Annotated in this window: 95 protein-coding genes (1 of these 95 running past the window's edge); 44 read left to right on the top strand and 51 right to left on the bottom strand. The window is 40.4% G+C overall.

The window, feature by feature from the left end; translation table 11 throughout:
• On the top strand, positions 1–575 hold the 3' portion of the coding sequence (locus NXS00_RS11760; protein ID WP_258099400.1) for a patatin-like phospholipase family protein. 316 nt of this gene lie to the left of the window's left edge; only the last 575 of its 891 coding nucleotides appear in the window; the start codon falls outside the window, past its left edge; it ends in the stop codon at positions 573–575.
• On the opposite strand, the gene NXS00_RS11755 is transcribed toward NXS00_RS11760, so the two are convergent.
• The gene (locus NXS00_RS11755; RefSeq protein WP_258099399.1) at positions 564–863 is read right to left on the bottom strand and encodes a hypothetical protein; all 300 of its coding nucleotides are present in this window, start codon (positions 861–863) and stop codon (positions 564–566) included. The genes NXS00_RS11760 and NXS00_RS11755 overlap by 12 nt on opposite strands.
• 48 nt (positions 864–911) lie before the next feature.
• Here NXS00_RS11755 and NXS00_RS11750 point away from each other — a divergent pair, with 48 nt between their 5' ends.
• Positions 912–1685 carry an AMP nucleosidase gene (locus NXS00_RS11750; protein WP_258099398.1) on the top strand — a complete coding sequence of 258 codons (774 nt, stop codon included), beginning with the start codon at positions 912–914 and terminating at the stop codon, positions 1683–1685.
• Positions 1686–2200: 515 nt separating this feature from the next.
• On the opposite strand, the gene NXS00_RS11745 is transcribed toward NXS00_RS11750, so the two are convergent.
• Positions 2201–3541 carry a PhoH family protein gene (locus NXS00_RS11745; protein ID WP_258099397.1) on the bottom strand — a complete coding sequence of 447 codons (1341 nt, stop codon included), beginning with the start codon at positions 3539–3541 and terminating at the stop codon, positions 2201–2203.
• A 156-nt stretch (positions 3542–3697) separates the two neighbouring features.
• Here NXS00_RS11745 and NXS00_RS11740 point away from each other — a divergent pair, with 156 nt between their 5' ends.
• The gene (locus tag NXS00_RS11740; protein WP_258099396.1) at positions 3698–4378 is read left to right on the top strand and encodes a hypothetical protein; all 681 of its coding nucleotides are present in this window, start codon (positions 3698–3700) and stop codon (positions 4376–4378) included.
• A 3-nt stretch (positions 4379–4381) separates the two neighbouring features.
• Here the strand turns inward: NXS00_RS11740 and NXS00_RS11735 are convergent, their stop codons facing one another.
• From NXS00_RS11735 to NXS00_RS11710, 6 genes are all read right to left on the bottom strand, one after another.
• Complete coding sequence (locus NXS00_RS11735) at positions 4382–5020, bottom strand: AlbA family DNA-binding domain-containing protein (RefSeq protein ID WP_258099395.1); 639 nt, start codon at positions 5018–5020, stop codon at positions 4382–4384.
• Between the two features lie 17 nt (positions 5021–5037).
• Positions 5038–6558, bottom strand: coding sequence for a magnesium chelatase ATPase subunit I (locus tag NXS00_RS11730; protein WP_258099394.1), 1521 nt, complete (start codon positions 6556–6558; stop codon positions 5038–5040).
• 8 nt (positions 6559–6566) lie between these two features.
• Positions 6567–7664 carry a vWA domain-containing protein gene (locus NXS00_RS11725; RefSeq protein WP_258099393.1) on the bottom strand — a complete coding sequence of 366 codons (1098 nt, stop codon included), beginning with the start codon at positions 7662–7664 and terminating at the stop codon, positions 6567–6569.
• Positions 7665–7962: 298 nt separating this feature from the next.
• Complete coding sequence (locus NXS00_RS11720; RefSeq protein ID WP_258099392.1) at positions 7963–8577, bottom strand: sterol desaturase family protein; 615 nt, start codon at positions 8575–8577, stop codon at positions 7963–7965.
• 90 nt (positions 8578–8667) lie between these two features.
• The gene (gene bshA, locus NXS00_RS11715; RefSeq protein ID WP_258099391.1) at positions 8668–9816 is read right to left on the bottom strand and encodes an N-acetyl-alpha-D-glucosaminyl L-malate synthase BshA; all 1149 of its coding nucleotides are present in this window, start codon (positions 9814–9816) and stop codon (positions 8668–8670) included.
• A 41-nt stretch (positions 9817–9857) separates the two neighbouring features.
• Positions 9858–12230, bottom strand: a complete 2373-nt coding sequence (locus tag NXS00_RS11710; RefSeq protein ID WP_258099390.1) for a serine hydrolase domain-containing protein — start codon at positions 12228–12230, stop codon at positions 9858–9860.
• A gap of 141 nt (positions 12231–12371) precedes the next feature.
• Here NXS00_RS11710 and NXS00_RS11705 point away from each other — a divergent pair, with 141 nt between their 5' ends.
• From NXS00_RS11705 to NXS00_RS11685, 5 genes are read left to right on the top strand one after another with little or no spacing between them, the layout of a single operon-like run.
• A complete protein-coding gene (locus NXS00_RS11705) occupies positions 12372–12710 on the top strand; it encodes a hypothetical protein (protein ID WP_258099389.1) in 339 nt (112 codons plus the stop codon).
• Positions 12710–14575, top strand: a complete 1866-nt coding sequence (gene mutL / locus NXS00_RS11700; protein WP_258099388.1) for a DNA mismatch repair endonuclease MutL — start codon at positions 12710–12712, stop codon at positions 14573–14575. Before NXS00_RS11705 ends, mutL begins: the two co-directional genes overlap by 1 nt.
• Positions 14572–15366 (top strand): rhomboid family intramembrane serine protease, encoded by a 795-nt coding sequence (locus NXS00_RS11695; protein ID WP_258099387.1) that lies wholly within the window; start codon positions 14572–14574, stop codon positions 15364–15366. The genes mutL and NXS00_RS11695 overlap by 4 nt, the downstream gene beginning before the upstream one ends.
• A complete protein-coding gene (locus NXS00_RS11690; RefSeq protein ID WP_258099386.1) occupies positions 15366–16286 on the top strand; it encodes a rhomboid family intramembrane serine protease in 921 nt (306 codons plus the stop codon). Before NXS00_RS11695 ends, NXS00_RS11690 begins: the two co-directional genes overlap by 1 nt.
• A 41-nt stretch (positions 16287–16327) precedes the next feature.
• The gene (locus NXS00_RS11685) at positions 16328–17692 is read left to right on the top strand and encodes an NAD(P)H-binding protein (protein WP_258099385.1); all 1365 of its coding nucleotides are present in this window, start codon (positions 16328–16330) and stop codon (positions 17690–17692) included.
• On the opposite strand, the gene NXS00_RS11680 is transcribed toward NXS00_RS11685, so the two are convergent.
• Complete coding sequence (locus NXS00_RS11680) at positions 17678–18118, bottom strand: hypothetical protein (RefSeq protein ID WP_258099384.1); 441 nt, start codon at positions 18116–18118, stop codon at positions 17678–17680. The two genes, NXS00_RS11685 and NXS00_RS11680, sit on opposite strands and share 15 nt — an antisense overlap.
• Positions 18119–18150: 32 nt before the next feature.
• A complete protein-coding gene (gene rlmN, locus NXS00_RS11675; RefSeq protein ID WP_258099383.1) occupies positions 18151–19194 on the bottom strand; it encodes a dual-specificity RNA methyltransferase RlmN in 1044 nt (347 codons plus the stop codon).
• A gap of 78 nt (positions 19195–19272) precedes the next feature.
• Between rlmN and NXS00_RS11670 the strand changes: the two genes are divergently transcribed.
• Both NXS00_RS11670 and NXS00_RS11665 read left to right on the top strand, forming a co-directional pair.
• A complete protein-coding gene (locus tag NXS00_RS11670; protein WP_258099382.1) occupies positions 19273–19836 on the top strand; it encodes a hypothetical protein in 564 nt (187 codons plus the stop codon).
• Positions 19836–20216, top strand: a complete 381-nt coding sequence (locus NXS00_RS11665) for a hypothetical protein (protein ID WP_258099381.1) — start codon at positions 19836–19838, stop codon at positions 20214–20216. Before NXS00_RS11670 ends, NXS00_RS11665 begins: the two co-directional genes overlap by 1 nt.
• Here the strand turns inward: NXS00_RS11665 and NXS00_RS11660 are convergent.
• From NXS00_RS11660 to NXS00_RS11645, 4 genes are read right to left on the bottom strand one after another with little or no spacing between them, the layout of a single operon-like run.
• Entirely contained in the window at positions 20191–22308 is a 2118-nt protein-coding gene (locus NXS00_RS11660) for a hypothetical protein (protein WP_258099380.1), read from the bottom strand. The two genes, NXS00_RS11665 and NXS00_RS11660, sit on opposite strands and share 26 nt — an antisense overlap.
• Positions 22305–23462 (bottom strand): DUF4249 domain-containing protein, encoded by a 1158-nt coding sequence (locus NXS00_RS11655; RefSeq protein WP_258099379.1) that lies wholly within the window; start codon positions 23460–23462, stop codon positions 22305–22307. Before NXS00_RS11655 ends, NXS00_RS11660 begins: the two co-directional genes overlap by 4 nt.
• A complete protein-coding gene (locus NXS00_RS11650; protein WP_258099378.1) occupies positions 23462–26239 on the bottom strand; it encodes a TonB-dependent receptor in 2778 nt (925 codons plus the stop codon). The genes NXS00_RS11655 and NXS00_RS11650 overlap by 1 nt, the downstream gene beginning before the upstream one ends.
• Positions 26236–26952 (bottom strand): hypothetical protein, encoded by a 717-nt coding sequence (locus NXS00_RS11645; protein ID WP_258099377.1) that lies wholly within the window; start codon positions 26950–26952, stop codon positions 26236–26238. The genes NXS00_RS11650 and NXS00_RS11645 overlap by 4 nt, the downstream gene beginning before the upstream one ends.
• 143 nt (positions 26953–27095) lie before the next feature.
• Here NXS00_RS11645 and NXS00_RS11640 point away from each other — a divergent pair, with 143 nt between their 5' ends.
• From NXS00_RS11640 to NXS00_RS11615, 6 genes are all read left to right on the top strand, one after another.
• Entirely contained in the window at positions 27096–27599 is a 504-nt protein-coding gene (locus NXS00_RS11640) for a TRAP transporter small permease subunit (RefSeq protein WP_258099376.1), read from the top strand.
• A complete protein-coding gene (locus NXS00_RS11635) occupies positions 27596–28897 on the top strand; it encodes a TRAP transporter large permease (RefSeq protein WP_258099375.1) in 1302 nt (433 codons plus the stop codon). The genes NXS00_RS11640 and NXS00_RS11635 overlap by 4 nt, the downstream gene beginning before the upstream one ends.
• A 118-nt stretch (positions 28898–29015) precedes the next feature.
• The gene (clpB, locus tag NXS00_RS11630) at positions 29016–31631 is read left to right on the top strand and encodes an ATP-dependent chaperone ClpB (protein ID WP_258099374.1); all 2616 of its coding nucleotides are present in this window, start codon (positions 29016–29018) and stop codon (positions 31629–31631) included.
• Between the two features lie 143 nt (positions 31632–31774).
• The gene (locus tag NXS00_RS11625) at positions 31775–32308 is read left to right on the top strand and encodes a DinB family protein (RefSeq protein WP_258099373.1); all 534 of its coding nucleotides are present in this window, start codon (positions 31775–31777) and stop codon (positions 32306–32308) included.
• A gap of 178 nt (positions 32309–32486) precedes the next feature.
• Positions 32487–33005: a mechanosensitive ion channel domain-containing protein gene (locus NXS00_RS11620; protein WP_258099372.1), complete on the top strand. Its 519-nt coding sequence runs from the start codon at positions 32487–32489 to the stop codon at positions 33003–33005.
• Positions 33006–33169: 164 nt separating this feature from the next.
• Positions 33170–33337 (top strand): hypothetical protein, encoded by a 168-nt coding sequence (locus NXS00_RS11615; RefSeq protein WP_258099371.1) that lies wholly within the window; start codon positions 33170–33172, stop codon positions 33335–33337.
• Between the two features lie 134 nt (positions 33338–33471).
• On the opposite strand, the gene NXS00_RS11610 is transcribed toward NXS00_RS11615, so the two are convergent.
• The 12 genes from NXS00_RS11610 to NXS00_RS11555 form a co-directional block, all read right to left on the bottom strand.
• A complete protein-coding gene (locus NXS00_RS11610) occupies positions 33472–35649 on the bottom strand; it encodes a TonB-dependent receptor family protein (RefSeq protein ID WP_258099370.1) in 2178 nt (725 codons plus the stop codon).
• A gap of 107 nt (positions 35650–35756) precedes the next feature.
• Positions 35757–36905 carry a transporter gene (locus NXS00_RS11605; protein WP_258099369.1) on the bottom strand — a complete coding sequence of 383 codons (1149 nt, stop codon included), beginning with the start codon at positions 36903–36905 and terminating at the stop codon, positions 35757–35759.
• A gap of 111 nt (positions 36906–37016) precedes the next feature.
• On the bottom strand, positions 37017–37556 hold the full coding sequence (locus NXS00_RS11600) for a hypothetical protein (protein ID WP_258099368.1): 540 nt from the start codon (positions 37554–37556) through the stop codon (positions 37017–37019).
• A gap of 77 nt (positions 37557–37633) precedes the next feature.
• Positions 37634–38389, bottom strand: coding sequence for a carboxypeptidase-like regulatory domain-containing protein (locus tag NXS00_RS11595; protein WP_258099367.1), 756 nt, complete (start codon positions 38387–38389; stop codon positions 37634–37636).
• A 55-nt stretch (positions 38390–38444) separates the two neighbouring features.
• Positions 38445–39170 carry a hypothetical protein gene (locus NXS00_RS11590; protein WP_258099366.1) on the bottom strand — a complete coding sequence of 242 codons (726 nt, stop codon included), beginning with the start codon at positions 39168–39170 and terminating at the stop codon, positions 38445–38447.
• 109 nt (positions 39171–39279) lie between these two features.
• Positions 39280–42267: a protein translocase subunit SecDF gene (secDF, locus tag NXS00_RS11585; protein ID WP_258099365.1), complete on the bottom strand. Its 2988-nt coding sequence runs from the start codon at positions 42265–42267 to the stop codon at positions 39280–39282.
• Positions 42268–42373: 106 nt separating this feature from the next.
• On the bottom strand, positions 42374–42691 hold the full coding sequence (locus tag NXS00_RS11580; protein ID WP_258099364.1) for a hypothetical protein: 318 nt from the start codon (positions 42689–42691) through the stop codon (positions 42374–42376).
• Between the two features lie 92 nt (positions 42692–42783).
• Entirely contained in the window at positions 42784–43404 is a 621-nt protein-coding gene (gene udk / locus NXS00_RS11575; protein ID WP_258099363.1) for a uridine kinase, read from the bottom strand.
• Complete coding sequence (locus tag NXS00_RS11570) at positions 43401–43979, bottom strand: non-canonical purine NTP diphosphatase (RefSeq protein WP_258099362.1); 579 nt, start codon at positions 43977–43979, stop codon at positions 43401–43403. Before NXS00_RS11570 ends, udk begins: the two co-directional genes overlap by 4 nt.
• Positions 43976–44572 carry an FKBP-type peptidyl-prolyl cis-trans isomerase gene (locus tag NXS00_RS11565; protein WP_258099361.1) on the bottom strand — a complete coding sequence of 199 codons (597 nt, stop codon included), beginning with the start codon at positions 44570–44572 and terminating at the stop codon, positions 43976–43978. The genes NXS00_RS11570 and NXS00_RS11565 overlap by 4 nt, the downstream gene beginning before the upstream one ends.
• An 18-nt stretch (positions 44573–44590) precedes the next feature.
• On the bottom strand, positions 44591–45496 hold the full coding sequence (locus tag NXS00_RS11560) for an FKBP-type peptidyl-prolyl cis-trans isomerase (RefSeq protein WP_258099360.1): 906 nt from the start codon (positions 45494–45496) through the stop codon (positions 44591–44593).
• A gap of 21 nt (positions 45497–45517) precedes the next feature.
• Positions 45518–46513 (bottom strand): DHH family phosphoesterase, encoded by a 996-nt coding sequence (locus NXS00_RS11555; RefSeq protein ID WP_258099359.1) that lies wholly within the window; start codon positions 46511–46513, stop codon positions 45518–45520.
• Between the two features lie 149 nt (positions 46514–46662).
• Here NXS00_RS11555 and NXS00_RS11550 point away from each other — a divergent pair, with 149 nt between their 5' ends.
• On the top strand, positions 46663–47082 hold the full coding sequence (locus NXS00_RS11550; protein ID WP_258099358.1) for a nucleoside-diphosphate kinase: 420 nt from the start codon (positions 46663–46665) through the stop codon (positions 47080–47082).
• A 41-nt stretch (positions 47083–47123) separates the two neighbouring features.
• Here NXS00_RS11550 and NXS00_RS11545 read toward each other — a convergent pair whose 3' ends face one another.
• Positions 47124–47903 carry a segregation and condensation protein A gene (locus NXS00_RS11545; protein WP_258099357.1) on the bottom strand — a complete coding sequence of 260 codons (780 nt, stop codon included), beginning with the start codon at positions 47901–47903 and terminating at the stop codon, positions 47124–47126.
• Positions 47904–48047: 144 nt separating this feature from the next.
• Here NXS00_RS11545 and dxs point away from each other — a divergent pair, with 144 nt between their 5' ends.
• Together dxs and NXS00_RS11535 are read left to right on the top strand one after the other, a co-directional pair.
• On the top strand, positions 48048–49964 hold the full coding sequence (gene dxs, locus NXS00_RS11540) for a 1-deoxy-D-xylulose-5-phosphate synthase (RefSeq protein WP_258099356.1): 1917 nt from the start codon (positions 48048–48050) through the stop codon (positions 49962–49964).
• 53 nt (positions 49965–50017) lie between these two features.
• The gene (locus NXS00_RS11535) at positions 50018–51496 is read left to right on the top strand and encodes an MltF family protein (protein ID WP_258099355.1); all 1479 of its coding nucleotides are present in this window, start codon (positions 50018–50020) and stop codon (positions 51494–51496) included.
• On the opposite strand, the gene crtD is transcribed toward NXS00_RS11535, so the two are convergent.
• Entirely contained in the window at positions 51489–52952 is a 1464-nt protein-coding gene (gene crtD, locus NXS00_RS11530) for a 1-hydroxycarotenoid 3,4-desaturase CrtD (RefSeq protein WP_258099354.1), read from the bottom strand. The two genes, NXS00_RS11535 and crtD, sit on opposite strands and share 8 nt — an antisense overlap.
• Before the next feature lie 176 nt (positions 52953–53128).
• Here crtD and NXS00_RS11525 point away from each other — a divergent pair, with 176 nt between their 5' ends.
• The gene (locus tag NXS00_RS11525; RefSeq protein WP_258099353.1) at positions 53129–53575 is read left to right on the top strand and encodes a hypothetical protein; all 447 of its coding nucleotides are present in this window, start codon (positions 53129–53131) and stop codon (positions 53573–53575) included.
• On the opposite strand, the gene NXS00_RS11520 is transcribed toward NXS00_RS11525, so the two are convergent.
• The 3 genes from NXS00_RS11520 to NXS00_RS11510 are packed head-to-tail and all read right to left on the bottom strand — an operon-like array spanning position 53547 to position 56667.
• Positions 53547–54872 carry an FAD-dependent oxidoreductase gene (locus tag NXS00_RS11520; protein WP_258099352.1) on the bottom strand — a complete coding sequence of 442 codons (1326 nt, stop codon included), beginning with the start codon at positions 54870–54872 and terminating at the stop codon, positions 53547–53549. The two genes, NXS00_RS11525 and NXS00_RS11520, sit on opposite strands and share 29 nt — an antisense overlap.
• Positions 54859–56139 carry a kynureninase gene (gene kynU, locus NXS00_RS11515; RefSeq protein WP_258099351.1) on the bottom strand — a complete coding sequence of 427 codons (1281 nt, stop codon included), beginning with the start codon at positions 56137–56139 and terminating at the stop codon, positions 54859–54861. The genes NXS00_RS11520 and kynU overlap by 14 nt, the downstream gene beginning before the upstream one ends.
• Positions 56140–56667 (bottom strand): 3-hydroxyanthranilate 3,4-dioxygenase, encoded by a 528-nt coding sequence (locus NXS00_RS11510; RefSeq protein ID WP_258099350.1) that lies wholly within the window; start codon positions 56665–56667, stop codon positions 56140–56142.
• 99 nt (positions 56668–56766) lie between these two features.
• Between NXS00_RS11510 and NXS00_RS11505 the strand changes: the two genes are divergently transcribed.
• Together NXS00_RS11505 and NXS00_RS11500 are read left to right on the top strand one after the other, a co-directional pair.
• Entirely contained in the window at positions 56767–57540 is a 774-nt protein-coding gene (locus tag NXS00_RS11505; RefSeq protein ID WP_258099349.1) for an SDR family oxidoreductase, read from the top strand.
• Complete coding sequence (locus tag NXS00_RS11500) at positions 57537–58961, top strand: aldehyde dehydrogenase (RefSeq protein ID WP_258099348.1); 1425 nt, start codon at positions 57537–57539, stop codon at positions 58959–58961. Before NXS00_RS11505 ends, NXS00_RS11500 begins: the two co-directional genes overlap by 4 nt.
• A 57-nt stretch (positions 58962–59018) precedes the next feature.
• Here the strand turns inward: NXS00_RS11500 and NXS00_RS11495 are convergent, their stop codons facing one another.
• Positions 59019–59753, bottom strand: a complete 735-nt coding sequence (locus NXS00_RS11495; RefSeq protein ID WP_258099347.1) for a hypothetical protein — start codon at positions 59751–59753, stop codon at positions 59019–59021.
• A 389-nt stretch (positions 59754–60142) separates the two neighbouring features.
• On the opposite strand from NXS00_RS11495, the gene NXS00_RS11490 reads away from it, so the two are divergent.
• From NXS00_RS11490 to NXS00_RS11480, 3 genes are all read left to right on the top strand, one after another.
• The gene (locus NXS00_RS11490; protein WP_258099346.1) at positions 60143–61111 is read left to right on the top strand and encodes a hypothetical protein; all 969 of its coding nucleotides are present in this window, start codon (positions 60143–60145) and stop codon (positions 61109–61111) included.
• A gap of 101 nt (positions 61112–61212) precedes the next feature.
• Positions 61213–62139 (top strand): hypothetical protein, encoded by a 927-nt coding sequence (locus tag NXS00_RS11485; RefSeq protein WP_258099345.1) that lies wholly within the window; start codon positions 61213–61215, stop codon positions 62137–62139.
• A gap of 22 nt (positions 62140–62161) precedes the next feature.
• Entirely contained in the window at positions 62162–63421 is a 1260-nt protein-coding gene (locus tag NXS00_RS11480; protein WP_258099344.1) for a dipeptidase, read from the top strand.
• A 42-nt stretch (positions 63422–63463) separates the two neighbouring features.
• On the opposite strand, the gene NXS00_RS11475 is transcribed toward NXS00_RS11480, so the two are convergent.
• Positions 63464–64156: a carboxypeptidase-like regulatory domain-containing protein gene (locus NXS00_RS11475; protein ID WP_258099343.1), complete on the bottom strand. Its 693-nt coding sequence runs from the start codon at positions 64154–64156 to the stop codon at positions 63464–63466.
• 78 nt (positions 64157–64234) lie between these two features.
• On the opposite strand from NXS00_RS11475, the gene NXS00_RS11470 reads away from it, so the two are divergent.
• The 6 genes from NXS00_RS11470 to mobA all read left to right on the top strand — a co-directional run bounded on the left by NXS00_RS11470 (position 64235) and on the right by mobA (position 70878).
• On the top strand, positions 64235–64618 hold the full coding sequence (locus NXS00_RS11470; protein ID WP_258099342.1) for an ArsR/SmtB family transcription factor: 384 nt from the start codon (positions 64235–64237) through the stop codon (positions 64616–64618).
• Complete coding sequence (locus NXS00_RS11465; protein WP_258099340.1) at positions 64615–65307, top strand: YjjG family noncanonical pyrimidine nucleotidase; 693 nt, start codon at positions 64615–64617, stop codon at positions 65305–65307. Before NXS00_RS11470 ends, NXS00_RS11465 begins: the two co-directional genes overlap by 4 nt.
• A gap of 51 nt (positions 65308–65358) precedes the next feature.
• Positions 65359–66990, top strand: a complete 1632-nt coding sequence (gene pruA / locus NXS00_RS11460; RefSeq protein WP_258099339.1) for an L-glutamate gamma-semialdehyde dehydrogenase — start codon at positions 65359–65361, stop codon at positions 66988–66990.
• A 376-nt stretch (positions 66991–67366) separates the two neighbouring features.
• Positions 67367–68710, top strand: coding sequence for a vanadium-dependent haloperoxidase (locus NXS00_RS11455; RefSeq protein WP_258099338.1), 1344 nt, complete (start codon positions 67367–67369; stop codon positions 68708–68710).
• Between the two features lie 7 nt (positions 68711–68717).
• Entirely contained in the window at positions 68718–70316 is a 1599-nt protein-coding gene (gene treA, locus NXS00_RS11450) for an alpha,alpha-trehalase TreA (RefSeq protein WP_258099337.1), read from the top strand.
• A gap of 4 nt (positions 70317–70320) precedes the next feature.
• Positions 70321–70878 (top strand): molybdenum cofactor guanylyltransferase, encoded by a 558-nt coding sequence (mobA, locus tag NXS00_RS11445; RefSeq protein WP_258099336.1) that lies wholly within the window; start codon positions 70321–70323, stop codon positions 70876–70878.
• On the opposite strand, the gene NXS00_RS11440 is transcribed toward mobA, so the two are convergent.
• From NXS00_RS11440 to NXS00_RS11425, 4 genes are all read right to left on the bottom strand, one after another.
• The gene (locus NXS00_RS11440) at positions 70875–72293 is read right to left on the bottom strand and encodes a rubredoxin (RefSeq protein ID WP_258099335.1); all 1419 of its coding nucleotides are present in this window, start codon (positions 72291–72293) and stop codon (positions 70875–70877) included. The two genes, mobA and NXS00_RS11440, sit on opposite strands and share 4 nt — an antisense overlap.
• A 19-nt stretch (positions 72294–72312) precedes the next feature.
• Positions 72313–75822, bottom strand: coding sequence for a nitrate reductase (locus tag NXS00_RS11435; RefSeq protein WP_258099334.1), 3510 nt, complete (start codon positions 75820–75822; stop codon positions 72313–72315).
• 21 nt (positions 75823–75843) lie between these two features.
• Entirely contained in the window at positions 75844–77175 is a 1332-nt protein-coding gene (locus NXS00_RS11430; RefSeq protein ID WP_258099333.1) for a NarK family nitrate/nitrite MFS transporter, read from the bottom strand.
• A 102-nt stretch (positions 77176–77277) separates the two neighbouring features.
• A complete protein-coding gene (locus tag NXS00_RS11425; protein ID WP_258099332.1) occupies positions 77278–78186 on the bottom strand; it encodes an NAD(P)/FAD-dependent oxidoreductase in 909 nt (302 codons plus the stop codon).
• Positions 78187–78443: 257 nt separating this feature from the next.
• On the opposite strand from NXS00_RS11425, the gene NXS00_RS11420 reads away from it, so the two are divergent.
• The 3 genes from NXS00_RS11420 (at position 78444) to NXS00_RS11410 (ending at position 79621) form a co-directional block, all read left to right on the top strand.
• Positions 78444–78860, top strand: coding sequence for a hypothetical protein (locus tag NXS00_RS11420; RefSeq protein ID WP_258099331.1), 417 nt, complete (start codon positions 78444–78446; stop codon positions 78858–78860).
• Positions 78861–79080: 220 nt separating this feature from the next.
• Positions 79081–79317: a hypothetical protein gene (locus NXS00_RS11415; RefSeq protein WP_258099330.1), complete on the top strand. Its 237-nt coding sequence runs from the start codon at positions 79081–79083 to the stop codon at positions 79315–79317.
• A gap of 4 nt (positions 79318–79321) precedes the next feature.
• A complete protein-coding gene (locus NXS00_RS11410) occupies positions 79322–79621 on the top strand; it encodes a type II toxin-antitoxin system RelE/ParE family toxin (protein WP_258099329.1) in 300 nt (99 codons plus the stop codon).
• 43 nt (positions 79622–79664) lie between these two features.
• Here the strand turns inward: NXS00_RS11410 and NXS00_RS11405 are convergent, their stop codons facing one another.
• The 11 genes from NXS00_RS11405 to nirB all read right to left on the bottom strand — a co-directional run bounded on the left by NXS00_RS11405 (position 79665) and on the right by nirB (position 93225).
• Positions 79665–80480, bottom strand: coding sequence for an ABC transporter ATP-binding protein (locus NXS00_RS11405; protein WP_258099328.1), 816 nt, complete (start codon positions 80478–80480; stop codon positions 79665–79667).
• A 33-nt stretch (positions 80481–80513) separates the two neighbouring features.
• On the bottom strand, positions 80514–81398 hold the full coding sequence (locus tag NXS00_RS11400; RefSeq protein WP_258099327.1) for an ABC transporter ATP-binding protein: 885 nt from the start codon (positions 81396–81398) through the stop codon (positions 80514–80516).
• On the bottom strand, positions 81398–82495 hold the full coding sequence (locus tag NXS00_RS11395) for an ABC transporter permease (protein WP_258099326.1): 1098 nt from the start codon (positions 82493–82495) through the stop codon (positions 81398–81400). Before NXS00_RS11395 ends, NXS00_RS11400 begins: the two co-directional genes overlap by 1 nt.
• Before the next feature lie 279 nt (positions 82496–82774).
• Positions 82775–84163: a CmpA/NrtA family ABC transporter substrate-binding protein gene (locus NXS00_RS11390; RefSeq protein ID WP_258099325.1), complete on the bottom strand. Its 1389-nt coding sequence runs from the start codon at positions 84161–84163 to the stop codon at positions 82775–82777.
• A 27-nt stretch (positions 84164–84190) separates the two neighbouring features.
• Positions 84191–85456: an alginate export family protein gene (locus tag NXS00_RS11385; protein ID WP_258099324.1), complete on the bottom strand. Its 1266-nt coding sequence runs from the start codon at positions 85454–85456 to the stop codon at positions 84191–84193.
• 184 nt (positions 85457–85640) lie between these two features.
• A complete protein-coding gene (locus NXS00_RS11380; RefSeq protein ID WP_258099323.1) occupies positions 85641–86339 on the bottom strand; it encodes a Crp/Fnr family transcriptional regulator in 699 nt (232 codons plus the stop codon).
• 91 nt (positions 86340–86430) lie between these two features.
• Positions 86431–87708: a glycoside hydrolase 5 family protein gene (locus NXS00_RS11375; RefSeq protein ID WP_258099322.1), complete on the bottom strand. Its 1278-nt coding sequence runs from the start codon at positions 87706–87708 to the stop codon at positions 86431–86433.
• A gap of 120 nt (positions 87709–87828) precedes the next feature.
• The gene (locus NXS00_RS11370) at positions 87829–88491 is read right to left on the bottom strand and encodes a response regulator transcription factor (RefSeq protein ID WP_258099321.1); all 663 of its coding nucleotides are present in this window, start codon (positions 88489–88491) and stop codon (positions 87829–87831) included.
• Positions 88484–90256, bottom strand: coding sequence for a type IV pili methyl-accepting chemotaxis transducer N-terminal domain-containing protein (locus NXS00_RS11365; RefSeq protein ID WP_258099320.1), 1773 nt, complete (start codon positions 90254–90256; stop codon positions 88484–88486). Before NXS00_RS11365 ends, NXS00_RS11370 begins: the two co-directional genes overlap by 8 nt.
• A gap of 80 nt (positions 90257–90336) precedes the next feature.
• A complete protein-coding gene (gene nirD, locus NXS00_RS11360) occupies positions 90337–90711 on the bottom strand; it encodes a nitrite reductase small subunit NirD (protein WP_258099319.1) in 375 nt (124 codons plus the stop codon).
• Between the two features lie 24 nt (positions 90712–90735).
• Positions 90736–93225: a nitrite reductase large subunit NirB gene (nirB, locus tag NXS00_RS11355; protein ID WP_308708979.1), complete on the bottom strand. Its 2490-nt coding sequence runs from the start codon at positions 93223–93225 to the stop codon at positions 90736–90738.
• Positions 93226–93315: 90 nt separating this feature from the next.
• Between nirB and cobA the strand changes: the two genes are divergently transcribed.
• From cobA to NXS00_RS11305, 10 genes are all read left to right on the top strand, one after another.
• A complete protein-coding gene (cobA, locus tag NXS00_RS11350) occupies positions 93316–94077 on the top strand; it encodes a uroporphyrinogen-III C-methyltransferase (protein WP_258099318.1) in 762 nt (253 codons plus the stop codon).
• A 236-nt stretch (positions 94078–94313) separates the two neighbouring features.
• Positions 94314–96014, top strand: a complete 1701-nt coding sequence (locus NXS00_RS11345) for a sodium:solute symporter (protein WP_258099317.1) — start codon at positions 94314–94316, stop codon at positions 96012–96014.
• A 10-nt stretch (positions 96015–96024) separates the two neighbouring features.
• Positions 96025–97506 carry a glycerol kinase GlpK gene (gene glpK / locus NXS00_RS11340; protein WP_258099316.1) on the top strand — a complete coding sequence of 494 codons (1482 nt, stop codon included), beginning with the start codon at positions 96025–96027 and terminating at the stop codon, positions 97504–97506.
• A complete protein-coding gene (locus tag NXS00_RS11335; RefSeq protein WP_258099315.1) occupies positions 97503–99152 on the top strand; it encodes a glycerol-3-phosphate dehydrogenase/oxidase in 1650 nt (549 codons plus the stop codon). Before glpK ends, NXS00_RS11335 begins: the two co-directional genes overlap by 4 nt.
• Positions 99153–99219: 67 nt before the next feature.
• Positions 99220–101121 (top strand): amylosucrase, encoded by a 1902-nt coding sequence (locus tag NXS00_RS11330; RefSeq protein WP_258099314.1) that lies wholly within the window; start codon positions 99220–99222, stop codon positions 101119–101121.
• Position 101122: 1 nt separating this feature from the next.
• Positions 101123–102781 carry an alpha-glucosidase gene (locus tag NXS00_RS11325; protein ID WP_258099313.1) on the top strand — a complete coding sequence of 553 codons (1659 nt, stop codon included), beginning with the start codon at positions 101123–101125 and terminating at the stop codon, positions 102779–102781.
• Positions 102782–102861: 80 nt separating this feature from the next.
• A complete protein-coding gene (locus NXS00_RS11320; RefSeq protein ID WP_258099312.1) occupies positions 102862–103929 on the top strand; it encodes a metallophosphoesterase in 1068 nt (355 codons plus the stop codon).
• Positions 103929–104804: a glycerophosphodiester phosphodiesterase family protein gene (locus NXS00_RS11315; protein WP_258099311.1), complete on the top strand. Its 876-nt coding sequence runs from the start codon at positions 103929–103931 to the stop codon at positions 104802–104804. Before NXS00_RS11320 ends, NXS00_RS11315 begins: the two co-directional genes overlap by 1 nt.
• A gap of 125 nt (positions 104805–104929) precedes the next feature.
• Positions 104930–107917 (top strand): CHAT domain-containing protein, encoded by a 2988-nt coding sequence (locus NXS00_RS11310; protein ID WP_258099310.1) that lies wholly within the window; start codon positions 104930–104932, stop codon positions 107915–107917.
• Between the two features lie 68 nt (positions 107918–107985).
• Positions 107986–112185 carry a LysM peptidoglycan-binding domain-containing protein gene (locus tag NXS00_RS11305; RefSeq protein ID WP_258099309.1) on the top strand — a complete coding sequence of 1400 codons (4200 nt, stop codon included), beginning with the start codon at positions 107986–107988 and terminating at the stop codon, positions 112183–112185.
• Here the strand turns inward: NXS00_RS11305 and NXS00_RS11300 are convergent.
• The 3 genes from NXS00_RS11300 to NXS00_RS11290 all read right to left on the bottom strand — a co-directional run.
• Positions 112182–113225, bottom strand: a complete 1044-nt coding sequence (locus tag NXS00_RS11300; protein WP_258099308.1) for a PorP/SprF family type IX secretion system membrane protein — start codon at positions 113223–113225, stop codon at positions 112182–112184. The two genes, NXS00_RS11305 and NXS00_RS11300, sit on opposite strands and share 4 nt — an antisense overlap.
• Complete coding sequence (locus NXS00_RS11295; RefSeq protein ID WP_258099307.1) at positions 113222–114514, bottom strand: T9SS type B sorting domain-containing protein; 1293 nt, start codon at positions 114512–114514, stop codon at positions 113222–113224. The genes NXS00_RS11300 and NXS00_RS11295 overlap by 4 nt, the downstream gene beginning before the upstream one ends.
• The coding region (locus tag NXS00_RS11290) for a hypothetical protein (protein ID WP_258099306.1) at positions 114514–115343 on the bottom strand (830 nt) is incomplete at its 5' end. The genes NXS00_RS11295 and NXS00_RS11290, both read right to left, overlap by 1 nt.

Genomic DNA, 115343 nt, shown 5'->3' with positions numbered 1-115343 from the left:
TACCATTTTCTGCGCTGGTCACGGATATCAAAGAGAAAAAGGAGGTCGTTTTGGATCAAGGTAGCATGTATGAAGCAATCCAGGCTTCAGTGGCTATACCAACCGTAATCAAACCAGTAGTTAGAAATGGACGTGAGTTTATAGATGGGGGTGTTACCAATCCAATTCCTATAGATCATGTGAAGCGGCATGCAGGAGATATGTTAGTTGTCTCCAATGTCAATGCCATTATCCCGTATCACCGAAGAGTAGTTGACGTCAAGCGTGAAAAAGCGGCAGAAGCTCGTTATAATTTGAAAATTCAATCTTTTCTGAATGGATGGAACAAGTTTTTACCTGGATCATCTACAGTGCCTACTGAAAAGAAATTAGGATTTTTTGACTTGCTCAACGAGTCCATCGACTTGATGCAGGATCGTTTGACTTCCCTGTTGTTGGACAAACATCGCCCAGACATCCTTGTTAATGTATCCCGTGAGGCCTGTAGCACGTTTGAGTTCTATAAATGTGAAGAATTGATCAATGCTGGTAAAGAAGCATATCGTCAAGCTGTGAAAGAACACTCAGTTTTGTGATATCTGAAGTTTGCTGGACTCATAGATCAAAATATCCAGCAAGGCATCTGTGAGCAACATGGATTTTTGGAAATTGACCATGCCGGAGTGCCTTCCTTGCAGGATTTGTCCGGTTTCCATTCGAAAAGAAAGGCAACTGATTTCTGCTTTATTACTGAGTCGGATAAACTTTACTTGCATGATGGAATTGTTCTGACCATCGTCGTATTGGCAATTGAGTTTCCATGTTAGATCGTCATTTGCTTCACATATTTTATTGAGCAAATTGACCAGTGTTATCTCATCCATTACTCTTAAGATAATGCATTTGTAGAATATTCACCAACTTTGCACTTTATGAAGACAAAACAAGAAATAGTAGAAAACTGGCTGCCAAGATACACCGGCCAACCATTAGAGGCTTTTGGACAATACATTTTACTGACAAACTTCCGCAACTATGTGAATATGTTCGCACAGTGGAACAACGTGGAAGTGGTAGGTCAGGGACATCCGATGCAATGTGCTACAGCAGATGGCATTACGATTATCAACTTTGGAATGGGTTCACCAAATGCTGCTACTATCAGTGACTTGCTTAGTGCGATTAAGCCAAAAGCAGTGTTGTTTCTTGGGAAATGTGGTGGACTTAAGAAGAAGAATGAAGTTGGGGATTTGATTTTGCCAATTGCTGGTATTAGAGGCGAGGGTACATCCAATGATTACATGCTTCCTGAGGTTCCTGCTTTGCCGTCGTTTGCGCTTCAAAAAGCCATTTCCACAACTATTCGTGAATACGGTCAGGATTATTGGACTGGGACAGTTTATACAACGAACCGCAGAGTCTGGGAGCATGACAACAAGTTCAAAAAGTATTTGAAAAAAATCCGTGCCATGGCGGTGGATATGGAAACTGCCACATTGTTTACAGCCGCTTTCGCGAATGAGATTCCAATTGGAGCGTTATTGTTGGTATCTGATATTCCGATGATTCCTGAAGGAGTGAAAACGGATGAAAGTGATAAAAAAGTAAGTGCGCAGTTTGTCGATCAACATCTCAAAATTGGTATTGATTCGCTTAGACAGTTGATTAATAATTCATTGACTGTGAAGCACTTGAAGTTTGAGTGATCTTTGCAGTAGGCTCTAAAAAACTAAACCCTGGGATAAAATTACCCCAGGGTTAGTAGTATGCTCACATAACACATGTAAGTCTTTTCAATTGGAGCTGCAATGAGGGCAACCTATATAATTGGTCAAGTAGCTTTCAAAAGCTACCTTCTTTGAATCCTGATAAGAATAGAGCCCCGAACTCATTGCCTTTGCAAGTCTTGCTCGGAGCTACTATTACCACCTTGATGACAACTTTATGACAAGAGGTGTGCCAGATTGTGGAAAGTGCCAATAGAGTGAATTAGAGAGGAATTGAAAGTGTGCCATTCTTGAAATTTTTCTCTATTTGAGAAAATAAAGTTCAGAATGGTATAATTTTGCTTTGTTTAATTCAATATAATCCTTGAATAGTTCATTATTTTGGACAGGGTAAAAAAATAGCCAGCTGTTTGGTGCAGCTGGCTAGTCTTATCAATTCTTTAGTAGTCCACAGGTCTTTAGTAGTCCACAGATTAAATTACTTACATTAAAGGTTACAAAAGCTCATTAGCAAGGTTGGCTAGTTCAGAGCGCTCACCTTTTTCCAGAGTCACATGTGCATACATCGGATGATCCTGTATACGATCGATCAAATAGGACAATCCATTACTTTGTGAATCGAGATATGGTGTGTCAATCTGATGAATATCTCCCGTAAACACAATCTTACAATTTTCACCGGCTCTGGTAATAATCGTTTTGATTTCGTGTGGTGTTAAGTTTTGCGCTTCATCCACTATAAAGAAGATATTGGAGAAACTTCTACCTCTGATATAAGCCAATGGCGTAATCAAAAGCTTCTCTTGATTCACCATATCAGTGATCGCTTTAAACTCTTTGTCACTTTCTTTAAACTGACTTTGGATAAGCTTCAAGTTATCCCAGAGCGGCTCCATGTACGGATTCAATTTACTCTTAATATCTCCAGGCAGATAGCCAATGTCTTTGTTGCTCAAAGGAACAATTGGTCTCGCTAAATAAATCTGCTTAAAGTTTCGTCTTTGCTCAAGAGCAGAAGCAAGCGCAATTAACGTTTTACCTGTTCCTGCAACACCATTGATACTGACTAGTTTGATGTCTGGATTTAGCATGGCATGAATGGCAAAAGTCTGCTCAGCATTTCTTGGCTTGATGCCGTACACTGGCGTTTTCTCTACTTTTTCTATTCGTTTCTCCTCAGCATTGTATCGAGAAAGGACAGAATTCTTGTCACTTTTCAGGATGTAATAAGAATTGGCAATGCCTTTTTTGCGGCCAAACACATTTTTCTTGTCTGTAAAACCTTTTTTAAAAATGTCGTCAATCACCTCGGATGTGATGTCATCTACTTCATATTTTCCAGTATGGAGGGTACTTACATTCTTAATCTTACCAGTTTCATAGTCCTCGGCTTGTAGATCCAGAGATTTGGCTTTCAAACGAAGATTAATGTCTTTACTAACCAGAATGACCTGACGCTTCTTTTCTTTTTGCTTGAGGGTCAATGCTGCATTTAGGATGCTATGATCATTTTTCCGTTCGCCAAAGACCTTGTGAGCGTCTACGGAGTTTTCCATATCCATCAGGACTTTGAAATTTCCCTTGCTCTTTCCATTGAGTGGATTCCACTCCTGCAGAAGCTTGCCAGCAGCAAGTTTGTCAAGGAGCCGTGTAAATTCTCTCGCTTCAAAATTTTTGGTGTCGTTTCCTTTTTTGAACGTGTCCAGCTCCTCCAAAACCGTGATGGGAATCCCCACATCATGTTCTGCAAAATTTAGGATGGAGTCATGCGCATAGAGGATGACAGAGGTGTCTAGAACGAATATTTTTTTGTCTTTGGTGGTGGTTTTTGCCATAGTTAAAAATTGAGTGGGCTGTGAAAAGGGGCTTTACGTAATATCTGTAAAATCTGGTGAAAATGGAATTCAACTCAGGAATAATATCAAGATTTTTTAAGACAAATCGAAGGTGATTGAATCCATTATATTTGGCTTCTCGATTAACTATTGGCTATGAAAAGTATTGTTTTTATCTACCTCCTATTTGGCTTGACTATTTCCTCAATTGCTCAAAATGCGAATGTCGTATGTGATGAGTTTATGGATGCTAAAATATGGCTCCACAATGAAGGGCAAATAGAAGGGATAGTATGTATTGGTACTGATAAAACACTAACCTTTCGAAATGGTCAGGATGTACGATATATAAACGCTAGTCAAGTTCAATACATGGTTGTTGTTCAGGATAATCAGGTCTATGAAATGTATCCATTGCCATATGACTACAATGATGATGGCAAGCTGGAGATTACCTATTTTTTGAAGATTTATCAGGCAAACGATATCATGTTGCTTACTACTGAATGTTACGATTTGGATAGAGATATGAATCCAGGAAGTTATCTGTCAGATACCTACCGAAATTATTACAACGTCGTGATTTTGGCAGACCGGTTTGGAAATGTTGAGTCTGTACTAAAAAAGAAAAATCCCTTATTCAAAAACCTTACTGGATTTGATCGATATAGATGGGTATTGCCAGAACAAAATGACAAAGTCCTTACAATGAATCAGACAGGAAAAGAATACCGAGATTTATTAGGTACTCAGTATCCTCGTTTTCAAAAGAGAGTAAAAGATCTTAATCTTGATCTGAGGACTATAGAAGGTTGGATTGAAGCGATTAATTTCTAAAGTTTATTCTACCGCCATGTACCAGTCTTCTTTTTCCCGAGGAATGATTTTCAAGGCATTGGCTAATACCATTTGGACAAGTGTAAAAGATGCGGATTTGTAGTCCAATCCGCTCATTTCCCGAAATTGATTAACGGTAACCGTTTCATTATTATGAAGGAAGTTGAACAGCAGCTTTTCGTTATCTCCGTATTGAAAATGGACATCTGTAGGTGAGTTGTTGAACTTTAAGATTTTCCGAATTTCAGGGCTCGCTTGAATCGATCGATCTTTTACACGAACAAACGCCTTTCCGTATCTATGTTGCTTTTTCTCAAATGCAAAATACGGTTTGCGCTCCCCAGGATGAATGTAGTAATGAAGTAAACTGCGTTTTTCTGATAATGGAAAAATCTCCAAATCAAACTGGATTTTAGGTCTGCAGAGTTCACGCATAGCTTTCTGCAAGATGAAGTCTTCTTCATCTGCATACTTGCAGCCGGGAATGGATCCATCATCATCCACTCCTACAAATAAATGTCCGCCTTTAGTATTGGCAAAAGCTACCACTTCCCTGATGACCTTTTCGGGGTGGTTGATCTTGCGTTTGAACTCTACAAATTCATTCTCACCGCCGAAGATCAACCGTTTGATCTCGCGCATTTCCATTGTTGAAAGAATTAATAATCTTCCTCTTCATCGTCTTCCTGGCCCGGCATCGAAAACATGCTGCTAAATAGGTCTTTGAACTGCATGCCTCGCTCCAACTTGTGCTTGCTGAGCATACTGTATTCTGCCAGTCCGTGAAGTGCAAACTCCATCAAAAATAAGGTGAATTCTTTTGATTGTTTGCCGTGTTGTTCGAGAACTAGAGCTTCCAAGCCATCTATTTGTGATAGTTCTTTGTCATACTCAGCCGCTGGGAAATCGCTCAGTACATCTACCATATTTCCCTTTTCAAACCAATCAGTAATTGGTTTGTACGGATTTTTACCTTCCTTATTTTTTCTGATTTGTTCAGGATCCGGGAAGTATTGGGTGAATTGATTGCGAATAGCTTTGCCAACCAGATTTTGAGCTACTATGCCAGGGCCTTCTTGCTCTCCTTCATATACAAGCTCCACTTTTCCTGTGATCGCAGGAAGTACGCCTATCATATCCGCTACGCGTACATGAGTCTTTTCTTCTCCATTAACCAAACGTCTCCGTTCTGCAGCGCTAATCAGGTTTTCAAAAGCAGAAATAGTTAATCGTGCAGATACACCACTTTTGGCATCCACATATTCAGACTCACGAGCTTCAAAAGCGATTTGCTCAATCAGGTCTTTCATTAAGTCGAATACAATCACAGACTCCTTCTGAGTAGCTTCAAGGTTGGCTTCTTGTTCTGTAATACGTTTTCCAATATCTATTGACTTAGGATAATGCGTGATGATCTGACTGTCAATTCTATCCTTCAATGGCGTTACAATACTTCCTCTATTGGTGTAATCTTCTGGGTTTGCTGTAAACACAAACTGTACATCTAGTGGAAGACGAAGTTTGAAACCTCTAATTTGAATATCTCCTTCTTGTAGGATGTTGAATAATGCTACCTGGATTCTCGCTTGCAAATCAGGCAGCTCATTGATCACGAATATTGATCTGTGAGATCTCGGAATCAATCCATAATGAATTACCCTTTCGTCAGAGTAAGGCAATTTTAAACTTGCTGCTTTGATAGGATCCACATCACCAATCAAGTCGGCAATAGTCACGTCAGGAGTAGCTAATTTTTCAGTATAACGATCACTTCTGTGCATCCAACCGATAGGAGTGCTATCACCATGCTCAGCAATCTGATCCATGGCATATCTTGATAGCGGCTTTAATGGATCATCATTCAAATCTGATCCTGCTACTACCGGAATGTACTCATCCAGTAACATGGTCATGGTTCTGGCGATTCGCGTTTTCGCCTGTCCTCTCAGCCCTAGAAAGTTGATATTGTGCTTGGCTAAGATCGCTCTTTCAATATCTGGGATAACCGTATCCTCATATCCCCAGATTCCTTCGAAGACATTTGTCTTGTTTTGAAGGTTTTTGATCAGGTTTTTTCGGAGCTCTTCTTTGATAGAGATGGATTCGTAACCAATACTTTTTAGTTCACCTAGCGTCTTTATTTTCAGAAGCTTGTCGGTAGATATATCTGAATAGTTCATTAATTCTATTAAAGGTTCTTTCTGCGATTTCTTTTATAATCTTCGAAAACTAAGTTGCCCAATCCTTTCAGGCTACTATAATAGGCGTTGCCATTGTTGACCTCTGTAAACTCGCGCACAAACTGCTGCAAGTACGGGTCTGAGGCAATCATAAATGTAGTAATTGGAATGTTGATTCGACGGCACTGAGCCGCCAAATTCAAAGTTTTATTTAAGATTTTCGGATCCAGCCCAAAGCTATTCTTATAGTATTTGATGCCTTGTTTCAAACAGGTTGGCTTGCCATCCGTGATCATGAAGATCTGTTTGTTCTTGTTTTTCCTTCGTCTTAGCAAATCCATTGCAAGTTCCAAACCAGCTACTGTATTGGTGTGGTATGGACCTACACTTAAATATGGCAGGTCTTTGATCTCAATTTGCCATGAATCATTACCAAACACGATGACGTCCAAAGTGTCTTTCGGATACTTTTTGGTAATCATCTCAGCAAGGGCCATCGCTACTTTCTTAGCAGGAGTTATGCGATCTTCTCCATAAAGAATCATGGAGTGACTGATGTCGATCATGAGAACAGTGGAGGTCTGTGTCTTCATTTCTCGCTCACGAACTTCTAGATCATTTTCTGTCAGCATGAAATCACCGAACCCATGATTGATTTGTGCATTTCTGATGCTTTCAGTCAATTCGATCTGTTCTGGACTATCTCCAAACTGAAATTCACGGAAGTCTGAACTCATTTCATCACCTCTTCCAGAGTGACTCGTTCGGTGATCCCCTTTTCCAGATTTTCTAAGCTTACCAAAAATTTCCTCTAAAGCACTCTTTCGTATAGACTGTTCACTTTTTGCGGTGAGTTTAAACTCTCCATCTGGAGTTTTGTCACTGATGTATCCTTTGGACCTTAGGTCTTCGATGAAGTCACCGATACCATAGTCTTCGTTTGAGATATTGTATTGCTTATCGAGATTAGTGAGCCAACTAAGAGCTTCACCTACATCTCCTGATGTGATGACCATCAGTTGCATGAAGATGTCCAGAAGATTGTCAAAAGTAGACTGCTCTGGATTCTTCTCCGGGATGAATTCTGTGAATCGATTTCCAATCATAACTCGGCCTTTGGTCTTAGTAAACTAAAAAATACCAAGAATGATTTCCACTTTTACAGGATTGATGGAGTTTTTTATTGTATTGAGCTAATAAGTGCTCCCAGAAGTGAAATTTTAATTTTAAATTGGTCTTATACCAACTGAAATTATGCCTGGACACAAGCCAATATTCGCATCACTTGTAGTAAATATCCTTACTTTTTTACGAGATAGCTTATATAAGGTGTTTTTAGAGCCTAGCGCGCCTTCTAAAAGACGCGCTAAACGCATGAAGGACAATAAGAATAAAGATTGACTCTTATTTCTTTGGCATTGTGCCAAATATCACGTCCCAGAATGGAGATGATACTCCAAATGCATTATGAGGATCTTTGTAATGGTGGATACCGTGGTGCACCCATAATACCTTGAAGAAGTTCTTTGGTGGCTTGAATGCATGAACCATGTAGTGAACCCACAGGTATGAAGCATAGCCTACAAGGAAACCAGGTAGGAAACCAAATACCATGTTACCCATAATCACATAGTAAAGCCCAAAGAACAGCGCACTAAGGATTAAGCTCAATGGCGGTGGCATTGCCAATCTATCTTTGTCTTTTGGGTAGTCATGGTGTACACCATGTACTGTGTAAGCAAATTTCTCTTGTTTCTCCGTCTTAGGCTGTAAGTGGAATACAAAACGGTGCATAATGTATTCTATCAACGTAAACGTTAACAATCCGCCTAAAAATAAAAGTGGAGCATTGATTGCCGTTATATAATCGTGTTGCAAGCCATATATAATTAGACCCGCAGAAATTACTCCGAATAATACTAGTGGAATGGCAATGTGAGTTCTAGTTAATTTCTCTAGAACTGGATTTTGAAATAGTGCCTTAGTCCCTGAAGTATGAGGTTTATTTTTGAGTTCCATCTCCTTCTTTAATTCTTTCTATTTTGTTGCTAGTTGTATTAATCCAATCTGGCCACAAAGTTAACCTTAAAAACCTGAAAATATTATGATTTACGCAATGGTTGACTCACCCTTTTTAACATTTTCCATTATTTGTTCATAAAAATTAACATATATGGGTAAAATGTTGGACACATCGAAATCTTTTGCCCTATTGAGTGCGCCTTCTTTAAATTTACCAAGATTGGCTTCATCAAGAATATGGATTGCTTTTTTAGCCATGTCTTCAACATCGCCAACTTTACAAACAAACCCTGAAGTGCCATCGAGATTCAGCTCTGGTAGTCCACCAGCATTGGATGATACTACAGGCACTTCACAAGCCATAGCTTCCAAAGCTGCCAAACCAAAACTTTCTTTCTCTGAAGTCATTAAGAACAGGTCCGCAACAGACAGCACTTCTTCGACAGCTTCAAGCTTACCCAGGAATCTCACATCATCGTGATTGCATAGTTTTCTACACAATTCTTCCATGGGATATCGCTCAGGTCCATCACCTACTAGCAATAGCTTAGCTGGAAGAACCTTTCGCACTCTGTTGAAGACTTCAATCACATCCTGCACCCGCTTCACTTTCCTAAAGTTAGATGTGTGGACGATGAGACGTTCGTCATTCGGACAAATGGCTTTTTTGAAGTGATCTTTCTTTTGCTTTTTAAAGCGCTCAAGATCTATAAAGTTTGGAATCACTTCGATGTGATTGGTTATGTCAAAGTGATCTTTTGTATCCTTTTTCAAGTCGTCAGATACCGCAGTAACGCCATCTGACTGGTTGATTGAAAACGTCACTACAGGCTCGTAAGTGGCATCTTTTCCTACCAGAGTAATATCTGTGCCGTGCAATGTGGTAATTACAGGAATGGAAATTCCTTTGGTTTTCAGAATTTGCTTCGCCATGAAAGCTGCAGATGCATGAGGTATGGCATAATGTACATGCAGGATATCTATTTTCTCATGCTCCACAACGTCCACCATCTTACTAGCCAGTGCCAACTCATATGGCGGGTAGTCAAACAGTGGATATGACTTCACATTTACCTCATGGTAAAACAAGTTTTCACTAAAGAAATCAAGTCTGGTCGGTTGAGAGTAGGTGATAAAGTGAATTTGGTGGCCAGCTTTTGCTAAAGCTTTCCCCAATTCTGTCGCTACAACGCCACTACCACCGTAGGTAGGATAACAAACAATGCCTATTTTCATAACTTATGCAAAAGTAAACCCCAAGTGATTCCCTTTTGTTCCTAATTCATCCATTTTGCTAATAATGCCTCGTACACGACATCTTGAATTCTTGTACGAATGTTACGCTTAATAAGTTGGTAGTTATTTGAGTTAGGGTAAATTCTGTTTGACAGAAAGACGAAAATCATATCATAAGCGGGATCAATCCATATCATTGTTCCTGTAAATCCTGTGTGACCAAAGCTCATGTCGGAGGACAATAAGGACGTATTACCTAAGATTCTATCGGGCTTGTCCCAACCTAGTGCTCGCCGGTTATTTTCATAAAATTTTTGATTGAAATAGGCGATCGTTTCAGGCTTCAGATATTCTACGCCTCCATATACTCCATCCTGCAAAATCGTTTGGAGAAGAATCATTAATTCATGTGCATTTGAAAACAGTCCTGCATGCCCCGCAACTCCGCCAAATATAGCCGCATTTCGGTCATGCACTTCTCCCCAGACTAACTCATCACGAAAGTAATAATCGTGTTCGGTTGGAGCTATTTCAAATAATTCGAATCCAAATTCTGAAGGTTTGAATCTGGTTCTTTTTAAGCCCATTGGTTCATAATAATGACTATACAGGTATTGATCCATTGGTTGCTGAGTAACTGATTCTACGATTTCGTGAAGAATCATAAAACCAATATCACTGTATCGATAAGTCGGAAGGCTGTCATATTTCAGTAAGGAAGACTGTACAATCCAGTTTTTGAGCGTGTCCATTAGTAAGGCGGTTGGTTTAATACCGTAACTACGCTTGTCATTAAGCTCATCTTCCTGAGTTTCGTAGTAGAATGGTTCTACAAAATCAGCATTCAAAGCGCGTTTCCAAAACGGGACATAAGATTGCAAACCAGCATTGTGTGAAAGTAGCGCTCTGATGGTTATGTGGTTTTTATTGGAGCCTTTGTAACTCGGTAGATAGTTTTCGATTGGAGTATCCAAATCAATTTTTCCTTCCTCGTACAATTTCATAGTCGCCAGCAAGGTTGAGGTTACCTTGGTCACTGATGCTAGGTCATAAATGGTAGAGCGGTCAACAGGGATCAGGCTGTCGTAGGTCAAATATCCATATGCTTCTTCTAAAATAATGGAGCCATCCACCGCAACTGCCAATTGAGCACCTGGTGTGCTGCCAGTTGAAATAGCTTCTTGTATGATTTCCTGGATTCTAAACCGGGCCAACTCATCAAGACCTGTCATTTCAGCGGGAGCATATCCAAGCATTTTGAATCCTTCGAATGGTTCATTTTGAAAGCCAAGAAACTCTCCATTTTGATTCGGTACGATGCCTGTAGCACCATGTGATCCGAAAATTTGTTGTGGAATCAGGTACGAATAGATTTCACTGTTAAGATGATAAATCAGTGCAGCATCTACATTGGCCTTGATTGGGTGCAGATTTTCCTTGGTTCCTGTGAAGACTACATCTCTTGACGTCAGATCAATCGATTCTGGAAGTTTGGCATTGTTATCAATTAATATTATAGCATGACTTTTTGCAATGTCTTGATATTCGGTAATGACAAAACTGTAGTTTCTGAGCATGTTGGCCATTGCACCATAAGGCTCATCAGATAAGAAACAGACAGTATCCGATTTGAGTGGAAGTAAACTCTTTTTGCTGAGCGCAATAACTGATTCTCTGCCTATCTCGACGGATAATTTTTTAGGTAATTGAATTTGTTCTTTTGGGCCGTCATAAAGAGCATTGATTAAATGTTGTTTTATTCTGTTGTCCAGATTGACTTGCTCCATGATATTGGAAGCATGTTTGTTAAGTTTCTTTTCAAGTTGGTCCGCTTCCTCTTCATTCACAACCCAAAAAGAATTGGTGCTTAGGTATTCTGATATTTTCTTTTTGTTCTTAGAAAAATCGAATGATAAGTCATTATGCAGAATGAAGAATTCTGGATCATGAGCATTCATTTGCTTGATCACCAAATTAAGTCTCGAATGTCTCTCTTTCAATGCAGGCAAAACCAGGTAATCAATTCCCCGACCTTTGGAATAGGCTTTTAAGAAATGAAAATAGGTGCTTAGCAACGAGGAATTTTGAAGCGTTGCGAGAGTAAATAAGTCCGGTAACTGATTGTTGTCATCCAAAAGCGGAATCATCCGATCATCTAGCTGTACGGCTATAGATTGCTCTGTATTGGCTGGGATATTGGTAATTGGAGCACTGTAATAAATGCCACCAAATGCATTGTTAAGTGTGTAATTAGCATCTGTAGGTTGAGTCCAGATAAGTTGACTCACCTTCTCCAGGTCAGACATGTTGGTGTACATGCTGTCTACTCTGGATAACAACAAGCCCTCTTTGCCGTAAGTGAATAGTACGACGAAGGAACTTATCAGGTACAAAATGCTTTTCAAGAAATGCATTGTGTCAAATTAATTTAACTTTGTCAGACTCTGTAATCGGCTGGTAAGAATATCGGTTGAATAAAGGAAATTTCCCATCATTTGGTTCGTTTTATGAATGAACCTGTGGAAATTAGTAGTGAAAACCCATAATAGAAGCTTATGAAATTCCCTTCCATTGTCAAAACAGCGAGGTATCGAAGATTTGGTATTGAACCAAGGTATTATGATCCTATCAAAGAAGAGATCGAGGAAAGGACAGAGCGGATTAAGCGTGAGATGAATGGCGAATACGACGGTGAATATACCGGAGCCCGTATTTCATTTGATCGTAAAACCAGGAAAACAGCTAGTACTTCCATGATGCAGTTGGCGATAGCAGCTGTTCTGGCATTAGGTGTTGTAGGTTGGTTGTATTTTGGAAATGAAGTCTTCTATGTACTATGGGCTGCGGTACCATTTTATCTTTATTTCAGGCTTCGAAAACCCAGAAATAATTGATGGAGGATATTGTCCATCTGCTGCCAGATAGTATTGCCAACCAAATCGCAGCAGGAGAAGTAGTCCAGAGACCTGCTTCAGTCGTAAAAGAACTTCTAGAAAACAGTATAGATGCTGGTGCAAATGACATCAAATTAGTTGTCAAAGATGCTGGTAAAGCCCTTATTCATGTCATTGATAATGGTAAAGGAATGAGTGTGACCGATGCTCGAATGAGTTTCGAACGTCACGCCACTTCCAAAATCCGAACCGCTGAAGATTTGTTCAAGATCCGAACCATGGGATTCCGTGGCGAAGCCTTGGCCTCTATTGCGGCGGTTGCTCAAGTGGAAATGAAAACCAAAAGAGCAGCGGATGAACTGGGTACGTTGCTTCAGGTAGAGGCTTCGGAAATCAAAAGACAGGAACCAAGTGCCACTAAAGATGGAGCTTCCATCTGTGTGAAGAACTTGTTTTACAATGTGCCTGCCCGAAGAAATTTCCTAAAATCCAATCCGGTAGAATTAAGACATATTACTGATGAGTTTCAGCGTGTGGCTTTAGCCAATTCTGAAATCTCCATGACATTGATCAATAATGATTTGGAGATGTTTCAGCTGGAATCAGGAAAGCTGAGTAAGCGAATCGTTCAACTATTTGGTAGAAATTACCAGCAGCAGTTGATTCCTTGCCAGGAAGAAACGCCGCATGTAAAAGTGGAAGGGTATGTTGGGAAACCAGAGTTTGCTAAGAAAACCCGTGGAGAGCAGTTCTTCTTTGTGAATGGCCGATTCATTAAAAATAATTACTTGAACCATGCTGTGAACACTGCATTTCAAGGGTTGTTGAAGGAAGATTATTTTCCGTTTTATGTATTGTTCATTGAAATGGATCCACTTCACGTGGATATCAATGTACATCCGACGAAGACAGAGGTGAAGTTTGATGATGACCGTATGCTCTATGGCGTGATCAACTCAGCGGTACGTCAAGCATTGGGATCTTTCAATGTGACGCCTTCATTGGATTTTGGTACTGATGTCAATTTTGAACAATTCACCAGTCCAGATCGACCAAAAACGTTTACTCAGACATCTTCAACACGAGATAATAACTACGCTCAGTTTAAGAATATTGACAATAGCCGCGATAAAGCGAAGAACTGGGAATCGCTTTATGATTTTGCTAAGCGTGAAGACATCATCTCGGATGAGCAACTTCAGAAAGAACTACCGGGAGGTGGAGGTAATACGGAATCACCAGGGTCTACAGTTACTTTTAGCAGCCGAATGGGTGAAGAGCTTGATGAGGACCAGTTCATGCCAAGTAAGACTTATCGTTTGCACAATCGCTATTTGATTCGTCAGGTGAAATCTGGTATGACGATCATCGATGAAAAGGCTGCATTCGAGCGAATTTTGTTCGAGCGTTATGAATCTAGATTAGGTACAGGCAACCGCGCCTCGCAGAGCACACTGTTTCCGCAGCAGATTTCTTTAAACCCATCCGATTATTCGCTCGTTATGGAAATAAAATCGGAGATCCAACAGCTTGGTTTTGAGTTTGAGGAGATGGGGCAGCACATGATTGTGATACAAGGTGTGCCTGCAGAATTATCGAATTGCAACGAAAAAGAAGTTTTTGAAGAACTTTTAGAGCAATATAAGTTTAATAGTAAGGAGCTTGGTCTGAATCAAAAAGACAATCTTTGCCGAAGCCTCGCAAAACGCACGGCAGCAATTAAGTGCAAGAGTCTGGGAGATCAGGAAGCTGAGCAGTTGATTGATCAACTTTTTGCCTGCAAGCAACCCAACTATACGCCTGATGGAAGTCCGACGTACAAATTAATTAGTTTAGACAAAATAAAAAGCTGGTTTAGTTCATGATGCGAATAACCCCGATGGTGAAAAATATACTACTGATCAACGTAGTAATTTTTATCATCCAATCCTTTTTGAAATTACCTCTGGAAGAATTTGGAGGCCTTCGGGTGATTTTCTCAGATGAGTTTGCACCTTATCAGTTCTTGACATACATGTGGCTGCATGGAAGTTTTGGGCACATAATTGGTAACATGTTTGCCGTCTTCATATTTGGTCCGATGCTGGAGCAAGTCTGGGGACCCAAACGATTTTTGACGTTTTACCTGATTTGTGGGATTGGTGCTGGAGTGCTCTTCGGAATAGCTGATTTTGCAGAAAAGAACCAGGTACGAATAGATAGAAACAACTTCATCGAAAACCCTTCTCCCGACGCATTTGAGATGTTTATCGTGGAGCACAAGGTAAGTATGAAGTACACAGAGATGCTGGCGGAGTTTTCAGACCAATACTATGAATCTCCAAATAGTGACTCTTACAATACCCAGGCAATTGAGTTTGTAGATCAAATTTATCACTTGTATGTGGATGGATTGATGGTGGGAGCATCAGGTGCTGTATTTGGAATCTTGATGGCATTTGGAATGCTATTTCCAAACACACAGCTGTTTTTACTGTTTCCTCCCATACCGATCAAGGCCAAATATTTAGTCTTGTTCTATGGTCTATTTGAACTTTATAGCGAATTTAGTAGGACACCCGGTGATAACGTGGCGCACTTAGCCCACCTTGGAGGAATGCTTATAGCCTACATTTTGTTAAAGCTCTGGAAAGAAGATAGAAGACGCTTTTACTGATGATGAACAATAGTATACTGGACGATTTTAAAAATGCCTGGAACAAACCTAACAATGCTCCGGCTCAGCTGATCATAATTAATGTGGTCATTTTTCTGGTACTCGGACTACTGATGGTAGTGAGTAGAGTGGCAGGTATTGATTCAGTATTCCAAATTGTCTATAATCAGTTTTCTATTCCACCGACATTGGCAGAGTTTATTACTCGTCCATGGACCATTCTGACCTATGCTTTTGCACATAGCTTGTCAGGCATATTTCATATCTTATTCAATATGATGGTCTTTTATTGGTTCTCGAAACTCATTCTAGAGTTTTTAGGAAACAATAAAGTGATTAGCATCTACATTCTTGGAGCGCTTGCTGGTGGAGTAGCTTATTTGATGGTTTATAACTTAATTCCTTTCTATCAGGATCAAGCTCCAGGCATTAGTGGAATGGTTGGCGCGTCTGCAGCCGTTTATGCTATTGTGGTTGCTGCGGCCGTTTTTATGCCGAATTATACGTTCTTCATGTTATTTCTTGGGCCTGTAAGAATTAAATACATCGCTGCTTTCTACGTAGTTGTTTCGTTTTTAGGAAGTACTGGAGGTAACGCTGGAGGTAATATCGCACACTTAGGAGGAGCGTTGATTGGGTGGCTTTACATCTCTCAGTTGCGAAGCGGAACAGATCTTGGTGCCTGGATCATTGGATTCATCAATTGGATAAAAAGCTTCTTTGTAGCAACTCCTAAAATCAAGGTAACTCATCGATCTGCACCGAAGCAATCAAGACCAAGGACTAGTGCATCTGCTTCATCAGGTGGTAAAACTGAGCAAGAAGAGATTGATGCGATTCTAGATAAAATATCTCACTCAGGATACGATAGCTTATCCAAAGAAGAGAAACAAAAGCTCTTCAACGCAAGCAAGAAGTAAGAATAATTTAAACTCTACGATTAAAAGTTGGTTCTCTTCTCATGAAGCCAACAGTCGCCATTGCTGGAGCCACCGGGTTTATTGGTCGGTGGTTTATTGAAGAATATTCTGATAATTATGACATCATTGCTCTGAGCAGACGTGAGATGGACTCATCCCTTCGTCAAGGTGTGCAATGGCGTAAAGTGGATATGTATTCCGTTTCTAGTACCATTAAAGCTCTTGAGGGTGCGGACTATGCATTGTACCTGGTTCATTCAATGCAGCCTTCCGCTAGATTGAATCAAGGTAGTTTTGAAGATACAGATTTGCTATTGGCGGACAATTTTGCCAGAGCAGCTGAGACCGTAGGAGTCAAGCAAATCATCTTCGTGGGAGGAATATTGCCTAAAGACGAAAGCGATTATTCTACGCACTTGAGAAGTAGGTATGAAGTAGAAAAGACATTGGGTGCTCGAGCGCCAGAATTGACCGCACTTCGAGCAGGAATCATTGTAGGCCCAGGAGGTTCTTCCTTCCAGATTGTAGAAAAGTTGGTACAAAGACTCCCTGCGATGTTGTGTCCGGAGTGGACCAAATCAGCAACTCAGCCAATCGCTCTAAAAGATGTATTAACCATCATTGATTTTTGCTTAGGAAATAGCCGCACCTATGGTGAGGCAATTGAAATAGGAGGCAGCGAAAAAACTACCTACATGGATATGCTGAAAAAAACAGCAGAAATCCTGGGCAAAAAAAGATACATCAGATCAGTACCTTTCTTTTCATTAGGCTTATCCAAGCTTTGGGTGGCATTGTTTTCAGACAGTAGTACGACTTTTGTTTCTCCCCTGATAGAAAGCCTTCGGCATACCATGACAGTGGATGAGCACCCTTTGATGAAGGAGCTGAATTTAGATTATCTCACTTTCGAGGAGTCTGTGCATGAAGTGTTGAAGTATCGTGAACAACTACCAAAATTGCCCACAGGTACTGCAACACGCAAGATGAAAAATACCGTACGAAGTGTACAGCGTTTGCCAAATGGAGCAGATATGAACGCGATTGAAGTGTCTGAAGAGTACCTGCGATGGCTTCCAAAATCCTTTAAATACTTGATCAAAGTGGAAGACAATGATCAGTTTGTCAGTTTCCAATTGTTCGGTAGGCCATTATTGAGATTGCAATATGTACGTGATCGAAGTGATGATAAACGCCAATTATTCTACATCGTAGGAGGTATGTTGGCCAAGCGAACGGATTATGGTTGGCTCGAGTTTAGATCTGTTTTGGAAGGAAAATATGTGGTAGCAGCAATACACGAGTTTGTACCACGACTACCCTGGTTTGTGTATATCAACTCACAGGCGATCTTACATCTGTGGGTCATGAAGCGATTTGGAAGACATCTATCAAGGCTTGGTTAAATCATAAACCATGTAAGCGAGCAAACAAGTGCGTATAGTCCAACTGATAGTGCGCCACCAATTGATTTGAACGAGTCGCGAGATCAACGCCTGATCTTGTCCACTTTGAACCAAAGTAGTGTGGGACGGGACTGCCCAAAACGCTGTGTTGATCCAAATTATTAAAACAAAACCAGCACCAATCACATATAGACTCTTGTGCAGTAATTGCTGCCAATAGAAAAACCCGAAAGCTGTTAGTGCCAATTCTGAAAACATGCTTGGGCCTACAATCCATGAGATGGATCGCATATGAAATTCCTGGTATCCTTTATAGGCCTCGGCGCCCATTTTGGCAAATCCAGGGTAGTGAACCAATTGCACCAACCAGATCAGTCCGGTATTGAAGGCTGAAATGATCAAAGAGATTAATAAAAGGATTTTCATAAAGGCATCAACCATAGTTGAGCCCGAATGTTCTAGGCAGCCTTGTTCTTATTGGCTAGCTGACCACAAGCGGCATCAATGTCCTTTCCTCTACTTCTTCTTACATTGACAGTCACCCCATTTTTCTTCATGTAATCCGCAAATGCATCCAATCTATCTGCTTCTGTATTTTTGAAGTTCGCTTCTGAAATAGGGTTGTACTCAATGATATTGATCTTAGAAGGAATCTGACGAGCAAATTTCAATAGCTTCTCAGCATCTTCCAGGGTATCATTGAAATTGTAGAACAGGATGTATTCGAAGGTGATTTTGTTTCTGGTTTTGTCATAGAAATACATCAATGCCTCTCTCAAAGCTTCCAAGGTGTTGGTTTCGTTGATTGGCATAATTTGATTTCTCTTCTCATCATCTGCAGCGTGTAGAGACAAGGCCAGATTGAATTTCACTTCGTCATCTGCTAGTTTTTTGATCATCTTGGCTATACCAGCAGTAGAAACCGTAATTCGTTTTGGAGACATGTTTAAGCCATCCTCAGCAGTGATTCGGTCAATGCCTTCCAGTACATTTTTGTAGTTAAGCAACGGCTCTCCCATTCCCATAAACACAATATTGGAAAGTGGAAGGTTAAAATGCTCTTTAGCTTGAGCGTCGATGGCTACCACCTGATCATAAATCTCGCCAGGCTCAAGGTTTCTCTTACGATCCATATAGCCTGTAGCACAAAATTTGCAGCTCAACGAACAGCCCACTTGTGATGAAACACATGCAGTCATTCGGTCATCTGCAGGGATCAATACGCCCTCTACTAACTCATTGTCGAAGAGTTTGAATGCAGACTTTACGGTGCCATCAGAAGATTTCTGCTCCGTTGCGATAGAAATAGGACGAATTTCGAAATCCGCCACTAACTTTTCACGTAATACTTTGGAGAGGTTGGTCATTTCATCAAACGACTTGGCAGATTTTTGCCATAGCCATTCCCATACCTGCTTAGCACGAAACGCTTTTTCGCCTGAGTCCTTAAAGTAGGTAATGAGTTGGTCTAGTGTAAGTTTACGAATGTCCTTCTTCTGCATTTTGCAAAGTTAAGTATAGAAATTCAGCTTTTGGCCTGATTTATGCGACTTGATTTTCAGCCAGTTGCCTAATTATTTATGAAGTTATTTGCTATAAACACTATTCTGCTGTTTTCGTTCCTTCAGGGATTTGCTCAAGGGTATGACTATGAGTATTATGACGAGGAGGAAAAGCGCATTGCATGGTATCTGACATTGCGCAACGACATCAATCCTTCTGATTATATTCTTGGTACTGAGATGGGGCTGGTCAATAAGAAGAGAAATCTTGCCGCGTTTTTTACATTCGATGCTCGCCCTTACCGCAAAGGAGTGTTGGAATACAGAGGAAATAATAAATTCTATCAATTTAGAGAGGAGCGGTACTTTCTGGGAGTTGGTGCAGAATACACCAAGGGTTTCGAGCGACTTCCATTGGCTGGATTCGTGCAACTAAATGGTACCTATACTTTTGGTAAATATGGTGGAACCGAAATGAAGCCCAATCAGGGTTGGCTTGTTGTTCCTCGATTTGGAGTGGCCTTGGATTTGAAAAGCCATGGTTGGTTGAAAGTGGGGTATTCCTACCTGGATACCAAAACCTACCGACTAGAGAAACACCGACTTTACATTGCGATAAGTGGATTTTTAACTGGAAACTGATGAAACAAGCTACAATAATCTTATTCTTATTTTCTATTCTGGTCTTCAGTTGTGATGATGATTGTATTTGCGATGATGGGCCTTTTTACGCTGACATGAAAGTGAAAGTGACCATCGACGATGATAATCCAGATGTGTTTCTTACGGTATTTGATGGGAAAATAGAGTCGCAAGATACGCTCATTGCGGAATGGGTCAATGAGTCTACTGTGTTCTATGAAATGGAAGCAGACCGGTATTACTCAGCAGTTGTCGTTTATCAGGACGGGAATCGCCAAATAACTGCGATTGATGGTCGTAAAATGCGTACTAGTGAAGACGACTGTGGATGCGATTATGCTGAAAGCATGACACTTAATTTGAGGCTGGTGAATCCTTAGTCACCTCAAAGGTTTTCTCAATGGATACTGGCTCACCTTTTTCGTTATATCCCTCAATGGATATTTTGAAGTTGCCTATTACATCAGAAGTATAGAAAGTAAGCTGATCCTCAGTGTCAAGGTTGATGGATGAATTCCAATATAACTGCGAACGATAATCAGCTTCTTTCGTATCTATTTTGGAGTAGTTGTGAGCATTAGGAGTTTGAAGTCCTGTGTAGTTCATTTTGACACTGTTCGGACCTGGTTTGAAAGTAAACAAGTCATTGCTGAACGTGTGAAATGAGACCATCCCATCAAAAACATCAGGACCTAAAAACAGTCGGTTCTGACTCACATCAATGCTTTGAATTTTGTAAGGACTAAAAGACAGAATCTGCTTAGCCGTGGTCGGTAATCCATCAATTAAGATCAGAGGTGGCAAATCCATTGGCAATAGATAATCCATGAAAACCTTTAGCTTACTTTTTGATGCATTATTTCTGGCTGCTACTTCTGGGATAAATTCTATGAAGTGTTCATACATTTTTGGGAAACGGTTATAATCATCCAAAACGTATGTTTTAATGTTGGTCCCGATTTGATAAGGTAACTCTGCTTGTGGTAGATCTAACGGTGCCGGATCATAATAAGCGTTTTCTATTTGGTTGTAAACACTTCGTTGAGCCAGAGCAACAGCTTTTGAAGAGTCCAGCAGTACTGGAGGGGAGGTTAGTCCCTCATAGCTACCATAGAAGTTTGAGTGTATCTCAAAGTCAACTGCTGAATCGGTTTCTAATAGCGTAACATATGCTACTTTGTTCTGATACATTGGGTCGATCTGAAGATTGAAATTTCCATTAGGGTCAACAACAGCAGTTCGAAGTTGGAATATGGAATCGATCGTATTGAATGCTATGTTTTCACCTGAAAATTCTTTGCCTACAGAGCCAGTAATTAGCTCACCTCTCAACTCAGGTAAGTAATTGACACTGTCTGGAAGAGCTAAGGATCCAGACCAGTGAGATTTCATTTGTTGATTGGTAGAGGTCATTCGGTTAATGAATGATTTACTCGAAATGTGAGGCGCATTATGGTCAATCATCGATACCGAAATAGAATAATTTCCCTTGAGGTTTAATGGGATGTTTACTTCTGATCTTGATGGGTAAGTGCCTATGGATTCTTTTGTAATTGTTGTTTCATGCTCCCCAAAAACCCGTGTTGCTTCTGAGCATACTGCCACAAACGGACCGTCCAGGCCTTTTAGTTCGAGTTTAGAGATTTGTGTTCGTTGATTGGTAATCACTTGACGCTCGAGGATTAATTGTTCTCCATTATAAATCCTGAGCGCTTCATTCTGAGCATTACTTCTAATCATGAACTGGTAAAATCCAGGATGCTCTTCTACGGTGATAGCTGTTTCACCAAAAGGAAATGCAACTTTCAGAAATTCAAAACCACCCTGGTCGTTTTCTAAAATGATTTGATAGTTGTCACTTGTGCTCGGTGTAAAGGTGATTATTCCATTTCCATTTGAATTGGTTTGTACATCCGCCAACTTATCTCCTGAACTATTAACCAATCTTCCGCTAGATGATACAGGTTGGTAGTCTTTTCTTAACTCGATTAAGAAGTTATTCGGTTGACCAGCAACTGCAGCTCCGGACTCTGGAGTTATGGTTAGAGTTAATTCCGTAGATTCAGGCTTTTCATATGCTTCAAATGGATTGATAATGGTGATTGGTGTATGAAAATAACTGCTAAAGTTTTTCATCCAGCGTGTGTAGGCAACCAGCTGATAAGTGCCTGTGGAAACTAGCGTCGGGATAAAGAACTCACTTCCTCCTCTGCCATTTTCTAATGAGACTTTGTGCTGGAAGATCCTTTCATTGCCTGGACCAACCAGTTCTACGTACAGTATTTTACTCAGGTCAGAATATTTGCCAGTGCCATATTTGGTTACAAAGGCTGAGTAAAGCAGCGTTTCTCCTGATAGCAAATAATCACTATTGACATGTAAGAAGACCTCTTCTCTTACAGAGCTAGATTCTTGTGCTTTGATGTTAATCCCACTGAGTAGAATGAGCGATATGTAAAGTAGTCTTTTCATTCTTCCCAGTAGCTTGGAGGTGTATTGTTGGCATAAAACGTACAATCAGTACATGCCATAGATTGAATTCCAACTTCTTGTGGGAAAGTGGAGTAATAATAGATGTTTCCACCAAACGTATCAATGTAATAATAGGCACTATCTGGAATAGTGGTGATGGATTCGATGGCTCTACAGTAATAAGGGAAAGAAGACTGATCGAACCGCTCATCTAGATCTCTATTGTTGAAGAAAGATCGCTTTTCTGTTACTCCGGCAGCTTCAAAAAAACCAATAACAGGCTGAGAAGGGTCAGTGGCATGCGCAATGTTCCCAACAACTGCTCCGCTTTGTTGATCAAACAATGACCCTCCAGATTCATTGTTTTCATCTATCTGCTTGTAAAAAAGATAGGCTGCTTCGCTTATCGCAAACTGCTTCACCTTGATGGTATATCTTGTTCGTAGCATTTGAGTCTCTTCAGACACGTATCGCACTGGAATTTCAAGCATTTTGTTGACTGTGCTATTGTTTCGTGTTCCATAGATCAGCTCATTAGAGAAATGCTCCTGATAGCATACACCCAGGCTAGTATCCATTCTCACAATACTAGAATCTTCCAAAACATAATGACTGGCAGGGTATGGCGTCACAATCTTGTACGCTTCAGTCCATTCATATCGGAAGAACGATTGATCCGTTTCCTCAGAATCGATAAAGAACTGAATGCCACCGCTGAATTGATTATTGACCTCACTTGCTTTTTGAACATATTGTCCATAGATCGTATCAATGGTTGGAGCAGCTCTGAGGAGTTCTGGTTCTGAGATGTACTCATCCTCTCCAATAGCTACGTGAAGGGAATACAAATGATTAACGATTCCTCTGAAAGATGCCGGAGTTTGGTAAACTCCGTTTTCTACAAAAGAATAACGGATTTCCGTACCATCTTCATCTTCAATCCAAACCGTGGCGTTATTGATCGTTTCATTCAGTACCGTATCCAATGGATAGGTAAAGCTGATATTGGCTTCATATGGTCCTTCTGCATCGGATATTTGCGCTTCGATGACCAATATTTTGTCAAAATTTTGAGGATCAAATTCATAAGGTTTCACGCAGGATAGAATCCCAGCGAATGTTAAAATGGATGCTATGGAAAGATACCTGACCATCAGAATTTGAAATTATAGCTTAAGGTTGGAATTGGATTGCTGAAGACTATTAACTGAGAGCCTTTTATTTGTCCATTGTCTATGTCAAAGAAAACAGAGTATGGATTGTCTCGCCCAGTAACATTGTAAATAGACAATGACCAGAAGGAATGAGACAGTTTTTGAATCTTGTGATTTCCTTCCAGACTAATACCAAAATCTAATCGGAAATAATCTGGAATTCTGTATGAATTTCGATCTGAAAAATGAATGTTTTGAGCGCCCATATAATTAAAGGCAGCTACTGGTATGGTAACTGGCCTGCCAGTATTGTACGTGGTATTTAATGAGAAGCTGATTCGTCTTGTAAGCTTATAATTTGCTACCAGATTAACTGTGTGTGGTTTGTCATAAGAAGTCGGGAAATACTGCCCTCCGTTAACTGTTTCTTCAGAGCTGTTGCCGTCTAATTTGATGAATGTTCTGGCATACGCATAGTTGATCCACCCGTTCAGTCGTCCTGATTTGGTCACACTAAATTCTGCTCCATAGGATTTTCCAGGGCCTTGCAAGATGGCTCTCTCTACATTGGTGTTGAGTAGGAAGTCAGCTCCGGTTTTGAAATCTACCAGGTCCTGCATCCATTTATAATATCCTTCTAGCGATACTTCATACATGCCACGTTTGAGGTTTTTAAAAATTCCCAGGGAAACCTGATCTGCTGTCTGTGGTCTCAAGTGATACCCCGATAATCTCCACGTATCAGTTGGAGAAAGGGAAGAAGAGTTGCTTAAGGTATGAATGTATTGCCTTGTACGACTGATTCCACCTTTTAGAGATGTTGATTTATTGAGTGTATATCTGCCTGATAATCGCCATTCTGGAGCGTGATAGGTTTTGATGATTTCACCAGATCCAAAAGAAAGTGAGTCGATCACAGAGTGACTATTTTTTGGGCTTCCTGAAGCGTATTCAAATATATTTTGTGGACCAACAGCATTGAACATCGCATACCTCAAGCCTCCATATACCGTGAGGCTTTCATTCACTGTTTGTTCTGCAGATGCATAGAGTGCAGATTCAAACCCGATTTCATCTGGTATTTCTAAAGGGAGGACGACAGATTCACTCGTTAATGGAGTTTTGCTGCCGGGATTGACTTGATATCTTTTGGTTGATATACCTCCGGAGACTTTCAATGTTTCATTTGGGTAATAATCTGCACCAATCAATGCACTTGTTTCGGTTAGATCAAAGTCTTGTCTAAATCCGTTTGGAATAGACTCGTCAAACGTGATGTCGTATTGGTATCTGGTAAATCCTATTTGTGCAAATGCGTCGATTGTGCTGCTAACTCGTCGGTCCCATCTAAGGGATGAGTTGATGTTTTGGTATCCGAAATTGGAGAATGAAAACAAGGTGTCTGAAGAAAGACGAAAGTCATCACTGCTTAGATAGGTTGAAAAGGTCAATTCATTTTTCTCATCAATGGTATGATCAATGCGAGCGATTACATCATAGAATGAAACTTTGTTCTCTTTGAAATTCGCATTCTGAGAACGTTGCAATACCCAGTTAGAATAGGTAGATCTACCAGAAAGCAATAATCCTGTTTTGTCTTTGATGAGCGGGATTTCAAGTGTGAGTTTAGATGTGATTGGGCTGATTCCGCCTTCACCTTTCCATTCTTGCTTATTAGGCGCTTTGGAGTTGATTTCAAAAACGGATGCTAACCGGCCACCATATTTGGCTGGAATTCCAGACTTATATAGCTCCATGTTTTTGATGGCATCAGAGTTGAACACGGAAAAGAACCCAAAGAAATGACTGGTATTGTATACAGGGCTGCCGTTGAAAAGCACCAGGTTTTGGTCTGTTTTTCCCCCTCTTACATTGAAGCCTGAAGCTCCTTCTCCGACATTTTGTACTCCAGCTTTTGTGGTAGCTATTTTTAGAATGTCATTCTCACCAAGTACAATCGGAACCGTTTTTACTTCTTCAGTGCTAATACGACTTACGCCCATTTGTACCTCAGCAATGTTTTGATCTCGATCTGCTTCTACGGTTACTTCTTGTAGAGCAATTACGTCTATCTCTAAATCAATATCCAGCTTACCGCTCGAGAATAAAATAATGTTTCGGAATGTTGTTTTCATCCCCTGGTATTGGGCATAGACTAAGTGCTTTCCAGTTGGGAGCGTCAGTGAATAGAATCCGTTTTCATCGCTGATAGCACCTATGGTTGGACTTTGGACAAATATGAATGCTCCTTCAATAGGTTCGCCTGTCTCTGAGTCTTTGACATATCCGGCAAGTGTCGCTTCACCATTTTGTTTCATATCGGACCGGTTGCCAATCTCGAAAACGTACTTCTCTAGATTGTCTGAATCCGTCGTTTGATCTGCATATTCTCTAGAAAACACCAGTCCTTTAGTAGAGGTTTCTTTGCTCTTTTCCACTTTTTGGAATGCTGCAAGAAAAGGAGGCTGTTCAACAATTAGCGAATTCTGTAATAGAATGATCCGGTTTTTGTCTACATAGTAATTCAACGTAGATTTTGATAAAACTTTATCAAAGGCATCCAAAACTCGCATCCCTTGTAAAGACTCTTGTACAGTGGCTGAGTCAATCCACTCTTTCTTATAGTAAACATCGAAACTACTTAAGGAATCTACATCTCTCAAAAATTGGCTTAATGATGAGCCTTCATATGATTTGGTAATCGTAAAGTCAGATTGCCCAAAAACCAGCTGAGTAATGAAAAGCATCAAAATGGCTGAGTACAGTTTGCTTTTCATTGATTCATTAGGTTTTGATCAATGAATTCAATTAACTCCACACAGTCCATATCATGATCTTTTTTGATGGTCAGTTTATGAGAACTCACAAAATCTTTGATGGCTTTTTTGTGTTCAGGTAAGACCTTTAGAAGAGACGATTTATTTTTTAGTTGATAGTAACTATCCTTGAAAAGGAAGTAGATGCGATCTTCTGACTCGTATTCCACAGATCGTTCAACTACCGTTTTCTTGAATCGTTTAACAACAAGTTCTAGGTGATCTCCTTTGTATAAAGCATCATAAAACCCAGCCAGTTCATCATTATCCAGCCGAATGAAATGGTGCTGAAAAATTTCAAACTCTGAGATGTGCTGTTGAATTGGCTTGATCGCCTGATTATGAAACGCATATTGTGTTGGATGTCTTATAAGGAGTAAATCACGATGAACATCATAGGTCATGTAGACACTGTCATATCGTTGGCCTCTGAAATGGATGGTGCCTTGTGTCCAGTTGTCGGATTCGAAAAACGAATGTGAATTCTTGGAAATTCTTTTGACCTCTTCATACTCGCCATTAACTAATCCTGAATTTTGGAGGTCTATTTTTTGATCATACCATTGGTACGGAGCACTTGTTAGCTGAGCAGCGTCAAGCGCATATTGACCTTGAGCGGAGAGGCATAAAATTACCGTCAATGGAATCCAAAGTACATAGTTAAGTGGTTGCACGGGGCAATATTATTTGGTAAATGACTGAATTACTATTTTTATTCTGTCATTTTGGTGATTAAAACCAAAATATTATCTGAACGGTGCTATGGTTATATGATTCCAATTCTATTTGATAGATTAGCAGGAATAAATTCCCCAAAATGAAAGTTCAACCCATTCTTGATGCAATAAACCGTGGTGTAGGACAGCTGGTAAGTTGGTTTACACTGTTGTTAGTCATCGTGATCATTGGTGATGTATTTATGCGTTACGTTTTCTCTATTACATCCGCAGCATCATTCGAATTAGAATGGCATTTGTTTGCCGTGATTTTCCTTCTTGGAGTTGCTTGGACCTTACAGCAAGACCGACATGTCCGGGTGGATGTTTTTTATAATTCATTCTCTCCCAAGGCAAAAGCGTGGGTTAATTTATTGGGTACATGTATACTATTATTTCCAATTTGTTATGTGGGCATAAGAGAAGGGTCACAGTTTGCCTGGAATGCTTATCAACTTGGTGAAGTGAGTCCTGATCCTGGTGGGCTACCTTATCGATTTATCATCAAGTCGGCGATACCTGTTGGGTTTTTATTGTTGGGTTTACAAGGTGTTAGCGAGCTGCTAAAATCAATTTCCACACTTCAATCTCCGAAGACATCATGATGGAATACTTACCAGTCATTCTCTTTGCATCGATATTCCTATTGATTTTGTTGGGATACCCGGTAGCCTTCACTTTGGGTGGACTATCTATTCTGGTTGGTATTTTCGTTTTTGATGTAGACTTCTTTTATCTGTTGTCTTTAAGAGTCTATGGTACGATGCAAAACTTTGTGTTGCTGGCCGTCCCGCTCTTTGTGTTTATGGGAATTATGCTGGAGAAATCCGGAATAGCCGAGCGATTACTGGAGACGATGGCTTTACTTTTTGGAAGATTCCGAGGAGGATTAGCCATTTCAGTTGTGGTGGTTGGGGCTATGTTAGCCGCATCAACAGGAATAGTTGGAGCCACGGTTGTTACCATGGGTTTGATTTCACTTCCTACTATGCTCAAGCGTGGTTATGGACCTAGGCTAAGCACTGGGGTTATCGCTGCTTCTGGAACTCTTGGTCAAATTATTCCTCCATCCGTGGTTTTGGTTTTACTAGGTAGTGTCTTGAACGTGTCCGTCGGAGATTTATTCATAGCGGCAGTCATTCCGGGTGTAGGGTTGGTGATCTGCTACCTCATTTATATTGTTATCTACTCGTTCATCTTCCCAAGTCGAGTTCCTGCTATGCCAAAAGAAGAAATCAAGCGGTTTCGAGAGCAGGGATTGACCAAAGAAGTATTGACCAGTTTCATCTTTCCTTTTCTTCTTATTTTGGCCGTACTAGGTTCCATCTTTGCAGGGATTGCTTCTCCTACTGAGGCTGCAGGTGTTGGAGCGTTTGGATCTATGATATTGGCGGCTGTAGATGGAAAGTTCAAACTGCCAGTGCTGAAGGAAGTGATGAAAGAAACGACCATGCTCACCTCAATGGTGTTCATGATTCTAGTTGGAGCAACAGCTTTTTCATTGGTCTTTAGAGGAATGGAAGGAGATAAGTTGTTTCTAAATATTATTGAAGATGCTCAGCTAGGGGCTACTGGGTTTTTGTTGCTTGTCATGTTGTTGGTGTTTATTGCAGGGTTCTTCATTGACTTTATTGAGATTGTCTTCATCATCGTTCCGGTTGTGGCTCCTATTATGGTCGCTATGGGGATTGATTTGATCTGGGTTGGAATTTTACTTGCCATTAACCTGCAGACGTCATTCTTGACACCACCATTTGGGTTTGCCCTGTTTTATCTAAAAGGTGTAGCTCCTCCAGAAGTCAAGACTTCACATATCTATCAAGGGATCATTCCATTTGTATTGATTCAGCTGGCTTTCATGATTCTCCTGTTTGTCTTCCCTGAGTTGACTTCTTTATTGTGATTTTCTGACACAATGACTGAATAATTGGTTTGGTAAGCTGTTTTCAAGTCAAAATGTCTTAAAAAATCAGTTGGCTCGTCATTTGATATTCTCTGATCAAGGGGAAAATCAGACGAAAATGAACTTTAATAATTATACAATCAAATCGCAGGAGGCATTGCAAAAGGCAACAGAAATCGCCAGCAGCAATGACCAGCAGGTAATAGATACAGGGCATCTGATGCAGGCAATTATGCAATCAGATGAAAACCTGATTTCTTTCTTGTTAAAGAAGTTGGGTGCTTCTCGTCAAACCATTGCCGGGAAGTTAGAAGAGTTAATTAAATCCTATCCTAAGGTTTCTGGAGGGCAACCTTATTTGTCAAGTCAAGCGCATGCAGCTTTGCAAAAGGCGGAGAAATACCTCAAGGAGTTTGGTGACGAGTATGTTGCTGTTGAGCACATGATTTTAGGATTGTTAGCAGGGTCAGATAAAACTGCACAGATTCTAAAGGATGCCGGCTTTGAGGAGAAAGGCTTGATTTTGTCAATCAACGAACTTAGAGGAGGAGAGAAAGTAACAGATCAGAATGCTGAATCCAAATACAGAAGTTTAGAGCGCTACTCCAAGAACCTGAATGATCTGGCAAAGAAAGGTAAGATTGATCCGGTTATTGGTCGGGATGAGGAGATCAGAAGAGTGCTTCAGATCTTGGCTCGTAGAACCAAAAATAACCCAATCTTATTAGGTGAGCCAGGTGTTGGTAAGACAGCTATTGTAGAGGGATTAGCTCAGCGAATTGTAGATGGAGATGTTCCAGAAAACTTGAAATCAAAAACCATCATCTCATTGGATATGGGATTGTTGGTGGCAGGAGCCAAATACAAAGGTGAGTTTGAAGAGCGACTAAAAACCGTCATCAAAGAGGTTACGGATAGCGATGGAGAAATCATTCTCTTCATTGACGAGATCCATACTTTGATAGGTGCAGGTGGTGGTGGAGAAGGCGCAATGGATGCTGCCAACTTATTGAAACCAGCACTGGCGAGAGGGGAGCTTCATGCAATTGGTGCTACAACCTTAAAAGAATATCAGAAATATATCGAGAAAGATAAAGCGCTGGAGAGACGCTTCCAGGGAGTTATCATCGATGAACCTTCTGTTCCAGATGCTATCTCGATTCTTCGAGGTATCAAGGATAAATACGAAGTACACCATGGGGTGAGAATCAAAGATGATGCAGTTATCGCGTCTGTGGAGCTTTCTAGTAGATACATCGCTGATCGTTTCTTGCCTGACAAGGCGATTGACTTGATGGATGAAGCTGCATCTAAACTCCGAATTGAGATTGATTCATTGCCAGAAGAGCTGGATGAGTTGAATAGAAAAATCATGCAGCTGGAGATTGAGCGTGAAGCGATCCGAAGAGAGAAAGACAAAGTGAAGGAGAGCGAGCTGAGCAAAGAAATTGCTGACCTTACGGGTAAGCGAAATGAGCTTAAGGCGAAATGGGAAAATGAAAAGTCTGTAATTCAAGGCATCCGTCAGGAGAAAGAGAATATCGAAAACTTCAAGCATGAAGCAGAGCAAGCAGAACGTGCCGGAGATTTTGGTTTGGTAGCAGAAATCCGATATGGAAAAATAACTGAAGCTGAAAAAAGGCTTGAAGCTTTCAAGTTACAGCTGGATGAAATGCAAGGCGAATCTTCTCTGTTGAAAGAGGAAGTTGGAAGTGAAGATATAGCTGAGGTAGTTGCGAAATGGACTGGAATTCCTGTCTCTAAAATGCTACAAAGCGAACGTGAGAAATTGCTTCATCTAGAAGTAGAGCTTGGTCGCAGAGTAGCTGGTCAGGAAGAAGCGATCGAAGCAGTTTCGGATGCGGTGCGAAGAAGTAGGGCAGGATTACATGATCCGAATAGACCAATCGGTTCGTTCATCTTCCTTGGTACTACCGGGGTAGGTAAAACAGAGTTGGCGAAAGCATTAGCTGAATATTTATTCAACGATGACAATGCGATGGTTAGAATCGATATGTCTGAGTATCAGGAGAGACACGCGGTTAGTAGATTGATTGGAGCGCCTCCGGGATATGTTGGGTATGATGAAGGTGGTCAGTTAACTGAAGCAGTTCGTCGCAAGCCATACAGTGTGGTGTTGTTGGATGAGATTGAGAAAGCACATCCAGATGTATTCAATACCTTGCTTCAGGTACTAGACGATGGTCGATTGACAGATAACAAAGGTCGAGTAGCGAACTTTAAGAATACTATCATCATCATGACAACCAATATTGGTTCAGGCTTAATTCAGGAACGTTTTGAAGCTTTGAATGAAGATAATGCTGATGACTTGGTAGAAGAAACTCGAAAAGAGGTTTACGAATTGCTGAAAAGATCCGTGAGGCCAGAGTTCTTAAACAGGGTGGATGAGACCATCATGTTCAGACCATTGAGCAAAACTGATCTGCGTAAGATTGTTGGTATTCAGTTCAAACTGATCCAAAAACGATTGGAAGAAAATGGTATCAAAGTTGAAGCGGATGATAAAGTGTTGGATTATCTGGGACAAATCGGATTTGATCCACAGTTCGGTGCTAGACCATTGAAAAGAGTGTTGCAACGTGAGATTTTGAATGAATTGTCCAAAGACATTCTTTCTGGTAAGATTCTCAAAGATGCGGTGATAGGGGTGACACTTTCTGATGATCATCAGATTGAGTTTATCAACCTCGATGAAGTAGAAGTTGAGTAGTTTGTTCATTATAAAAAGCAAAAGCCGAGATGAGAGTCTCGGCTTTTTTGTGTAATAACGTTGTTGGAGATTTTTTTGGATTGTAGGATGATATACTTGTGTCAATGGTTTTAAGTATATTAACTATAGAAAACCAATACTAAATGATGAAACACTTCCTAACCCTTCTTACCCTTCTGTCTTTGACGTGGAATGTGTCCGCTCAAACTGAACCCAAATCTGAGTTTGCCAAGGACTTTTTGCCTGTCTGGAACACGTCTACAAACATTGCTATTCAGGTGGCTGAAGCGATGCCTGAAAATCTCTATGATTTCAAGCCCAACGATTCCAGTATGACTTTTAGACAGCAATTGATTCATTTGGGATACACGAGCTATTTTCTCATGGACTATTTTACTCAGGATAGCGAGTTTGACTATGATGAGCCAGATATGTCCGATAAAAGCAAAGCTGAGATCGTCGCTTATCTTAAAGGCAATTTCAAAAAGGCGTCAGAATTATTTTGTAGTCTGTCAGATGCGCAAATGAAGGAAGAAGTGAAGGCCTTTAATGGAGAAATGCTGAAGCGTTACATGACTATTTATTTTGTGCAAGATCATTTGACAAACCACAGAGCAAAAGCCAATCTTTACATTCGTATCAATAACATCAAACCTCCGGAGTATGGATTCTTTTGAGGTAGAATAAATGGAAAAGCTCGTCGAACAACGAGCTTTAATTTTTTGATTCAGAAAACATTCATGAATCACCTGTTTCGTATTCAACGAATCTTTTACTTGCCTATTGCATAAATATGAATGCTGAAGTTCCAATCTGAAATTTCTCGAACTAGCTTTGTGAAAATTTTTGATAGCTATGAATGTGATTGAGTATTTGAAATCTGTAGACGACCGAACCTTGCAATTGTTGATTTCCGGGATGGTTGTATTGTTCTATTTGATACTCATCAAGATCATTGAGAAGTTCATCAAGAGATATGGTAAGAAAATGGAGATAGCCCTACCAAGAGTAATTTATACAGTCAAATACTTTCGGTTTGTACTCCTAATATTTGTATTAATGATTCTAGGGCTGACCTGGGATATTTCTTTTGAGGGATTGTCAGTTTATTTTCTATCCTTCTTTACAGTGGCTGGAGTAGCACTATTTGCTTCCTGGTCTTTACTTAGTAATATAACTTCGGCTATTCTTCTGTTCTTTTATTTCCCATACCGCATTGGTGATCGAATCAGAATTGTTGATGGAGATAATTCAATTGAGGGAATTGTTTTTGATCTGAATATGTTCTCGATCATCATAAAGAATGACGATGGACAAAAGGTAACTTATCCGAATAACCTGGCTTTACAAAAGGCCATAATTATGATAAAGTAATGGTGTTTATTCTTGAAGTGTGTCATTCATTATGACGCAACACTTCCGTTATCAATTGTGATTTTGATGAACAATTTAAGGAGATGTTGAGTTTTTTACCTTGATCTCCCCGAGATATTGAAAATGATTTAATAAATTAAAGCTACAAATAAACCTTCTTCAACATGACAAAAGAACAACTAGAACAAGAGATCGCAACTCTTGAGGGACAATTAACAGGTGACATGTTTCAGGATATGGATATCAGAGACAAGATCCACAATTTGAAAATGCAGGCAAATGGCACTAAACCAATGAACCAGGAAATTGAGTGCGTTGGTTGTGGTAGCTAAGTAATCTAGTTGAAAGATATAAACCCAGCCCTGGCGAGCATTCGTCAGGGTTTTTTATTGTTCAAAAGAAAAACCCTGCTGCCGATAGCAACAGGGTTTAAGTTTAGAAACGTATAGTATAGTGTTTTGAGGAGTTAAAGTTTTACTCCTAAAGTCAGGTAGAATGTCCTTCCATCTCCTGGGAGGATTCCCGGTCCCGGGTAGAATGGTATTCTACGACTAAAATATTTTGCGTTCATCAGGTTGTTGACACCACCTGAGAAATGGTAATGGTCAAATATTTTCCATTTAAATGACCAATCAGTAATTGAATAGGACGGAATGAGTCCACTTGTGCCCACAGGGTCAAATAACGTGTTGTTGGCATCATTGTATTTTTCACTGATGTGTGTGAATTGAAGCCTTGAGCTAAATGTTATAAATCTGATATCAAGTCCGGCCCTATTGATCCAATCTGGAACGCCTTCCACATGGTTGCCTTTTAGATCTTGATTTTCTCCATTTTGATTTAGGTGACCACTTAGGTAGCGTGCATGTGTATAAGCCAGTGAATTGAAAAGAGAAAGTTCAAAGGATTGATTGGCAGAACCTATCAAAGACAATTCCATATAGGATTCTAAACCAATAGCGACAGAGTTTCCTACATTGGTTGTGAACAAATAGCTGGAATTATCTTCATTGACAATATTGAGGTTGCCAATTCTATCTCCGTAGTATTGGTAGAAACCACTGATATCAAAATTCAGTTTATTTCCAAAATGGCCACGATAACCTAAGTCTATGTTGTACCCTTTACTATCGGTCAGGTTAGGATCAATCTTAGCAATTTGATTTGAAGGAGTAATTTGAGAGTAGAGGTAAGGACGATAGGCTTCCGATGCATTCCCATAGATTTCTGAGTTTTTATGGATTTTATATTCCATGCCTATTCCGAAAAGTGGGAATGTGCGATTTCCACTATAATCCACATCTACTGACCGGTTTTCAATGACTCCTGTCAAATCTGATTGGATCATCTCATATCTGAAACCTGGTGTCACCGAAAGCTTTTGGTTTAGGTGGAATACATTCTCAGCGAAAACAGCGTAGTTAATCGTGTGAAAACGTAGATCAACTCCATAATTCCCAGTTAAGTCAAAGGTAAGGTCGCTACCAGTTGTGCCTTTTCCTTTCTGTCTCCTTTTGGTCGTTTCATTAAAGTATCTAATACCTCCGGCCAAAGTTGAATTCACTTTTCCAAGTGAGTAGTGATGGAGGATTCTTGCCTCAGTAGTAAAACCTGCATAGAAATCTCTGTCTACCTGTCTAGCATTGTAGCTGCCAATATCAGTATTGAAAGTGTCTTCAACATTCGGAGTGTTGATGAATTGTACACTGCTTCTGTCTCCCCAGATTCCATTGGTAGTGACTTCCAGTTTCGTATTTGCAGAGAGTTGATAGTTAAGAATTACTGCAGGAATGTTGATCGTTGGGCTAAAGAAGTTTCTTGTTCTATTGGATAGAAGAGGGTTTTCCTTGAACATTTTGTCAGTTAAACCACCTCCAATTTGTTGTTCGTAGTGCATTCTTGAAAACTGAAAAGCAAGACTTGCTTTAGGATTGAACTGATACTTGAAATTGGTATACCACGACTTATAATGAAAAGCTGAGTTTGGTCGCCAGCCATCACCTTGGCGGTCGTCATAGAAGGCATAGTAACTGACCTTGCCCATTGTTCCACCTATAGAGTTAAAAGAGTTGAAAAAATTATTGGAGCCATAGGTTTGTTCGCTTTCTACCTCAAATACTTTATTGGGATTGCCGGTTTTCATGACGTAATTCATCATTCCTCCGAACTGACTCCCAAACTGCAGAGCGGCAGATCCTCGAACGAGTTGGATCTGTTTAACACCCTGCATAGCTACGGTATAGTGATTTTCAGGATAGCCAAACATGTCTGAATTGGTGTTGTAGCCATTTTGACGCATGTTCATTTCGATGCTTCGATGTGCGTCGGTTCCTCTAGTGCTGATATTGAGTTGAGTGCCGGCACCGTCCATGTCCCAAAGATTGATCCCTGGGATTTTTGCGAAGATCATTCTTCCCAGATTTTGAGATAAGTTTTCACTACCATTCAGTGTGAGTAAATCGGTCTTTTTGCCGGCATATAGGTTGGTTCCTAAAAGTTCTGGCAGCTGATCTTTCGAAGTGGTGTTTTCTATTGAAATCGCTTCAAGCTCTATCATCCAAACACTATCTTGCGCATTGCTTTGTGATAAAGCGGAGAATGTGATGGAAAGTAAGAACATGAAAATGATTTGATTTTTTTGCATTGAACTAGCTGATTTCGGTTGGTTTTAGCAATCACCACCCATCTGAAATGGATGGATGGTGAGTTAGAACAAATTGTAGTATAGTATTTTAATAGAGTCTTACTTGATTAGTTGTTGGTATCGTCAATTGGAAACGATAGGGTTTTAAGGTTTGAACCAGCCTTTCCTATTTTTATGATGTAACTAAAATTGATTAGGTAATCAGCAAATGCTGCATCTCCATGTCCACCTGATTCTTTATCAGAAAAGCTTTTAACTCGATTTCTTTCTATGGCAATTGGTACAGTAAGGTTGAAAGAACTATTTCGAATGTTATAGGAGATTCCAGGTTCTAGTGAATAAGCATAGCCTGGTCTTCGGAATCCTTCATCTCCTCCAATTAAATCGCTAGATGGAACACCTTCTAGTCTGGCTCCACCGTAGAAAAATAGACCGTGAACTGGAAGCATCGCGAGTAATCCTAAACGAGCAGCATATTGATCTGGAACTGAGAAATCTCTTGATCTGCCACGCGTTTCCAGCGTGTAATATTCTCTTGGGTTTGATAGGTAATAGAAGTTTCCGCTTAGGATGATATTATCTGTAAGCGGGTGAAAACCTTGCAATTCAAACGTAACGCCGACTCCACCATCTCCAGGTTGGATGGACTGATCAACACCAGAAAAGATTTCTTGATCTTTATTGTTCCCCTGATTGTAAAAAGTGTCTTGATATCTGTAATTGCCAGTTGGCAACTTCATGCCTAAACCTATTGAAATGTTGCTGCTGGATGTAGGTTGGAATAACCAGTAGCTCAAGCCGAACCTTAGATCAGACAGTCCTTTACTTGATGTAGTGTTGCGATCTCCAGCCCAAAATTCGTTCTCTGGAGTGGTTAAATCGTCAGTCTTAGGGTTGCCCCCGTGCTCATACATAGATGATCTGTTGTGATAAACAAAAGGAAGGGTGACATTGGCCGACCATCGATCACTGATGCCGTAGCTAATCAGGAAATCGAGAAAAAATGAGTCATTGATGACCTCTGACCCTTCCTCTACTCTGTAAGTTTCTTCGTGTTTGCCTCTAAAATGTTTGAATGAGTGGAAATAGCGCAGATTGGTGCCTGCTAACCATTGATTTTTTTGCAGAATTGATCCTCCACCGATATTGGCTCCGCAACCTGAGCGAATAGCCACACAGCCTTGACCTAAAGATAGATTGTACGATAAAGCAATGATGCATAGTGCACCAAATGCCTTAGTGAAAAATAGTTTCATAAGTTTTGTTGGTTTGAAAAAATGACTGAAACAAATTGAGATGGGCCAGCATCGATAAGACGCATTGAGCCTATGCTCAATAATTCAGTGAAAAATGATAAGTGAAGTGGATTACGCCTGTGGAGGAGGCGTATGAGTGTCAGTTATTATGCTAGGGAGCATTTTTTCGTCACTGACTGTAAATGGCTGATCAATTGCATTATTGTGAGCGATGCTATTGAATTCAGATAAACTTGTTCTGGGAATATAATCCTTGATAGACTTTAACAAATCAGCTTTACCATTATCAGATGAAGATTGCTCACTATCCGACATGGCTTTCACCCAATCAGAAATAGACTGATTTAGTTTTTCAGTATCAGAATCCTTTGCCACGATCAAATGAATGGCATTGTTTTCATACTTCTGCATCACTTTTCGATACAGCTCGCCATTGATATTGATTTTTCCGTGTGTAATTCTGTACTCAGATTGGTTGGTCCAATAAGGTAATTCGATCGGAATGGATACATGCTTCATGTCGGGAGTTACTTCTACATGACTCATCCATTTCTCATTGATTTGATGAGCGCTAAACCAATAATACCCCAGGTATCCCACTTGATAAAGGAGGAATAGCGAAAGGAAAAATATGGAAATAGCTTTTCTCATCAACCACCAAGATACGTGGTTAATTTTAAAATCAACAATCGGAGGCTGTTAAAATTTAGAAATAGTAAAAATTGAGCTTATCCTGGGTGCTGATTTTGGAATTTATCAAGTTGAGCTAGTAAGTCTTCCCGAATGAGATATAATGGTGTCCGATCGAGGTAGTCTAGAGAATAATCACAGAAATAGATGAAGCTGGTTAATTCATCTCCTTCTAATCCAGTGACATTTTGCACAAAATCACGAGTGAACTTCTGATTTACCCGATAGGTAATAGATTCTTTTTGGGTGATTTGGTGATACTTTCTTTTTTCCTTGGCTTGTTTGCTGAACTTCTCATAAAGAAAATCTGCAGGTTGAGTGATAGCGAACAGAGGATTATTGACTTGTGACTCAGATAAAGGAGAGTCATCTCGAGGTTTCGGTGGCGCCATGCCATGGTACCAAAATCCTGTGTCTTTAGGTTGATGATTGAGCATTTGTCGTTTGAACTCGGCTTCTGTAGGCATATCTGAAATCAATACCTCATCGAGCAACACCGTGTCTTTTGGAAGCTTAAGCGTTATTTTTTCTTCTAGCCAAGTTGCTTTTACCTCCCAACCAATTTGTTGGTATCCAACAATGGAAAAGGCTATAGTATCACCAATGCTAGCAGGTATTTTGAATTGACCAAATTGGTTGGTCAGAGTTCCCTTTTTGGCAGTGATGTTTTGGACATGAGCAAACTGGACAGGTTCATTAGAAATCGAATCCAATAATTCTCCGGTCACATTTTGGCCTTGTGCCATGGCCAATGCAGACAGAGATATTAAAAGAGATAGTAGCAGTTTATTCACCTTCCAAAGGTGGGCAGAAAACTTCTCTTATTACCTCAATTAATGTTTTTTAACATTATAAGGTCAATGCCTGAATTTGTGAGAAAGTAACGGTAGGCTTGTTTAAAGCTGTGGTGTCCGTACCGATTTCAATAGAATGGGCCTTCCATGAATCATGGAATTTGGAGGGCTTAATAATCTTAATCGGTAGGCCTTCTTCTAGTAGTGTGTAGGACACAATTTGCAAGTCCGTTAATGACACGCTATCACCATAGAATATGGCATTTGACTGGTAGTTCAAATATTCAGGTGAAACCTCTCTTTCGTGAATATAGTATCCCAGGTTTCCTAAAGCATAGGCGCTGTTGCCGTCTGGCTCATGATGATAATACCGGATAACAATATCGGTACGGGCTTTATTTTTCTCAAGCTTACTTAGCGTGTTTTGTTTATAGGATTTGATAAGTGACGCGAAATAATCTTTCGGGGTGGAATTGTTGGAAGTAGCGTCTGGCTTTGTTTCCTTTTCTACTGGGGCATTTGCTGCGTCACTATGTTCACCTTTTTCTGCTAGTTCGATTTTTTCATCATCAACAGCCTCATGTTGGAAAGAGCTAAACTCAGAAGTGGTGTCTTTATCATGTTCAATGGTTGGTGAGTGGTCCTCTTCAGTTTCGGCAAGTTTGTATTCTACAGGTTCATAATGGAAGCCGAAAACTTGATCTAACAGTATCAGTACGATGAATACTGCAACTATGATAGAGAGGTATAAAAAAGGTTTGTTGTACACCTTTGATTTCATTCAGAAATGAGTTTCCATAAATTTAACAATTATCTGATGATATAGGATTTTAAGCAAAAAAAAAGCCTAGCTGATTTTCAACTAGGCTTCTTAGTATTTCTAAAAATTCTTAATCCTTCTTCGAACCATCCAGGTCAATTACAACCGGAGTTGCAATGAAGATAGAGGAGTAAGTACCAATTAAGATACCTACAAGAAGAGCAAACGAGAATCCTTTCAATGCTGCACCACCAAAGATGAACAATACCAATACTACAATCAAAGTAGTAATTGAAGTGATCAACGTACGGCTAATAGTGCTGTTAAGTGATTCGTTGAATACTTTTTTCTTCTCAGTACCCGTTTTGATTCCAAGGTTTTCACGAATTCTATCAAACACAACCACGGTATCGTTAATTGAGTAACCAATGATTGTAAGAATCGCTGCAACGAATACCTGATCAACCTCAAATGACACTCCAACTAGACCTGCAATCGCAAATGCAGATAGTACGAACAATGTATCGTGGAATAGTGCAACAATAGCACCAAGACCAAACTGCCACTTACGGAATCTAATCAAGATGTAGATGAATATACTAATCAAGGCAAATAGCGCTGATTCATAAGATGAGTTTTTGATGTCGTCAGCAATTGTTGCACCTACTTTCGATGAACTACTGATAATAAACTCGCCAGCATCTGGTGCAGTTGTTTGATCAGAGTATGTTAAGCCCATTGAAGAAACTCCTTTGATCAAAGCCTCTTTCACTTTAGCATCTGCTACATCCGTTTCATCTTCAATCAAGTAAGGAGTGGTTACTTTCAGTACATTGTTAGCACCGTACGTTTTTACTTCACTTCCTGAGTTCTCGAAGAATGGAGTAATAGCGGCTTTCAACTCTGATGGAGGAACTGCCTCATTTAATGAAACAACATAAGAACGACCACCTTTGAAATCAACTCCTAATGTCAATCCGTTGATCAACATCGCGATAAGACCTACAGTGATGAATGAACCACTGAAAATGTAAGCCATTTTTCTCTTGCTGATGAAGTCGTAGTTCATGCCAGTAAGCGCATTTCTTGAGAATGCGTTTGCGAAAGAAAGTTTCGCTTTGTCACCCTTCTTAGAGAATGCTTCCGTAATAACTCTTGTGATGAATACTGCACTGAAGAATGAACATGCAATACCGATCATCAATGTAATCGCAAAACCTTTTACTGGTCCTTGTCCTAATGTGTATAGGAAGAACCCTGTGATGAATGTCGTAACGTTAGCATCTATAATAGAGCTGAATGCTTTGTCATAACCACTGCTGATTGCAGCTTTAAGTCCAGAACCATTTCTAAGTTCTTCTTTAATTCTCTCGAAAATTAGAACGTTCGCATCAATCGACATACCGATTGTTAATACAATACCAGCAATACCTGGAAGAGTCAATGCAGCACTTAGCTGAGCAAGAATACCAAGGATGAAAAAGATGTTGAAGAACAATGCAACGTTTGCAATCAAACCACCTTTAGCATAGTAGATAACCATGAAGATGATTACGATAGCTAAACCAGCGATGATTGATATCAAACCTTGGTTTCTAGCAACCTCTCCTAGTGTTGGTCCGATTACCACATCTTCTACAATAGTAGTAGGAGCAGGCAGAGCACCAGCTTTAAGAATGTTTGCTAAATCTTTAGCTTCATCAAGTGTGAAGTTACCAGTGATAGAAGAGTTTCCGTTAGGAATTTCACCTTCTACATTTGGTGCGGAGTAAACATAGTTATCAAGTACTATGGCAATACTTCTTCCAATATTGTTTCCTGTAAGCCTTTTCCATGCTTTAGCACCTGCAGCGTTCATTTGCATGCTGATGGCAGGTTGAGATCTTTGATCTAGGTCTTGTCTTGCATCGGTGATTACTTCACCAGTTAGAGGTGCTTTTCCTGTTCTAGTAGTTTTTATAGCATGAAGCTGTAATAACTCAGGAGCATTTACCGCATCATTCTTGATGGCTTTTACTGACCACAAGAACTTCATGTTAGATGGAATAAGTGCTTGTACATCCTCTCTTTCAAAGATTCTGTTGATTTTAGCCGTATCTTTTACATCATAGATCAATCCCATTTGGCTTTTGATCAGTGTAAATAATGGAGATACTTGGCTGTTTAGAGCAGAGTCCAAAGCAGCATCTTCCTCAGATAGATCTTCTTCAGCAGTTAGGCTGTCAGCAGCATCAGTACCATCGTCTTCTGTTAGTAGATCAGATAGATCGTCGCTTGATTGAGATGTTTCTGAGTCATCCGTTAGTGATTCTGCAGCAAGGTTATTTTTTTGATCCTTCACCAACAAGTCATTGATTGCCTGAAGTGTTGGAGAGATTTCATTCAGGTCGTAAACTTCCCAGAATTCTAGTTTTGCAACACCTTGAAGAAGTTTTCTAACTCTTTCAGGGTTGTCCACACCTGGTAGTTCTATTTGGATTCTACCAGTACCTTCTAATTTCTGGATGTTTGGTTGAGAAGTACCGAACCTATCGATACGTGTTCTTAGGATATTGAATGATCTGTCAATAGCTCCATCAACTTCTGTTTTGATGATGTCTAAAACTTCACTATCTGATGAGTTTAGGCTGATTCTGCCTCTGTTGCTAGCATTAGAAAAGATGAATGCTAAAGATTTGTCTGGAGCTTTACCCTGAAATACACTGTAGAACTCATCTACATAATTAGTTTGAGTTCCTTTGATGTTTTCTTTAGCCTCTACTAAAGCTGCCTGGAAATCAGGATCCTGATTGTTGCCACTAAGTCCTTTCAAAATATCTATTGGAGATACTTCGAGGGTCACGTGCATACCGCCTTGAAGGTCAAGACCAAGGTTAAGTTCTGTTTCTTTTATATCCTGGAAAGTGTATTCCATTCCAAGAAGATTGTAAACAGGCTCATTCCAAATAGAGTCCAAATAACGTTGCTTTTCAGCGAAATCGATGCTGCCATCACTTGAAGTTGTCGCTGCTGTAGCTTCTTTCTGGATAGATTGTGCTACAAATGTGAACGACAAGTAATAAATACACAGCAAGGAAATGACTATGGTTAATAGTACTACAAATCCTTTGTTTTTCATGATTTTAGTAAGTTTTTAAAAATGAAATGTTTTCCTGAGCACGGTTAGGTGGAGGAAAATGGTTAATAAATGAAGTTGTTTGTGTAATTGAGAGTAGGAATACTACTTATGGAGCATTTGGGGAAATGATCCTACGAAATAGTATTTTGAGCGCTTTGTTTGGAGAAGGAAAGTTTTCGACAACTTCAGAATATTCTTCTTTTACCTCTTCCAGATCGGGAAGCACATCAATCAATATGAATGATTGCTCCAGACTTACCTGTACACTTGAAGTAATCGCATCAAAAGCTTTCAAAGAAACATCTGACTCCTTTGATTCATCACTTTTTTCTGTGTCAGCATTTTGCTGAATGGCTATAGGGAGTGGCGAAGAACTCACTGTAATGGAAGTGATTCCTACTAGCAATCCCATCAAGGTAGCCATGATGAAAGTAAGGGTCGATATTTTGTTTCTGCTCTGTTTCAAAGCGCGACAAAACTACTGAAATACAATTAATTACCTAAAGAATGTGAAAATTATTCTTTTAGTTGATTTTTGAGATAGGTGATAACAACGTCTAAAGCGGTTGCAAAGCCGTTATGATTTGGAATAATTACATCCGCATCATGCTTTAGTGGCTCAATGTATTTCTTGAAAGAAGGTGTCACATGATGCTGGAATCGATACAATACATCACTTAAATCGTAGCCTCGTTCTTCAGCGTCTCTTGTGATTCTTCTTGTCAACATTAAATAATCAGGAGCTTCTATGAATATTTTGAAGTCTAACAAGCTATTGATTTCATCATAGTAAAACGTAAATATTCCTTCTACTACAATGATTGGTGTTGATTTAATGACGATTATTTCAGGAGTTCTTTTATCATTATTAAAAGTATATTCCTGAATAGTGATGTCTTGTCCGGATTTTAACCTCTTTAGGTCTTCAGAGAAACGAATTCGATCAAGAGATTCAGGCATATCAAAGTTTTCAATGCCTTGATCATCCTTCGGTTGTTCATTTCGTGGTTTGTAGTAATTGTCAAGAGACAAAAGACTTGCTTCATGCGGTTCAAAAGACTGCATCAGTCGTTTTAAGAAAAGAGTCTTTCCAGAACCACTACCTCCTGTGATCCCAACGGTTATGGGCTTGTTCATTTGTTATTCAAGAAATTTACTAACTGGGTAAAAGCTTTGCCTCTGTGGGAGATTTTGTTTTTCTCTTCTGCAGACATTTCTGCAAAGGTAATGCTATATCCTTCCGGTTGAAAGATTGGGTCATAACCAAATCCTTCATTTCCTGATTTTTTAAGTGTAATAGTGCCCTCAGCTATTCCTGTAAATTGAGTAGAAGTGCCCTCTTCATCAATAAAAGTGATCACCGTTTTGAAACGTGCGGATCTACTTTGAGAGCCTTCTAGTTTAGACAGTAGCAAATGCATGTTGTCCTCACTATTTTTTTGAGGCCCTGCGTATCTGGCAGAAAAAACACCAGGTTCACCATTTAATGCGTCTACTTCTAATCCCGTGTCATCGCCAAAGCAAGCAACTCCGTGTTTGTTAAAAACATATTCCGTTTTCATCAGAGAGTTGCCTTCAATTGTATTAGCTGTTTCTGGAATGTCTTCATGAAGTCCCAGGTCATCTAAACTACGAAGCTCCATGCCTTTCGGCAGGAGCTTCGCTATTTCTTTTACTTTGTTCTGATTATGAGTTGCGAAATATACCGTCATTGTTTACGCACATTAACCGGATAAATGTCAAACACAATTGGTATAGACCCACTAAACCTGAGGCTATTAAGTTCACCCCCAGCAAAAAGGGAAGGAACCAGGATTTTGGCTGATCCACCAACATTGATTTTTAACAAGGCAGCAGTGCCTCCATCAGCTAGTCCAGAGACCGAAGTGGCTGATGCCATACCCCATCCACTGGAAGTGTGAGTGAAGACAAGTGGGACATCTTTTGTCAATAATGTTGTAGAATCTGGTTGTACGTTATTGTGATTCTCGATGACCGAATCAATAGTGGAAATGACCAGTTGGTCATCCAACAAACGTGCTGTATAATGTAATGTGATTATATCGTTTAGTTCTATTAATTCTCCCGATCCTTCATTCAGAATAACATACCGCACTTCCGAATCTGTAGTGTCAACTTCTGTGTAACCTTTTGTTGATAAATAATCTTCGATTTCAGCAATATCACTTGTTAACTGATCTTCTGAGCTTGGGATATCTATGATGCCATCATCTCCACACGCCTGCAGGAGAGTTCCAACTATGAATACCAATGTGGTAATCTTCCAATTCAATACACTACGCATCTTTTATCCCTTTATTTATTATTGTTTTTCTATTTTCAGTACTTCTACGTCAAATACTAATACACTGTTAGGTGGAATTTTAGCTCCAGAACCTCTAGGTCCATATCCTAACGAGCTTGGAATGTATAACGTGCCTTTACCTCCTTCTGGTATAAGCGGAATTCCTTGTTCCCATCCCTGTATTACTCTTCTTTGGCCAATAGTTACATCAAATTCATTATATCCGTAATCTGCGCGTTGTTGAGTCCAGATCCCTTTTTCTTTCGCAACGTCTTCCATGTTCGTGTCAAAGTATTCTCCATTGATTACTCTACCAACGTAGTTGACAAACACTTTGTCTCCTTTATCAGCAAAAGTTCCGTTGCCATCTTGAGTAATTACATATCTCAAACCATCTTCTCCTTGCCGTGCATCAATACCATTTTCAGCTAGATACTCCTCGATGATTTTAGCGTCCTTTTCTATCTGTCCGGACATCATTTTCTGTTGTTGCTCCATTTGGTAAGCTCCGTAAGCCTCTCTGCTCATCTGATCAATAGCACTCAGAGAAATATTTACTTTGCTATCTGCTGCAATTGAATCAGGAAGAGGTGCTTTGTAAGTCTCCTGGAATAAATTTTCTGCAGATGTTTGGAAATAAACACTATCTCCAACAGTCATCTTATTCAATACATCTTGAAGGTGACCAGCAGCCATTTCTGGATTAAAAAGAAGAGGCATTGGCTGACCTTCGTTTTCAATCAAAACTTGACCGGTTTCTGTAGTGATTTTCAAGTTCAAAAGAAGAACTGAGTCCTTGATGAAGGCTCCACCTTCTCCTTTTCTAATACATGCTACTTCTACACCTGATTCAGTTACAAAGTCATGATTTTCTCCACAAGCAAATACTGCTACGGCTAGGATTGCTATCCAGATTTTTCTCATTATTTCTATTTTATAAATGTTCTATTGAAAATTTGGGATTAAGGATTTGAATTTCTCTACGGTTTCATCTAATGGAAGATCCGATATCCCACCAGCGGCATTTTTATGTCCCCCGCCACTAAAATACTGCGATGCAAAATCGTTCACTGCATGGTTGCCTACTGAACGGAATGACATTTTTACTTCGCCATTTCGTTCCATAATGATGGCAGCAATATGAATACCTTGAATAGAAAGGGCATAATTCACCAAGCCTTCTGTATCTCCAGACTTAAGATGAAAACGTTCATGCTCTTCTGCATTGATCACAAAGTAAGCTACCTTATTTTCTGCATCTACAACCAATTTCTCCATCAATGCATACCCAATGAACCTTAAACGATTCAAAGAATTCGTGTCATAGATCAAACGACTTACTCTATTGATATCTACACCTATATCCATCAGTTCTGCAACAGTTCTGTGAATTTTAGCAGAGGTGGAGTTGTGTTTGAATGAGCCGGTATCAGTCATGATTCCTGCGTACAATGCTTCAGCGATACCTACGGTTATCTCTTCTTTTCCATCAAGGAGCAAAATCAAATCATAGATCAGCTCTGCAGTAGCTGCAGCTGTTTTGTCCCATAATTCGAAATCAGCAAACTCTTCTGGATTCAAATGGTGATCTACCAATAGCTTCTTAGCTGGAGATTGAGCCACCAATGGGCCAAGGCTTTTGATTCGTCCCATGCCGTTAAAATCTAAACAACAAATCAAATCGGTTTGATTGATCATTGTTTTGATTCGATCAGCCTTGGTGTCATCATATACAATAACTTCCTCGTTTCCCTGCATCCAGTGCAAAAACTGGGGGTAGTCCGTAGGTGTAATCACATCTACATCATGCCCTCTTCCTTTTAGGAAATGGTAGAGTCCTAAAGAAGAACCTAATGCATCGGCATCCGGATTGGAATGCGTTGTGATGATTACCTTTTTAGGTGTATCTAGAAATGCTTTTAAAGCGTTTATATCCTTCATTGAACTAATTCTGCCTCACCGTGGCTATTAGTGAATCGCAAAACTCACAATAAATCAAGTAAATACAAAATGAGGTAAACGCTGGGCTTGATTAATTTAATGGTTATTTTTGCCCCCGTTTTTAAGATATCAAATAAATAACAAACTAAATGGCAGGTAATAAGACCTTCACGATGATCAAGCCAGATGCTTACGAAGCTGGTAACAGTGGTGCGATTATCAAAATGATTGAGGAAGCTGGTTTTAAAATCAATGCAGCAAAATTGACGAAACTTACTGCTGAGAATGCAGGTGCTTTCTATGCTGTGCATAAGGAAAGACCATTTTACGGTGATCTTGTAAAATACATGTCATCAGGTCCAATCATCGCTATGATTCTTGAAAAAGACAATGCAGTAGAAGATTTCAGAAAATTGATTGGTGCTACTAATCCTGCTGAAGCTGCTGAAGGAACTATCAGAAAAATGTTTGCTAAGTCTATCGAAGCGAATGCTGTTCACGGTTCTGACTCTGACGAGAACGCTGCTATCGAAGGATCATTCTTCTTCGCTCAAACTGAGCGTTTCTAATTACAAGAAGAAATCAAAGAATTTGGAAAGTCTCGTGGGTATTACTCCGAGACTTTTTCATTATCCAGCTCTTCTACCCAGAAGTTATTGAAACCTTCACCTATATGAAGAGTGATTAGGTTAAGTTGGAGTAATTCAAGAATAGCCAGGAAATTATAGATCACAAGAATTTTCTCAGGATTATCTTCCACCATTTTACTAAAGGCTATTCTCCTATTGCTACTCTTTCTTAGCAAATCCATCACGTGATCTTTCTGGCCAGAAATGGTGTAAGGGTACTGAACTACCTGGTGAGTAGGTTTGGTTTTTTCAAACTCATACCGTTTAATCACCTTTTGAAAAACCTTCATTAGTTTGTAGAGATCCAAATCCTGCAATTCAGCTTCTACATCTACTGTTTGAGAAAGTTTCTTGATTTCTTTCATCAAGTTGCCCCTCTTTTCTCGGTCTAGACGTTCTTCTTCAAGCTTGTTGAGTTGTCCAATGACTGACTTGTAGCGTTTATACTCTAAAAGGTGACGCACTAATTCCTCCCTTGGATCTATTTCATTGCCTTCTTCGTCTAACACAGGTCTTGGAAGGAGCATTTTTGCTTTTATTCGCATCAATGTAGCTGCTACGAGGATGAACTCACTAGCTACTTCCACATTCATACTTTCCAGCTGATGAATGTATTCGAGAAAATCAGAAGTTACTTTGGCAATCGGGATGTCATAGATATCCAACTCATCTCGCTCTATGAAGAACAAGAGAAGATCAAAAGGCCCCTCAAATAACGGAAGCTTTATCTCGTAGGTGTTGGATGTATTTTTCTCACTCACAGTAACTTCAAAGCTACAATAAAGTCTTAAAAGTAATCTGCAAAAAGTAGTAGTTTTGCGGAATAATTAAATGACAACTTGAGTCGTATTTAAACATTTAGGTGGTACATTCGTTGATCATTCGTTCCCCAACTACACGGAATTATGAAGATTAGTCAAGGTAAATTACTCTCTCAAATAAACACTCCAGATGACCTTAAAAAGCTAAGTCAAAATCAATTGACTCAGGTTAGCGAGGAACTTCGTGAGTATATTATTGACCATGTATCTATATATGGAGGGCATTTTGGAGCTAGTCTAGGTGTAGTAGAGTTGACTGTGGCCTTGCATTATGTCTTCAATACGCCAGATGATCAATTGATTTGGGATGTTGGGCACCAAGCTTATGGTCACAAAATACTTACAGGGCGTAAGGAGCAATTCCATACAAATAGATTGTATGGAGGGCTATCTGGGTTCCCTAAAAGATCAGAAAGTGAGTATGATGCATTTGGAGTAGGGCATTCTTCTACATCTATATCAGCGGCACTTGGTATGGCCTATGGTTCTGCACAAAAGGGAGAAACTCAGCGCCAGCATATTGCTGTAATTGGTGATGGAGCGATGACTGGTGGTATGGCATTTGAAGCAATGAATCATGCAGGAGATAGCAACAAAAACTTGCTGATTATCCTGAATGATAACTGCATGTCTATCGATCCTAATGTTGGGGCACTTAAAGACTATCTAACAGACATTACCACTTCTCATACTTATAATAAGTTGCGTGATGATGTTTGGAAAGTCTTGGGTAAGATCTCCAAGTTTGGCCCGAACGCTCAGGAAATAGTTGGCAAATTTGAGAATAGCCTAAAATCATTCTTGCTCAAACAAAGCAATATGTTTGAGTCATTGAATTTAAGATACTTTGGTCCGGTAGATGGTCATGATGTGAATCATTTGGTACACGTGCTAAATGACTTGAAAGACATCCCTGGTCCTAAAATCCTGCACTGTATTACAAAAAAAGGTAAAGGATATAAACTAGCTGAAGAGGATCAAACAAAATGGCATGCTCCAGGTAAGTTTGATAAGATAACCGGTGAAATCAGAAAGTCTGTTCCTACTGAACCTCAAGCACCTAAATATCAGGATGTATTTGGTCATACCATTGTAGAATTAGCGAAGAAAAATGAGCGAATTCTTGGGGTAACACCAGCAATGCCTTCTGGGTCTTCATTGAACATTATGATGAAGGAAATGCCAGACAGAGCTTTTGATGTCGGGATAGCAGAGCAGCATGCAGTTACTTTTTCTGCTGGATTGGCAACTCAAGGAATGGTGCCATTCTGCAATATTTATAGTTCATTCATGCAGCGCGCCTATGATCAGGTGATTCATGATGTGGCTATTCAAAAGTTGCCGGTTGTTTTCTGTTTAGACAGAGCTGGAATTGCCGGTGCTGATGGGCCAACGCATCATGGTGCTTATGACATTGCCTACATGAGATGTATACCTCATATGGTGGTGGCAGCTCCAATGAACGAGCAAGAGCTAAGAAACCTTATGTATACTGCGAGTGAATATAATGGCCCGTTTACTATCCGTTATCCTCGTGGAAAAGGTGTGATGCCGGAATGGCAAACACCATTGGAAAAACTTGAAGTAGGTACGGGACGAAAGTTGAGATCTGGTGAAGATCTAGCAATTCTCACCATTGGCCACATTGGTAATTACGCAACTAAAGCATGTGAAATGTTGGAGTCAGAAGGAATGCAAGTTTCTCATTACGACATGCGATTTGTTAAGCCATTGGATGAAGCCTTGTTACATGAAGTATTTACTAAGCATAATCGTGTGTTAACAGTTGAGGATGGTTGCTTGCCTGGAGGTTTTGGCTCTGCTATTCTTGAATTCATGGCAGATCATGGCTATCAATCTAAAATAGTTCGTCTGGGAATTCCTGATAGAGTGGTAGAACATGGTGAGCAAGATGAAATATATCACGAATGCGGGTATGATGCTGAAGCGATTAAGACTGCAGCAATCCGTATGATGGATCCACAAGTTGTTCTTCAATAAACTTGTTCGGTTTATTTTGTGTATATTTTGAGTTAGCAACAACTTGATTGTGCATGAATTTCAAAAGCCATCTTGCCATTACTTTTATTTTATTGATAGGAAGCGGTCTGCTCAACTACGGCTGCACCTCCACAAGTAGTAGTAGAACTTCTTCTGATGTAGAAGAAGAACCACCTGAAGAGGTCGTTCATCTCGATCTTAAAGAGATAAAAGAGCGTGGATATATCACCGCAATAATGGATAATAGTTCCACAGGACTTTTTATCTATAGAGGTAAGACAATGGGTTATGAATATGATCTGTTGAAAGTCTTTGCTAAATCACTGGGTGTAGAACTAAGAATTAATATCACACCGAGCCTGGAAGAAGGCTTCAATAAGCTAAACAATGGAGATGGTGACATCCTAGCTTACAATCTCACGGTTACCAAAGAGCGTAAAAAGCGGATAGCTTTCACACACTATCATAACTTGGTCAAGATGGTTTTGGTGCAGCGAAAGCCTGCGAGTTGGAGAGATATGAAACTCCATGAAATTGAAGCTGCATTGATTAGGAATCCTGTTGACTTAATCGGGAAGGAGGTAGTTGTACGACATCATTCATCTTACCTTGAACGATTAAGAAACCTGTCTGATGAAATAGGAGGAGATATCATTATCATTCAAGATAATCCAGATGTAGAAACAGAGGCAATCATTCGCAAAGTAGCAGATGGAGATATAGACTTTACTGTGGCAGAAGAAGATGTAGCATTAGTTAATGCTACTTATCATCCAAACTTAGATGTGGAGACCGCAGTAAGTTTCCCCACTCAAATAGCCTGGGGTGTTCGGAAGAATGCTCCTGATCTACTGGAAACGCTTAATTCCTGGATATTGGAAATGCGTAAAGATGTAGACTATTATACCATATATAACAAGTATTTCAAGAGTAGAAAAAGTGCTCTATTGCGAACCAGGAGTGAATATTTTTCTACTGGTGGAGGAAAATTGTCTCCGTATGATTCACTTATCCAGCAGAACGCGGATACGCTTGATTGGGATTGGAGATTGCTGGCTGCTCAGATTTATAAGGAGTCAAAATTTGACCCAACGAACGAGTCATGGGCTGGAGCTATCGGCTTGCTACAGTTACTGCCTGCAACAGCCGATGAGTATGGAATTAAAAACCTCATTGATCCAGCGGAAAACTTATTTGCAGGAACTATGCACCTGAAGTGGCTTCAGGATTATTTTGATGATTACGTGGAGGATCCGAAGCAGAAAACAAAGTTTGTGTTGGCGGCCTATAATGTTGGGCATGGTCATGTGGTAGATGCTATTAGGTTGACCAATAAATACGGAGGCGATCCACAAAATTGGAGTGAAGTCAGTGAATTTCTTCTGAAGAAATCAAATAGCAAATACTACAATGATGAAGTAGTGCAGTTTGGCTATTGCAGAGGGATAGAACCGGTAACTTACGTGTCTACCATATTGGCTATCTATGAGAGTTATGTAGCTCTCCTTCCAGAAGAGATTGCTATTAACTAAAGTACTTATCTACGATTTTTGCTGACGAAAGACTCATAGGAATGCCTCCTCCTGGATGAACACTTCCTCCACAGAAATAGAGTCCTTTTATTCTGCGACTTTTGTTGGCATGTCTCAAAAATGCAGCGAATAGATTGTTAGAGCTATTGCCATATAACGCACCTAATGCAGAACTGGTCTTTGATTCTATTAATCGCGGATCCAAGATTTCTTCGCACTCAATTAGCTCAGCTATCGGTTGGTTAAGCTGATAAGTAAGTTTTTGTACAATATTCTTTCTTGCGTCCGCTATCAGCTTTTCCCAGTTTTGCCCTGTGTTGTTTGGGACATTGATCATGGTAAACCAATTCTCTCCATATTCAGGAGCGTCTTGGCTCTCTTTTTTAGAGGATATGTGCACATATACTGTGGGGTCATGATAGATAGATTTGGTGTCAAATAAGTGCTGAAATTCGCTCTGGTAATCTCCTGAAAAGAAAATGTTATGAACATCAAGTTCTTTAAACTTCTTTTTGATTCCCCAATAAAAGATAAGGGCTGAGCTGGATTTAGGTTGCTTTAAAAGGAATTCAGGAGCTTTAATGGAGGGCATCAATTTCTTATAGGAATTCACAATGTCCATGTTAGACACCACTCTGTCGAACTGGATTTTTCTACCTGCGACTTCCAGTCCGGTTGCTTTCTTGTTGTCAATACAGATTTCCTGAACCGGAGAATTAAAATGAAAAACTACCCCTTGACGCTTGGCTAGTTCCACTAAAGATTTGGTAATGGCGTACATTCCTCCTTTTGGGAAATAAGCTCCTAATGACATTTCGAGGTGTGGAATGATATTCATCGTAGCAGGCGTTTTGTAAGGAGAGGATCCATTATATGTAGCATATCGATTAAACAACTGTACCAGCCGCGGATCAGAAAAGAGTTTTTTGTTGGCACCATTCATTGTGTTGAAGAAGCCAAGCCTTGGGATTTTTAAATAAGCGTTAAATGCCGCTTTTGAAATAAATGTCTTAATATCCTGAAGCGAGCTAAACATGAATAAGTCACTCAAACTTTCATAGAGTAAAGTGCTATTTTTTACAGCTTTTTTTAGTGATTGAGGAGACTCACCTAATTTCTGTTGAATTTCATTACCAAACTTATCAAGGTCAGCGAAAGCGGTCAAGTTGGTGCCATCAGGAAAAAAATACTGACAATTAATATCCAGTTGATCGTAATCGAAATGTTTTTTAGGATTTTCTCCTGCCAGGGTAAATAACTCATCAACCAGATCAGGTAGAGTAAACAGCGATGGTCCTGCATCAAATCGGTAATTGCCTACTTGAATTTCTGAAAGTTTGCCTCCAGGATGTGCTGACGCTTCAAAAACTTCTACCTGATGTCCTTTCACTGCAAGCCTGATAGACGTTGCTATTCCGGCAATTCCTGAACCAATTATTCCAACCTTGTATGACATAGGATAAAAACTTTTTTTCACAGGCGAGTGTTTAATTATCTACAATTATTGTTTTGGTCATAAATTATATGTGAAAAATCATACTATTTTTGACTTGACCGTTAATCAATTGCTGTTTTTTAGTAATTGCTTTTGTATATTTATTAAATCACAGCATGATACACGCCGATAAGTTAATGAAATCTCAAGCTGAACAACTTTTAGATGAGTATAAAAGGATTCGCAATGTGGATCTTACTCTAGATCAGTTTTTATATGTTCTAAACCTTTATCCATCACTCATTGTGTGTATGTGCGATGGGGTATTGGATAAGGAAGAATGGGATGGTGTGCTTCGTTTGGCCAAAGGGTTGGCATTGGAATATGGAGATGGAATGGACAAAGAAGGCCTTGAGCAGCTGGAACAGTCTTTTCGTACCGAGTTCAGATATCTTTTGGATAACATCGAAAAATGGCAGAAGAAATTTCTTAACGCTCTTAAAAATCATATCGGCTCTAACCGGGAAGACAAGGAATTCATTCTTGAGTCAATGTATTTATTTGCCAATGCTGCCGATGGAATATCGGAAGTAGAACAAGAGACAATTCACATGCTCAGCGAGCGCCTTGCATTAGATTATTAAATTTTTCAATAAGTGGTTCCAGTTTTACTGTGCCTGGATCAAATCCTTCTTCCAATTGCCCTGTGACTTGTTTCTGAATTTTCCCTATTCGTAAAGCTTCACTGTAGGGGATGTCGCTGAATGTTACCATACTGTATAATGGTAACCATACATCTGGATATTCAGACTGTAGTCTAGCTTCCACTTTTTTGATGTTTAGGAAACGTTCGTCCGCTACATGATCCCGCATTTCAACGAAGTTGTTTAATGCTAAATCAGCAATTCCGTCAGCATCTGGTTTCCTTCTTTGTGAGAAAGTTGGCAGTAATTGTTTCCAGTCAAATTTTAACTCATCTCCCCATTCCATCAATAATCTGCAATCCTCGAAACCGGCATTCATTCCCTGGCCGTAAAATGGAACAATGGCATGTCCAGCATCTCCAATTAAAAGTGAGTTGTTGAAATTCCACGGTGCAGTTCGAATAGTTACCAGAGATGAAGTGCTGTTTGTCTGGAATTGCTGGACGTAATCAGGAATCAATGGAATTACATCTGGGAAATACTGTTCGAAAAATGAAGTGATCTCACCCTCAGTTTGAATGCTTTTGAATGATAACTCCCCATCAAATGGAAAAAACAAAGTACAGGTAAAGCTGCAATCTGGATTAGGTAATGCGATCAGCATGAAATTGCCCCTAGGCCAAATGTGCAAGTAGTTTGGCTCCATGGCAAAAGTGCCTTCAGAGGGTTCCATTTTGAGTTCTTTGTAACCGTGATCTATGTAGTACTGCTCGAAATTGAAGCGATCAGTGTGCTCCATTTTTTGGCGCAACATGGAGTAAGCACCATCTGAGCCAATCAATACTTCAGAGTTGATTTGTTGGCCATTGGAGAAGGAAACCTGAGTTTCATTCAGATCAACGTCGATACATTTATGGTCAAAATGAAAATTAACACCTTGAGATTCAGCGTGGCTAATTAATAATTTATTGAGTCCATTTCTGGAAACAGAATTAATGAACTGACCTTCTTTGCCGTAGGGCTGGGTATACAGTTCACCACTCAAATCATGCATCATACGTCCCTTCATGGGGATGAGATCATCCTGAATCTGATCGTAAATACCCGCAAGCTTAAGAGCTTCAATGCCTCGATGGCTCAACGCTAAGTTGATTGACTTTCCACCATCTTTTGTTTGAGTTCTGGGATCTTGTCTCATTTCATAGACATCCACGTTAAACCCTTTTTGCTTGATCAATGTGCCTAATAGAGAGCCAACAAGGCCAGCACCTAGAATGCTAATTTCATTTTTCAGCATGCTTTACTATGAGTTGTTTAAAAATGCCGCAAAACCTCCATACATCCGTAAAGGAATTGTATAAAGGAGTTGGAGCTACTCGTATAACATTTGGTTCGCGCCAGTCCAAAATGACTCCAGCGTCAATCAATCCGTCAAAAATTGCTTTCCCATTTTGGTCAATAAAAATAGAAAGTTGACATCCCCTTTCTTCGGGATTTGAAGGCGTTAGAATCTCAATATGCTTGGCTGTTATTGGGTCATTTAGCAACAAGTACTCAAGGAAGCCGGTCAATTTGATGCTTTTTTCTCTCAATTCTTCCATGGATGTCTTGTCAAAAATGGACAAAGAGGCGAGGTGTGCAGCTGATGATATGATATTCATATTGCTCAGCATCCACCCATCTACTCCCGGGTTGGGAACAAACTGATTGTCCATTTGGAATCGAGTTTTTGAGTCATGACCCCACCATCCGGTTAGTTTTGGAAAATTTGGGTTGTTGCCATGCTTTTCATGTACAAATATTCCTGACATTCCACCAGGACCGGAATTCACATATTTGTAACTGCACCAGGTAGCAAAATCAATGTCATCATCATGAAGAGTCATAGGTAAGTTGCCCATGGCATGAGCAAGATCAAATCCTGCAAAAGAGCCCACTTCGTGAGCAGCTTGGGCAATGGCTTTCATGTCAAAAAACTGACCAGTATAGTACTGCACTCCAGGAAATAGAACTAGAGCAAGTTCTTCACCTTGATCTTTAATCGCCGAGATAATTTCTTCATTGGTAAATGTTTTTCCCGACTCAGGAGTTAATGTGATCAAGTGTTCCTCTGGTGAAATGCCCACTCGTCTCATGTGGCTTTCTGCCGCATAATGATCTGAAGGGAAAGCACCACCTTCTATCATAAGTTTCACTCTTTTGCCTGATGGTTGGTAGAATGATGCCAGCAATAGGTGAAGGTTTGTTGTGAGATTGTTCATCGAAACCACCTCATGCTCCAATCCTCCTGTTAATCGAGAGAGCGATTTTTTGGACAACTGATGATAGCTAACCCACGGAGTATTTCCTGTAAAGTGACCCTCTACAGCATGTTCTTTCCAGTAGTCTAATTCTCGTTGAATATAGCTTTCGGTTACTTTTGGCTGAAGTCCCAGAGAGTTTCCGCAGAAGTAAATGGCGTCTTTTCCGTTTCTTTTGGGGAAATGAAATTGAGATCTAAATACTCTTAGCGGATCTTGCTCATCAAGTTCGTATGCAAATGCTGGGGTGTTGTCGTAGGTCATTTAATCAATAAATCTTGGGTCGGTTTCCATTACTTCTCCACAATTACTGCACGTTCTCAATTTGTCAGAACCATAATATTCTCTAAACCTTGGAATGAAGTCTTTTTCTATATTAGATAATTGAAAATAGGTCTCATGCAACTTGTGGTTGCAATTATCGCAAAACCACAGCAAGCCATCATTCATTCCAGGCCTTTTTCTTTCTACAACAAGCCCTACAGATCCTTCGGATCGAATAGGTGAATGTGGAACCTTAGCAGGTAATAAAAACATTTCCCCAGCTTTGATTGGAATATCCACAGACTGTCCATCTTCTTGAATTTTGACCACAATGTCACCCTCTAGTTGATAGAAGAGCTCTTCTGTTTCATTATAATGATAATCTTTTCGAGCATTGGGTCCTCCCACAATCATGACAATGTAATCGCCTGCATCCGCATAGAGGTTTTTATTTCCAACGGGTGGCTTGAGCAAGTCCCTGTTGTTATCTATCCATTTCTGTAAGTTGAAAGGTCTTTTAATGCTCATGTCGATAGTGGTTTTTTAGATAAATTACTTTGGAGAGGTAAAAGTTATAAATAAACTGGAAAATCGTTCAGGTAAACCAAAGACATAAGCTAATAGAGTATGGATTTTAATTTAAAAAATAAGCAGGCACTGGTATGTGGCGGCTCCAAAGGCATTGGAGGAGCAATAGCTAAAGCTCTTGCGGAAGAGGGCGTCAAGGTTATTATTGTTTCTCGAAATGAACAGGAGTTAAAGGAGCACTTAGGTACGCTTTCCGGTGAGGGACATTCCTACATACAGGCTGATTTGTTAGATAAATCTGATTTAGAAAAACTGTTGTTTCATTTGAAAGAAAACCCTGTGGAGATTGTAATTAACAATACAGGAGGTCCGGCACCTGGCACAATTACTGAGTCAACAATTGAGAGTTTCCAAGCGGCGTTAGACATGCATTTATTTGCTAGTCATCGGATTATGCAAGCTGTACTTCCTTATATGAAATCCAAAAATTATGGGCGCTTTATCAATGTCATTTCAACCAGTGTCAAAATACCAATATCGGGTCTTGGGGTGAGTAACACCACGAGAGGCGCAATGGCATCCTGGGCAAAGACGCTATCCAATGAGGTTGCTTCATATGGTATTACAGTCAATAACATTTTGCCAGGAGCTGTTAGCACAACCCGCTTGGATGCGATCATTGAAAATTCTGCAAAGAAAAAGGGTGTGACTCCAGAAGAATCTGCAGAAGCAATGAAGCAAACAATCCCAGCTGGTCGATTTGGTTTGCCGGAAGAGTTAGGGAATTTGGCTGTATTTCTGGCATCTGATAAGGCTGCATATATCACAGGAGTAAGTATTCCTGTAGATGGAGGTAGAACTGGTTCGTTATGATAACGATCAAAAATTATATCAACGGCGAATTAGTTGATCCAGCCAATGGTAATTATTTAGATAACTATAATCCAGCTGATGAAACGGTTTATAGCTTAATTCCGAATTCGTCGGAAGAGGATTTAGAACGGACAATTTTATCTGCTAAAAAAGCATTTCCAGCATGGAGTCAATTATCTATTGATAAACGATCCAGGTATTTGATTAAAGTCGCTGATTTAATCGAAGCAAACCTCGATAAATTGGCAGAAGCTGAGAGTTTGGATAATGGTAAGCCTGTGAGTTTGGCACGCAAGGTTGACATACCTCGTGCTGCAGCCAATTTTAGGTTCTTCGCGTCAGCAATTGTCAATGAATCAACTCAGGCTCACATAATGGAAGGAGTTGCTATTAACTACACAAGAAGAGCTCCATTAGGAGTAGTGGCATGCATTTCTCCATGGAACCTCCCGTTATATCTACTTACATGGAAAATAGCACCTGCATTGGCTACTGGAAATTGTGTGATTGCCAAACCATCTGAGGTAACGCCTTATACTGCTTTTTTGCTTTCTGAGTTATTTATCGAAGCTGGAATTCCTGCTGGTGTGCTTAATATAATTCATGGAAAAGGTGCTGAGATTGGCCAAAAACTGGTTGAGCACAAAGAAATCAAAGCCATCTCCTTTACTGGAGGCACTTCCACAGGAAGAATTATAGGAACAGAAGCTGCGAAGCAGTTTAAAAAAGTATCTCTCGAGCTGGGGGGTAAAAACCCCGTTTTGATTTTCGATGATTGTGATTTGGAGAAGGCGGTAGAAACCACAGTAAAAAGTTCGTTTACCAATCAAGGAGAGATATGCCTCTGTGGATCTCGAATTTTTATTCAAGAAGCAATTTATGAGGATTTCAGAAGTCGGTTTGTTGAAAAGGTGAAGAATCTAAGAGTTGGAGATCCGAAAACAGAAGTTGATCTGGGTCCATTGGTTTCTGAGGCACACCTGCGCAAAGTAGAGATGTATGTGAATGAGGCGATAGCTCAAGGAGGGAAAGTTCTCACTGGAGGAGGACGATTGGGGCAAGCCGGATACTTCTTTGAACCTACTGTGATAGAAGGATTAGATGAGTATTGTGTCATCAATCAGGAAGAAGTCTTTGGGCCAGTGGTCACCTTAGTGCCATTTAAAGAGGAGCAAGATGCGGTGAAAAAGGCCAATGCAACTGTATACGGTTTGGCAGCTGTTATCTGGTCACAGGATGTGCAACGAGCTCACCGAGTAGCCCATCAGATTGAAAGTGGTATTGTTTGGGTCAATTGCTGGATGCTTCGAGATTTGCGGACGCCATTTGGAGGGATGAAAGAATCTGGTGTCGGCAGAGAAGGTGGATCAGATGCTTTACACTTCTTTACAGAAACGCAAAATGTTTGTATAAAACTCTAGGGGCATAAAAAAACCTCCCGATTTGGGAGGTTTTGTATATTAAGACCTTGATTTCACTTAAACTGGCTCTTGCGTTCTGATTTTCGCAATGTTGAAAGACTTTCTTTCTTTGTGTCCGCAATAACCACAAGTGAAATACTTAATCAGTTCGCCTTCTTCAGTTTCAGTAGCTTCTTGTACTACTGCTTCTTTATCTACTTTCAATGTCTGATAGTTACACTCAGGGCACTGAAGCGCATGAAGTCGACCGTTATATTTTTCAATTTTAGTATATCCAGAAACTTCGTCGATCCATACGTCATAGTCAACAGAGAATGCATCTTCTTCAGCCTGCATACCCTCATCTAGATAAACATCTTCTTCTTCTTCACTCAATAGTTTCATTTTACGTCCTTCCGGAGAAACTCTAGGAGTATATCTCAATTTCTTAAGACGTTTTTCGATGAAGAATGGATAATAGAATTTTAGTACGTTTTGTACAATTACTCCTACGATCATGGCAACCATGATGCTAACGAATACCCAAACAAAGAACCAAAGCCAGGTTGTTTCTTGTTGGAAAGTGTTCACAAATAGCGAAGCACCGACTAGTATCAACACAAAACCATACCATAACAGGTTAATCTCATGCATGTTGATATAATCATATCTCGTTTTGAAATCGGAGGTAGTCAATAATTTCAGGTAATGACCTAGTAAGATCAGAACCCCAACACCGGCGATTGCAAAAGCTAAGTATTGCCCGTAGGTGTTCCAGGCTAAGAGCAAACTTGGTGAAATTGGATCGGTCATAGCAGTTTTTTCTGTTAGATTAAGCGGTTTAGACTCCGTTTTACAAAAATGTTACAATTCTTCAAAAATACAATAACTCTTATTTCAATCATCGTATTTATTCTAAAACAAACATTAAAATATGAAAAATTATACTTTCTGGCAATTAAGGAATCAATTTATCAATAATCCACGTTATTCCAACTGTTTTTAAAAAATATGTGTCTAGCCTGTGTGATTCTTAAAACTAAAAATAGAGTAGTCAGTTAGTACATCATAGCGACTAAGAGAATTACTTAAATTTTAATTTTCTAAGAAATAATTAGATGGATTTAATGCATTCTGCATTTATTTTGCTGACACAATTAATGAAATCGTCTTATAACTAATAATTAATCAAAAATCGAAACATGAAAAATCTACTTAAGAGCTCATTTATTCTATTGGCGGTAGCGTCAATGACATTTTTAGCAAGTTGTGGTGATGAAGAGGAGCCAGCTCCAGATGGACCAACTGTATCAGTAAGCGTAGAAGTTAATGGAACGGATGCTACTTCTCCATTTGATGTTGAGGTTGGTGATGAGCTGACTTTCAACGCTTCAACTACTACTGCTGGAGGTTTCAACGTAATTAGAATTTATCTTTCTACTGATGGCGGTACATCATCTTCTGCAATTGGAGAAGCATCAAGAACTGACCTTAGTCTAGATGAAGGAACAATTGCTGCTGATGTAACATTGTCTTTCACTATTCCTGATAATTTCGAACCAGGTGATGAATTGACATTTGAGGTAGAAGTTGTTGATGATTTAAATCAGATTGCTACAACCACTGTTGAAGCTAATGTTATTTCTCCAGAAGCGAGATCCTATACAGCTGTTTTGTTATCAGTTCCTTCTGGAAACTTTGAGAATGAGAACTTCTTTAGCGTAGCTTCAGGCGAAATTTATTCTAGATCAGAGGTGAATTCAACAAGCGAAGCAATTTCTCCTACAATTGACTTTGGTTACTACTATGGAGTAAATGAAAAGGCATCAATCGCTTCCCCAGAAGGATTTAAGTCAACAGTTTTTTCTGATCAGGTATCAGGTTGGGGGACAACAAATGCTACAGTGTTGAAAACTACAACTATCGGTTCTAGTGAGTTTCTAGAGGTTTCTACATTTGCTGAAATTGAGGCTGAATTTGATGCAGGAACAGCTGATGATAATGGAATCATTAACGGATTAGAAGTTGGTGATGTTCTAGCATTTGAAACAGTTGGTGGTGTTAAAGGTCTTATTCTTGTTACTTCGATTGATTTAGGTACAGATGGAACAGGATACGGTTCTGATGCATCAATTGAGATTGAAGTAATCGCACAATTGGATGCTGAGTAATAACCACTCACATTAAGGAAAAACCCCATCCAAAATCATTTGGATGGGGTTTTTTTATTTCCCCTTTACTGTATGTACTTTTAGCCATTAATCTTCAGTGAATGAAAGCCATCAAATTTTTATTTTTTCTTTCCATAAGTGTGTTTGTTGCCTTGACTGGTTGTAAGGATCCTAATGCGATTGAAGACCCTATTCCTGCTGCTCCTTCTATGATTGTGACAGTAAATGGAAATCAAAGTGTCAGTCAAATCACCTTGGATCCAGGGGATACATTAATCTATAGTGTCGAAACCAATGTGCCAGCGGGTATTTCTAACTTCAAAGCCACCTATATACTAGACGAAGTGACATATAATGTGAATTCATTCACACCTGATACTACTGTTACAGCCTATACCTTAAATAATCGGCAGTTGTATTTGGATTATACTTTGGCAGGCAAAGAGCTTACTTTTTCATTTACAGTGACGGATAATGTGGACTCAGTAGCAACCTATGAATTTGTGCTTAATGTAAATGAGTCACCTATTACCGAAAGGCTTGATATTGTTGTATCACCCTATAATCAATTTGTCAAAGGCAACCTTTATGATGTTGCAGGTGACACCACCTATTTTCCGATCAATGTTAAGACCAATGAAAGTAATCAATTAGGAGTGGATTTGATCTTTGCCTATAATGCCACAGATGGGTATTCGGTAAGTTCACCAAGTGATGTTGATGCAGTTGGGGTTTGGGATACGGAAGTGTCTTTTAACTGGCCGTTTTTAGCTGTTAGTTCTACAAAATTAGCAGAAGTGAATAACTCTGCTGTGACTTACGAACAGATCGTCACGGCAACACAACTCAATGATTTGATTGAGTCGTCAACAGCAACAAGCATCAAAGGATTACATGTTGGGCAATTAATTGCTATTAAACTAGACGCTGAAAAAGGCGGTGTTGTAGGGTTAATTCAAATTACGAACATAGTAGGTACCAAGGATACAGAAAGACAAATCACCTTTAACCTGAAACAAGAACTTTAAACCTAATAAATCAATCATCAATATGCAGAAAATTCTAAGTCTGGGCTTAGTAATAGCTATGCTGGCTTCGTGCTCACCAGCCAAAAAAGAAGAGGCACCAAAGAAAGACATTGCGACTATGTCTGAGGAGGAAATTCAAGCTTATGCGGAAGAACTTGCTCACAAATTCATCATCGTAGATGGACACGTAGATCTTCCTTACAGAATGGAGGTTAAGGGCTTTATGCTTCGTAAAGAAGTAGAAGACGTTTCTGTAGAGACCACTGGTAATTTTGATTTTCCCAAATCTAGAAAAGGTGGATTGGATGCGCCATTCATGTCCATTTATGTTCCTTCTAGTTACAATGCTGGTGGAGCTAAAGAGTTTGCGGATTCATTGATCACTATGACATTGGATGTAGCTAAAGTGTATGATACACTATTTGCTCCAGCTAATTCGCCAGCTGAGATTCAGTCCAATTTTGAGAAAGGCTTGATTTCTCTTCCTCTAGGAATGGAGAATGGTGCCCCTATCGAGGATGATTTGGCGAATGTGAAGTTCTTCTTCGACAGAGGAATTCGATACATCACGTTGACTCACTCTAAAGACAATCAGATTTCTGATTCTTCTTATGATACTACGTACACATGGAATGGAGTAAGTCCATTTGGTGAGCAGATAATTGCTGAGATGAATAAGTATGGTATCATGGTAGATATTTCTCACGTTACTGATAGTGCATTTTATGATGCTTTGAGAATTAGTAAAGCACCGGTTATAGCTTCACATTCATCTTGTAGACATTTTACTCCTGGATTCCATAGAAATATGTCTGATCAAATGGTGAAAGATCTTGCTGCAAATGGAGGTGTTATTCACATCAACTTTGGATCAACTTTCCTTTCAGAAGAGTCAAGGGATAAGTTTGATATGATGGATTCTGTGTTGACCAATTACAGAGCAGAAACAGGCCTATCAAGAAGAGATTCTGCTTTCGTTGCTTATGCCGAGAAGTTTGCTGCTGACAATAATGTATTTGCTGATGTGCCTATCGTTGCAGATCACATCGACAGAGTAGTTGAATTGGCTGGTGTTGATTATGTAGGATTCGGATCAGATTTTGATGGTGTAGGCAATAGCTTGCCTGTTGGCTTGAAAGATGTTTCAATGTATCCGAATATCATCGCTGAGCTATTGAAAAGAGGCTACTCTGAGGAAGATATCGAAAAGATATGCTATAAGAATACCTTCAGAGTATGGAATGAAGTAATTGCGAAAGCAAAAGAGTTACAAGGTTCTTGATTCGAATCAAATAGCTCTAAAAGATTGACTAAAGAAGCTCGATTAATTTCGGGCTTCTTTATTTTTTTTCAAGCTTTTGATAAAGTTAGCCCATGAATAAGGGTTGAGGAGGTTGTTGGCCGGAAGCATGTAGCGATCTTGATAGGCTCTTCCTTGCATCTGTTGATAATATTTCTGTGCAGCGATTTCTGGAGTAATTCGTTGATAATCGTTACGCATATAGCTGGCACTCACCCAGGAATCAAGGTTGTCATAGTTTCTTTGATCTGGCATTTGCATGGAAACTAACGCCTTCTTAAACATTTCTTCCGTTGGATATGGGAATACTTCTACCTCGCTCAGAAAGGTAACATCCTCATCCAGAGTAAAGACCAATTTCAAACTTTGACTTTCGGTATGTTCTGGTACAATAAAGAATTGTCTTTTGAAACCAACAGAGCTGAATACCACACTGTCCCCTTCTAACACGGGCATCGAGAAGAAACCATAAGGATTAGTTGTCGTTCCTCGGCCTCCTTTCGGAACATACACGTGTACTCCTGGAATTACAGAAAGACTATCCGGAGTGAAAATTACCCCAGTTAACTGAACGATGCGTGGCTCGTGCTCAGTGGAATCCTGAGAGTAAGCAACCGCTCCAGCAAGAATTAATGCGATATAGAGTATCTTTCTAATCAAGATGATGTTTCTTTCCGTATAGAGTATTAAGACGCAAGAAACGAAAAAAGTTTTCATAATTTCGAATCCTTTACGTTTTTTAACGTCTCAAGTCACATCAAAGGTAATTATGAAAATTGACTAGTTCAATCAACTATGCGTCTCAAGAATTTTAGTTTAACCTATGGAACCCAGATCTTCAAGTCCTTTGGAGATGAATCAAGAGTGCGAATAATTCATTTATTGTATAAAAATGGAGAGTTAGCCGTGTCTGATTTGGAGTCTATATTGGATTACACACAGACAAAGACCTCAAGACACATTACCTACCTCAAGAATTCCGGGCTTGTAAATGCAGCCAAAAAAGATCAGTGGATTTTCTACAGTATCAAAGATGAAGTATATGACATGGTGACTCAGATATTTGAGTTTTTGAATAAGGATGTTCAGCTTCAAAAAGACCAACAGGTGTGCAATGTCATGAATTCCAACAGAGAACTAGCTGCCAATAAGTTAGCAGCAAAAGGATATCGCCCTTGAAGAAATTTTCCTATTTGTTTTTTGACCTGGATCATACGCTTTGGGATTATGATACCAATGCCAAAACGGTATTGACCAACCTCTACCATCATTTTGAATTAGGTAGTGTGATTAGGCATGGTCCTGAGAGGTTTTTAGAAACCTATTTCAAAACCAACGATGGCTTATGGCATGACTATAATCAGGGACGAATTACCAAAGAAGTGATTCGTAATGATCGGTTTGAAATGGTGATGACCAATTGCGATGCATCAGGTTATGATAGAGGCTTAGAAATGAGCGACTATTTTCTCGGTAATTGTCCTCGTCAAAAAGTGGTGATGCCTGACGCAATAATGGCATTGGATTATTTGAGTAAGAAATATCGCATGAGCATCATTACCAATGGGTTTGATGATGTGCAGGAAGTGAAAATGAAAGCTTCGGGTTTGGACAAATACTTTGAGCACGTCATTACTTCAGAAACCATTGGAGTAAAAAAGCCAAATCCAGAAATCTTCGAGCACGCTTTGGAAAAGGTAGGAGTCCCAAAAGAAGATGCATTAATGATTGGAGACAATCCTAAAACGGATATTTGGGGTGCCCAAAATGCGGGAATTACACCACTTCTATACAATCCGACAGGCCGTATTAAATCAGAATGTGAATTAGAGATTAAACATCTTAGGGAATTGATGACTTTACTCTAAAAGACCATTCGGTTTTTATACTTTTGTAGGCCTAAATAAACGACTAGAAATATGCCAAAAGGAAATTATTATATTCCGACTCCATCCAATGAGCCGGTATTGACATATGCTCCAGGAACACCAGAGAGAGCGGCACTTAAAGAAGCAGTAGCTGCGGCAAGAAAAGAACAACGTGATATCCCAATGTACATTGGTGGTGAAGAGGTCAGAACAGGAAATACCCTTCCTATGTCGCCTCCATACGATCATCAGCATGTATTAGGACATTTCCACGAAGGAGATGCTTCACATGTTAATCAGGCTATTGATGCTGCATTGGCAGCTAAGGAAGACTGGGAAAATTTAGGATGGGAACACCGTGCTAGTATTTTCCTGAAAGCAGCAGATTTGATCGCAGGTCCTTATCGCGCCAAGATCAATGCAGCAACCATGCTTTCTCAATCTAAGAATGCATTTCAGGCAGAAATTGATGCAGCTTGTGAGTTCATAGACTTTTTGAGATTCAATGCTTCATTCATGCAGGAAGTCTACATGGAGCAGCCTGAGTCTGCACCTGGTATTTGGAATAGGTTAGAATACAGACCATTAGAAGGTTTTGTGTTTGCGATCACTCCATTCAACTTTACAGCTATTGCTGGTAATTTGCCTGCAGCACCTGCTTTGATGGGGAACACAGTAGTTTGGAAGCCAAGTTATACGCAGATTTATTCTGCTCAGGTAATCATGGAAGTTTTCAAAGAAGCTGGTTTGCCTGATGGTGTAATCAACCTTATTTACGTAGATGGTCCTGTTGCTGGAGATGTAGTGTTCAAACATAACGATTTCGCTGGCCTTCACTTTACAGGAAGTACAGGAGTTTTCAAACACCTTTGGAAAACAATCGGTGAGAACATTGATCTATACAAAACCTATCCAAGAATCGTTGGTGAAACTGGAGGTAAGGACTTTGTAGTTGCTCACAAATCTGCAGACGCACAAGAAGTGGCTACAGGGTTAATTCGTGGAGCTTTTGAATTCCAGGGGCAAAAATGTAGTGCTGCTTCCAGAGCATATATCCCTTCTAATATCTGGGCAGATGTGAAAGGTCATATGGCAGATGCATTGAAAGAAATCAGTATGGGTAGTCCGGAAGATTTCTCGAATTTTGTGAATGCGGTGATCGATAAGAATGCGTTTAATAAAATTGCTAAATACATCGATCAAGCGAAAGAAGATAAAGACGTTGATGTCATCTTCGGAGGAAACTACGATGACTCTGTTGGATACTTCATCGAGCCTACAGTATTGTTGGCAAAAGATCCAAAGTACACGACTATGTGTGAGGAGATCTTCGGTCCAGTATTGACTATCTATGTTTACGAGCCGGAAGAATTCGAAGCTACGCTAGAATTGGTAGATAGTACTTCTCCGTATGCATTAACTGGAGCTGTATTTTCTAAAGATAGGTATGCAATAGAGTTAGCAGCTAAAAAGCTGAAGAACAGTGCAGGAAACTTCTACATCAATGACAAACCTACTGGTGCAGTGGTTGGTCAGCAGCCGTTTGGTGGTGCTAGAGGTTCTGGAACAAATGATAAGGCTGGAGCAGCTATGAACTTACTAAGATGGGTGAGTGCTAGAACGATCAAGGAAACGTTTGTTCCTCCTAAGAGCTATAGATATCCATTCTTGGATAAAGAATAATAAGTTCCTATTAGGTTAGGAAAAACAAAGGCCATCAGACCAGTCCGAAACAAATGCTTGTAAAATAGTATGAAGAGGTGACTGTATCTGATGGCTTTTTGTAGATATATGGGATAGCTTATGAATGTGCTTTTTTTAACCAGTATTTATCTAGTGCTGATATAATTCCTAAGAGAATTATACCTATTATTGAGACGATCATAGTATTAAGCGTTGATTGTAAAACAAAGGTATAAGTACCTTCCATTAATGTAAATACCAGAAAAGGGGTAATTGAATTGAACAATTGCGGTATTTTTTAGGAGTTTTTTCAGATTTGAGAATTGTTCCACTCGTTGTTTAACTTTACCTGTAAGAGAATCTCAAAACCAGAGGTATGAAGAAGTTAATTTTTGTATTGGCCATAGTAGGTGGCCTTTTTGCTTGTGAAAAAAAGACGGAATACAAGCAGATTTTGGATGATCCGGAGACGTATCAGTCGGTAATGAAGCAGCTGACAGATGTAATCGTTTATGATATTTTTTCTCCTCCGGTAGCTAGTCGGGTATATGTTTATCCAAACATTGCGGCATTTGAAGTACTTGCTCAATTTAATCAGGATACTTTAAAGTCATTAGGAGGTCAGTTGACTGGGTTTGAAACACCACCAGCACCTGAAAATCCAGAAATGATAGAGCCTCATCTGGCGAGTATCCATGCTTTTTTGAAAATAGGACAAACACTCATATTTTCAGAAACAGAAATTGAAGAATTTAGAAGTCAGTTATATCAAAGACTGATGGATAATGGGTTGTCAGAAGAAGTTAAAGCAGCATCAGTCGCTTATGGTGAATTAGTTGCTAAGCATGTGTTGGCATGGGCTGACAAGGATAATTACAAACAAAGCCGTACTTTCCCGAAATACACGGTTCGCAATGAGCAGTTTTTGTGGAAACCAACTCCTCCAGATTATATGGAAGGGATCGAACCTCATTGGATGAAAATCCGGCCAATGGTGTTGGATTCTGCTGGACAGTTTCCTCCCCCACCACCACTGGAGTTGTCAATGGATGAAGAAAGTCCATTCTACAAGCAGTTGGTTCAGGTATATGAAGAAGGTGGAGGACTGGACGAAGACAATAAAGCCATTGCGAAATTCTGGGATTGTAATCCGTACGTTTCTCACCACAGAGGTCATGCAATGTTTGCTACCAAAAAAATCACTCCAGGTGGACACTGGATGGGTATTACAGCTATTGCTACCAGAACAGCAGACAGTGATTTTACTCAAACCGTAGAAGCATATACCAGAACATCTATTGCTTTATTTGATGGGTTCATTAGCTGCTGGGATGAGAAATGGAGAAGTATTGTGGTAAGACCAGAAACCTTGATCAATGAGTACATGGATGAGGAGTGGGTCCCATTGCTTCAAACACCTCCATTCCCAGAATATACCAGTGGGCATAGTGTGATCTCAAGAGCTGCAGCCGTAACATTGACAGACTTGTTAGGGGATGGTTTTGCATTTACCGATACCACAGAGAATGAATACGGTTTGCCAACCAGAGAATTTACCTCATTTCTTCAAGCCAGTGAAGAAGCAGCTATCAGTAGACTCTATGGTGGTATTCATTACATGATGGCCATTGAGAATGGAGTAATTCAAGGTGAGAAAGTGGGGAATTGGGTAGTGAAGAATATACAAACCAGAAAAAATAAGTCACTAGCAACAAACTAATCCATTGATGAAAATATTGAACATATGGAAAATAGCAGGCCTATCGGTGCTGCTATTTTTGTCTTGTACCGAACCTGCTAAAGAAGTACCACAGCAAGAAGGTTTTTATAAGCCTTGGCAATCACTAGGTCCATTGTTTCATGATGTACAGATGGCAAGTGTTTTTCCAGATTCCAAAACATTTGTGGATTGTACCCCTATTGGTAATCCGTACGAAATAGCTGCTAAATATGAAGAAGTCAAGAGCAATCCTGATTTCGATTTAAAGGCATTTGTCAAAGCGAACTTTGAAGAACCTAAATCCCCCGAGGTTAAATCAGTTCAAGAAAATGAATTTTTTCAGGAGCATATAGATAATCTCTGGGATGACCTGACGAGACAGGCAAGTGATACATCAGGCATTGGTACACTGATTGCTTTGCCAGGAGAGTATGTCGTGCCGGGAGGACGTTTTAGGGAAATCTATTATTGGGATAGCTATTTCACCATGATTGGATTAGGTGTCTCTGGACGAACTGATTTGGTTGAGCTGATGGTTAACAACTTTGCGTATTTGATTGATTCCTTAGGGTTTATTCCAAACGGAAACAGAACTTATTATTTAGGCAGAAGTCAGCCGCCATACTTTGCACAAATGGTGAATTTGTACTCGCAATTAACTTCACTAGATCAAGCGATTGACTATTTGCCGATTATTGAGAAAGAATATCAGTTTTGGATGTATGGTTCTGAGAATCTTAGCGCTGAAAATCCAGCTGAGAACCGTGTAGTGCTCGTTGGCGATTCTTTGATATTAAATAGATATTATGATTTTAAAGATTTTCCTCGTCCGGAATCCCATAAAGAAGATTTTGAATTGGCAGAACATCTTGATGATGCTGGTAAAAGCAAACTTTATCGCGACTTGAGAGCAGGGGCAGAATCAGGTTGGGATTATAGTACGCGTTGGTTTGCTGATAAAAATGATTTTGGTACTATTAGAACTACTGAAATACTTCCTATCGATTTGAATTGCTTACTCCATGGAATGGAAGTAATCATGACGAGAATGTATGCGCACATAGGTGATATGGATAAAGCCAGTGACTATGCAGCTAAAGCTGCCGACAGACAAGAAGCTATTCAGCAGGTATTTTGGAATGAATCAAAAGGTGTTTTTACTGATTATGTCTGGACAAGTGGCCAGCAGGAAGATCAAGTGACAATGGCTACTGCCTACCCGCTGTACTTTAAAATTGCTACAGAGGGTCAAGGTGAAGCAACTATGAACTACATGGAAGAGAACTTATTGCAGCCCGGAGGATTGGTAACAACCAATATCGACTCAGGCCAGCAATGGGATTATCCAAATGGATGGGCTCCACTTCAGTGGATTGGGATCAAAGGATTGGAACACTATGGTAACAAAGCACTGGCAGATGATATTTCTGAGCGTTGGTTGAAAGTCAACATGAAGGTATATCGCAATACCGGCAAGATGATGGAAAAATACAATGTAGCTGATACAACCTTGACGGCTGGCGGCGGAGAATACCCCACTCAGGACGGATTTGGCTGGACTAACGGTGTTGCGCTTGGATTGATGGCAGATAATCCTGTATATTAAACCCATGAAGGCACTACTACTAGTTGGAGGACAAAGCACCCGCATGGGTGCTGAGAAATATCTGATGAATGTAAACGGACAGCCACAGTATGTTCATCTTCATCAATTGTTGAGTGATGCTGGACTGGATGTTTGTATATCATGTAATCTGGAACAGTATAAAACCATACCTAGCGACTATTATCGCCTGGTTGATCAATATGATGCTATTGGACCTATTGGTGGTTTATTGGCAGCGATCAATCATAGTCCAGAAGAGGCATGGTTAATGGTGGCTTGTGACCTGGTCAATGTGAATGCAGGTACAATAGCTAACTTGATCAATGCAGTGGACGAAGATCACGATATCATTACCTATCAGGCATCAGATAGCAAGCATTTAGAAACTGCCATTACTATTTATAAGCCTTCTTCCTTTAGAGAAGTTATCGACACAATCGATACAGGTTTGTATAGTTTGCAGCGTGTACTATCCAAGTGCAAGGTAAAGGTGATCAATCCTGCAGAAGATTCTGAATTGAAAAATGTGAATAGTCCTGAGGATTTGAAGAAGAAGTCTTAATTGATCTTCTGGAATCCTTCTTTTTTCCCACCACAGGTTGGGCATACATAATCAGCTGGTAACTCTCGGAATGAAGTGCCAGCTGCAACATTGGCTTCAGGATCTCCATATTCGGCATCATAAATGGTTTGACAATGTATACATTGATACATATCTTTTTCGATGTTGTCTCTTATGGATTTAACCTTTGGAGATTCTACTTGCTGTTCGTGAAGGCTGTCATAATACACTTTACTTAGTTCCACAATAAGAGGAGCTAAGACAGACTTATGAATATCTCTGGCATAGCAATGATAATCTGTCAGATTTGGATTGAAACTCTTGCTGTAGAGTAAATTGTACATGTCCTGCTCTCCATTTTCCACTTTTTCTATCACCACAGAGGTGAAAAGCGTAATGTCTGAGGAAGTCTTAATGGTGAATGTAAGACCATAGGTACTGACGTCCAGTTTATCCAATTCTCTAACGAGGTAAAACTTGAGGTCTAATGCCTCTTGATCCAAAGCAGGCAAGTGCCAGTTGAGTTCCAAGGCAGAATGGCGCAGATTCATGCCAAATTTGCCCATGAGCTTTTCCCACCCAAGTCGATCTTTTTCCAGTATACCTTTGATGACAAAGGATTTCCAGGGTGTTAAAGTAACCTTGCCGATCTCGGTTTCGATACACCGCTCAGCGATTGCCTTAAGCGTGGATATTTTGTATTGATTGGTTCTCCAGTATAGTCCAAGCCAATACTTTTCATCTGATTGCCGGTGGATTCCTTCATAATAAGGGAAATGTGGCTCCGGCAAAACCAGATTTTCGGTGACCGGCTGGGTATTCACTTTTGAGTGATCGTTGAGGTATTCAAACACCTGCTTATAATCCCAGTTTTTCTCCTGTATTTCAATCTCATCAAGAGCCTTTGCGATTTTCACCAGATCCTCGGTGTATACCAGAAAAGGCATCTGCCATGGAGTATCCTGAATATGTTTAAACCGAAGGTAGACATACCAGTAGTTCTCTTGATTAGAAGCGATGAAGTTAACCTGTCCAGTAAATAACGGAACCAAACTCTGCGAAGGATCTACCACATTGACCCGGAGTTTAGTTCTGTAATCAAACTGATTGATGATGTAATGGTAAATGTGTGAAGCTAGCCATTTCTTCCCAGGCAAAATATCCAGAGTCAAATAACTGCTGAGTATATTTTGATACTGAAAGGTGTTGATCTCATATTCAGTCTTAATGGCTTGAAAGGTTTCATCCAGAATCTCTTTGCTTTTTTCCTTTGCTGGAAATAGAATGTCTTGACGAGAACCAAAATGGATGTGTTGTGCGCCTAATTTCTCTGCAATTAGTAACACTTTTAAGAAATCTCCAGGGGAGATAATTCCACCTTTTACAAATACTCTGATGAGATCTTTTACCTGCATAGCTTGAACAAATATAGGTTTAAGTAATTGGCTGAAGTGTTTTGTTGATCAATCGTTTTACTTCTGACTTGCAACTACCACATCCTAACCCTGCACCTGTTGCCTGGCATAAACTATTCAAGTCTTCACTGCCCTGTTGTATTGCCTCGGTTAAGTTTCCTTCACCTACATTGTTACAAGAGCAGACGAGCTTGCCTTTTACGGCCGTAGGAGCCTGGCCAGATCGAAGCAATTGCAATCGCTTCTCAGAGAGCTCGGTGCCACTGTCAATAAGTTCTTTGTATTCAGCAAACTCAGCTTTGTCACCTAGTAGGATGGTCCCAACAAGCTTGTCATTATGGATAATGCACTTTTTATAAAACAGTGCTTCTCTATCTAAAAAGGTGATTTCACTATAACCTTTCCCATTGGTGGGGATTTCTGGAATTCCCACAGAGCATAAGTCCAAACTAGGAAATTTTAGAATATTCATTGGGATGGTCCCTACATAAAACTGTGATGGATCACCTGCTATAAATCGAGCGCATATATCTGCTTGTTGTTCTGCAGCAGCGGTGATCCCGTTCATTTTCTGACGATGTTCCGCTATTTCTCCAAGGGCAAATATGTTCGGATCGCTTGTTTGCAAATAGTCATTAACTTTTACGCCACGCCCACACGATAACTCTGCCTGTACTGCGATTTCGGTGTTTGGCCGTGTCCCAATGGCATAAACGACGGCATTGGCTGTCACTGTATTGCCACTTTTTAATGACACACGAAGCAACTGGTTAGTATTTTCAGATATTTCTGTCACTTCATCATTGGTAAATACCCGAACACCAAGATCTTCGACATATTCGCGCAGCATGGCGCTGGCAACCGGATCCAGCTGACGCTCCATGAGTCGTGAACCAAGCTGTACAATCGTGCTGTTGACTTGTACTTCGGTAAGCGCTGCTGCCAGTTCTAGTCCCAGTAAACCTCCACCAATAATCAACACATGACTTCCAGGACAAACTTGCTTTTTGAGATCATCAGCATTGATTCGATCTCGCATTGTGAATACTCCCGGAAGATTCATTGGCGCATTAGGTGGAACAAACGCTCTGCTGCCAGTAGCCATGATTAATGTGTCATAACTATGCGTTTGTCCATGACTATCTATGACAGTTTTGGAAGTTCGATCAATGGATGCAATTGGATTAGAAGGGTGAAGCGACAGGTCTAGTTGCTCCAATTCTTCTGAAGTGTACTTAACCAGATCCTCCCATTGTTTGGTCTCGTTGACATAATCAGGAAGCAATACACGGTTGTAAAAGGGCCATTTCTCTTTTGAGAATACGTGAATTTCGTCCTGTTTATTAAATTCTCGATACGTATTAACAAACCGATAAGCGGCAGCTCCAGCGCCAATTACCACAATTTTTTGTTTTGGTGGCTGGTATAACCCTACTTCCACCGCAGCGAACTTGAAACCTGGTTGTTTTGATTTAGGATCTACTGAATCACTCGTAAGGTTATTGGCGCGATTAAGATCGTGATTTAGCTTTTTCCCCCAATGCATTGGGAGAAAGACAACTCCTTTTTTGATATTTTCGGTGATTTTGGCCGCAACTTGTACTTCTCCTCGAGCATTGATCACTTTCACTGGAGCACCTTCTGTGATACCTCTTTGCTCGGCATCATAAGGATGGATCTCCAGGTAAGGTCGGTCTATATGCTTGTTCAGCTTAGCTACCTTGCCTGTTCGTGTCATTGTATGCCATTGATCACGGACTCTCCCTGTGGTCAGAATGAGAGGTAACTCAGAAGAAGTAGGTTCTTGCTGCAACTCGGGTCCTGCTGTATGTATATTGGCTTTTTTGTTAGCTGTTAGGAATTGACCATTCTCAAAGAGTCTTGGAGTTCCCTGATGTTCTGCTGAAGGTACTGGCCATTGAATGGAACGATGCAATTTCAGTTTCTCGTAAGAAAGTCCGGAAACATCAATGGGCGTATTTTTAGTCAAGCGAGCATATTCATCATAGATCTCAGAGGCGTTTTTAAAATCAAATCCATGATAGCCCATCGCCTGGGCAAATCGCATAATGATTTCTGCGTCTGGCAATGCATCACCAGGAGCATCGATGACTTTGGGTAAATAGGTGACTCTTCGCTCAGAGTTGGTCATAGTACCTTCCTTTTCTAACCAACCTGCTGCTGGTAACAGGAGATCTGCATATTTGGCAGTGTCACTTTTTTTAGAAATATCCTGAACGATGACAAACTTGGCTGCCTTCAATGCCTCATCCACAAGTCTGGCGTTTGGCATGCTAACAGATGGATTGGTGCAGATAATCCAAACCGCTTTCATCTTGCCAGACTTCAGTGATTCGTACATCTCAGTGGCAGTTAATCCAGGCTTTTCTTGAATAGACTCTACGCCCCAAAACTCCGCTACTTCTTTACGATGCTCTGGATTAGCTAAATTTTTATGCGCAGCTAGCAAGTTGGAGAGACCACCAACTTCACGACCTCCCATGGCATTGGGTTGACCAGTTAGAGAAAATGGTCCAGAGCCGGGCTTTCCGATCTTTCCAGTAATCAGGTTGAGGTTGATGAGCGCCAGGTTTTGATTTACACCTGATGTGCTTTGGTTGAGCCCCATGGCCCACATAGTGATAAACCCTTTGGATTGACCAATTAAACGAGCAGCCTCAATGATGTCGTCTATGGATATCTGACAAATGGCGGCATATTGCTTGAGTGTTTTAGAACGAACTTCTTTGGCGTATTCCGCAAACCCATTAGTGTTTTTTCGGACGAACTCATCATCGATCATTCCTTGTTCAATCAAGTAAAGGCCAATGGCATGAAATAGCATCATGTCTGTGCCTGGCTGCACTTGCAAGTGAATGTCGGCCAGTCCGCAAGTGTCCGTTACTCTTGGGTCTGCTACGATGATTTTTACATCAGGATTTTCAGCTTTGTGCTTTTCTATTCTTCTAAACAAAATCGGGTGACACCATGCAGGGTTAGCGCCAGCTATGAATATGGTGTCTGATAGCTCGATATCTTCATAAGAAATGGGAACTGCATCATCACCAACTGTTTCTTTGTAGCCCACGACAGCCGAGCTCATGCATAGCCTGCTGTTTGTGTCAATGTTATTGGTGCCGAGAAATCCCTTGACCAATTTGTTGGCCAGGTAATACTCTTCCGTGAGGCACTGGCCAGATACATACAACCCAACACTATCGGGACCATGTTCACGAATAAAGGTTTTAAACACAGCTGCGGCACGATTGATCGCTGTATCCCAATCCACATCTTGCATTGGGTGTCTTCTACTCCAGCGCATTTGTGGTTTGAGGAGGCGATCACTTTGATCCATCGTGGTATAATGAAGGTTCATGCCTTTGGAGCAAAGCATGCCTTTATTTACCGGGTAGTCAGGGTCACCTTCTAGCTGAAGCCGACCTTTGTTGCTTTTACGTATTTTAATGCCACAGCCTACTCCGCAGTAGGAGCATACAGTCTTGTGTGGCTCTCCCCATTTTTGTGGCATCTTATAGCTGATTTAGTTCAATTAATTGGCAAGACTAAGCTCTGGTTTTGCAGTTACAGTCTCCGTTACGCTTTCTTCTTTGGTTTTTGGGAAGCGGATGAAAAATGTGGTGAAGGAAATTCCTAATACGATGAATCCCAGGAAGTAAAATGAATCAGTCCACTCTAGGCCTGTTAATTGCTTCTTAAATAAGAACATTCCTGCTACGGCACCAGCGTTTCCTCCCGCACCTACGATTCCTGAAACCAGACCAAGTGCTTTTTTATTGATGAATGGAACCACGCTGTAAGTTGCTCCTTCGCTCATTTGAACAAATAGGCTAAAGAACAGCATAGATGCTATAATTAGAGGGATTGTGTCCATTCTGGAAAACAGAATTAGCGCAAGACTTTCCACAAAAAGTGCGAGGAAGAGCCATTTCACTCGACCATTTAATCCTCCAATTTTGCCAAATCGATCACCAAAATATCCTCCCAGAGATCTCGCAAATAAGTTCATCAATCCGAATAAGCCTGCAATTAAACCCGCCGTTTTAATATCCATGTGGAAGTAATCAATAAAATACAACGCTGCTTTAGAGTTAACGATTAGCTCTACTCCAAAGCAAGCGCCGTAGATTAGAAACAGTACCCATACTCTGTGATCTTTCAGGACATTTTTTAGTGGCTCCTGAGGTTTGTTTTCCTGATCTAGTTTGTGCTGGAGGTATTTGTAGTTCCCTTGCGGGGTATCCTTGGTGAAGAAGTAGTAGACCATTCCCATGATGAACAACAAGATACCCGGACCGATCATGGATAGCCTCCAGGATAGGAATTCTGAACCTGTATAGGCTAATACAGCCGCAAATATCAGTGGCATGACTTGCTGAGTTACTCCGCCTCCCAGATTTCCCCAACCTGCGGTAGTGGCATTGGCCGTACCCACGATGTTTGGCGCAAACATGACTGATGTGTGAAATTGTGTAATAACGAAAGCAGCTCCTATGGCGCCTATGAACATTCTAGCCAAAAGGAACTGCTCGTAATTTTGAACCATTCCGATCATAATAACAGGAATAGATCCAAGGATTAGCAACCATGTATAGGTGATTCTCGGTCCTATACGATCGCATAGCCAACCTATGATTAATCGCATGAAAACAGTAGATGCAACAGCAACCATGTTGGTGTTGACGATTTGATCGGTAGTGATACCTAGATCTTCTCTTACTATTGCAAGCATTGGTGCTATGCCAAACCAACCAAAAAAGCATAAGAAAAATGCTAGCCATGTCAGGTGAAAAACCCGCATGTTGATGGTTTTTAGATTGAATAGTTCAATTTTGGTGGCTTTGCCGTCTGGTGTCATTTTCATACTAAGATTTATTACGTAGTTCTGAAGTAAATCAAAACTACGTAATTACTTAGTAAAAAATAAGTAATATTACGTATTTAATTTACGTAACGTGTGGATGGCTCAAAATGCTTCGTCAGCAAGGTGCTTATTGACTACTGCTCCAGTCATGTTACCTGTAGCCACAGCATTGGCTACTGATCGCATTGGGTTACTGTTGTCCCCACATGCATAAATTCCCGTAATAGATGTTTCCTGCATCGGGCTGATCTTCAGATAACCTTGTTCAGTGAGTTCACAACCTAGCTGGGTTGGGATTTCACTATGCTGAATGAAAGGAACTGCGGCGTACACTGCTTCAAATGGCTCCTGACTTCCATCTGAAAAAGAAAGAGAGTGCACATGGCCATTATGGTGGTTTACTTCAGAGATTTCTTTGTCAATGATTTGAATGTTGTGCTGGAGGAGTTTCTCAGCCTGATTATCCGCAAATGCTTCGCCACCGTTGGTGAGAAAGGCGAGCTCGTTCGTAAGGTTTTTGATTAATGGAGCATAATGCATCGCTCGTTCTCCAGTAGCCATTACTCCTGTTTTCTTGCTTTTAGCTTCATAGCCATGGCAATAGGGACAGTGGATTACGGAAATTCCCCAGCATTTTGCAAATCCAGGTATATCTGGTAATTGATCTTTGATACCTGTTGCGAATACAAGCTTCTTACCTCTATAGGTTTGCTGAGACTGTGTGGTGATTTGAAATTCATTCTCCAGTTTTTGTCCTGAAATGGCGAAATCCTCAGTGAATTCTACTGTAGCATATTGTTGTACCTGCTCCTTAGCAATGCTAGAAATTTCTACGGGTGTCTTGCCATCCTGAGTTAAGAAATTGTGCGAATGTGGTGTTTGTTGATTGCAAGGTTGAGCTGCGTCAATAACCAGCGTAGATCGTAATGACCTGCCAAGAGTCATGGCCGCTGAGAGCCCTGCATAACTTCCTCCAATGATGATGACATCAAATAATGTTTTTGAATTCATAGATAGGTTTTAAATGGTTGAAAAAGTCCAACACTCAAAAATGCAATTAAGTTGCATGAGGTAGGGGTTATTTTCACTGAATGAAAAATGTGGAGTATTATTCGCTCTAAGTAATAGGTTTTGTGTTAGTAGGATGAAGTTTTGTGATTGTTGAAAATTAATCTTGTTTGGTTGAATAAGCGTCTCTGGTAATCAATTACTTAAAATAATAGCTGATGTTGTGCGGTTTAATTGGATATTAATCAACCATCAAACACATGTTATTAAAATCAACACTTACTAATACCCAATCAATTTACAGTACTTCCAAAATGACGATGATTAGTCTGAATGATCACATTTTGAAAATTGAGTTGAAGGGGTTTCAAACTCTAGCGGAAGCGTCCAGAAATGGAATTATGATGAAAGAGGCTATTTACTCCAAGGGGATTCAATTATTGCTCATTGATGAGCGAGAATTAAAAGCTGTTAGCGATGAAATGAAGCAGTTTTTCAAACGCTCAATAAGTGAAATGGGGAATTCAAACATTAGAAAAATTGCCATTCTATCTGCCGATAACATCATTGCCCGGTTCGGAATGGAACAAGTCATTACCGAAACCGAAGATCGAATCAATTACGAAAGAAGAATCTTTGAATCAGAAATAGAAGCTTTAGGCTGGTTAGAAAGTTGATAAGAAGGCCGATCCGGAAGGATCGGTTTTATATTTGGCTATTAATCTTGCTCTGAATTTGCGATTTTCGATGATGCCTGATTCATTGTAGCTTTATGGCCAATTCCAATAAAGTAAGTATTAATGACATGAATCTGCCGGTGGATTAGTTTAAATGATTAGTTGAATCATTAAAGACTAGAAATCGTTAGATTTATATGTTTAAAACTAGAGACAAGTGATGGATGTACAAGCAGAAAAACTTCATTTAATAGAGCAATTGCTTCGAGTTCAAGATGCTGAAATCATTCAGAAAATGAAGGATGTACTAAATGGTAGTGCGATTGGGTATGATGCTGAAGGCCATTCTATTACTCAAGCAGAACTTGTCTCACGAGCAGAAGATTCCAATAAAGCTATAGCAGAAGGGGACATCAAAACAACAGAGCAGATTCGAGCTAACATGAAGAATTGGTAGTTTTATGGAGGTTCTATTTACCGGCCCTGCTGAAGAACAACTGAAGAAGATCTATTGTCATTACCCTGAAAATGTCGCTGAAGACTTAGTTGAAAAGATTTTGCTTAGGGCGGAAACACTAGCTCATTTTGCTGACCGTGGTAGGATAGTGGAAGAATTGCGATTTATGGATCAGGGGCACCGATTTGTGCTTCAAGGAAATTATAAAATCATTTATCGCCAACTGAATGGCAAAATTTATGTGACTGATGTTTTTGCGATGAATCAGAATCCTGAATCTATCATTAAGAGGCATGAAGAGTAGGTATTAATACAAGTTGTTAAGACTTGTTTAATTAAGTCGTTACTCAATGATTCAAAAAATTCAGTAAGTAGGCTCTATAGTCATAGTAATCTGGATGCTCCAGTACGTCTTTTCGGTTTCTTGGTCGCTCAAATGGGATCTCCAGTTCGTCACCGATTTTAGCATATGGACCAGAAGTCATCATGATTACCCGATCAGCCAGGAAGATGGATTCATCCACATCATGTGTGATGGCCACTGCCGTGATTTTTTCCTTTTGCCAGATCTCCAATAGTACGTCCTGAAGCTCTCCGCGAGTCAATGAATCGAGCATTCCGAATGGTTCATCCAACAATAAAACTTTTGGCTTTAATGCAAATGCTCTCGCAATACCTACACGCTGTTGCATTCCTTGAGACAGGTCTGTTGCTCGCTTATGAAAGTCATTGCCCAGACCAACTTTGTCCAGATAGTATTTGCATATTTCTTCTTTTTGCGCCTTGGAAGCGCCAGGAAATACTTGCTTTACTCCGATCATTACATTCTGCAATGCAGTCAGCCACGATAGCAAACTCGGTGATTGAAAAACCACAGCTCTGTCTGGACCTGCATCTCTAATCGGCTCATGATCCACAATGATTTGCCCACCACTGATCTCATTGAGTCCGGCGATCATGGTCAGCAAAGTAGATTTACCACAACCCGAATGACCAATGATAGAGACAAATTCTCCTTTCTTAATGGATAATTGCAAGTCATCCAATACCACATAATCTCCCTTCGGAGTTGGATAGACTTTTCTTAAGTCTTTACAAACCAACATTTCTGGTTTAGTTGCGATTTCCGGAGAGTAAGCTATTTCTTGAAGTTGTGTAGTCATAGTTTTGGTGTCTTAGTGAGAGGATTGGGAGGGTTAGAAGTGTTTGACGGATTCAGAATATTTCTTTTTGCCAAAGACGATTCTACCAGGCATTACTGGTTGCAAATCAGGAAGGATGTATTTGTGATCACTGGTCTGACGTCTGGTAGCACCTACTTCCATCAGGTATTCCAGGATGTCATTTCTCAAGCGCTTGTACTGCTCATCCTTGTTGATGGCTGTGACGTCTCTTGGTCGCTCGAATGGAACCGTAAATTCCGGACCCAAGGTAGCTTTCGGGCCAGGTGTTAATGGAATGATTCGATCTGCCATTAGAATGCCTTCATCTACATCATTGGTGATCAGAATAGCCGTTTTCTTATCCTGACTCCAGATTTTAATAATTTCTTCTTGGAGAGAACCGCGTGTTAGAGCATCCAGAGCGCTTAATGGCTCGTCCATCAAGAGCATTTCAGGATTCATAGCCAAAGCACGAGCCACTGAAACACGCTGACGCATTCCTCCAGACAATTCCTTCGGCTTTTTATCCTTTGCAGGAGTCAGATTCACCATTTCGATGTATTTCAAAATGTGAGCTTCCTTGTCTGATTTGGACATTTTCGGAAAGACTTCATCTACTGCCAGTTTTACATTGCTGTACACAGAAAGCCACGGCAGCAGTGAGTAATTCTGGAAAATCACACCTCTGTCAGGACCAGGGCCAGTGATTGGTTGTCCTTTTAAAAGCACTTCTCCTTTATCCGGGAAAAGCAGTCCATTGATCAGGTTGATTAAGGTGGTTTTTCCACTTCCAGAAAACCCAACGATTGCTAAAAACTCTCCTTCGTTCACTTTAAGGTTGATGTCGGATAGCACATCTATTCTTGAGGATCCAACTCCGAAGGATTTCGAAACATTATTTAATTCCAGTATCGCCATTATGCCATTCCTTTATTGAAACTCATCATATTTTGAACACTAAGCATGATACGATCTAGTAGGAACCCGATGATTCCGATCACAAACATGGCTACAATGATTTTGGCATTGGAGTCATTCGCTCCATTTTGGAATTCTTCCCAAACGAAAGATCCTAATCCCGGACTTTGAGCTAGTAATTCGATGGCAATCAATACCATCCATGATACAGAAACAGTAATTCTTAAACCGGTGAAAATCAATGGTAACGAAGCAGGAAGAATGATTTTGAAGATGTTTTGTCCAATGCTCAACTTCAATACTTTGGCTACATTGATGTAGTCTTTATCTACCGTGCTCACTCCAAGACTGGTGTTGACAAGCGTTGCCCACATGGCACAAAGACCAACGCTGATAAAGGAAATGATAAACGATTTATCTAATGAGGGATCGGTGATGACAGTCTTCACTATCATGAATACCAACAGTAGCCACACAACAGGTGAAACAGGCTTTAGGATTTGAATTAACCAGTTCATGGCTGTTCTCAGAGATTCACTCAGTCCTATGATGATTCCAATAGGTACTGCAATAAGCATGGCTAGCAAACAACCAGCGGCTACTGTTTTTAAGCTGGTGCCAATTTGATCGAGGAAGGAAGGTCTTCCTGTGTAGGTAATTGGATCCAATCCTTGTGCTTCACGTTGCTCGTTGGTGGCCGAAACCTTGTCTTTAAATTCAGCTTTCTTTTCGCTGATGCTTTTATGATCTTGCCAAAGTGCCTGGAATGCTCCAAAAACTTGTTTTGGAGAAGGAAGAGTGTTTGGTTGGCAAGAAACGTCGCCAGATTCGATGCATTCCTGCATAGCTATGGCTGCTTCTTCTCCTTGTTCAGCTCTTGCTTTTTCAATACGAACACTTGCTTCACTGTTGTAAAGTGCAGTTGCTCCTGCATGCCAGATCACTACAAAGAGGATTATGGATAAGAGTGGTAATAGGGCTTTAGTGAAGAATAATTTGCCGTTTTTGGATGGTTCTTCACCGCTAAATAATCTGATCAGTGGCTCTAAAAATCCTAGGCCGATCATTCGCAATGTTTTTATGGATTTGTCCTTCATGACGTTGGTATTTTATGAAGTGTGAATGGTAAATGTTGGTGCGAGGGTCGGCCTGTGTCCAAACCCTCAGACACCAACGTCTATTTTTTAAAGTATTTCAATTTGATTGCATTCTGTAGCACTATTAAGTTAAGTGGTTGCTTTATCTGGCCTCATCCTAAATCCTTCTCCTAAAGGAGAAGGACTTTTTTTAATGGACTTAACTTAATAGTATGCTATTCATCCTATAGGTATGAATTTCGCTTTTGACACCCTTTAGGATGGGATAATCAAAAGCATTTACAAGCTTTCGTCCTTGTTTCCAATTTTGAAGCTGTTGATATATCCAAGCGGATCTTTGCCATCGTAAGATTGGCCATCGATAAAGTCAGTTGTTGCTGGTTTGTAACCGTCTGTTTCTGGAATGTCAGAAGCTGGGATTTTCCCTTCTTCTACCAGTAGTGCTGCAGCTTTACCCCAGATGTCTGGTCGGTAAATATCTTTGATAGTAGAGTGGTACCAATCTGCAGGCTTGCTTTCAGGGATTTGGCCCCATCTGCGCATTTGAGTTAAGAACCAGATACCGTCAGAATAGAATGGATACGTTGCATTGTATCTGTAGAATACATTGAAATCTGGCATGCTTCTTTTGTCTCCTTTTTCAAACTCAAATGTTCCAGTCATAGAGTTAGCAATCACCACAGAGTCGGCACCTACATATTCTGGCATGGAAAGAATTCCAACCGCCTCTGGTCTGTTACCTGGAGTGTCTAACCATTTAGCAGCTCTGATCAATGCTTTGGTCACAGCGATAGCTGTATTTGGATTTTCTTCCACAAATTTCTTGGTCATCACAAACACTTTTTCCGGATTGTTTTTCCAGATGTCATAGTTGGTTGTTACGGGTACTCCAATCCCTTTGAACACCGCTTGTTGGTTCCAAGGCTCACCTACACAGTAACCATAAATGGTGCCTGCTTCAAGTGTAGCCGGCATTTGTGGTGGTGGTGTAACTGAAAGCAACACATCTGCATCTACTTGCCCTTGAATGTTTTCAGCGGTGTAGAAACCTGGATTGATTCCGGCTGCAGCCAACCAGTATCTGATTTCATAATTGTGTGTAGAAACTGGGAATACCATACCCATTTTGAATGGACGACCAGCATTTTTGTAATCTGCCACTACCGGTGCAAGCGCGTCAGCCTTGATTGGGTGAATAGGTTTGCCATCTGCATCTTTTGGTACATTTGGTTTCATGGCAGACCACACTTCGTTAGATACTGTAATTCCGTTTCCGTTAAGGTCCATGGAGAATGGTGTTACCAATTCTGCCTGACGTCCGAATCCAGCTCCTGCAGCAATCGGCTGACCCGCCAACATGTGAGAGCCATCCAATTGACCATCAATCACACGATCTAAAACGTTTTTCCAGTTGGATTGTGCCTCGATGGTAACGAACAATCCTTCATCTTCGAAGTAGCCAAGCTCTTTGGCTATAGCCAAAGGGGCCATGTCAGTCAACTTGATAAATCCAAATGTTAACTGTGGCTTCTCAATTAGTAGTTTGGCAGAGCTAGCTTCAGATGCTGATTCTACAGTTGCCTCTTTCTTTTGTGCAGTGCTTCCTGTACAAGCCGACCAAATGGCAGCAAGTAGGACTAAAATGAATGTGCTTTTTAATATTCTCATGACTTTCAATTGTTTTTGGTTGTCAAATTATTTCGATGTGAAAAGAGTTGGTTTGAAAGTGATCATGGTCCATGCCCAGCATTGAAGTGAACTTTTGTCTCCACCTCTAAGTGCTTCCATGGTATCGCTAGCAAACATTTGTGAGTAACCGAGATTCCAGACTACACCACCTTTTAGTTTTTTGGCAAATACAAGATCTACTTCAGTACCCATCGTTTTGCTCAGCTCCTGACCTTCGGCATCCAGCTGAGTAGACCCTGTCATGAACTGATGTGCATGTACTTTGAATGCTCCTCCAGCAAGTTTGAAGTTGGTTTTTAAGTAAATGTCAGTAACGCCAACCGTACCATTAGCTGGCCCAACATAGAAGTAGTCCATGAAGCCATTGTGCGCGTGGTTGGTACCAAAATCAGGACTAAATGCTGTGATGTCGGTAGATGTATCAGAATCATCTTTACCAGAAATGTATTCTACTCCCAATGTCAAAGGAGTTACTGAAGTAGTGAAAGTGGCATTAATTCCAGCTAGAAGGGCATTTACTTTGTTTTTGGAGAATTCACCTGTTTGGTAGTAAAAGTCTCCTGCCAACTTGATTCCTCCTAATTTTTTGGAGGCAATAACTCCTAAAGTCTGTTTGAATGAAACTGTGGAATCAGCATTTTGATATCCTGCGTTGAATGCTAAAAGGGAAAGAGATCCTTCGTTCAATTGCTGATTGAACCAAGCATACTGGAAAGTCTTGTAATTTCCCCCAACGCTGTAGTAGCCAGCGCCTGGAGCTTGTAAGAAACTTTGCTCTGGGATGTCGTCATCCTGATTGTATGCGAACCCAAGGTGTAGTTTTGATTTGTTTGCTTCGTATAGAAATAACAATGCATCATGTCTTCTTCCTTGCTGAGCCCATTCCAGTCCGCCTAAGAACCTTTGGTTGTCGTAGGAAATGATCTGGCGTCCAGCTTTTACAGAGAAAGCTTTGTTGAAATAGTACTGTCCCCAGGCTTCACTGATAAAGGTCTTGCCATATTCTTCTTTGAAGATTTGAGGGGTTTCTCCCCAAATTCGAATGTCTTGAAATGCCACTCTAAATTTAAATGCAGAGTCAGCATAGTCCAGATAGAGTCTGGAACGTTGTTCTGTAAAGAAGGCTGCGTTTTTTGCTTCTTCTGTTAAAGTCTTAAACCCGTTTCTAAATTCTGAACGTGGACGAACTTCAGCGGAAATAGTTACTTGTGCTTGAACACCATATATTCCAAGAGTTAGGAGCAGCACGGTTAGGTAAGTAATTTTCTTCATGATCTCTAAGATTAGCTTTAGTTGCTACGTATGATGAATAAGTATAATTACGTAGATATAGCAAACCTAGAAAGATGTACTTATAAGATTTATGTGTGTGTGACAGGCTAAAACAATCTTTTAGCGCAATAAAAAACCTGCGAAATAGCAGGTTTGTGGAGTTAAATAGCAGGTAATAAAGGATTTAGCTGTCAATGAAGTAGTTGTGCTCAGAGATTTCTTTTCTAAGTAGTTCTACGTTTTTAATGCTGATTCTTTTGCCAGGGGTTTCGATTAAACCTTCTTTTCTCAAGGCAGAAAGTGTACGAATGACCTGCTCTTCAGTGGTTCCGGCAAAGTCAGAGATCTCTTTTCTCGAGAGTTGGAGGTTAAGTAGATTGTTGGTTCTTCCGAACTTGCGGTTCATGTATAAAAGGGCATCTATTACTTTCTCCCTTACGGTCATTTGAGCAAACTTTTTAACCTTGGATTCGCTTCTGTTTAACTCCTCGGCATAGAAGGTCATTAGATCGTAAGTAAGTGTGGGAACTTCCATCAGCATTTGATGTAAAGTGTCGCTAGAAAAACTGCATAGTATGGTCGTTTCCAGTGCTACGGCATTGATTTGATAAGAAATGCCACTGCCAAAACCTCTGTGGCCTACGGTTTCTCCATTACCAGTAAATCGCACGATTTGCTCTTTACCATTGAGGCCTGTTTTGGCCACTTTTACTTTGCCATCCTGTACAAAATACAACCCATGTACAGGAGAACCTTCAATGATGAAGCTTTGTCCTTTTTTACATCTGAGCGTAGCTTTCTGAGTGATAAATTCTCGAATTTTCGCTTGCTTGATGTTCTTTTTGATAACGCACTGGGTGTTGTTGCAGGATAAACAGTCCATAGCTTCAAGTTAATTACGTAAAATTACGTAAATATAATTTTAAAAGCTACGTAGAAAGCTGTTTTTGTTTGCTCTATTTGTTGATAATCAGCTATTTAGTCCTCTGAGTGAAAGTCTTGATCAACTCTATAGTTTCTTCGTCGGTATCATATACGGAATACCAACCCTGCAGCTCATGTGCTGGATCTCCGATTAGATCATCACCAACTTTCCAAAATCCACCAGGTTCCCCAGGTCTGCCTTCACCGCCCCAAGACCAGAAATTGCATCCTTGAAGTGGACTTCCCTGCGTAATTTCTTGCGAAGTATAGTCGAAGATCCAATTGTAAAAGTGATTTCGGAAGGAGACAGGAGCGCTTATGTCAAAGGAGCCATTGTCGCGAGAAACCCCAAATTCTTCCAAGACTAAAGGTTTGCCAAGTTTGCGTGCCTTCTCAACTTGTCCGTCCAGATAATTCTTTGCTTTTGCAAGGGCTAGAGAATAAGTGGAGGTGTCTTTTGGGTCAAACCAACCCCAGTTTTGGATCCAAAGATGGGTGGTGGCATAGTCTATGTACTTGGACTTGCTGTCTTTGTATAAGTCGGTTCCTGATATTTTAGTTGAGGTATCCCCTTCAGCTCCTATGCAAACTAAGTGATTGGGGTCGAGCTGCTGAATCAGCTTTGCGGTTTTCTTGATCCATTTTCGATAAGCGACTACTTCCTCATATCCTCGTGGTTCATTGGCTAGCTGCCAAGACATGATGGTGGGATCATCAGTGTATTTGATCCCTGAGATTGAATTTTCTCTAGTAATGATAAACCTGAGAAAATCATGATAGAGACCAACTGCTTTTTTATTGCTATAAAAGGACTGTGAATAGTTGATGAATCCATCCCAGGAACCACCACCTTCTACATCAGGGTAAGGGATTTTTTCTTTATTCGTCCAGCTTAAATATTGTGGAAACCCACCACTCCACATCCAGAAATTGCTGAGACAAACCACTGCCTTCATGTTTCGTTTGCCCATTTCTACAAGCAAAAAGTCTAATCCTTGGAGCAGGTTGTCATCGTAAATCCCTGGAGCAGTTTGAAGAATGGGTTTGTTTTGATAAGGACTGTCTTCAGATCCTTCACTGGCTGCCATGATTCGAAGGTTTGTGATTCCGAGATCTTCCAGTCGATCCAATTCTCGAATTAATCGAGCTTTATCTTCTGCGGTACCTCCACCAAGATTCATTCCATACCAGAGGTTGGTGCCAATGAAATGATAGGGCTGCCCAATAAGAATAAGTTGATCTCCATTTACAGTGACGAATGCTGATTGTGCAGATGTGTAACTGATAGCCGCGAAGACCAATAGAATAAGCCAAATAGAATGTTTCATCGGGGTGATGTTTAGAGATTGATAACCTGGTTTGGTATATCAAATTTAAAGTCGACACCCCGATTGGAAGGTGGTCAAATGACCTAATTGAAGGATCAAATTGTCTACTTTACTTTGTACCTACAGGATACTTTCTCTATCCACTTTCTTCAATAGCTCGGTAATGTTATTGACTTCCAGTTTCTTCATGATGTTGAAGCGATGAGTTTCTATCGTGCGGATGCTCTTATCCAGTTTTTCGGCAATATCCTTATTGGAAACTCCGTCGTAAATCAGGCTCAATATCTGCTTTTCTCTTTTGGTTAAGCCATAATCTTGAGAGGCAATTGGTGTTGGTGCTTCTGGCGAGGCAGGAGCAACTCCTCCGGTCATGATCGAGTTTACAATAGTGGTAGAGATGTCTCCACTGAAATATTTTTGCCCACTATTAACCATTTTCACCGCTTTGTTGAACTCGGCTTTGTTTGTGTCTTTTAGCAAATAGCCATCTGCGCCATATTGAACAGATTTTAAGATGTACTCAGAGTCGTCATGCATCGTGAGCATGATAATTTTGAGCGATGGATCTTGTTGTTTCAGTTTTTGTGTGACTTCCAGGCCGGTCAATAGCGGCATTCGAATATCAGCAACAAGCACGTCAGGGGTGGTTTCGTGCATTTTGTCAATGGTTTCCTGTCCGTCTGATGCTTCCCAAATGACCTCTATTTCCGGATCATCTTCTAGTACCATTTTGATACCATATCTCACGATTTCGTGATCGTCTGCAAGTGCTACTTTAATCATTTTTGTCTAAGGATAATGTGATTGTTATTTTGGTTCCTTTCCCTACTTCGGTTTCCATTTGGAAACTTCCACCAATGTAAGAAGTTCGTTCTTTCATGTTAAAAATGCCATGCCCAGCCTTTTCAAAGTGCCCACTTCGTTCTACTCTGCTAAAATCAAACCCTTTCCCGTCATCCACCACAGTTATGTTGAGATTGTTAATGGTATGAGAAAAAGTGACCGTAATGTGAGAAGCTTTGGCGTATTTGATGGCATTATTGACTGCTTCCTGTATGATACGATAGAGGTTCGTTTCAATATTGCTATCCAGCCGGTTGATGAATCGCGTTTCATTTACGAATGTTACTTCCGGTTTGGTGACAGCATTGATTTCATCGCAAAACTTATTGATTGCCGGAACCAACCCAAAATCATCTAAACTACTAGGGGTCAGGTTAAAGGACACCCGGCGGACTTCCTGAATGATGGATTTCATCAAATCTTTCGCATCATTGAGGCGCATCTTCATGGGAGTGGACGAAGGATTGAAGGATTCCAGCAAGAGTTTCATGGCCGACAGCATTTGGCCTACACCATCATGCATTTCTCTCGACAGTCGTTTTCTTTCTTCTTCCTGACCTTCCAGTATGAGTGCTGAGCGATATTGTTGTTCTTTGACAGATTTCTCAATTCGCTCTTTGTTGATCTCTCTGGATTTCAGTTTAGCTTCCTTGTAGTGTGTGGTGTTTCGAGCAATTAGTTTTATTTCCTGAGTAGCTGTGACTGGTATCAGGTGCGTTTCTAGCCAACAAAAATCTCCTGGCTCGGTGATTAGGCGCAATTCCCCGGACCAATTTTTTCCATTTTTTAATAAATCCAATACGCCATCGATAAAGTCCGGTCGGTAGTCGCTACGCTCTAATAGCTCTTTTAGTGATTGTGGAGGTTCTTCTTCTTCATATTCCATCACTTGCAGGAACTGGCTAGATAAGTGCGTGATTTGGCCTGAGGTATCCATGCTGGCATACAGCGATGGAGACTCGGGTTCTGCATTGACTGCCTCCAGGTCCTGATAGCTTTTTCCCAATTCTTCATAGAGTTTGGAAAGCTCTCGAGTCATGTTTTTCGATGCTTTTTCTGATTCGGTCAATTCTTGAACAGTGGCACGAATGGTTTTTGCCAATGGAGTGAAAATGAACAAGAGTTCTAATCCTATGATCAGGATGGATATGACGAATAGGTAGATTTCTTTAGATCTTAGATCGATGACTTTTTCTCTGGCTTCAAAGTCATATTGAAAAACGATCCGGTCCATGGCCTCTAGAAAATTGGCTTCATGTCGGAGAATGATGCCAACATTGGATTGAATGCTTAGTGAGTCAGTATTGCCAAAAAGATTGCCTGCAGCTTGTAAAATAGAAAGATAATGTGGTTCTACCTCGTCAAACATTTTCCGAATGACACGTGAAGGGTTTCCAGATAGACCAAGCTCTGGATTTCCGTTTTGTAGGCCTTCGTGGCTTTGCTTCCAGAGATCAAGAGCGTGTTGCAGTTCTGAAAAATTGGTGGAGCTGTCGCCTTTATGTTGCTCTATTTTCAGAGCCAATTTGCTGATGTTTTGGCTGAGCATTCGCTGACGACCTGCCACGTTGATCACACGAGCATCATCTTGTTGGCTACTAATGGAGGTTTGGATTAGTAGTTGGCTGATAATAATGCTTAGCGCAATTCCGCCTAATGCGGCGATATAAAAAAGTCCTAAGCGTCTGAAGCGGGTTTTTGGCATTCGAAAGCAACTACCATGTTGATTTAGCTACGTAAAAGTAAGTAAATAGACGAATCTATCAGCAGCAAGTGTACGTAATGCTACGCAAAGCCTACGTAAACTTTGCTGTTTTCTACCTTCACCGGATAGGTAGCTATGGCGCACTCATCGCCATTTAGGTTTTCTCCTGTCTTCAATGAGAATGTTTTTTTGTGAAAAGGACATGCCACTTTTGGCTCATTACCATCCGAGCCAATCATACCTCGGGATAAAATCATTTGCTTCTTGTGAGGACAGAGGTTTTGTGTGGCAAACCATTCATTGCGCCGGGTGAAGTTAAAAACGGCTATTTGTAATCCTTGATAGCTGATGTTCAATCCTCCGTCAGATGGGAAGTCCGAAACAGCACAAGCTTCAAACCAAGTATTTACTTCTTCTGGTGTTACTGTTTTATAGGATATGGTATCACTCATCATTGTCAATTTTTTAGAAGTTTGCAATCAGTCCCAGTCAGCAGGCTTTTTCATTTCTCGCATTGGAACAAACTCTAGTGTAGGGTCATCATCCTCACTGTTAGCGAAATGGCTGAATTTCTTTTTCATGTCTTCATTCTCAATGGCGGCCTTCCACTCGCAGTGGTATGCTGCGATGAGTGCCTGCATATCTTTTTCCAGCTCTTCGCCAAGTCCAAGGCAGTCGTTGACAACCACTTCTTTGAGATAATCAATGCCACCCTCTAGCTTATTAAGCCAAACGGCAGTTCTGTTAAGTGGCTCAGCTGTTCGGATGTAAAACATCAGGAATCGATCGATGTATTTGATGGCCGTTTTTTCATCAATATCTCCAGCTAAAAGCTTCGCATGCTGAGGATTTGCTCCACCGTTTCCACAGACGTAAAGGTTATACCCTGCTTCTGTTGCGATTAAGCCAAAATCCTTTCCTTGCGCTTCAGCGCATTCTCTTCTACATCCGGATACTGCACCTTTCAGCTTGTGTGGCGATCTCAGTCCTTTATATCGATTTTCTATTTCTATAGCAAAACTCACAGAGTCATGTAGGCCATATCTGCACCAGGTAGACCCTACACAGCTTTTGACGGTTCTTAAGGATTTGCCATAGGCGTGACCGCTTTCCATGCCCGCATCGATTAACTCTCTCCATATTTTTGGGAGGTCATTAAGTCTTGCGCCGAACAAGTCTATCCGTTGGCCGCCGGTGATTTTGGTGTACAAATCATATTTTTTGGCTACCTGACCAATCACTATCAATTTGTCTGGAGGGATCTCGCCACCAGGTATTCTTGGAACCACTGAGTAACTTCCGCCTTTTTGAATATTGGCCAGGAATCGGTCATTGGTGTCCTGAATGGTGTCTTGTTTCAATATTTGGTCGTTCCAGATGCTTGCTAGCAAAGAGGCCACAGCAGGTTTGCAGGTTTCACAGCCATCTCCACTTCCGTATTGGTTTAGAAGCTCGTTGAATGACTTGATTTCTTTGATTTTGATCAGGCTGTACAGTTCCTGACGGGTGTAGTCAAAGTGAGCGCAAAGTGTTTTGCGTACTACTTGTCCCATGGACTTTAACGTTGCTCCAAAGATGTCCGCCACCATTGGGGAGCACGCACCACAACCGGTACCGGCTTTCGTACAAGTACGTACTTGCTTAAGGTCAGTGACGCCATCATCTTTGATGCAGGAAACGATATCAGCTTTGGTGACGTTCTCACAGGAGCATATCTGTGCAGAATCTGGTAAATCCATCATGGTGTTTCCACCTCCAGCGCCTCTTGCTCCAAGGATTAAGTCTTCCGGGTTGGGAGGAACGGCCATACCATTTTGGGCAATCTGCAACAGCATGCTGTAGTCTTTGGCATCACCAACTAAAATACCTCCTAACAATTTTTTCTTGTCAGGGGATAAGTTAATCCGTTTATAGACCCCTGAGTTTTTATCTTCAAAAGCAATTGGGATAGCTCCTTCCGTTTGTCCAAGAGCATCTCCAAAACTCCCCACGTCTACCCCGATGAGTTTCAATTTGGTGGACATATCCGCTCCACTGAATTGCTTGGTTTGATCACCGATTAGCTGATCTACCACGGTTTCGGCCATGTCATATCCAGGTGCTACTAGACCATAGACCATTCCGTTATAATTGGCAGCTTCTCCAATTGCATAGATCGCTGGATCATTGGTTTGCATCTGCTCATTGACAATAAACCCACCTCGGGTGCCAGTTTCAAGACCACAAGTTTTGGCTAGTTCATCTCGAGATACGATTCCACAGCTAATCACAAGCATTTCGGTCTCAAGACTGGTTCCGTCAGTGAATTCCAATTGATCTAATTTACCATTCCCATGGATTTCTTTGGTGTTCTTATTGAGGAGGATTTCTATTCCTAATGATTCAATTTTGGACTTGAGCATGTTGGATCCCGCTTCATCCAATTGTCTGGGCATGAGTTTAGGAGCAAATTCGATGACTTTAGTCTCCAGGTTGAGATCCATTAGTGCTTTGGCGGCCTCCAGTCCGAGTAGTCCTCCACCTAAAACAGCTCCAGTTTTTACATTTTTTGAATATTCTATGATCTGGTCAAGGTCTTCGATGGTGCGGTATACAAACACTCCTTTTTTGTCTACTCCTTTTATGGGAGGAACCATGGCACTAGATCCCGTAGCCAGGACTAAGTAGTCATAACTTTCAGATTCACCTGTATGAGTAGAAATAGTTTTGGTGCTTCGATCAATGTTGGTAATTAATTGGGAGGTCTTTAGAGTTACGTCGTTTTCTTCATACCATGCTCTTGGGGCCATGAGAAGCTTGTCTTCGGATTGGGATTCGAAATATTCACTTAGGTGAACCCGATCGTAGGCAGGTAAGGGTTCTTCACCATATACAGTAAGAGAGATCTCTTCTTTGGAGGCCTTGGCTCTGAGTTTTTCACAGAACTTATATCCTACCATTCCATTTCCGATGACAATAACCTTTTCCATAGTGATGAAATTTATTTTACGTAAAACTACGTAATAATACTTAAGAAATAAAAATAAAATACGTAGTTTAGTGTCAAATATTTACGTACTATGTCAACACTATACTTAATTGGAGCAGGCCCAGGAGATCCGGAATTAATCACTTTGAAAGCAATTAATGTCTTAAAGAAAGCTCAGGTAGTACTTTATGATGCTTTGGTAAATCCAGAACTACTAAAGTATTGTTCAAAAGAATGTGAATTGGTCTACGTAGGGAAAAAACCTGGAATACATCAGTATCAGCAGATTTATATCAATGACATGATTGTGGACAATGGAAAGCAATATGAGCACGTAGTAAGGCTCAAGGGAGGAGATCCTTTTGTATTTGGGAGAGGGCATGAGGAGTTAGAGCACGCAAGAGCGCATGGTATGGATGTAGAAATTGTTCCGGGTATTAGTAGTGCGATATCTGTTCCGGCTATGAGTGAAATTCCTGTTACTAAAAGAGGAATTAATGAGAGCTTTTGGGTGATTACAGGTACAACTTCCAGTCTGGAAATGTCCTCAGATATAGCTTTAGCAGCTAAATCAAGTGCAACAGTAGTCATTTTAATGGGAATGCGCCATTTATCGAAGATTGTGGATCTCTTCACAAATGCTCGCGGACAAAGTGAAGCAATTGCTGTCATACAAAATGGTAGCAGAGATGACGAACGATCTGCTTTCTGTGAATTACACAATGTAGAAAATCAAGTGGAACAACTCGGTTTGGGTTCTCCTGCTATTATTGTAATTGGCGAAGTAGCCAGGTTTGGCAAACAACGTGAATTAAAGGAAATGATCACTTCAGTGAATCAAGATTCGCTTTAACAAACCATGGAAGTGTGAATAAAAATAGGAATCTCGCTTTTGAAATTAATAGCGAAAAGACCATGCAATAGTTGTTTATTCACACTCGAAGGGGTGTAGTGCTGAGGGATGATTGATAATTTTAATTTACAATCGTTTTCATTTCGATATTAGTAAAACACTGCTTCAAAAAGTAGGTTTAATTGCCTATTTCTTACTATTATAGAGTTGAATAAAACAAATTAATCAACCCTAAAATGGAAAGTGTACAGCTCGGTTTTGTGGATATAGCCATCATTGTGGTTTACATCCTTGGGATAATTTGGTACGGAATATCCAAAGGAAAACAACAGTCTTCAGAGGATTATTTCCTCGCAGGTCGTAACATGACTTGGCCTGTAGTCGGGATCTCCTTATTTGCAGCCAATATTGGTAGCAACACCCTCATCGGATTAACATCTGATGCCTATCAAACGAACACTGCAGTATATAACTATGAGTGGATGGCAGCAGTAGTTCTCGTATTCTTTGCCATTTTCTTCTTGCCTTTTTATCTCAAGTCTAAGGTTTATACCATGCCTGAGTTTTTGGAGAAAAGGTATGATGTACGTTCCCGCTATTACTTTTCATTCATTACGATCATTGGCAATGTTATTATCGATATGGCGTCCGGGCTTTATGCAGGTAACCTGATCCTTAAAATCATTTTCCCTGAGGTTTCCTCAACGTTCATCATCATCAGTTTGGCTTTGGCAGCAGCTGCTTACACCATTCCTGGTGGATTGTCATCGGTAGTTCATACTGAGGTTATTCAGGCAGTGTTATTGATTATCGGTTCGATGATCATTACTTACTTCTGTTTTGTGGAAGTCGGTGGTTGGTCTGGAATGATGGCTGGATTAGATCAATTAAATGGATCTGGATACTTGGATAAACCAGCGAAGGATGTCTTTGATATGGCTGGTCCCGCCTCCAATGATGCCTACATGCCATGGACCGGATTGCTGTTTGGTGTGCCATTGTTAGGGTTCTATTTCTGGGCCAATAACCAATTCATGGTGCAGCGGGTGCTTTCTGCTAAAGATTTGAACCACGGCCGTTGGGGAGCATTGTTTGCAGGACTTATGAAAGTGCCAGTAATATTCATCATGATTTTACCTGGAGTAATGGCAATTGTGCTATTCTCCGATTTAGATATTAGTGGTCTTAATTATTACATCACCAACGAAGCAGGTCAGTCTGTGATTTGTGATAATCTGGAAGATTGTCCGAACATGACTTATCCAGTAATGCTTTATAAACTGTTGCCAACAGGAATCCTTGGGTTGGTGATTGCTGGTCTATTAGCAGCGATGAGTAGTAGTATCTCTGCTACTTTGAATTCTGCATCAACGCTAATCACCATGGACTTCATTACGAAGATTAAGCCAGATATGACGAGCAAGCAGCTAGTAAGGGCGGGTCAAATTGCAACAGTTATTTTGGTATTACTTTCCGCTTTCTGGACACAGTACATCGAGCAAATTTCTGATTCACTTTGGGAATACCTTCAGTTAGTTCTTGGATTCATTGCGCCTCCTGTAGTTGCGGTATTCCTGGTCGGTTTGTTTTGGAAACGAGCAAACGGAAACGGTGCTTTTGCAGCATTGATGGCTGGTTTGTTATTTTCTATTTTCATGATTGTAGCTGGGATGTACAATCTGGCGCCATGGCTTACAGAAATTCATTACCTGCATAAAGCACCACTCTTGATGGTTAGTTGTATGCTCGTTCATGTTGTTGTCAGCAGTATGGGTACTGCCCCTAGTGCGGAAGTAGTGAACTCTCTTACCTGGAATGTTGGTTTGTTTAAAGCAGAGACGAAAGAATTGGAAGGATTGCCATGGTATCAGAATTACCGCATATTGGCAGTTATCTTATTAATCATCACCGCAGTGGTGGTGGGAATGTTCTGGTAAAAATAGAAACATGGCTTACATAGTAGCACTTGATCAAGGTACCACGAGCTCGAGGGCCATTCTTTTTAACGAAAAGGGTGAGATTCTTGGTGTCAAACAAAAAGAGTTCACTCAGTATTTTCCAAAATCTGGATGGGTGGAGCATGATGCAGAAGAAATCTGGACAACACAGTCTGAGGTTCTTAGAGCACTGTTAAACGATCTGAATATTAATCCAGGAGATGTCACAGCTATTGGAATAACCAATCAGCGCGAAACGACAGTCGTTTGGGATCGCAAAACCGGAGAACCGATGCATCGGGCAATCGTTTGGCAGGACAAAAGAACCTCTGAGTTTTGTGACGAATTGAAAGAAAAAGGCCTTGAAGAAACGGTCAGAAATAAGACTGGTTTAGTCATCGATTCCTACTTCTCTGGAACCAAAGTCAAATGGATTTTGGATCATGTAGATGGAGCAAGAGCGCGAGCGGAAAAGGGAGAGCTTTGCTTCGGAACTATTGATTCGTGGCTGGTTTGGAATTTGACAAAAGGTAAAGTTCATGCCACGGATTATACCAATGCATCTAGAACGATGCTTTATAATATCGTGGATAATAAATGGGATGAAGGATTGATGGAAATGTTGGATGTTCCAGCATCGATGCTTCCTGAAGCACATCCTTCGGCCTATCATTTTGGAGATTATGAGTACCGTGGAGCGACCATTCCGATAATGGGAATTGCGGGAGATCAGCAGTCAGCGCTATTCGGTCAGGCATGTTTCGAGCCTGGAGAAGCTAAAAACACTTATGGTACTGGCTGTTTCATGCTGATGAACACAGGTAATAAGTGTCAGCATTCTCAAAATGGTTTATTAACGACCATGGCTTGTAGCACTACCGGCGAATTGACGTATGCGCTGGAAGGTAGTATCTTCATAGCTGGAGCGGCTATTCAATGGTTGCGTGATGGCCTGCGAGTATTGGATAATGCGTCAGACTCGGAGTATTTCGCAAGGAAAGTGGAAACTCATGATGTCTTTTTAGTGCCTGCGTTTGCAGGATTAGGAGCTCCATATTGGGATCAATATTCTCGAGGAGCCATATTTGGGTTAACTCGTGATACGGGCAAAGACCACATCATCAAAGCAGCATTGGAATCCATTGCTTATCAGACACGGGACGTGAAGAAAGCCATGGAGCAGGATTCTGGAATTAAAATTTCCAGTCTCATGGTGGATGGTGGAGCTACAGCCAATGACTACTTGATGCAATTCCAATCTGACATACTTGGAGTAGAAGTGGACAGGCCGGCCATTACAGAATCTACCGCACTTGGTGCTGCCTATTTAGCTGGTTTGACTGCAGGAGTCTGGACATTAGATGAAATCAAAAAAGTCCGTAAAACGGAAAAGAAATTTGAACCTTCCATAGATAAAACCGCACGGGAGAAGTTATACAAAGGATGGCAAGAAGCTGTCAAGCGAACCTTTAACTGGACCAAGGAAATATGAATGGATTTAACGCCAACGAGAGAGGAGAGTTAATTGAGAAACTGAATCGTACCCAATACGACTTGGTGATCATTGGTGGTGGGGTGACTGGTGCAGGCATTGCACTGGATGCTGCTGCTCGTGGTATAAAAACAGCCTTGGTGGAGAAGAATGATTATGCATCTGGGACCAGTAGCAAATCGACTAAGCTAATTCATGGCGGGCTGAGGTATCTCAAGCAGTTTGAGGTAGCATTAGTTCGTGAAGTGGGGCAGGAACGAGCGGTAGTTCATCATTTGGCACCACATCTGGTCAAAGCCGAAAAGATGCTATTGCCGTTGATTAAAGATGGCACCTATGGTAAGATATTGACGTCAGTTGGTCTGATGGTATATGATGTATTGGCCGGTGTGGAGAAAGTGGATCAGCGCAAAATGATGACTCACGAAGAAACCATGGAGAAGGAGCCATTACTTGATCCTGATAAATTGGAAGGAGGAGGAATCTATGCCGAGTACCGCACAGATGATGCTCGTTTGACTCTTGAGATATTAAAAACAGCCACTCGCATGGGAGCTGATATCATCAATTATGCGGAAGCAACAGACTTCATTTATGATGCAGAGGGGAAAGTACGAGGAATTGATTGGCGCGATAATCTGACGGGCATGGAATACAAAATCAATAGCACCTATACCATCAGTGCTGCTGGACCATGGGTAGATGAAATCAGAGAGAAGAATAGATCACTGAAAGGTAAGAAACTGCACCCAACGAAGGGAGTTCACATCGTATTACCGCATTCCAAATTCCCTGTGAAGCAATCGGTATATTTCGATGTGCCTGATGGGCGAATGATTTTCGCTATTCCGAGAGATCGAGTGACTTACATTGGTACCACCGATACTGATTACCATGGTAATATCAATGATGTCCGCACGGATAAAGAAGATGTTGAATACTTATTGAAGGGAGTAAAACACATTTTTCCAGAGGTGGAGTTGACGATAGATGATGTAGAATCTAGCTGGGCTGGCTTACGACCTTTGATCGAGGAGGAAGGAAAGTCTGCCTCTCAATTATCTCGAAAAGACGAGATATTCGAATCAGAAAGTGGTTTGCTCTCCATAGCTGGAGGTAAACTGACAGGATATCGCAAAATGGCTGAGCGAATCATCGATAAGCTGGGCAAACGAATGGAAGATGAATTGGGAATTGAAATTCCTGATTGCAACACAGATAAGATTTTATTGGCAGGGTCCGGTTTTAAAGATGGAGAAGCAGTTCGCAACTATGAAGCATATGTTCGTGGACGAGTGACAGAAATGGGACTTGATCCTTACTATGCGGAGTATTTGGTTGGGAATTACGGAAAGCAGGTTGAGGATGTCTTCGGTTACTACAAAACCAGAAAAGAAGAAGACCCTGAGATAAGACTGGCCTTGTCAGAATTGGAGTTCACCGTGAAGGAAGAAGCCGTTCATTCGATTATGGACTTCTTTGAGCGGAGAACCGGTCGATTGTATTTTAACATCAATACCATTCCAAAGTTGATAGAGCCAGTATTTGATTATTTGAGTAAGAATTTTAGTTGGTCAGAAGACCGACGAAGACACGAGCAGGCATGGTTAGAGAAAAGCTTGAAAGTGGCTAGCCAGTTCGTGTGATATAGGTAAAACGTATTAGTATAAAGAAGTGTATAACCCTGAGTCTAATCGGTTACTCCAGGACATATTGTCGCGTTCTGGAAAAAGTGGAAAGCTTGACGAGCATTTCCTCATGCGCCTTTCGGCCAATTTTCAAGACATATTCAATTATTTCCATACATTGTATCCATTGCGAAATGATGTCTGGGATCACCTCGAACGACTTGTCAATGTGCTTATTGACAAATATCTGGAGCGTGATAAGGATCTCAAACTCGTAGATAAAAAGCGTGAAGGTGACCCCAACTGGATATTGAGTCAGGAGCTGGTGGGCATGATGCTGTATGTGGATCGTTTTGCCGGAGATCTAAAGGGCTTGAAAGACAAATTGGGCTATCTGGAAGAGCTTGGTGTGAATTTGGTTCATTTGATGCCGATACTTAAGTGTCCTGAAAAGAACAATGATGGAGGATATGCCGTATCGGATTATCGATCCATCAATCCAGCCATTGGCACCATGGAAGAAGTAAAAGCTCTTGCTAAGGATTTTAAGAAAAAAGACATGGTGTTGATGATGGATTTGGTTCTTAACCATACATCTAACCAACACGAGTGGGCTCAAAAAGCCAGAGAAGGCGATCCAAAATATCAGGGATACTATTATTTCTTTAACGATCGTACAGTTCCCGATCAGTTTGAGCAGTCATTGCCACAGGTTTTCCCAGAGTCAGCTCCGGGTAATTTCACTTACATCGAAGATGTGAATAAGTGGGTAATGTCGGTTTTTCATAACTACCAGTGGGATCTGAATTACACCAATCCAGAGGTCTTCATTGAGATGTTGGATATCATTCTTTACCTGTCCAATCAGGGGATTGATATCCTTCGACTAGATGCGCTGGCATTCATGTGGAAGAAAGTTGGTACCACGAGTCAGAACTTGTGGGAAGCACACTTACTCATTAAAACTTTCAAAAGCTGTGTGAGAGTCGGCGCTCCGGGTACTTTATTCCTGGCAGAAGCCATTGTGGCACCGGATGAGATCATTAAATACTTCGGAGAGGTTCAGACGACCAGTAATGAGTGTGATTTGGCGTACAATGCCACTTTGATGACTTTGCTGTGGGACACCGTAGCTACTAAAAATAATAGACTTCTTTGGTCTACGATGCACAATGTGCCTCATAAGCCAATGGGAGCAACCTGGCTCAATTATGTGAGATGCCACGACGATATAGGTTTGGGCTATGAAGATCAGCATGCAGAGTGGGCAGGGTATTCGCCATGGCATCATCGACAGTTCCTCATCAATTTCATGGTTGGTAATATCGATTGGTCATTTGGGAGAGGACGTAAATTCATGGAAGACAAGGTCAAGGGTGATGCACGAATATCGGGTAGCCTGGCTTCACTTGCTGGTTTGGAGAGAGCGTTGGTTGAAAAGGATAAGGATGCTGAAGCCTTGGCGTTACAGCGAATTGTCATGCTTCATAGCATCATAGTGAGTTATGGAGGTATTCCGATGCTTTATGCAGGAGATGAGCTCGCTCGAATCAATGATTACTCTTTTGAGGAAGACCCAAGTTTGTCATATGACAACCGCTGGATGCACCGACCAAAAATGGATTGGAAGCAGGCTGATCTTAGAAAGAAAAAGTCGACAGTAGAGGGGAAAGTATTCACGGAATTACAGAAACTGATTAAGATCAGGAAGAAACAAAAAGCCTTTGCTGATAGTGAAGTAAGACACCTGGTGGATTGTCATAATCAGCATTTATTGGCCTATGTTCGTGGGGAAGGGAACAAGCGGGTCTTTGTGGTGGTTAACCTCAACGATCACCCGGAGGAATTGAAAATGGATATGATGTTCCATCTGGGATTTGATATGAAAAAAGGAGTTAAGGACCTCTACTCAGGAGCAGAACTTGATTTTAGTGGGTACAAATACACTTTAGACCCACATCAATTTATTTGGATTATACAGCAGTAAAATGAACAAAACCTGGTGGAAAGAATCCGTGGTGTATCAGATATACCCACGTAGCTATAAAGACAGTAATGGTGATGGTATTGGAGATATCCAGGGTGTCATCCAAAAGCTCGATTACATTAAAAGTCTGGGAATAGACGTGATCTGGATGTGTCCAGTTTACAAATCCCCAAACGATGACAATGGGTATGATATCGCAGACTATTATGATATCATGGATGAGTTTGGCACTATGGATGACTTTGATGAGTTATTGGCTGGAGTTCATGAGCGTGGAATGCGCTTGATCATGGATTTAGTTGTCAATCATACATCGGATGAGCATGCCTGGTTTGTTGAGTCCAAGTCTTCCAAAGAGAGTCCAAAAAGAGATTATTACATCTGGAAAAAAGGTATCAGCGGAGGTCCTCCGAATAATTGGCAATCATTCTTCGGTGGTGATGCCTGGATATATGATAAAGCGAGTGATGAATACTTTTTGCACTTGTTTACCACCAAGCAACCTGATTTGAATTGGGAAAATCCAACCGTGCGAGAGGAAGTCTACACCATGATGAAATATTGGTTAGATAAAGGAATTGATGGTTTTAGAATGGACGTGATTTCGTTGATTTCTAAACGAGGATATGACGATACTCCTTATCAGGAGTTCAATGAGACCATTGAGAAAGTATATGCCAATGGACCAAGAGTTCACGAGTTTCTTAAAGAAATGAACCGTGAGGTGTTGAGTAAGTACGACATCATGACGGTTGGTGAAGGACCTGGTATCAATTTAGACAATGGTGGAAAATACGTAAATGAGGAGGAAAAGGAACTGGACATGGTATTCCAATTTGGGCACATGTTCATCGATCATGGGCCGGAAGGAAAGTTTGATCCTGTTCCATATAGTTTGCCTCAGTTCAAAAAAGTATTTTCTGATTGGGATAATAAATTAGCTGGAAAAGGTTGGAATAGTATCTTCCTTGGTAACCATGATTTTCCAAGAATCACTTCTCGATTCGCGAATGACCAGGAGTTTCATGCTGAGTCGGCTAAGTTGCTGTGCTTAATGATGATGAGCATGCGAGGTACTCCATATGTGTATCAAGGAGAAGAAATTGGCATGACCAATGTGGCTTTTGATAGTATTGACGATTACGACGATATTGAGACAAAGAATGTCTACAAAGAGTGGAGTGAAAAAGGCAAAGATCTGAACTTACTCATGAAAGCCATTCATCAGCAAGGGCGTGACAATGCTCGAACTCCAGTACAATGGAGTGATCAAGTGAATGCCGGCTATACCTCTGGTACACCATGGATAAAAGTGAATCCAAATTATCCTCAGATTAATGTGTTAGCTCAGGAGACAGATAGTGATTCGATTCTGAATTTTTATCGCGAGATGATTCAGGTTAGAAAGGATAACCCATCATTGGTTTATGCCGACTATGTGGATTTAGATCCAATGAGTGAATCCATTTATGCTTTCAAAAGGTGGGATGATGAATGTGAGCACTTAGTGATTCTGAACTTTACTTCAGAGGACTATGTGTACAACATCGATGCTCAAGGATTCGAAAAAGTGATAGGCAATTATAAAGCACCATTGGCTTACGGCAGTGGTCAGATCACTCTGAAGCCCTGGGAGGCAGTTTTGATGAAAAAGTCTTAATGTTTAATAATTCCATAAAGTAGTAATCATAAACCGTGTGGAATCTTCTCCTTTATTTAGCGTTTTGCTAACTTATCAAAGTGAAGATCACCAACAAGATTGTCTATCAAAATCTAGATAACCTTTTCGACGCCTCTCCGACTTTCGAGTTAAAGGAGGGAGATAAGTGGGTCGTATTTAGCGACCTACACATGGGCGACGGAGGAAGCACAGATGATTTCAAAACCAATGCAGAACTGTTCAAAACAGTATTGGGTGAGCATTATCTCAAGAAGGATTTTTCGTTGATTCTTAATGGGGATGTGGAAGAAATGCAGCGATTCAAACTGAAGAAAATTCTTAAGCAATGGGAAGCAGTTTATGATCTCTTCGATCAATTCCACAAGAAATCCAGGCTTTTGAAAACCATTGGCAATCATGATTTGGAGCTTGATTTGATGCAGGAATTGCCATTTGATTACCAGTTATTGGAAGGCTTCAAGTTCGAATACAAAGGAGATCATTTGTTCTTTTTTCATGGGCATCAGGCATCTAAGAAATTCCAAAAGCATAATGCGCTTATTGGCTTTACGCTCAAGTATTTTGCCAATCCATTGGGGATCAAGAATTACTCAGTTGCACACAGCAGTAAGAAGCAGTATGCCATTGAGAAGCGCACGTATCATTATTCGGCATACCGAAAAGTAGTTTCGATTATCGGTCATACCCATAGACCTTTGTTCGAATCATTACATAAGGTTGAGCGTTTGAAATTCAAGATAGAACAGTTGATTCGTGACTATGCCAATGATTTAAAGCATAGGACGGAGGAGGTAATCACGACTATCAAGTCACTGAAAAAAGACCTGAAGAAATACTATAAGCAAAACGAAGACACCAATTTTCAGAATTACGTTTACAACACCATTTTTCACATTCCTTGCTTGTTCAATTCAGGGTGTGTGATTGGTAAGCGAGGCATTACGTGTTTGGAAATCGAGGATGGAAAAATTCGGTTAGTCCATTGGTTTGATGCTAATATTAATAAAAAGCACCTTCATAAAAGTGGCTACAAACAGCAGCAGTTAGATGGTACCGACTACCACCGCATGGTGTTGAATGAAGAGACACTTGATTACATTTTTACTCGTATAAAATTCCTTACTTAATGCGTTACTTTTTCATCATTCTTACAATAATCTTTATGAGTTGTAATCCAGAAAAGAAGGAGTCCAATTTTGACCTTCAGGGGCATAGAGGTTGTCGTGGATTATATCCTGAAAATACGATCCCTGCATTCTTACATGCTATCGATTTGGGAGTAAATACTCTTGAAATGGATCTGGCTGTAACTGATGATAGAGAATTGTTAGTGTCTCATGAACCTTACATGTCTGCTGAGATGTGTTTGGATAAGCAGGGAAGAGAGATTTCGGATACTGCGCAGTATCAATACAACATTTATCAAATGAATTACGAGGAAATTCAGCAGTTTGATTGTGGAACTAAGCCGCATCCAAGATTTCCAGAACAAAAGAAAATGGTTGTCAATAAACCTTTGCTTAAAGATGTAATCGCTTCGGTAAATGAGCATTTAAAAGAGTCAGGGAAAAAGCACATCAATTACAATATAGAAATCAAAAGTCAGGAAAAATCCGATGACGTTTATCATCCGTCGCCGGCTGATTTTAGTGATTTAGTTTACTCAACAATTGACGATTTGATTGATTGGAAGTATGTTACCATTCAGTCATTTGATTTTAGAGTGCTCCAGTATTTCCATGATAAATATCCGAAGGTAACGCTGGCCTTATTAATTGAAAATGAACTTCCTTATGAGCAAAATTTGGATTCACTGGGTTTCAAACCAGAAATCTACAGCTGTTACTTTAAGTTGCTAACAGCTCAAACTGTGCATGATCTTCAGGATCAGGAAATTAAGGTGATCCCATGGACTGTCAATGAAGAAGAAGATATGTTACATATGATAGAAATCGGTGTGGATGGATTAATAACCGATTATCCCGATAGATTTAATCTTTAAATAATTGTACTTTATCAAGGTATTTGGCTTTTCATCGATAAATAGAGCTGTTTAATATGGTAAAATTTTGACTTGAAGGTTGGCTGCCGTACCTTTTCTTGCTAATACATCAACCGCGCCAACCAATGCCGAGAATTACCGCCGCACTATTCTTCGTATTGTCTTTAACCATTGCCTATGGGCAAACATTTGACCAGATTCAAAATCAGGTAGAGCAACATATGTCCCAGAAAGAATGGGAATTGGCTTCCGAGAAGATTGAATACTGTTTAAGTCATTTTGATTTAGAGCCACAGACTCAAGCCAATCTCACGCACAACCTTGGATATTGCCTACTTGAAAATCAAGATTATATCGGTGCGAAATTCTATCTCGAAACCACACTTCAGCAGAAGTATAGCATTCATAAGGCCAAAAATCAGGACTATGCGCTTACTGAGGAGCTATTAGGAGATTTGTCCTTGCGCATAGGACAGTTTGAAAAGGCCAAACTCTATTTTCTGGAAGCTCAAAAGATACTTAACGACTACATCGGCACTTTTTCCGATGAAAACGTGGAGGCACTGGTGCGAATAGGTCAGTTTGCTGAGATGGTTGGAGATTACAATCATGCGCATGACTATTTTGATTCAGCATTGTACATTAGTGAAAGAATACACGCTGATCGAAGCCCCGATTTTGCCAATGTTGCCAATCACATTGGACGCATCTATGTGAAAAATGGTGATTTGACCAATGCAGAAAAATACCTGTTGCAGGCAAACAAGATTTACTTACAACTAGGCGATGACTTTGCGCTGCAATACATCGAGTCTCTGGAAAACCTGGCGATTTTATATCAGCACAAAGGAGACTTCACCCAATCAGAGAAACTCCTGCTCAGTATAGAAAAGGAGAAACGAGAACTGTCCAACATCTCCGAAGAATTACTGCTGGAAACGCTAAATGATTTGGGTATTTTGTACCATGAGCTGAATAATGTCACAAAAGCAAAGTCTTATTTTGAAGAAGTATACGGGATTAGTAAGGAGCATTTAGGCAAAGACCACAAATACTATGCTACAGCGATTAACAATTTAGCGGCGATAGCCAAAGAAGAAGGAGAGTTAGCTGCTGCTGAGCGTCTACTCATAGAAGCAACCGAGATATTCGAAAGAATTTATGGCATGGATCATCCCAAATATGCGAATGCACTAAATAACCTGGCGAGTGTGGAGCGTGAAATGGGAGAATACATTTCAGCAGAATCGCATTATCAAAAAGTATTGAAAATTGATCGAATTATTTATGGGGAGAATCACCCTGAGTATGCAACTACCTTAACAAACCTCGGTATCCTGTATTCCGCAATGGGACGTGCATCAGGTGCAGGAATTTGTTACTCTCAAGCGCTCGAAATTCGTCGAAATGCATTAGGTAAAAATCATCCTTCTTACGGGAAGTCTCTGGAGAATATGGGAATGTATTATTACTCGCTTGGCCGCTTGGTGAAAGCCGAGGAATTTTTGCGAGAGGCTATTGACATTCAGTTGGAGCAGGTGAGGTCCATTTTCCCAGGGTTTACTCAAGCTGAAAGATCCAGATTTTATGCAACGATCAAAGCTGATATGGAGCGTTACACATTCATTGTCAGTAAGATGCTGGATGAATATCCGGATTTAATTCAAAATATTCTGGATTATCAGATAGCTACCAAAGGGATTTTGTTCTCATCTTCAGAAAAGGTGCATAACATGATTCTTAATAGTTCGGATGAAAAGCTGATCAAAGAATACAATGACTGGTCTGATGCAACACTGAGACTCGCTGGTTTATATCAGTTGGGGGAAGAAAAACTAAAAACTTATGGAATAGATCTGGCAAAAGCAGAGGAGGCTGTGGAGCGAATGGAAAAATCACTCATGTTTAAGTCTTCAGAGTTTGCCAAATTGTTTGTTTCAGAGCAGGTTAACTGGCGAGCAATTAGAAGAACCTTGAAAGAAGATCAGGCGGTTGTAGAAATTGTTCGGTTTAGAGAGTTTGCGAGTCAGCAGTCAGAGGAGGCCGAGATTTTTGGGTTTACTGATAAAGTGCACTATCTGTACATCATTGTCAAACCGGAATCCTATGTGAATCCAGAGTATGTGTTGGTAGAAAATGGAGCGGCACTTGAGGTAAAGGGGTTTTCACTTTATAAGCATTCTGTCAAATATGAATATGATCTACGAGCGTCTTATATCAACTACTGGCAACCTGTAGATGAAAAATTGGAAGGTGTTAAGCACTTGTTCGTATCTCCTGATGGTGTGTATTTCAAAATGAATCTTAATCTTTTAAAGACTCCTAAGAAAGATTTTGTGATCGATAAATACTATGTGTCCTACCTCACCAGTACCAGGGATTTATATGTGAATCGAAATAGTACAGCTGGGGATAAGCATACGGCTGTTTTAATGGGCAACCCTTCTTTTGGTTCGGCCATGGGAATGCCTTTGTCTTTACAGAATTTGCCTGGCGCAGAACTAGAAGTGCAGGAAATCGCATCGGAATTAAGTAGCAGTGGATGGCAAGTGAATATTTCTAAAAATTCGGAAGCTTCAGAAGCCAGGTTGAAAACAGCCAATAATCCTTCCGTACTTCACATTGCCACGCATGGATATTTTACTGATTCAGATCCTGTTTTGAGCAAAATCACACCTGGTTATGATCCGATGTTTAAGTCTGGGTTGTTCTTGTCAGGAGCATTGACTTCCTATAAAATGTATAATCAGGGTAAGTTTCAAGATGCTTCAAATGATGGGATTTTAAGTGCTTACGAGGCTGCCAATTTGCATTTACAAAATACTCGATTAGTGGTACTTTCTGCATGTGAAACAGCACTGGGAGATATCGAATCAGGAGAAGGAGTTTATGGATTGCAGCGAGCCATGATGGTAGCCGGAGCAAAGAATTTAATTACAAGTATGACCAAAGTGGACGATGAAGCCACTCAGTACTTGATGTCACTCTTTTATCAAGAGTTTATAAAAACCAATGATGTAACGCACTCACTCGAATGGGCACAAGTTAAGCTCAGAGAAAAATATCCTGATCCAAGGATTTGGGGTGCGTTTTTACTTACAGGAACAGGGTAGTTATGCATAATCGATTAACAGTCATTTTTTTGGTATGTCTCATGCCACTATTCTCAATCGGACAGGATTTGAGTAAGTCACTTGTCTTCCGTGAAGGGGATAAATTATTTGAAAGTGGTCAATATGTGAAAGCCATGCGCTTTTATAAAGATGTATTGGATCAGGAACCTGGACATTTAGGTGCCTTATTCCAAATGGGTGAGTGTTACCGGCTCACGTTTGATTATGAGAGTGCTTTATTCTATTATGAAAAAGTGTCTAAGGAAGACGATAGCCGTTTTCCATTGGCTAAGTTTTACTATGCTGAAATGCTGAAGCATGAAGGTGAGTTTAACTGGGCGGTACAGGCATTTGAAGAATTCATGGATCACTTGAAAGAAATTGGCCTTCATGAAGATGAGCGCTATCGACGGTACTACAAGCAAGGTAGGGTAGAAAAAGAAGGCTGTATTTTGGCATTAAATGATCTTACCAATCCAAAACCGGATCACAATTTTGAAAGATGCAGTGACGAGATCAATACAGAATACATGGATTTTGCGGCATTCGCTTATGGAGAGGATGATGAGTTTTTATGCCTAACCTCTTCGAGATCTAACGGTCGTGGAAACCTCATCGATTATCGTTTTGGAGAGTCCTTTGCTGATATCTATCGTTTTCAGCGAAAAGGTGAAAAATGGCAGCCTTACGTAGGATCAGATAAATTAGAAAAAGTTGTCAATACGAAATGGGGCGATGGCTCCGGAACATTCAACAGAGATGGCTCTAAGTTTTACTATACCAATTGTAATGATGACTTAGGTGATGTGTGTCATATCTATGTGACCTCAAAAGTAAATGGCGAGTGGACAGAGCCAAAAGCATTAGGTGAAGCGGTTAATATGGCTGGGTACGATTCACGCCATCCAAATGTGAGTCCAACAGGAGATACCTTGTTCTTCGCATCCAACCGCCCAGGCGGGTATGGCGAATATGATATTTGGATGTCTCTGAACGCTGGAGATGATAACTGGAGTAGTGCAGAAAACCTGGGAAACCAGATTAATACGCCATTTTTTGAAATTTCACCATTTTATGATGCTAACCAAAGAGCGTTGTTTTTCTCTTCTGATGGTCACCGCGGATATGGTGGGTTCGATATTTTCTTAGCTAAAGGATTTTCTTTTTTGGATCCTGAGATTTTCAATCCGGGTTCCCCATTCAATACCAATCGCGATGAGATATTCATGTTTTTGACAAAGCATAAAGGATATCTATCATCAAATAGAGAAGGCGGAGCTGGAAGACTAGATATCTATCAGTTTGATATCAAAACAGAGCAAGAAATCATTACCGAGATTTCCAGTGAAGAAGCCATTGCAGGGAGACAGTCTTTATTTTCGGATGACTATGATTTTGATTCTGATAAAGAAGCTGAAATCAAAGAGATCATTTCCAACATGCTTGCAGCCAAGATCATTGATGTCAATCTGATTATGACAGATGAATTGTCTAATCTTTATAAAAGCTTGAGTCTGGATGATAAGGAGCGTATCAATCGGATTATTTATGCGCGTGTCCGAAAATTGAATGACAATGATATTCGTGCATTAAGGATTGAGGATGAGTTTTATTACCGTGACCTGACCAGTACAGATAAGCATCACATGGATAATTTGGTGATGAAGTACATCGAAGAGCGTGATTTAGCCCTAAGTGTTAGTTTTGATTCGGAAGAGAGACGGTTTTATGATAATCTGGATATTGATAAGCGCGAGACAGTGGATCACTTGCTTGCAACAAGGGTCAAGGAAGCACAAAAAATCAAATATGTTCCTCATACTTATAAAAGCTTAGGAGCTGCAGAACAGAAAAGAGTTGACCAGATAGCCTACGACTATTTTGAGAATAAAAGCCAGATCGATCAATTGGCTTTGAATCCATCTCTGGCATATTACTTAAAGCAAATAGACGATCAGACCAAAGGCACCATATATCAATCGGTGAAGGAAAAGGTTCTGATCATGGCTGATGATCCAAAGTACAAGCTGAATGATGATGATCGAGTATTCTACCAGAATATGTCCTCAGAGCATTTGGCAGCTATGAAGCGGATTGCATCGGCATTTATCGTTTCTGCCATTGATAAACTTAGTGTGAATCTGGATTCAAAGGATTTAAGTTTTTATAAACTATACTCCGATGGTCAGAAAGTAAGACTGAATCGTATTTTGGCTAAAATGATTAAGAACACGCTGAAGGCTGATATGTACTTCGCTGAGTTGAATCTGACAGCTGAACAAAAACAAAAAGTAAAAACGATCAGTGCGGATGATGTGTCTACTTTCATCAATAAAGGAGGATCCATCAATGATCAGGCAGATCAACTTCGAATCCAAAGATTTGTAACCGTATCTGCCCCAACCTGGAATCCGCAAAAACCAAACTTCACGACTCCAGATTTGAGTAATGAATCGGAAGTAGTAGCTAAAGAGACTCCTAAAAAAGAGGTATCCAAGCCTGAGGAGCCAATCAAGCCGGTTGAAGCTAGCAAATCAAGTTCAGTGACAACTAATGTGAGCACGGATAAGCCACAAGTTGCGTCAACTGATATTCAAACTGATGAATCTGCTGAAACACAAAAAGAAGAAATCGCCCAACTCCCGGCAGAATCAATTGCCACTAATAAGCCTGCATCCAATAATACGGAAGAGAGCAAGCCAACCACAAATGTTGTGGCAACTGAAATAGCTCCAACTGTCGAGGAAGAACAGCAGATTTCTACAATGACAGAGGAAGATGTACAGTTTTATATTGCATTAGATACCTCGAAGCAAAAATCGATTGATAGAATTATTGCGATGGAGTACATCAATGAGCAGTATAAGAAATCAGAGGTCAAAGATGATGACGATGCGTTTTTAAAATCTTTTGGCGCATCTCAAAAGACCTATTTGTCCTTGTTAGTTTCTTCACTTAAAGGTGATGCGGTCACTCCAGAAGAAGCTTCCATAACTCGTGAGGCATATGCTTACTATTCTGGCTTAGCACCGTCTTTAAAAAGTAAATGGAACAGATTAGTTACAAGAGAAGCTTTGGTTAAGGATGGAAATAAGTACAAAATCTATCCTTCTGATGCTCAATTGAGATTGTCGATGACTGAGGAGGAAAAGGCAGGTCTTTCTAAACTGAAAAACCTTCGTTTTGAAAATCAGCGAATACTGAGTGAAAATGTGTTGGTAGAGAGAAATGATGATGTCTCTAGTAGTGTCAATTTCGCCGTAGCGAAATTTGAGAATAGCAATTTCAATTACATCTCGGCTCAAGGAAACTTGTATGACAATGAATCAGGGAAACCAAAAGCAAACTTCCCTGTGGAGGTTGTTGATAAGGATGGCAAAACCATAGCCAGGGCAATGACCAACGATCAGGGTAAATTCATTTTTGAAGACATTCCAAACGGTGAATTCAAAATTGTATCTGGTCAGAGTGATGTTACTGGCGGAAATTCCGGAGTTGCCGCTTCATTCTTCGTGAAGGATTTGAAAGTAGAAGGTACAGAGTCTGGTAAGTATCAATATTCAGTGAATACAAACATCTATTTTGATTTTGGATCGTATCAAATTCGACCTGAGGCAATGATTGCTTTGAAAGAAATTGCTGAATACTATAAGAAAAATGAGGTATACATTCAGTTGAAGTCACATTCTGACAATGTGGGTAATGAAGACTATAACCTGAATCTAAGTAAGCTTAGAAACGAGCAAGCATTGGGGATGTTGAAGAGTTTAGGAGTGAAAGTCGAAAATATGGAGTGGTTAGCAATTGGCCAGTCAAGCCCAGTAGCTCCTAATGACAATCCATTCGGTAGACAATTCAATCGCCGAATTGAACTCCAGTTAAAATCGAATGCTCCTATAGATTTCCGTCCAGTAGAGACATATCTGATCCGTCCAAAAGGGACTTTGTACAGTATCAGTAGAAATTTCCATGTGACCATTGAGGACATTCAGAAGGCAAATGGATTGCCAGACTTTGGTTTAGAAGCTTTCCGTCCCTTACGAGTTCCAAATCCAGATAATGTAAGACCAAACCTAGACATGTTAGTAGAGCTAAATGAATCTGTAGTGATATCAGATAATTCCTACACAGTGAAGCAAGGTGAAACAGTGACAACCATAGCTGAGAAGTTCAACATTCCAGAAGAGTTAATCATGGAAATGAACAACCTTCAAGGTATTGACTTGGAGAAAGGGCAAAAGCTTAAACTTTATATCAGAGGAAATTAGAATAGTGGGTTGGAAATTTTTCTGACCCTAGATTCTTTTCTTAGTACGTACTGAAGTGACAACTCGAAGTGGTTTCTAGAATACTCTATTTCATCATTGTAGAACAAGTTACTATTCAGATCATAGCTTGCTTTCACACTAAACGAATTGTAATTAAATCCACCCAGGAATATAAAAGAGTCGCGTAATCGGTACCACGCCCCTGCAACGAATTTAATATCCGTTCCTGTTCCAAAATTGTTTTCGTGTAGCGAATACCACATATAAATCCCTCCATCTGCAGTGTAGTTTCTACTTTGATATTGGATCAGGATGTTTGGAAGAATATTGTATTTTCTCACTTTGAACTCAAATCCGCCATGGTATTTGAATAGCATAGGAGCTTTGGCATTACCATTTTTCACGAATGACTTGTCTGGTCTGTTGATGTTGGTAATTGCAAAACCAGAAAATGCGCTGTAATTGTACAAAGTGAAATTCCTTTGACGGTTGTAATAGTACATCACTCCAGCGTTGACAATCATGTGGTTGGTTTCGTCATCAAATTCGTTGACTGGAGTGGCCATAGAGTCATCATATCCATAGTACGGGTTATAGCTACTTCCCCATCGCAAATCACTAAAGTTTACTCGGTAGCTTTCATAGCCTAGTTGAACTCCAGCAGCAATAACTTCTGTACTGAGTCTCCCAATGGAGAAATTGTGACCATAGTTTAGGAAAGCTCCTGAAATTTTAAATATGCCTTCATAACCAGATTGATTATTGTATGCCATCAAACCAACTCCACCTCTTGGCAGGTTTTCTGCCTTGTTGATTAAGACAGGCATAGACACAGATATTTGACTGGTTTCGTTATAGTTGACCCCATTATCCATTGGTCTTCTGTAGTTCACAAACAGTGAAGGTTCTACATAGATGGCAGAAAATGCAGGGTTCAAATACAGCGATGATGAAAAGAACTGAGAGAATTGCAATTCCTGGCCGAAAACGGAAATCGACCCAAATAGCACCAATGACGATATGATTTTTTTCCAACTCATCTCTTCAACATTATAGTGCCTGAATACTCATTTATTTTTTCTGGTTCGTATGCATAAGCGTACTGTACGAATACATAGAATAAACCAGTTTCTTCTTCTTTGCCAGCTTCATTAACCCCATTCCAGCCAATCTGATTGGCTTCTTCAAAGGTGTCCGCTTGATAAACTAGCGTACTGAATCTATTATAGATTTTAATCTGAAAAGGAGAGTTGGCGATCAGCTCACCAAATACCTTATAGGTTTGATTTCGTTTGTCAGATGCTGCTGGAGCAAATACATTGGGGAAGAATATTTCTCCTTTAGGATCTATGGTTGGTGCAAGTGCTATACCGAAATAGCGTGATGCTCCTCTCTCAAATGAAGCAGATTCACCACTGGTGATTATCCCAAAACTTACAGAGTCAGTGTCATACAAAGACTCTATTCCCAGAGAACTGTATTCGCCTTGAATAGAATCAGCAACTGCAATAACTGGCGTATTGAATTTATGTCTGATATTATTCGGGTTGGTGAACGATTCGAGATCTTCTTCAGTGAAATCAATTTGTATAATCGATTCACTAATTTCTCCTTTATTCAATTGTATTTTCCATCGATTATGATCGGATACGCCAATCAAATCAGATCCAGCAGTAGCTGCTATTGGATCATGAATTAAGCTTACGTCTATTTCAGTAGAATTTCCTGATCCTTGCATTTCCAGGAAAGAAAGAGTACCGTAATATCCTTTGTTACCTACAGGAAAAATTCGATACCCAGTTCCTCGAGAGGTTATTACTCCTTCGTAATACGATTCAGAGCCGGGTTCATGTGTAATTTCGGCTCCGCTTTCCACGATAAATCGTGTAGAATTGTCAGTAGTTAGAACGCCATCTATGAAATGTAGCCCTTCAGTGATTTTAATAGAGTCTGCGTTGAATTGTACTGTTCCAGATTTATGAATTACTAGACTGGAAATGGGCAGATAAGAACTGGCGAACTGTTGCTCTCCGTCACCAGAAAAAATCATTTCTCCTTGGGAGGTATTAAAAGTTCCTGCATTGGCCCAGTTTTGATACATATCTAGCTGGCCATTGTTAATAAAGAACCCAACATTCGTGATGTTACCCATGCAGATGAAAGAGCCACCTTCCTTTACTTCTAGTCTTCCGTTATTTAGTAGGTCAGTTCCCACTGCAACTTCAGCTCCATCTGATATGGTAAACTCAGCGCCTGATGGAATATAGAGATCTTGAGCCACCAGTGGCCATGAAATAATAAGGAACGATATGTAAATAAGTTTCCTCATTAGTTAATGGATCTATTAAGTTCAACCCATGCATTCAAATAGGCATTCCACATGATTGTTAGTGTAGAACCAACCTCACCTCCATCTGGTCCCCAATCCCCATTGAGCATTGTGTTACCAGAGTCTGAAAGAATAACAGCGCTTTGAGAAGACGATGAATTAGCACTTGCTACCAAAATTAATATGAGCATCTGACCGTCTTTAGTGCCGTTTGAAATTGTAAATGAAGTATTTGAACCAGAATCTCCATCATTGACGTTAATTAATGATCTTGATCCAACTGTAATAACAGTTCCACCTACATTTACATCTTCATTATTCGGGTTAATATTAATTGCAGTTAGTGTCTTATTGGAAAGAGTTTGATTATTGTCTGTTCCTACAAGTGTTGTTGTGGCATCAGGCAGAGTAACTGTATAATTAGCATCTCCAGTTCCAGGCGCTAACGTCACCGCATATCCATCTGAACTACTACCTTCAAATGTCAGGTTACCTTGGATGGTAGAGTTTACCGTTAAGTTGTCGGTCGCTATATCATCACCTAATGAAGTACTTCCATTCACAGAGATGCCATTAATATTGGTAATACTTGACGCATTCGCATCGGTTCCCATTGATAGAACATCAGACAGTGATGGTGTTGTTGCCGCATCAATCTGACTTTGCATACTGGCCATATCAGTGCGTATTGCTGAAGTTGAGTCGGTTAAGGCTAATCGTACATTCAGTACAGAATCAGCCAGAGCTGAAGCCAAATCAGAGCGAACGTCATTAGCCGAGTCGATTAAGGCAGCATGTAAATCCGCACGAATATCAGTAGCCGTATCGA

This window comes from Marinoscillum pacificum (genome assembly GCF_024714495.1).
GTDB lineage: Bacteria > Bacteroidota > Bacteroidia > Cytophagales > Cyclobacteriaceae > Marinoscillum > Marinoscillum pacificum.
This window is presented reverse-complemented; position numbering and strand designations above follow the sequence as displayed.

Coding starts and splice junctions, on each gene's coding strand:
- udk (WP_258099363.1), bottom strand. CDS start 43,404: ATGAACAAGCCCATAACCGTTGGGATCACAGGAGGTAGTGGTTCTGGA.
- NXS00_RS11605 (WP_258099369.1), bottom strand. CDS start 36,905: ATGAAACTATTTTTCACTAAGGCATTTGGTGCACTATGCATCATTGCT.
- crtD (WP_258099354.1), bottom strand. CDS start 52,952: ATGTCATACAAGGTTGGAATAATTGGTTCAGGAATTGCCGGAATAGCA.
- clpB (WP_258099374.1), top strand. CDS start 29,016: ATGAACTTTAATAATTATACAATCAAATCGCAGGAGGCATTGCAAAAG.
- NXS00_RS11400 (WP_258099327.1), bottom strand. CDS start 81,398: ATGGCGATACTGGAATTAAATAATGTTTCGAAATCCTTCGGAGTTGGA.
- mobA (WP_258099336.1), top strand. CDS start 70,321: ATGAAGGCACTACTACTAGTTGGAGGACAAAGCACCCGCATGGGTGCT.
- NXS00_RS11430 (WP_258099333.1), bottom strand. CDS start 77,175: ATGAAAATGACACCAGACGGCAAAGCCACCAAAATTGAACTATTCAAT.
- nirB (WP_308708979.1), bottom strand. CDS start 93,225: ATGGAAAAGGTTATTGTCATCGGAAATGGAATGGTAGGATATAAGTTC.
- nirD (WP_258099319.1), bottom strand. CDS start 90,711: ATGATGAGTGATACCATATCCTATAAAACAGTAACACCAGAAGAAGTA.
- NXS00_RS11425 (WP_258099332.1), bottom strand. CDS start 78,186: ATGAATTCAAAAACATTATTTGATGTCATCATCATTGGAGGAAGTTAT.
- NXS00_RS11385 (WP_258099324.1), bottom strand. CDS start 85,456: ATGAAGAAAATTACTTACCTAACCGTGCTGCTCCTAACTCTTGGAATA.
- NXS00_RS11730 (WP_258099394.1), bottom strand. CDS start 6,558: ATGAACTATTCAGATATATCTACCGACAAGCTTCTGAAAATAAAGACG.
- NXS00_RS11720 (WP_258099392.1), bottom strand. CDS start 8,577: ATGGAACTCAAAAATAAACCTCATACTTCAGGGACTAAGGCACTATTT.
- NXS00_RS11405 (WP_258099328.1), bottom strand. CDS start 80,480: ATGACTACACAACTTCAAGAAATAGCTTACTCTCCGGAAATCGCAACT.
- NXS00_RS11490 (WP_258099346.1), top strand. CDS start 60,143: ATGAAAAATCTACTTAAGAGCTCATTTATTCTATTGGCGGTAGCGTCA.
- glpK (WP_258099316.1), top strand. CDS start 96,025: ATGGCTTACATAGTAGCACTTGATCAAGGTACCACGAGCTCGAGGGCC.
- NXS00_RS11565 (WP_258099361.1), bottom strand. CDS start 44,572: ATGCGTAGTGTATTGAATTGGAAGATTACCACATTGGTATTCATAGTT.
- NXS00_RS11395 (WP_258099326.1), bottom strand. CDS start 82,495: ATGAAGGACAAATCCATAAAAACATTGCGAATGATCGGCCTAGGATTT.
- NXS00_RS11735 (WP_258099395.1), bottom strand. CDS start 5,020: ATGCGCGAGATCAAACGGTTGATCTTCGGCGGTGAGAATGAATTTGTA.
- NXS00_RS11380 (WP_258099323.1), bottom strand. CDS start 86,339: ATGGACTGTTTATCCTGCAACAACACCCAGTGCGTTATCAAAAAGAAC.
- NXS00_RS11300 (WP_258099308.1), bottom strand. CDS start 113,225: ATGAGTTGGAAAAAAATCATATCGTCATTGGTGCTATTTGGGTCGATT.
- NXS00_RS11345 (WP_258099317.1), top strand. CDS start 94,314: ATGGAAAGTGTACAGCTCGGTTTTGTGGATATAGCCATCATTGTGGTT.
- NXS00_RS11555 (WP_258099359.1), bottom strand. CDS start 46,513: ATGAAGGATATAAACGCTTTAAAAGCATTTCTAGATACACCTAAAAAG.
- NXS00_RS11420 (WP_258099331.1), top strand. CDS start 78,444: ATGTTATTAAAATCAACACTTACTAATACCCAATCAATTTACAGTACT.
- treA (WP_258099337.1), top strand. CDS start 68,718: ATGAAAATATTGAACATATGGAAAATAGCAGGCCTATCGGTGCTGCTA.
- NXS00_RS11705 (WP_258099389.1), top strand. CDS start 12,372: ATGAAATTCCCTTCCATTGTCAAAACAGCGAGGTATCGAAGATTTGGT.
- NXS00_RS11335 (WP_258099315.1), top strand. CDS start 97,503: ATGAATGGATTTAACGCCAACGAGAGAGGAGAGTTAATTGAGAAACTG.
- mutL (WP_258099388.1), top strand. CDS start 12,710: ATGGAGGATATTGTCCATCTGCTGCCAGATAGTATTGCCAACCAAATC.
- cobA (WP_258099318.1), top strand. CDS start 93,316: ATGTCAACACTATACTTAATTGGAGCAGGCCCAGGAGATCCGGAATTA.
- NXS00_RS11470 (WP_258099342.1), top strand. CDS start 64,235: ATGCGTCTCAAGAATTTTAGTTTAACCTATGGAACCCAGATCTTCAAG.
- NXS00_RS11525 (WP_258099353.1), top strand. CDS start 53,129: ATGAAATCTCAAGCTGAACAACTTTTAGATGAGTATAAAAGGATTCGC.
- NXS00_RS11570 (WP_258099362.1), bottom strand. CDS start 43,979: ATGACGGTATATTTCGCAACTCATAATCAGAACAAAGTAAAAGAAATA.
- NXS00_RS11680 (WP_258099384.1), bottom strand. CDS start 18,118: ATGAAAATCCTTTTATTAATCTCTTTGATCATTTCAGCCTTCAATACC.
- NXS00_RS11740 (WP_258099396.1), top strand. CDS start 3,698: ATGAAAAGTATTGTTTTTATCTACCTCCTATTTGGCTTGACTATTTCC.
- NXS00_RS11375 (WP_258099322.1), bottom strand. CDS start 87,708: ATGAAACATTCTATTTGGCTTATTCTATTGGTCTTCGCGGCTATCAGT.
- NXS00_RS11685 (WP_258099385.1), top strand. CDS start 16,328: ATGAAGCCAACAGTCGCCATTGCTGGAGCCACCGGGTTTATTGGTCGG.
- NXS00_RS11600 (WP_258099368.1), bottom strand. CDS start 37,556: ATGAGAAAAGCTATTTCCATATTTTTCCTTTCGCTATTCCTCCTTTAT.
- NXS00_RS11510 (WP_258099350.1), bottom strand. CDS start 56,667: ATGAGCATTAAAAGACCTTTCAACTTACAGAAATGGATAGATAACAAC.
- NXS00_RS11550 (WP_258099358.1), top strand. CDS start 46,663: ATGGCAGGTAATAAGACCTTCACGATGATCAAGCCAGATGCTTACGAA.
- NXS00_RS11725 (WP_258099393.1), bottom strand. CDS start 7,664: ATGATTGGAAATCGATTCACAGAATTCATCCCGGAGAAGAATCCAGAG.
- NXS00_RS11315 (WP_258099311.1), top strand. CDS start 103,929: ATGCGTTACTTTTTCATCATTCTTACAATAATCTTTATGAGTTGTAAT.
- NXS00_RS11455 (WP_258099338.1), top strand. CDS start 67,367: ATGAAGAAGTTAATTTTTGTATTGGCCATAGTAGGTGGCCTTTTTGCT.
- dxs (WP_258099356.1), top strand. CDS start 48,048: ATGAAGATTAGTCAAGGTAAATTACTCTCTCAAATAAACACTCCAGAT.
- NXS00_RS11415 (WP_258099330.1), top strand. CDS start 79,081: ATGGATGTACAAGCAGAAAAACTTCATTTAATAGAGCAATTGCTTCGA.
- NXS00_RS11560 (WP_258099360.1), bottom strand. CDS start 45,496: ATGAGAAAAATCTGGATAGCAATCCTAGCCGTAGCAGTATTTGCTTGT.
- NXS00_RS11660 (WP_258099380.1), bottom strand. CDS start 22,308: ATGAAAAGACTACTTTACATATCGCTCATTCTACTCAGTGGGATTAAC.
- bshA (WP_258099391.1), bottom strand. CDS start 9,816: ATGAAAATAGGCATTGTTTGTTATCCTACCTACGGTGGTAGTGGCGTT.
- NXS00_RS11695 (WP_258099387.1), top strand. CDS start 14,572: ATGATGCGAATAACCCCGATGGTGAAAAATATACTACTGATCAACGTA.
- NXS00_RS11580 (WP_258099364.1), bottom strand. CDS start 42,691: ATGGCTACCTTGATGGGATTGCTAGTAGGAATCACTTCCATTACAGTG.
- NXS00_RS11295 (WP_258099307.1), bottom strand. CDS start 114,514: ATGAGGAAACTTATTTACATATCGTTCCTTATTATTTCATGGCCACTG.
- NXS00_RS11435 (WP_258099334.1), bottom strand. CDS start 75,822: ATGCCACAAAAATGGGGAGAGCCACACAAGACTGTATGCTCCTACTGC.
- NXS00_RS11390 (WP_258099325.1), bottom strand. CDS start 84,163: ATGAGAATATTAAAAAGCACATTCATTTTAGTCCTACTTGCTGCCATT.
- NXS00_RS11745 (WP_258099397.1), bottom strand. CDS start 3,541: ATGGCAAAAACCACCACCAAAGACAAAAAAATATTCGTTCTAGACACC.
- NXS00_RS11690 (WP_258099386.1), top strand. CDS start 15,366: ATGATGAACAATAGTATACTGGACGATTTTAAAAATGCCTGGAACAAA.
- NXS00_RS11710 (WP_258099390.1), bottom strand. CDS start 12,230: ATGCATTTCTTGAAAAGCATTTTGTACCTGATAAGTTCCTTCGTCGTA.
- NXS00_RS11635 (WP_258099375.1), top strand. CDS start 27,596: ATGATGGAATACTTACCAGTCATTCTCTTTGCATCGATATTCCTATTG.
- NXS00_RS11370 (WP_258099321.1), bottom strand. CDS start 88,491: ATGATTAAAGTAGCACTTGCAGACGATCACGAAATCGTGAGATATGGT.
- NXS00_RS11590 (WP_258099366.1), bottom strand. CDS start 39,170: ATGAAATCAAAGGTGTACAACAAACCTTTTTTATACCTCTCTATCATA.
- NXS00_RS11625 (WP_258099373.1), top strand. CDS start 31,775: ATGATGAAACACTTCCTAACCCTTCTTACCCTTCTGTCTTTGACGTGG.
- secDF (WP_258099365.1), bottom strand. CDS start 42,267: ATGAAAAACAAAGGATTTGTAGTACTATTAACCATAGTCATTTCCTTG.
- NXS00_RS11755 (WP_258099399.1), bottom strand. CDS start 863: ATGGATGAGATAACACTGGTCAATTTGCTCAATAAAATATGTGAAGCA.
- NXS00_RS11670 (WP_258099382.1), top strand. CDS start 19,273: ATGAAGTTATTTGCTATAAACACTATTCTGCTGTTTTCGTTCCTTCAG.
- NXS00_RS11535 (WP_258099355.1), top strand. CDS start 50,018: ATGAATTTCAAAAGCCATCTTGCCATTACTTTTATTTTATTGATAGGA.
- NXS00_RS11410 (WP_258099329.1), top strand. CDS start 79,322: ATGGAGGTTCTATTTACCGGCCCTGCTGAAGAACAACTGAAGAAGATC.
- NXS00_RS11310 (WP_258099310.1), top strand. CDS start 104,930: ATGCCGAGAATTACCGCCGCACTATTCTTCGTATTGTCTTTAACCATT.
- NXS00_RS11480 (WP_258099344.1), top strand. CDS start 62,162: ATGCAGAAAATTCTAAGTCTGGGCTTAGTAATAGCTATGCTGGCTTCG.
- NXS00_RS11655 (WP_258099379.1), bottom strand. CDS start 23,462: ATGGTCAGGTATCTTTCCATAGCATCCATTTTAACATTCGCTGGGATT.
- NXS00_RS11610 (WP_258099370.1), bottom strand. CDS start 35,649: ATGCAAAAAAATCAAATCATTTTCATGTTCTTACTTTCCATCACATTC.
- NXS00_RS11365 (WP_258099320.1), bottom strand. CDS start 90,256: ATGCCAAAAACCCGCTTCAGACGCTTAGGACTTTTTTATATCGCCGCA.
- pruA (WP_258099339.1), top strand. CDS start 65,359: ATGCCAAAAGGAAATTATTATATTCCGACTCCATCCAATGAGCCGGTA.
- NXS00_RS11505 (WP_258099349.1), top strand. CDS start 56,767: ATGGATTTTAATTTAAAAAATAAGCAGGCACTGGTATGTGGCGGCTCC.
- NXS00_RS11500 (WP_258099348.1), top strand. CDS start 57,537: ATGATAACGATCAAAAATTATATCAACGGCGAATTAGTTGATCCAGCC.
- NXS00_RS11650 (WP_258099378.1), bottom strand. CDS start 26,239: ATGAAAAGCAAACTGTACTCAGCCATTTTGATGCTTTTCATTACTCAG.
- rlmN (WP_258099383.1), bottom strand. CDS start 19,194: ATGCAGAAGAAGGACATTCGTAAACTTACACTAGACCAACTCATTACC.
- NXS00_RS11665 (WP_258099381.1), top strand. CDS start 19,836: ATGAAACAAGCTACAATAATCTTATTCTTATTTTCTATTCTGGTCTTC.
- NXS00_RS11325 (WP_258099313.1), top strand. CDS start 101,123: ATGAACAAAACCTGGTGGAAAGAATCCGTGGTGTATCAGATATACCCA.
- NXS00_RS11750 (WP_258099398.1), top strand. CDS start 912: ATGAAGACAAAACAAGAAATAGTAGAAAACTGGCTGCCAAGATACACC.
- NXS00_RS11620 (WP_258099372.1), top strand. CDS start 32,487: ATGAATGTGATTGAGTATTTGAAATCTGTAGACGACCGAACCTTGCAA.
- NXS00_RS11475 (WP_258099343.1), bottom strand. CDS start 64,156: ATGAAAACTTTTTTCGTTTCTTGCGTCTTAATACTCTATACGGAAAGA.
- NXS00_RS11640 (WP_258099376.1), top strand. CDS start 27,096: ATGAAAGTTCAACCCATTCTTGATGCAATAAACCGTGGTGTAGGACAG.
- NXS00_RS11495 (WP_258099347.1), bottom strand. CDS start 59,753: ATGACCGATCCAATTTCACCAAGTTTGCTCTTAGCCTGGAACACCTAC.
- NXS00_RS11615 (WP_258099371.1), top strand. CDS start 33,170: ATGACAAAAGAACAACTAGAACAAGAGATCGCAACTCTTGAGGGACAA.
- kynU (WP_258099351.1), bottom strand. CDS start 56,139: ATGACCTACGACAACACCCCAGCATTTGCATACGAACTTGATGAGCAA.
- NXS00_RS11485 (WP_258099345.1), top strand. CDS start 61,213: ATGAAAGCCATCAAATTTTTATTTTTTCTTTCCATAAGTGTGTTTGTT.
- NXS00_RS11520 (WP_258099352.1), bottom strand. CDS start 54,872: ATGCTGAAAAATGAAATTAGCATTCTAGGTGCTGGCCTTGTTGGCTCT.
- NXS00_RS11440 (WP_258099335.1), bottom strand. CDS start 72,293: ATGCAGGTAAAAGATCTCATCAGAGTATTTGTAAAAGGTGGAATTATC.